General features: G+C 66.1%; 103 protein-coding genes and 1 tRNA gene (1 of these 104 only partly in view). 55 read left to right on the top strand and 49 right to left on the bottom strand.

Annotated elements, in window-relative coordinates; translation table 11 throughout:
* The 8 genes from ASG72_RS18760 to ASG72_RS18725 all read right to left on the bottom strand — a co-directional run.
* Window positions 1–7, bottom strand: the 5' portion of a protein-coding gene (locus ASG72_RS18760) for a sigma-70 family RNA polymerase sigma factor (RefSeq protein WP_056715869.1). It extends 554 nt beyond the left edge of the window; 7 of the gene's 561 nt are visible here — the first part of the coding sequence; the start codon lies at window positions 5–7; its stop codon lies beyond the left edge, outside the window.
* 146 nt (window positions 8–153) lie between these two features.
* Entirely contained in the window at window positions 154–1,482 is a 1,329-nt protein-coding gene (locus tag ASG72_RS18755; RefSeq protein ID WP_056715866.1) for a TRAP transporter large permease subunit, read from the bottom strand.
* A complete protein-coding gene (locus ASG72_RS18750; protein ID WP_056715863.1) occupies window positions 1,482–2,075 on the bottom strand; it encodes a TRAP transporter small permease subunit in 594 nt (197 codons plus the stop codon). Before ASG72_RS18750 ends, ASG72_RS18755 begins: the two co-directional genes overlap by 1 nt.
* Before the next feature lie 137 nt (window positions 2,076–2,212).
* Window positions 2,213–3,328, bottom strand: a complete 1,116-nt coding sequence (locus ASG72_RS18745) for a TRAP transporter substrate-binding protein (protein WP_056715862.1) — start codon at window positions 3,326–3,328, stop codon at window positions 2,213–2,215.
* Window positions 3,329–3,790: 462 nt separating this feature from the next.
* Window positions 3,791–4,120, bottom strand: coding sequence for a hypothetical protein (locus ASG72_RS18740; RefSeq protein ID WP_056715858.1), 330 nt, complete (start codon window positions 4,118–4,120; stop codon window positions 3,791–3,793).
* 217 nt (window positions 4,121–4,337) lie between these two features.
* On the bottom strand, window positions 4,338–4,718 hold the full coding sequence (locus ASG72_RS18735; protein ID WP_056715855.1) for a DUF6481 family protein: 381 nt from the start codon (window positions 4,716–4,718) through the stop codon (window positions 4,338–4,340).
* Between the two features lie 85 nt (window positions 4,719–4,803).
* Window positions 4,804–5,067, bottom strand: a complete 264-nt coding sequence (rpsU, locus tag ASG72_RS18730; RefSeq protein WP_056715851.1) for a 30S ribosomal protein S21 — start codon at window positions 5,065–5,067, stop codon at window positions 4,804–4,806.
* Between the two features lie 154 nt (window positions 5,068–5,221).
* Window positions 5,222–5,431, bottom strand: a complete 210-nt coding sequence (locus ASG72_RS18725; RefSeq protein WP_056715847.1) for a cold-shock protein — start codon at window positions 5,429–5,431, stop codon at window positions 5,222–5,224.
* A gap of 290 nt (window positions 5,432–5,721) precedes the next feature.
* On the opposite strand from ASG72_RS18725, the gene proB reads away from it, so the two are divergent.
* The 9 genes from proB to ASG72_RS18680 all read left to right on the top strand — a co-directional run bounded on the left by proB (window position 5,722) and on the right by ASG72_RS18680 (window position 14,408).
* A complete protein-coding gene (gene proB, locus ASG72_RS18720; protein WP_056715843.1) occupies window positions 5,722–6,846 on the top strand; it encodes a glutamate 5-kinase in 1,125 nt (374 codons plus the stop codon).
* A gap of 103 nt (window positions 6,847–6,949) precedes the next feature.
* On the top strand, window positions 6,950–8,191 hold the full coding sequence (locus ASG72_RS18715) for a glutamate-5-semialdehyde dehydrogenase (protein WP_082540524.1): 1,242 nt from the start codon (window positions 6,950–6,952) through the stop codon (window positions 8,189–8,191).
* Between the two features lie 11 nt (window positions 8,192–8,202).
* Entirely contained in the window at window positions 8,203–8,799 is a 597-nt protein-coding gene (locus ASG72_RS18710; RefSeq protein WP_056716546.1) for a nicotinate-nucleotide adenylyltransferase, read from the top strand.
* 163 nt (window positions 8,800–8,962) lie between these two features.
* Window positions 8,963–9,280, top strand: coding sequence for a ribosome silencing factor (gene rsfS / locus ASG72_RS18705; RefSeq protein ID WP_280137763.1), 318 nt, complete (start codon window positions 8,963–8,965; stop codon window positions 9,278–9,280).
* Window positions 9,281–9,352: 72 nt separating this feature from the next.
* Complete coding sequence (rlmH, locus tag ASG72_RS18700) at window positions 9,353–9,832, top strand: 23S rRNA (pseudouridine(1915)-N(3))-methyltransferase RlmH (RefSeq protein WP_056715837.1); 480 nt, start codon at window positions 9,353–9,355, stop codon at window positions 9,830–9,832.
* A 14-nt stretch (window positions 9,833–9,846) separates the two neighbouring features.
* Window positions 9,847–11,232, top strand: a complete 1,386-nt coding sequence (locus tag ASG72_RS18695; protein WP_244488878.1) for a peptidoglycan DD-metalloendopeptidase family protein — start codon at window positions 9,847–9,849, stop codon at window positions 11,230–11,232.
* Window positions 11,232–12,560, top strand: coding sequence for a S41 family peptidase (locus ASG72_RS18690; RefSeq protein WP_056715833.1), 1,329 nt, complete (start codon window positions 11,232–11,234; stop codon window positions 12,558–12,560). The genes ASG72_RS18695 and ASG72_RS18690 overlap by 1 nt, the downstream gene beginning before the upstream one ends.
* Window positions 12,561–12,777: 217 nt before the next feature.
* The gene (locus ASG72_RS18685) at window positions 12,778–13,902 is read left to right on the top strand and encodes a divergent polysaccharide deacetylase family protein (RefSeq protein ID WP_244488877.1); all 1,125 of its coding nucleotides are present in this window, start codon (window positions 12,778–12,780) and stop codon (window positions 13,900–13,902) included.
* On the top strand, window positions 13,899–14,408 hold the full coding sequence (locus tag ASG72_RS18680) for an RNA pyrophosphohydrolase (protein ID WP_056715828.1): 510 nt from the start codon (window positions 13,899–13,901) through the stop codon (window positions 14,406–14,408). Before ASG72_RS18685 ends, ASG72_RS18680 begins: the two co-directional genes overlap by 4 nt.
* A gap of 21 nt (window positions 14,409–14,429) precedes the next feature.
* Here ASG72_RS18680 and ASG72_RS18675 read toward each other — a convergent pair whose 3' ends face one another.
* A complete protein-coding gene (locus ASG72_RS18675) occupies window positions 14,430–15,206 on the bottom strand; it encodes an SDR family oxidoreductase (protein ID WP_056715826.1) in 777 nt (258 codons plus the stop codon).
* Window positions 15,207–16,013 (bottom strand): GntR family transcriptional regulator, encoded by an 807-nt coding sequence (locus tag ASG72_RS18670; RefSeq protein WP_056715823.1) that lies wholly within the window; start codon window positions 16,011–16,013, stop codon window positions 15,207–15,209.
* 122 nt (window positions 16,014–16,135) lie between these two features.
* On the opposite strand from ASG72_RS18670, the gene ASG72_RS18665 reads away from it, so the two are divergent.
* The 6 genes from ASG72_RS18665 (at window position 16,136) to ASG72_RS18640 (ending at window position 23,193) form a co-directional block, all read left to right on the top strand.
* Complete coding sequence (locus ASG72_RS18665) at window positions 16,136–17,398, top strand: ABC transporter substrate-binding protein (RefSeq protein WP_056715820.1); 1,263 nt, start codon at window positions 16,136–16,138, stop codon at window positions 17,396–17,398.
* 124 nt (window positions 17,399–17,522) lie between these two features.
* Window positions 17,523–18,398, top strand: coding sequence for a branched-chain amino acid ABC transporter permease (locus ASG72_RS18660; protein WP_056715817.1), 876 nt, complete (start codon window positions 17,523–17,525; stop codon window positions 18,396–18,398).
* Between the two features lie 7 nt (window positions 18,399–18,405).
* Window positions 18,406–20,931 (top strand): branched-chain amino acid ABC transporter ATP-binding protein/permease, encoded by a 2,526-nt coding sequence (locus tag ASG72_RS18655; protein WP_056715816.1) that lies wholly within the window; start codon window positions 18,406–18,408, stop codon window positions 20,929–20,931.
* Window positions 20,932–21,070: 139 nt separating this feature from the next.
* Entirely contained in the window at window positions 21,071–22,009 is a 939-nt protein-coding gene (locus ASG72_RS18650; protein ID WP_056715811.1) for a 3-hydroxyacyl-CoA dehydrogenase, read from the top strand.
* A 39-nt stretch (window positions 22,010–22,048) separates the two neighbouring features.
* Window positions 22,049–22,981, top strand: a complete 933-nt coding sequence (locus tag ASG72_RS18645; protein WP_056715808.1) for a 3-keto-5-aminohexanoate cleavage protein — start codon at window positions 22,049–22,051, stop codon at window positions 22,979–22,981.
* A gap of 135 nt (window positions 22,982–23,116) precedes the next feature.
* Window positions 23,117–23,193 (top strand) — tRNA-Arg (locus ASG72_RS18640).
* 894 nt (window positions 23,194–24,087) lie between these two features.
* On the opposite strand, the gene ASG72_RS18630 is transcribed toward ASG72_RS18640, so the two are convergent.
* Genes ASG72_RS18630 through ASG72_RS21430 form a run of 3 tightly spaced genes read right to left on the bottom strand, consistent with a single transcriptional unit; the run spans window position 24,088 to window position 25,580 of the window.
* Window positions 24,088–24,387, bottom strand: a complete 300-nt coding sequence (locus ASG72_RS18630) for a hypothetical protein (protein ID WP_056715804.1) — start codon at window positions 24,385–24,387, stop codon at window positions 24,088–24,090.
* Entirely contained in the window at window positions 24,387–25,448 is a 1,062-nt protein-coding gene (locus ASG72_RS18625; protein WP_056715801.1) for a DUF5131 family protein, read from the bottom strand. The genes ASG72_RS18630 and ASG72_RS18625 overlap by 1 nt, the downstream gene beginning before the upstream one ends.
* Window positions 25,449–25,451: 3 nt before the next feature.
* On the bottom strand, window positions 25,452–25,580 hold the full coding sequence (locus tag ASG72_RS21430; protein WP_280137762.1) for a hypothetical protein: 129 nt from the start codon (window positions 25,578–25,580) through the stop codon (window positions 25,452–25,454).
* A gap of 173 nt (window positions 25,581–25,753) precedes the next feature.
* Here ASG72_RS21430 and ASG72_RS18620 point away from each other — a divergent pair, with 173 nt between their 5' ends.
* Window positions 25,754–26,164 (top strand): helix-turn-helix transcriptional regulator, encoded by a 411-nt coding sequence (locus ASG72_RS18620; protein WP_348271608.1) that lies wholly within the window; start codon window positions 25,754–25,756, stop codon window positions 26,162–26,164.
* A gap of 205 nt (window positions 26,165–26,369) precedes the next feature.
* The gene (locus ASG72_RS18615) at window positions 26,370–29,603 is read left to right on the top strand and encodes a type ISP restriction/modification enzyme (protein WP_056715794.1); all 3,234 of its coding nucleotides are present in this window, start codon (window positions 26,370–26,372) and stop codon (window positions 29,601–29,603) included.
* 247 nt (window positions 29,604–29,850) lie between these two features.
* Here ASG72_RS18615 and ASG72_RS18610 read toward each other — a convergent pair whose 3' ends face one another.
* Window positions 29,851–30,066, bottom strand: a complete 216-nt coding sequence (locus tag ASG72_RS18610) for a PhoH family protein (protein WP_056715789.1) — start codon at window positions 30,064–30,066, stop codon at window positions 29,851–29,853.
* 159 nt (window positions 30,067–30,225) lie between these two features.
* Between ASG72_RS18610 and ASG72_RS20910 the strand changes: the two genes are divergently transcribed.
* The 4 genes from ASG72_RS20910 (at window position 30,226) to ASG72_RS20455 (ending at window position 33,845) form a co-directional block, all read left to right on the top strand.
* The gene (locus ASG72_RS20910) at window positions 30,226–31,440 is read left to right on the top strand and encodes a hypothetical protein (RefSeq protein WP_156396058.1); all 1,215 of its coding nucleotides are present in this window, start codon (window positions 30,226–30,228) and stop codon (window positions 31,438–31,440) included.
* Complete coding sequence (locus ASG72_RS18595; protein WP_056715782.1) at window positions 31,440–31,679, top strand: hypothetical protein; 240 nt, start codon at window positions 31,440–31,442, stop codon at window positions 31,677–31,679. The genes ASG72_RS20910 and ASG72_RS18595 overlap by 1 nt, the downstream gene beginning before the upstream one ends.
* On the top strand, window positions 31,679–32,155 hold the full coding sequence (locus ASG72_RS18590; RefSeq protein WP_156396057.1) for a hypothetical protein: 477 nt from the start codon (window positions 31,679–31,681) through the stop codon (window positions 32,153–32,155). Before ASG72_RS18595 ends, ASG72_RS18590 begins: the two co-directional genes overlap by 1 nt.
* 88 nt (window positions 32,156–32,243) lie before the next feature.
* A complete protein-coding gene (locus tag ASG72_RS20455) occupies window positions 32,244–33,845 on the top strand; it encodes a DNA methyltransferase (RefSeq protein ID WP_156396056.1) in 1,602 nt (533 codons plus the stop codon).
* A gap of 293 nt (window positions 33,846–34,138) precedes the next feature.
* On the opposite strand, the gene ASG72_RS18580 is transcribed toward ASG72_RS20455, so the two are convergent.
* Window positions 34,139–34,594 (bottom strand): hypothetical protein, encoded by a 456-nt coding sequence (locus ASG72_RS18580; protein WP_156396055.1) that lies wholly within the window; start codon window positions 34,592–34,594, stop codon window positions 34,139–34,141.
* 125 nt (window positions 34,595–34,719) lie between these two features.
* Here ASG72_RS18580 and ASG72_RS18575 point away from each other — a divergent pair, with 125 nt between their 5' ends.
* Together ASG72_RS18575 and ASG72_RS20905 are read left to right on the top strand one after the other, a co-directional pair.
* Window positions 34,720–35,256 carry a hypothetical protein gene (locus ASG72_RS18575; RefSeq protein ID WP_156396054.1) on the top strand — a complete coding sequence of 179 codons (537 nt, stop codon included), beginning with the start codon at window positions 34,720–34,722 and terminating at the stop codon, window positions 35,254–35,256.
* A 108-nt stretch (window positions 35,257–35,364) separates the two neighbouring features.
* Complete coding sequence (locus tag ASG72_RS20905) at window positions 35,365–35,877, top strand: hypothetical protein (protein ID WP_156396053.1); 513 nt, start codon at window positions 35,365–35,367, stop codon at window positions 35,875–35,877.
* A gap of 689 nt (window positions 35,878–36,566) precedes the next feature.
* Here the strand turns inward: ASG72_RS20905 and ASG72_RS18565 are convergent.
* On the bottom strand, window positions 36,567–37,058 hold the full coding sequence (locus tag ASG72_RS18565; protein ID WP_056715765.1) for a hypothetical protein: 492 nt from the start codon (window positions 37,056–37,058) through the stop codon (window positions 36,567–36,569).
* A 174-nt stretch (window positions 37,059–37,232) separates the two neighbouring features.
* Window positions 37,233–37,658 carry a DUF1236 domain-containing protein gene (locus ASG72_RS18560; RefSeq protein WP_056715762.1) on the bottom strand — a complete coding sequence of 142 codons (426 nt, stop codon included), beginning with the start codon at window positions 37,656–37,658 and terminating at the stop codon, window positions 37,233–37,235.
* Between the two features lie 243 nt (window positions 37,659–37,901).
* On the opposite strand from ASG72_RS18560, the gene ASG72_RS18555 reads away from it, so the two are divergent.
* Window positions 37,902–38,234 carry a hypothetical protein gene (locus ASG72_RS18555; protein ID WP_056715758.1) on the top strand — a complete coding sequence of 111 codons (333 nt, stop codon included), beginning with the start codon at window positions 37,902–37,904 and terminating at the stop codon, window positions 38,232–38,234.
* A gap of 119 nt (window positions 38,235–38,353) precedes the next feature.
* The gene (locus ASG72_RS18550; protein WP_082540477.1) at window positions 38,354–40,591 is read left to right on the top strand and encodes an MHYT domain-containing protein; all 2,238 of its coding nucleotides are present in this window, start codon (window positions 38,354–38,356) and stop codon (window positions 40,589–40,591) included.
* Between the two features lies 1 nt (window position 40,592).
* Here the strand turns inward: ASG72_RS18550 and ASG72_RS18545 are convergent, their stop codons facing one another.
* Entirely contained in the window at window positions 40,593–40,979 is a 387-nt protein-coding gene (locus ASG72_RS18545; RefSeq protein ID WP_056715752.1) for a response regulator, read from the bottom strand.
* 241 nt (window positions 40,980–41,220) lie between these two features.
* Between ASG72_RS18545 and ASG72_RS18540 the strand changes: the two genes are divergently transcribed.
* The 4 genes from ASG72_RS18540 (at window position 41,221) to ASG72_RS18525 (ending at window position 45,750) form a co-directional block, all read left to right on the top strand.
* Entirely contained in the window at window positions 41,221–43,455 is a 2,235-nt protein-coding gene (locus tag ASG72_RS18540) for an EAL domain-containing protein (RefSeq protein WP_056715749.1), read from the top strand.
* Window positions 43,455–43,955, top strand: coding sequence for a hypothetical protein (locus ASG72_RS18535; RefSeq protein WP_156396051.1), 501 nt, complete (start codon window positions 43,455–43,457; stop codon window positions 43,953–43,955). Before ASG72_RS18540 ends, ASG72_RS18535 begins: the two co-directional genes overlap by 1 nt.
* 548 nt (window positions 43,956–44,503) lie before the next feature.
* A complete protein-coding gene (locus ASG72_RS18530) occupies window positions 44,504–45,172 on the top strand; it encodes a haloacid dehalogenase type II (protein ID WP_056715742.1) in 669 nt (222 codons plus the stop codon).
* Between the two features lie 26 nt (window positions 45,173–45,198).
* Window positions 45,199–45,750 carry a peroxiredoxin-like family protein gene (locus ASG72_RS18525; protein WP_056715739.1) on the top strand — a complete coding sequence of 184 codons (552 nt, stop codon included), beginning with the start codon at window positions 45,199–45,201 and terminating at the stop codon, window positions 45,748–45,750.
* 46 nt (window positions 45,751–45,796) lie between these two features.
* Here ASG72_RS18525 and ASG72_RS18520 read toward each other — a convergent pair whose 3' ends face one another.
* On the bottom strand, window positions 45,797–46,573 hold the full coding sequence (locus ASG72_RS18520) for a sulfite exporter TauE/SafE family protein (protein WP_056715735.1): 777 nt from the start codon (window positions 46,571–46,573) through the stop codon (window positions 45,797–45,799).
* A 218-nt stretch (window positions 46,574–46,791) separates the two neighbouring features.
* On the opposite strand from ASG72_RS18520, the gene ASG72_RS21350 reads away from it, so the two are divergent.
* Window positions 46,792–47,013 (top strand): GDCCVxC domain-containing (seleno)protein, encoded by a 222-nt coding sequence (locus ASG72_RS21350; RefSeq protein WP_082540475.1) that lies wholly within the window; start codon window positions 46,792–46,794, stop codon window positions 47,011–47,013.
* A gap of 150 nt (window positions 47,014–47,163) precedes the next feature.
* On the opposite strand, the gene ASG72_RS18515 is transcribed toward ASG72_RS21350, so the two are convergent.
* The 6 genes from ASG72_RS18515 to ASG72_RS18490 all read right to left on the bottom strand — a co-directional run bounded on the left by ASG72_RS18515 (window position 47,164) and on the right by ASG72_RS18490 (window position 54,096).
* Entirely contained in the window at window positions 47,164–47,736 is a 573-nt protein-coding gene (locus ASG72_RS18515) for a recombinase family protein (protein ID WP_200939977.1), read from the bottom strand.
* Window positions 47,737–48,268: 532 nt separating this feature from the next.
* Window positions 48,269–48,541 (bottom strand): DUF4242 domain-containing protein, encoded by a 273-nt coding sequence (locus ASG72_RS18510; RefSeq protein WP_056716538.1) that lies wholly within the window; start codon window positions 48,539–48,541, stop codon window positions 48,269–48,271.
* 71 nt (window positions 48,542–48,612) lie between these two features.
* Window positions 48,613–49,431, bottom strand: a complete 819-nt coding sequence (locus tag ASG72_RS18505; protein WP_056715731.1) for a class I SAM-dependent methyltransferase — start codon at window positions 49,429–49,431, stop codon at window positions 48,613–48,615.
* Window positions 49,432–50,757: 1,326 nt separating this feature from the next.
* On the bottom strand, window positions 50,758–51,153 hold the full coding sequence (locus ASG72_RS18500; RefSeq protein WP_056715727.1) for a hypothetical protein: 396 nt from the start codon (window positions 51,151–51,153) through the stop codon (window positions 50,758–50,760).
* 577 nt (window positions 51,154–51,730) lie between these two features.
* Window positions 51,731–53,005, bottom strand: a complete 1,275-nt coding sequence (locus ASG72_RS18495; protein ID WP_056715723.1) for a site-specific integrase — start codon at window positions 53,003–53,005, stop codon at window positions 51,731–51,733.
* A gap of 266 nt (window positions 53,006–53,271) precedes the next feature.
* On the bottom strand, window positions 53,272–54,096 hold the full coding sequence (locus ASG72_RS18490; protein ID WP_056715720.1) for a DUF1206 domain-containing protein: 825 nt from the start codon (window positions 54,094–54,096) through the stop codon (window positions 53,272–53,274).
* Between the two features lie 262 nt (window positions 54,097–54,358).
* Here ASG72_RS18490 and ASG72_RS18485 point away from each other — a divergent pair, with 262 nt between their 5' ends.
* Entirely contained in the window at window positions 54,359–54,790 is a 432-nt protein-coding gene (locus ASG72_RS18485; RefSeq protein WP_056715717.1) for a hypothetical protein, read from the top strand.
* Window positions 54,791–54,868: 78 nt separating this feature from the next.
* Here ASG72_RS18485 and ASG72_RS18480 read toward each other — a convergent pair whose 3' ends face one another.
* The 4 genes from ASG72_RS18480 to ASG72_RS18465 form a co-directional block, all read right to left on the bottom strand.
* Window positions 54,869–55,807 carry a DUF2950 domain-containing protein gene (locus ASG72_RS18480; protein ID WP_056715714.1) on the bottom strand — a complete coding sequence of 313 codons (939 nt, stop codon included), beginning with the start codon at window positions 55,805–55,807 and terminating at the stop codon, window positions 54,869–54,871.
* 16 nt (window positions 55,808–55,823) lie between these two features.
* Entirely contained in the window at window positions 55,824–57,509 is a 1,686-nt protein-coding gene (locus ASG72_RS18475) for a DUF3300 domain-containing protein (protein ID WP_056715712.1), read from the bottom strand.
* 73 nt (window positions 57,510–57,582) lie between these two features.
* On the bottom strand, window positions 57,583–58,167 hold the full coding sequence (locus tag ASG72_RS18470; RefSeq protein WP_082540523.1) for an OmpA family protein: 585 nt from the start codon (window positions 58,165–58,167) through the stop codon (window positions 57,583–57,585).
* A 16-nt stretch (window positions 58,168–58,183) separates the two neighbouring features.
* On the bottom strand, window positions 58,184–58,609 hold the full coding sequence (locus ASG72_RS18465) for a cysteine rich repeat-containing protein (RefSeq protein WP_244488876.1): 426 nt from the start codon (window positions 58,607–58,609) through the stop codon (window positions 58,184–58,186).
* A 306-nt stretch (window positions 58,610–58,915) separates the two neighbouring features.
* On the opposite strand from ASG72_RS18465, the gene ASG72_RS18460 reads away from it, so the two are divergent.
* Window positions 58,916–59,383 carry an aromatic acid exporter family protein gene (locus ASG72_RS18460; RefSeq protein ID WP_162246267.1) on the top strand — a complete coding sequence of 156 codons (468 nt, stop codon included), beginning with the start codon at window positions 58,916–58,918 and terminating at the stop codon, window positions 59,381–59,383.
* Window positions 59,384–59,405: 22 nt separating this feature from the next.
* Here the strand turns inward: ASG72_RS18460 and cax are convergent, their stop codons facing one another.
* Complete coding sequence (gene cax, locus ASG72_RS18455; RefSeq protein WP_056715701.1) at window positions 59,406–60,497, bottom strand: calcium/proton exchanger; 1,092 nt, start codon at window positions 60,495–60,497, stop codon at window positions 59,406–59,408.
* A 105-nt stretch (window positions 60,498–60,602) separates the two neighbouring features.
* Entirely contained in the window at window positions 60,603–60,980 is a 378-nt protein-coding gene (locus ASG72_RS18450) for a potassium channel family protein (protein WP_056715697.1), read from the bottom strand.
* Between the two features lie 471 nt (window positions 60,981–61,451).
* On the opposite strand from ASG72_RS18450, the gene ASG72_RS18445 reads away from it, so the two are divergent.
* The 4 genes from ASG72_RS18445 (at window position 61,452) to ASG72_RS18430 (ending at window position 68,799) form a co-directional block, all read left to right on the top strand.
* The gene (locus tag ASG72_RS18445) at window positions 61,452–64,157 is read left to right on the top strand and encodes a decarboxylase (protein WP_056716532.1); all 2,706 of its coding nucleotides are present in this window, start codon (window positions 61,452–61,454) and stop codon (window positions 64,155–64,157) included.
* 22 nt (window positions 64,158–64,179) lie between these two features.
* On the top strand, window positions 64,180–65,880 hold the full coding sequence (locus tag ASG72_RS18440) for a transporter (protein WP_056716529.1): 1,701 nt from the start codon (window positions 64,180–64,182) through the stop codon (window positions 65,878–65,880).
* An 80-nt stretch (window positions 65,881–65,960) separates the two neighbouring features.
* Window positions 65,961–67,652 (top strand): aspartate-alanine antiporter, encoded by a 1,692-nt coding sequence (gene aspT, locus ASG72_RS18435; RefSeq protein WP_056715694.1) that lies wholly within the window; start codon window positions 65,961–65,963, stop codon window positions 67,650–67,652.
* Between the two features lie 73 nt (window positions 67,653–67,725).
* Window positions 67,726–68,799, top strand: a complete 1,074-nt coding sequence (locus ASG72_RS18430; RefSeq protein WP_056715692.1) for an AI-2E family transporter — start codon at window positions 67,726–67,728, stop codon at window positions 68,797–68,799.
* 101 nt (window positions 68,800–68,900) lie between these two features.
* Here ASG72_RS18430 and ASG72_RS18425 read toward each other — a convergent pair whose 3' ends face one another.
* Together ASG72_RS18425 and ASG72_RS18420 are read right to left on the bottom strand one after the other, a co-directional pair.
* Complete coding sequence (locus tag ASG72_RS18425; protein WP_056715687.1) at window positions 68,901–70,220, bottom strand: porin; 1,320 nt, start codon at window positions 70,218–70,220, stop codon at window positions 68,901–68,903.
* Window positions 70,221–70,845: 625 nt separating this feature from the next.
* The gene (locus tag ASG72_RS18420; RefSeq protein WP_056715684.1) at window positions 70,846–71,424 is read right to left on the bottom strand and encodes a hypothetical protein; all 579 of its coding nucleotides are present in this window, start codon (window positions 71,422–71,424) and stop codon (window positions 70,846–70,848) included.
* A gap of 608 nt (window positions 71,425–72,032) precedes the next feature.
* Here ASG72_RS18420 and ASG72_RS18410 point away from each other — a divergent pair.
* The 3 genes from ASG72_RS18410 to ASG72_RS18400 all read left to right on the top strand — a co-directional run bounded on the left by ASG72_RS18410 (window position 72,033) and on the right by ASG72_RS18400 (window position 75,042).
* Window positions 72,033–73,262, top strand: coding sequence for an AraC family transcriptional regulator (locus tag ASG72_RS18410; protein ID WP_162246266.1), 1,230 nt, complete (start codon window positions 72,033–72,035; stop codon window positions 73,260–73,262).
* Between the two features lie 134 nt (window positions 73,263–73,396).
* A complete protein-coding gene (locus ASG72_RS18405; RefSeq protein WP_056715675.1) occupies window positions 73,397–73,807 on the top strand; it encodes a hypothetical protein in 411 nt (136 codons plus the stop codon).
* A 2-nt stretch (window positions 73,808–73,809) separates the two neighbouring features.
* Complete coding sequence (locus ASG72_RS18400; RefSeq protein WP_056715672.1) at window positions 73,810–75,042, top strand: HlyD family secretion protein; 1,233 nt, start codon at window positions 73,810–73,812, stop codon at window positions 75,040–75,042.
* 198 nt (window positions 75,043–75,240) lie between these two features.
* Here ASG72_RS18400 and ASG72_RS18395 read toward each other — a convergent pair whose 3' ends face one another.
* The 7 genes from ASG72_RS18395 to ASG72_RS18365 form a co-directional block, all read right to left on the bottom strand.
* Window positions 75,241–75,636, bottom strand: coding sequence for a hypothetical protein (locus tag ASG72_RS18395; RefSeq protein WP_156396050.1), 396 nt, complete (start codon window positions 75,634–75,636; stop codon window positions 75,241–75,243).
* A 10-nt stretch (window positions 75,637–75,646) separates the two neighbouring features.
* Entirely contained in the window at window positions 75,647–77,839 is a 2,193-nt protein-coding gene (locus ASG72_RS18390; protein WP_162246265.1) for a TonB-dependent receptor, read from the bottom strand.
* A 20-nt stretch (window positions 77,840–77,859) separates the two neighbouring features.
* On the bottom strand, window positions 77,860–79,095 hold the full coding sequence (locus tag ASG72_RS18385) for an MFS transporter (RefSeq protein ID WP_056715662.1): 1,236 nt from the start codon (window positions 79,093–79,095) through the stop codon (window positions 77,860–77,862).
* Window positions 79,095–80,825, bottom strand: a complete 1,731-nt coding sequence (locus ASG72_RS18380; RefSeq protein ID WP_056715658.1) for an ABC transporter ATP-binding protein/permease — start codon at window positions 80,823–80,825, stop codon at window positions 79,095–79,097. Before ASG72_RS18380 ends, ASG72_RS18385 begins: the two co-directional genes overlap by 1 nt.
* Window positions 80,822–82,678: an ABC transporter ATP-binding protein gene (locus tag ASG72_RS18375; protein WP_056715655.1), complete on the bottom strand. Its 1,857-nt coding sequence runs from the start codon at window positions 82,676–82,678 to the stop codon at window positions 80,822–80,824. Before ASG72_RS18375 ends, ASG72_RS18380 begins: the two co-directional genes overlap by 4 nt.
* A 119-nt stretch (window positions 82,679–82,797) precedes the next feature.
* Complete coding sequence (locus ASG72_RS18370) at window positions 82,798–83,802, bottom strand: helix-turn-helix domain-containing protein (RefSeq protein WP_056715653.1); 1,005 nt, start codon at window positions 83,800–83,802, stop codon at window positions 82,798–82,800.
* 125 nt (window positions 83,803–83,927) lie between these two features.
* The gene (locus ASG72_RS18365; protein ID WP_056715651.1) at window positions 83,928–85,064 is read right to left on the bottom strand and encodes a glycosyltransferase family 4 protein; all 1,137 of its coding nucleotides are present in this window, start codon (window positions 85,062–85,064) and stop codon (window positions 83,928–83,930) included.
* Window positions 85,065–85,225: 161 nt separating this feature from the next.
* Between ASG72_RS18365 and ASG72_RS18360 the strand changes: the two genes are divergently transcribed.
* Both ASG72_RS18360 and ASG72_RS18355 read left to right on the top strand, forming a co-directional pair.
* The gene (locus ASG72_RS18360) at window positions 85,226–86,383 is read left to right on the top strand and encodes a DUF1972 domain-containing protein (protein ID WP_056716526.1); all 1,158 of its coding nucleotides are present in this window, start codon (window positions 85,226–85,228) and stop codon (window positions 86,381–86,383) included.
* A complete protein-coding gene (locus ASG72_RS18355; protein WP_056715647.1) occupies window positions 86,380–87,630 on the top strand; it encodes a cellulase family glycosylhydrolase in 1,251 nt (416 codons plus the stop codon). Before ASG72_RS18360 ends, ASG72_RS18355 begins: the two co-directional genes overlap by 4 nt.
* Here ASG72_RS18355 and ASG72_RS18350 read toward each other — a convergent pair.
* The gene (locus ASG72_RS18350) at window positions 87,596–88,909 is read right to left on the bottom strand and encodes a VpsF family polysaccharide biosynthesis protein (RefSeq protein ID WP_056715644.1); all 1,314 of its coding nucleotides are present in this window, start codon (window positions 88,907–88,909) and stop codon (window positions 87,596–87,598) included. The genes ASG72_RS18355 and ASG72_RS18350 overlap by 35 nt on opposite strands.
* A 1-nt stretch (window position 88,910) precedes the next feature.
* Window positions 88,911–91,163: an exopolysaccharide transport family protein gene (locus ASG72_RS18345; protein ID WP_082540471.1), complete on the bottom strand. Its 2,253-nt coding sequence runs from the start codon at window positions 91,161–91,163 to the stop codon at window positions 88,911–88,913.
* Window positions 91,164–91,429: 266 nt separating this feature from the next.
* Between ASG72_RS18345 and ASG72_RS18340 the strand changes: the two genes are divergently transcribed.
* Window positions 91,430–92,929 carry a formyl transferase gene (locus ASG72_RS18340; protein ID WP_244488875.1) on the top strand — a complete coding sequence of 500 codons (1,500 nt, stop codon included), beginning with the start codon at window positions 91,430–91,432 and terminating at the stop codon, window positions 92,927–92,929.
* 18 nt (window positions 92,930–92,947) lie between these two features.
* Here the strand turns inward: ASG72_RS18340 and ASG72_RS18335 are convergent, their stop codons facing one another.
* A complete protein-coding gene (locus tag ASG72_RS18335) occupies window positions 92,948–93,184 on the bottom strand; it encodes a phosphopantetheine-binding protein (RefSeq protein ID WP_244488874.1) in 237 nt (78 codons plus the stop codon).
* 321 nt (window positions 93,185–93,505) lie between these two features.
* Here ASG72_RS18335 and ASG72_RS18330 point away from each other — a divergent pair, with 321 nt between their 5' ends.
* The 6 genes from ASG72_RS18330 to ASG72_RS18305 are packed head-to-tail and all read left to right on the top strand — an operon-like array spanning window position 93,506 to window position 99,016.
* Window positions 93,506–94,699, top strand: a complete 1,194-nt coding sequence (locus ASG72_RS18330) for an acyl-CoA dehydrogenase family protein (protein ID WP_244488885.1) — start codon at window positions 93,506–93,508, stop codon at window positions 94,697–94,699.
* A gap of 25 nt (window positions 94,700–94,724) precedes the next feature.
* Window positions 94,725–95,657, top strand: a complete 933-nt coding sequence (locus ASG72_RS18325; protein WP_056715635.1) for an amino acid--[acyl-carrier-protein] ligase — start codon at window positions 94,725–94,727, stop codon at window positions 95,655–95,657.
* Between the two features lie 27 nt (window positions 95,658–95,684).
* Entirely contained in the window at window positions 95,685–96,659 is a 975-nt protein-coding gene (locus tag ASG72_RS18320; RefSeq protein ID WP_056715632.1) for an alpha/beta hydrolase, read from the top strand.
* Window positions 96,656–96,913, top strand: a complete 258-nt coding sequence (locus ASG72_RS18315) for a hypothetical protein (RefSeq protein WP_056715628.1) — start codon at window positions 96,656–96,658, stop codon at window positions 96,911–96,913. Before ASG72_RS18320 ends, ASG72_RS18315 begins: the two co-directional genes overlap by 4 nt.
* Before the next feature lie 4 nt (window positions 96,914–96,917).
* On the top strand, window positions 96,918–98,288 hold the full coding sequence (locus ASG72_RS18310) for a fatty acid--CoA ligase family protein (RefSeq protein WP_056715624.1): 1,371 nt from the start codon (window positions 96,918–96,920) through the stop codon (window positions 98,286–98,288).
* On the top strand, window positions 98,285–99,016 hold the full coding sequence (locus tag ASG72_RS18305; protein WP_056715622.1) for an SDR family NAD(P)-dependent oxidoreductase: 732 nt from the start codon (window positions 98,285–98,287) through the stop codon (window positions 99,014–99,016). Before ASG72_RS18310 ends, ASG72_RS18305 begins: the two co-directional genes overlap by 4 nt.
* A 34-nt stretch (window positions 99,017–99,050) precedes the next feature.
* On the opposite strand, the gene ASG72_RS18300 is transcribed toward ASG72_RS18305, so the two are convergent.
* Window positions 99,051–100,355 carry a hypothetical protein gene (locus ASG72_RS18300; RefSeq protein ID WP_244488873.1) on the bottom strand — a complete coding sequence of 435 codons (1,305 nt, stop codon included), beginning with the start codon at window positions 100,353–100,355 and terminating at the stop codon, window positions 99,051–99,053.
* Window positions 100,356–100,588: 233 nt separating this feature from the next.
* On the opposite strand from ASG72_RS18300, the gene ASG72_RS18295 reads away from it, so the two are divergent.
* Both ASG72_RS18295 and ASG72_RS18290 read left to right on the top strand, forming a co-directional pair.
* The gene (locus ASG72_RS18295; protein ID WP_056715619.1) at window positions 100,589–101,470 is read left to right on the top strand and encodes a hypothetical protein; all 882 of its coding nucleotides are present in this window, start codon (window positions 100,589–100,591) and stop codon (window positions 101,468–101,470) included.
* A 112-nt stretch (window positions 101,471–101,582) separates the two neighbouring features.
* Window positions 101,583–103,280: a thiamine pyrophosphate-binding protein gene (locus ASG72_RS18290; RefSeq protein WP_056715617.1), complete on the top strand. Its 1,698-nt coding sequence runs from the start codon at window positions 101,583–101,585 to the stop codon at window positions 103,278–103,280.
* A 23-nt stretch (window positions 103,281–103,303) separates the two neighbouring features.
* On the opposite strand, the gene ASG72_RS18285 is transcribed toward ASG72_RS18290, so the two are convergent.
* Window positions 103,304–103,735, bottom strand: coding sequence for a cupin domain-containing protein (locus tag ASG72_RS18285; RefSeq protein WP_082540470.1), 432 nt, complete (start codon window positions 103,733–103,735; stop codon window positions 103,304–103,306).
* Window positions 103,736–104,157: 422 nt separating this feature from the next.
* Here ASG72_RS18285 and ASG72_RS18280 point away from each other — a divergent pair, with 422 nt between their 5' ends.
* The 3 genes from ASG72_RS18280 to ASG72_RS18270 are packed head-to-tail and all read left to right on the top strand — an operon-like array spanning window position 104,158 to window position 108,254.
* The gene (locus ASG72_RS18280) at window positions 104,158–105,450 is read left to right on the top strand and encodes an aminotransferase class I/II-fold pyridoxal phosphate-dependent enzyme (RefSeq protein WP_056715612.1); all 1,293 of its coding nucleotides are present in this window, start codon (window positions 104,158–104,160) and stop codon (window positions 105,448–105,450) included.
* 9 nt (window positions 105,451–105,459) lie between these two features.
* Window positions 105,460–106,464: a homoserine O-succinyltransferase gene (locus ASG72_RS18275; RefSeq protein ID WP_082540469.1), complete on the top strand. Its 1,005-nt coding sequence runs from the start codon at window positions 105,460–105,462 to the stop codon at window positions 106,462–106,464.
* Window positions 106,461–108,254 (top strand): long-chain-acyl-CoA synthetase, encoded by a 1,794-nt coding sequence (locus tag ASG72_RS18270; protein WP_056715609.1) that lies wholly within the window; start codon window positions 106,461–106,463, stop codon window positions 108,252–108,254. The genes ASG72_RS18275 and ASG72_RS18270 overlap by 4 nt, the downstream gene beginning before the upstream one ends.
* A 7-nt stretch (window positions 108,255–108,261) precedes the next feature.
* Here the strand turns inward: ASG72_RS18270 and ASG72_RS18265 are convergent, their stop codons facing one another.
* On the bottom strand, window positions 108,262–108,576 hold the full coding sequence (locus tag ASG72_RS18265) for a hypothetical protein (protein WP_156396049.1): 315 nt from the start codon (window positions 108,574–108,576) through the stop codon (window positions 108,262–108,264).
* A gap of 89 nt (window positions 108,577–108,665) precedes the next feature.
* On the opposite strand from ASG72_RS18265, the gene ASG72_RS18260 reads away from it, so the two are divergent.
* On the top strand, window positions 108,666–109,829 hold the full coding sequence (locus tag ASG72_RS18260) for a beta-glucosidase (RefSeq protein ID WP_244488872.1): 1,164 nt from the start codon (window positions 108,666–108,668) through the stop codon (window positions 109,827–109,829).
* A 17-nt stretch (window positions 109,830–109,846) separates the two neighbouring features.
* On the opposite strand, the gene glf is transcribed toward ASG72_RS18260, so the two are convergent.
* Genes glf through ASG72_RS18245 form a run of 3 tightly spaced genes read right to left on the bottom strand, consistent with a single transcriptional unit; the run spans window position 109,847 to window position 112,532 of the window.
* Window positions 109,847–111,088, bottom strand: a complete 1,242-nt coding sequence (glf, locus tag ASG72_RS18255) for a UDP-galactopyranose mutase (RefSeq protein WP_082540522.1) — start codon at window positions 111,086–111,088, stop codon at window positions 109,847–109,849.
* Window positions 111,081–112,241: a glycosyltransferase gene (locus ASG72_RS18250; RefSeq protein ID WP_056715603.1), complete on the bottom strand. Its 1,161-nt coding sequence runs from the start codon at window positions 112,239–112,241 to the stop codon at window positions 111,081–111,083. The genes glf and ASG72_RS18250 overlap by 8 nt, the downstream gene beginning before the upstream one ends.
* Window positions 112,242–112,295: 54 nt before the next feature.
* Window positions 112,296–112,532, bottom strand: coding sequence for a DUF378 domain-containing protein (locus ASG72_RS18245; RefSeq protein WP_056716512.1), 237 nt, complete (start codon window positions 112,530–112,532; stop codon window positions 112,296–112,298).
* A 247-nt stretch (window positions 112,533–112,779) separates the two neighbouring features.
* Here ASG72_RS18245 and ASG72_RS18240 point away from each other — a divergent pair.
* Window positions 112,780–114,099: DNA translocase FtsK (locus tag ASG72_RS18240; RefSeq protein WP_280137761.1), on the top strand; the 1,320-nt coding region annotated here is incomplete at its 3' end.

Here is a 114,099-nt window from a genome sequence, read left to right as displayed (position 1 = left end):
TATGCACCGCCTTCGAGGCCCCGCATTCCGGCTCGCTGCCATTGGTCGCAGCGAGAGCGGCAAAGGTTCAATCGAAGGCGAGACTAAAGCGGATAATTCCGTTTGTCATAGACGGACGGGTATTTTGCAGAGGATCCGGCCGGGAAACGCGCCCTAGCCGTACAGATATTTCGGCAGCCAGAGCGCGATGCCCGGAAACACATAGACCATCACCAGCGCGACGAAGACCAGCATCAGGAACGGGGTCACGCCGGCGAAGATCTCGTTGATGGTGATGTGCGGCGGTGCAATCCCCTTGAGATAGAACGGCGCCATCGCGACCGGCGGCGAGAGGAAGGAGGTCTGGATGTTCAGCGCGACGAGGATGCCGAAGAACAGCGGATCGATCTTGAAGAATTCGAGCAGCGGCAGGAAAATCGGCACGAAAATCACGATGATCTCCGTCCATTCCAGCGGCCAGCCCAGGATGAAGATGATCACCTGAGCGACGATCAGGAACATGGTCGGCGAGAGATCCATCGCCGTGACGAGGTTCTTGATCGGCTCATGCCCGCCGAGGATGGCGAAGATCGAGGAGAAGATGAAGGAGCCGACGAAGAGCCAGCAGACCATCGCCGAGGTCCGGGCGGTCAGCACCACGGATTCCCGCACCTTCTCGAAATTCAGGGAGCGGTAGGCGGCCGCCAGCAGCAGGCTGCCGAGCGCGCCGATCGCGGCCGCTTCGGTCGGCGTCGCCAGGCCGAAGAAGATCGCGCCCAGCACCGACATGATCAGCAGCGTCAGCGGGAAGAAGCTCGTCGCCAAGGCCCAGAGCACGGTCGACCAGGGAACGTCGGTCTCCTCCTTCGGCAGCTTCGGCGCCAGGCTGGGGTTCAGCCAGCAGCGCACCAGCACGTAGATCATGTAGAGCCCGGCCAGCAGCAGCCCCGGAAACAGCGCGCCTGCATAAAGCTTCGGCACCGAGACGCCCGCCGTCGCGCCGTAGAGGATCAGCATCACGCTGGGCGGGATCAGGATGCCGAGGCAGCCGCCGGCGCAGACGACGCCGGCCGAGAGCTTGACGTCGTAGCCCGCGCGCAGCATCGCCGGGAAGGCGAGCAGCCCCATCAGCGTCACCACGGCGCCGACGATGCCGGTGGCGGTGGCGAAGATCGCACAGGTCGCGAGCGTCGCGATGGCGAGCGAGCCGGGGACATTGCCGAGCGCGAGCTGGATCGATTTGAACAGCTTGTCGAGGATGTTCGCCCGCTCGATGATGTAGCCCATGAAGATGAACAGCGGGATCGAGACCAGCACGTCGTTGGCCATCACCGAATAGGTGCGCTGCACGACGAGGTTGAACACCGTGTCGCCCATCGCCCAGTAGCCGAAGCCGACACCCAGTGCCATCAGCGTGAAGGCGATCGGGAAGCCCAGCATGATGAAGACGATGAACAGGACGAGCATCAGCACGCCGAGTTCGGGATTGCCCATGCCAAACATCAGACGGCTTTCCCTGCCTGCGGTGCGGCCTCGGCGAGGGCCGCGTTTTCCAGAATGAGCTTCTCGGTCTCTTCGACGTCGTGCAGCCGCGCTGGCCACTCGCCGGTGCGCAGGCAGATCACGCACCGCGCCACCTCCGCCAGGCCCTGGACGGTCATCAGCACGCCCGCGACCGGGATCAGCGATTTGAAATGGTAGAGCGGCGGGCCATTGGGTGAATTCGACGAATGCTCGCCGATCATCCAGGAGAACGCCGCGAATTTATAGCCGGCCCAGGCGAGCGCGATGATGCCGGGAAAGAAGAACAGCAGATACAGCGTCAGATCGATCCTGGCCTGAGTCCGCGGGCTCCATTGCCGATAGAGGAAATCGCCGCGCACATGCGCGTTGCGGGCCAGCGCATAGGGGCCGGCCAGCATGAACAGGGTGCCGTACAGGATGTAGCTGACGTCGAAGGCCCATTCGGTCGGTGCGCGCAGCGCATAGCGTGCGAACACCTCATAGCTGATCGCGAAGGTCAGGATCAGGATGCTCCAGCCGGCGAGCTTGCCGATGGCGGTGTTGAACTTGTCGATCGCCAGGATGAGCTTCATGAACGGGTCCGGTTGGACGGGGAGGAACGGGCGCTGCTGCTGCCACCGGGCCGCTTTCCGCGCCGAAGGCCACGCGCGAGCGGCGCGCAGGCGCCCGGCCGCGGAGACGGCCGGGCACTATCGGAGGGAGCTGCGCGTCAGGCCTTGAAGAAATGCGTGTAGGCGAGCTCGCGCGAAGGCGTGTTGATCCGCTCGAAGCCGACCGAGCGCTTCACCCAGGCCTTCTGCGACTCCACCACCTTCTTGAAGAACGCATTCTCGGCCGACAGCTTCTCGAGCACCTTGTCCCAGGCGGCGAGCTGCGACTTCAGGATCGCTTCCGGCGTCTGCACGACGTTGACGCCCTTGCCGCGCAGCATCTCGAGATCCTTGGAATAGCGGTCGAGCGCCTTCCACAACATGTCGGACGAGGCCGATTCCGCCGCATATTTCACGATCGCCTTCAGCTCAGGCGACAGCGCGTCGAACTTCGTCTTGTTGAAGATGATCTCGAAGCTCTCCGCCGCCTGGTGATAGCTCTGCAGCATGAACACCTTGGCGACGTCCTGGAAGCCGAGCAGCGAATCCGAGGAGGGGTTGTTGAACTCCGCCCCGTCGATGACGCCGCGCTCCAGCGCCGGCACGATTTCGCCGCCGGCCAGGATCGTCACGGCGGCGCCCATCTCGCGCATCAGATCGGCGGCGAGGCCGACGGTGCGGTATTTCAGCCCCTTGAAATCATCGGCCGTCTTCAGCTCCTTCTTGAACCAGCCGAGCGGCTGGCAGGGCATCGGGCCGGTGAGGAAGCCGACGAGGTTCAGCTTGAGCTGCTGCTGCACCAGCTCGTTGTAGAGATCGTAGCCGCCGCCGTAATTCATCCAGGCGAGGAAGCTGTGGGCGTCCCAGCCCAGCGAAGGCGGCGTGCCGAACAGCGAGAAGGCCTTGTTCTTTCCGTACCAATAGGCGCAGACGCCATGGCCGGCGTCGAGAATGCCGGCGGCCACCGCATCCTGCATCTGGAAGGCCGGAACCACCGCGCCGGCGGCGAGCACGTCCATCTTCAGGCGCCCGCCCGACATCTCGTTGACGCGCTTGGCGAAATCGCCCGCGAATTCGTGGAAGATGTCCTTGGTCGGCCAGGTCGACTGGTATTTCCAGGTGACGGTCTGCGCGCGGCTGACCTGCGGCATGGCGATGGCGCCGGCGCCGGCGAGGCCGGCGACCTTCAGGAAATTGCGGCGGCTGGAACGAGGCTTTGCGGGTTCGGTCGTCATGATCGTTCTCCCTCTGGCTTCGCCTTCTTGATCGAGGCGAGCTTGCTTGCGGCTAAATCCGAAGCCGAAGCCTATAGATTTAGCGGGAGCGCCGATCTGGCAAGAGATTTGTGAGAGAAGCCGAGTGGAACGGCCGCGACGTCCGGCGCCGGCACCCGGCTATAGCGGCCTCGACGTCGTAAAACACGGCGCCACAAGTCGAGCCGCACCGCAGCGCAGCATAAATCGCGGAATTACTGAGGAGGGCATCTAAAACGTTCTAGATGCGCATTTTCCTGCCAGAATAGACATTCGCTGCGCAATAGCGCCCGCCGGGCGCGGCGGAACGCCGCAGCTTTTTGCACGATGCGAGGGGCGCGTATCCAGAGCCGACCGCAGCGGGGAACTCGGCCACGGCAGGAAGGCAGTCTTTCCGAAATGGAAATAATCGGGCGCCGGTTCGAGCCGCCGTGCCGGGGCGGCTCAGCCGGTCTTGAGCGCCGTCTTGCGCGGCTTGGCCGCCTTGTCGCTGGCGGCCTTGGTCTTCGCCGCCTTGGCATCGGCCTTGGCCTGGGCCTGGTCGGCCTTCACCTGCGCCTGTTCGGCCGCGACGATGGCGGCCGTCTCGGCATCCGCCTGCTCCTTGGCGAGGCGCAGGGCGCGCAGCCGCGCCGTCTTCTGCAGCACGGCGTCACGCGCCTGCTGCTCGGCCTCCATCGCGCGCGAAGCCTCCTGCTTGCGCGCATCGGCCTTGTCGAATGCGATCTGCGCGCGACGCTTGATCTCATCGGCGGAAAGTCCTCGGGTGGCCATGACGGGCGCTCCCAGCTGGGTTCGGGGAAAGGCGTGTCCTGCCGGCAGCGCGCCGGGCCTTAGCCCGCACCGCCGGTTCCGTCCACTGCCGAGCCTCCTGCCGCCGATCCGCGAGCGAGAACCCCGTCAGCCGGCGCGCGATCGGCTGAAAAGCCTGAAGCGCCGCGCCGCGTCGTCGTCTCATGCCCACCGCGGCCAAGCCGCGGCGGCACCGGCCCTAGCGCCGTCCGCCCTTGCCGGCGGCGCGCATCTGCGCGTATTGCACCGCCTCGAGCAGAACCTTGCGCGGGCGCTCGGCATCGCGCTTCGCCTGCTCGGCCTTGCGGGCCGCCTCGCGCTGGATCTCGGCCTGGCGCTCTTCCTCTTCGAGGCGCGCCCGCTCGATCGCGGCGAGACGCTCGGCCTCGGCGCGGGCGGCGGCCTTTTCGGCTTCGCGGGCGGCACGGGCTTGAGCGATGGCCTCACGCTCCGCGCGGCGCTGCTGCATGATCGGATCATCCGGCCCAGGCCGTGCCTTGAAGCGCTCGAGCAGCGCCTTCTTGGCGTTCTGGGAATTGGACTGACGATCAGTGAAGCTGCGGTCGTTCGGGTTCTTCAAGGTGAGCCTTCTTTGGGTTGACGCGGGTCATTCCGAGGCCCGCGAGGCGGGCAATAATCCAGATGCCCGCAAAAGGGTAGTGAAATCAGCGCGCGGGAGCTGCGCTTCCAGCGCGGACCGGCCGCGGCTTGACCTTCGGCGCGGCGATCAGACCCTCGCGCTGCATCTGCTTGCGGGCGACCTTGCGGGCCCGGCGGATGGCGTCGGCCTTCTCGCGGACGCGCTTCTCGGACGGCTTCTCATAGGCCGAACGGCGCTTCATCTCGCGAAACACGCCCTCGCGCTGCATCTTCTTCTTGAGGACCCGAAGGGCCTGATCGACATTGTTGTCGCGGACGAGAACCTGCATCGCTGTCTCCTGACGTCTCGAAAGTGGAAAAGGGCCGGGATGTGATCCCCGACCCTTCGTCACGCCTCGTCGCGGTGAAGAGCAGAACGGATCGGGCGCCAGTACATCCGTGGTCGCCGTCTCGATTCAATGCCCGCGCGACGGGGCGAATGGCTCACTCGGCGCGAAGCTGGTCGGCCGACATCTTGCCCGAGCGCTTGTCCTGGACGAGCTCGAAGGAGATCTTCTGGCCCTCCCGGAGGTCGCGCATGCCGGCCCGCTCGACGGCGCTGATATGGACGAACACGTCCTGACCGCCATCATCCGGCTGGATGAAACCAAAACCCTTGGTCGAATTGAACCACTTGACTGTACCGACGCTCATAACGAATCCTTTCGCTGCGTTTTAGGAAGGCGCGTGACGAAACCCACGCGCCGGCGTTTCGATTTTTTGAGCAGGAAGGTCGTCAGCAGGCGCATCTTCATGCGCGGGGCCAAGTCGTTCGGCCTAAATATCGACCCACCCCATATGGGCGATCGAAGCCTCCCTGTCAATGCGAACCCGGCGAAAAGCGCCAGGCGCAGTGCCGGCAGGCGGCTCCGGCGCTTTACAATGCCCGCGATTTCGCCAACAGGCAGAGGCTCCGTGCCGTTTCGTCCGCTCCGGTTCCCGTCGTGAAAACCCCTTCGCTCAGCCAGTTCCGCCGCATCGTCGTCAAGGTCGGCTCCAGCCTGCTGGTCGATCGCGAGCGCAGCCGCCTGCGCCATGCCTGGCTGGCGGCGCTGGCCGAGGATCTCGCCGATCTCCACCAGCGCGGCGCCGATGTGCTCGTGGTCTCGTCCGGCGCGATCGCGCTGGGGCGGACCGTGCTCGGGCTGCCCTCCGGCTCGCTGCGGCTGGAGGAGAGCCAGGCCGCCGCCGCCGTCGGGCAGATCGCGCTGGCACGGACCTGGGCGGAGGCGCTCGGCCATCACGGTCTCACCGCCGGGCAGATCCTCCTGACCCTCGCCGATACCGAGGAGCGCCGGCGCTATCTCAATGCGCGGGCGACGCTGGGACGGCTGCTCGACCTGCGCGCCGTGCCGGTGATCAACGAGAACGACACCGTCGCGACGACCGAGATCCGCTATGGCGACAATGACCGCCTCGCCGCGCGCGTCGCCACCATGGCGGGCGCCGATCTCCTGGTGCTGTTCTCCGATATCGACGGGCTCTACACCGCCCCTCCCGCCAGCGACCCCGCGGCCCGCCACATCCCGCTGGTCGAGCGCATCACCCCCGAGATCGACGCCATGGCCGGCGGCGCGGCCTCGGAACTGTCCCGCGGCGGCATGCGCACCAAGATCGAGGCGGGCAAGATCGCGGCGGCGGGCGGCACGCATATGCTGATCGCCGATGGCCGCGGCAAGAATCCGCTCGCCGCGGTCGCAGGCGGGGCGCGCTGCACCTGGTTCCTGAGCGGTTCGACCCCCGCCACCGCGCGCAAGACCTGGATCGCCGGCTCGCTGGAACCGCGCGGCGCGCTCTATCTCGACGCCGGCGCGGTGCGCGCGCTGCGCGGCGGCGCCAGCCTGCTGCCCGTCGGCGTGAGCCGTATCGAGGGCGAGTTCTCGCGCGGCGACGCCGTGCTGATCCGCGACGGCGCGGGCGCCGTGCTGGGGCGCGGGCTGGTCTCCTACGACGCGCATGAAGCCGCGCTGGTGCTGGGCCGGGCCTCGCGGGACATCGAGGCCATACTGGGCTATCCCGGGCGCGCCGAGATGATCCACCGGGACGACATGGCGCTCGGTGTCGGTTAAGGTCGCGGCGAAACTGGGGTTGGACAGGCCACTGATCATGACGAGCGAGAGCGCCCTGCGCGTGGTCTCCACCGGCGACGACGAACGCGATCTGCAGGCCGCGATGGCGGCGATCGGGCTCAGCGCCCGCGCGGCCTCGCGACAGGTCGCGCTCGCCCCGGCGGCGCAGCGCGACGCCGCGCTGCACGCCATGGCGGCCGCGATCGGCCGGCATGCGGCGGCGATCCTCGACGCCAATGCCCGCGACCTGGCGGATGCGAAGGCGGCGGGACAGGCCCCGGCCTTCATCGACCGGCTGTCGCTCGACGAGGCCCGCCTCGCCGATGTCGCGGCCGCCGTGGCGAGCGTCGCCGCCCTGCCCGATCCCGTCGGCCGCGTCCTGGCGCAATGGACCCGGCCCAACGGCCTGCGTTTCGAGCGTGTGGCGACGCCGCTCGGCGTCATCGCCGTGATCTTCGAGAGCCGGCCCAACGTCACCGCCGATGCCGGGGCGCTCTGCCTGAAGAGCGGAAACGCCGCGATCCTGCGGGCCGGGTCGGATAGTTTCCGCACCTCGCTCGCCATCACTGACGCGCTGCGCGAAGGCCTGAGCGAAGCCGGCCTGCCGCCGGACGCCGTCCAGCTGGTGCCGACGCGCGACCGTGCCGCGGTCGGCGCCCTGCTCGCCGGGCTCGACGGCGCGATCGACGTGGTGGTGCCGCGCGGCGGCCGCAGCCTCGTCGCGCGCGTCCAGGCCGAAGCCCGCGTGCCGGTCTTCGCCCATCTCGACGGCAACTGCCATGTCTATGTCCATGCGGCCGCGGATCTGGCCATGGCGCGCGAGATCGTGCTCAACGCCAAGCTGCGCCGCACCGGCGTCTGCGGCGCGGCCGAAACCCTGCTGGTCGACCGGGCCTGCGCCGACACCCATCTGCATCCGCTGGTCGCCGATCTCCTGGCCGGGGGCTGCGCGGTGCGCGGCGATGCGCGGACGCAGGCCGTCGATCCGCGCGTCACGCCCGCCGGCGAAGCGGATTGGGCGACCGAATATCTCGACCGGATCATAGCGGTGAAACTCGTCGCCGGTCCGGAGGAGGCGATGGAGCATATCGCCCGTTTCGGCTCGCACCATACCGATGCGATCGTCACCGAGGACGCGGCGGTGGCCGCGCGCTTCCTGGCGGAGGTCGATTCCGCCATCGTGCTGCACAATGCCTCGACCCAATTCGCCGATGGCGGGGAATTCGGCTTCGGCGCCGAGATCGGGATCGCCACGGGGCGCATGCATGCGCGCGGCCCGGTCGGCGTCGAACAGCTCTGCTCGTTCAAATACCGTGTCCATGGCAATGGTCAGATCCGGCCGTGAGCATCGAGCACATGCGGCTACCGCCCCATGCGCCGGGCTTGCGCATCGGGTTGTTCGGCGGGACCTTCAACCCGGCCCATGACGGGCATCGCATGGCGAGCCTGACGGCGCTGCGCCGCCTGCAGCTCGACCGAGTCTGGTGGCTCGTCACCCCGGGCAATCCGCTCAAGGACAATGCCCGCCTGCCGCCGATCGAGTCGCGGATCGCCTTCAGCCGCCAGGTGGCGGATCATGCGCGCATCCACGTCACCGGCATCGAGGCGAAGCTGCGCACGCGCTACACCGCCGACACGCTGCGCGCCCTGCAGCTGCGCTGCCCCGGCGTGCAATTCGTCTGGCTGATGGGCTCGGACAATCTCCAGAATTTCCATCGCTGGAACGAGTGGCGCGCCATCGCCCGGATGATGCCGATCGCCGTGATCGACCGCCCGGGCTCGACGCATCACGCCGTCGCCTCGCCCGCCGCGAACTGGCTCTCGCGCTACCGCATGTCGGAGAGCCAGGGCGCCGCGCTGCCCGGTGCGAAACCGCCGGCCTGGATCTTCCTGCATGGCCGCCGCTCGGATCTCTCGTCGACGATGTTGCGGGAACTGGCCGAAAAAGATTGAAATTTGGGCGGGTCGAGCGTATTTTCAGATCGTCGCGCAGTGAGCGCGTCGTGATCGAGAGGATACGGAACTGAACCGTCAAACCCTTGGCGAAGCCGAGCCCAAGCCGCTTCCCCAGGCCGCTGTATCGGACAACCCCTCCGCTGACAGCGTCGCCCTCGCATTGCATGTCCTCGAAGAAATGAAGGCCGAGGACATCACCGTCATCGACCTGGTCGGCAAGACCTCCCTGGCCGACGCCATGATCATCGCGACCGGCCGCGTCAACCGGCACGTCGCCTCCATCGCCGACAGCCTGGTCGAGGCGCTGAAGGGCTCCGGCCTGCCGGCTCCGAAGGTCGAAGGCATGCCCGCCTGCGACTGGGTCCTGATCGATACCGGCGACATCATCATCCATGTCTTCCGGCCCGAAGTCCGGGACTTCTATAATCTCGAGAAGATGTGGGGCGCAGACCGTCCCAATGAGCGGCTCGTCGGCTGACGCGCCGCTGCCGGGCGGCTGTCGCCCGGCCCCCGCCGTGTTCGACGGCGTTCGCTGACCCCGCGGCTCGACATGCGCCTTGCCCTCATCGCCATCGGCCGGCTCAAGGACGGGCCGGAGCGCGAGCTGTGCGAGCGCTATCGCGAGCGCGGGCTGGCGCTCGGGCGCGGTCTCGGCCTGACCGGCCCCGATATCGTCGAGATCGCCGAGAGCCGAGGTCGTCGCGCCGAGGAGCGCAAGCGCGAGGAGGCGGCTTCCATCCTGGCCAAGGCGCAACCCGGCCTGTTGATCGCGCTGGACGAGCGCGGCGGCGCTCTGACGAGCGAAGCCTTCGCCGCGCGCCTCGCCACGGCGCGCGACGCCGGCACGCAGGCCGCGACCTTCGTCATCGGCGGGGCGGACGGGCTCGACGAGGCGCTGCGCAGGCAGGCCCAGCTGACGCTCGCCTTCGGCGCCCTGACCCTGCCTCATCAGATCGTGCGGGTCCTGGCGCTCGAACAGCTCTACCGGGCGATGACGATCATGGCCGGTCACCCCTATCATCGGGCATGAGCTCCGATCGGATTTTGATTCGCGGATCGTTCCGCGCCGCCGGCCCGGATGGGCGCGGCCGCCGGGCGAGCGGCCGGGCGCTTCTGGCGGCGCTGATCCTCGCGACCGCCCTGCCCGGCGCCGCACAGGCGCAGACCGGCACGCCGGATCCCGACCAGCTCACCCGCGAAGCGCAGATCAAGCAGGACGAGAAGCGGGCCCGCGAGCGCGAGCTGAAGGCGATCGAGGAGCGTCTCTCCGGCAGCGCCGGCCTGCGTGCCAGGCTCGAAGCCGAGATCTCCGCGATCCGCGCCGACCGCGCCGGTCTCAACAAGGCCCTGCTCGACACCACCCAGCGCACCCAGGCCTCGGAGCGCAAGGTGGCCGCGCTGGAGCAGCGCCTGACCCTGCTGCAATCCAGCGAATCCGCCATTCGCCGCTCGCTGGAGGGGCGTCGCGGCCTGATCGGCGAGGTTCTGGCCGCGCTGCAGCGCATCGGGCGGCGCCCGCCCCCGGCCGTGCTGGTCAGCCCCGAGGATATTCTGGAAGCCGTGCGCGCCTCGATGCTGCTCGGCGCGGTGGTTCCGGATCTCCGCCAGGAGATCCAGGTGCTGGGCACCGATCTGGCCGAGCTGGTGCGGCTGCGGGAGGGGATCGCCGCCGAGCGCCGGTCGATCACCGGCGAGCTCGAAGCCCTGGCCGGCGAGCGCCAGCGGCTGGCCGCATTGGTCGAGGCGCGGCGCGAGCGCGAGGCCAGCGCCACCCGCGATGCCGAGGCCCAGCGCGCCGCGGCCGGCGAGCTGGCCGACCAGGCCCGCAGCCTGCGCGACTTCGTCGAGCAGATGGAGAAGGAGATCTCCACCGCCACGCGCGCCGCCGAATCGGCGAGGCAGGCGCTCGAGGCGGAAACCAGGGAGCAACGGCAGCGCATGGCGGCCCTCGCTTTCAAGGATCCCGCCAGGCTCGCGCCGAAAATCGCCTTCGCCGAGACGCGCGGCCTGCTGCCGCTGCCGGTCGCGGGTTCACAATTGCGTGGCTTCGGCGAAAGCGACGGCGCCGGCGGCACGACGCGCGGGATTTCGATCGCGACGCGGGCGAACGCCCTAGTTTCGACGCCTTCGGACGCTTGGGTGGTTTATGCGGGACCGTTCCGCTCCTTCGGGCAGCTCTTGATCCTGAATGCCGGCGGGGGATACTATATCCTACTGGCCGGCATGCAGCGCATCGATGTGGCGCTGAACCAGTTCGTCCTCGCCGGAGAGCCGGTTGCGACGATGGGTGAAACGTCGGAAGCTGCGGCGACGATCGTGGGTTCGGGGAGCGGGGAACCGGTCCTCTATATCGAGTTCAGGAAAGACGGTGTCTCGGTCGATCCGACGCCGTGGTGGACGAAAACGCTTAGCGAAAAGGCTCGCGGATGATGCGCAAGGTTTCCCTCGTTTTTGCCGGCGCGATCATGGGCGCAGGTTTGACCGGCGCGGTCACGCAGACCGGGCTTTTCTCCTCCACCCACGCCATCGCGGCGTCGGCCGAGGTCTATCGCAGCCTGAACCTGTTCGGGGACATCTTCGAGAAGATCCGCACCGATTATGTCGAGAAGCCGGATGAACAGAAGCTGATCGAGGCCGCGATCAACGGCATGGTCTCGTCGCTGGACCCGCATTCCGCCTATCTCGATTCCAAGAGCTTCCGCGACATGGATACCGACATGCGCGGCCAGTTCGGCGGGCTCGGCATCGAGGTGACGATGGAGGAAGGCGTCCTCAAGGTCGCCAAGCCGATCCGCGACACGCCCGCCTCCAAGGCCGGCATCCTGACCAACGACATCATCCGCCAGATCGACGACACCGAGGTCAAGGGCCTGAGCCTTACCCAGGCGGTCGAGAAGATGCGCGGCATCATCAACACCCAGGTCAAGCTGAAGATCGAACGGCCGGGCAAGCCCGAGCCGCTGGAGTTCACCCTCACCCGCTCGACCATCGTCGTGCCGGCGGTGGAGGAGCGCGTCGAGGCCGATGTCGGCTATATCCGCATCGGCACCTTCAGCGAGCAGACCTATGAGGGGCTGCGCAAGGCGATCGACAAGGTCAATACCGAGGTCGGCGCCGACAAGATCAAGGGCTATGTCATCGACCTCCGCAACAATCGCGGCGGCCGTCTCGACCAATCCGTCCTGGTCTCCGACGCCTTCCTGGAGCGCGGCAAGATCGTCTCGACCCGCGGCCGCAACGCCGAGGAGACGCAGGTCTTCAACGCGAAGGCGGGCGATCTCGCCAAGGGCAAGCCGGTCGTGGTGCTGATCAACGGCTCCTCGGCCTCCGCCGCGGAGATCGTCGCCGGCGCGCTGCAGGATCATAAGCGCGCCACCGTGATGGGCACCCGCTCCTTCGGCAAGGGTTCGGTGCAGACCGTGATCCCGCTCGGCGGCAATGGCGGCCTGCGGCTGACCACCGCGCGCTACTACACCCCGTCCGGCACCTCGATCCAGGCCAAGGGCATCACCCCCGATGTCGAGGTGCTGCAGGAGATCCCCCCGGAGCTCAAGGACAAGCTCTCCGAGAACAAGGGCGAGGCGGCGCTGAAGGGCCATCTCAAGGCCGGCGACGGCAAGGACGAGCAGTCCGGCTCCGCCTCCTATGTGCCGAACGATCCGGCCAAGGACACGCAGCTGACCGCGGCCCTCAACCTGCTGCGGGGCGCCAAGAAGGACGCCGCCGCTCCGGCGACCGAGGCGCCCAAGCCGAACTGAGCGAGGCCGGCGCGATGGCGATCCTGCCCGCGCCGGACCGCGCGGGCACTCGACGCCGCCCCCGCGACACGACAAGACTAGCCGGGCGGGCCGTTGATTCGGGCCCGCCTCAAACAGTTCAGGACGGCTGACCTTGGCCGGAACGCCGCTTACCGATCTCAATCGGCCGCTGGGCCAGCACCGCGCAGCGGCGAAGGGCGGACAGCGCTGGGCTCGCTTGCTGGCGCTCGGCGCCTGTGCCTGCGTCGGTCTGACGCTGGCTCTGCTGCTGCTCTACGTCGCGATCAAGCGCGATCCCGATGGCGGCGAGCCGGTCGCCACCGCGATGATCGAGAAGCGCGCCGCACCGCAGCCGGCTGGCGGCGCTGCCCCGGCCGCGCCCGCCGAACCGCGCAGCCAATCCACCGCCAGGCAGCTCGAAAGCGAATCCGGCGTCGTCGTGGTGCGTCAGGGTGCGGAGGCGCCGGGCGCCATCGTCATCACCGTGCCCGACAGCGACGCCCCGGCCAAGCTCGCGCCCGCGCCCGACAGCCGCCTGGTCGAGCGCACGCGCTTCGGCACCCTGCCGCGCATCGGCCCGGGCGGGGAGACTCCGGCCCAGATCTATGCGCGACCGCTCGGCCCGCCGCCCGCCAACAAGCCTGCGGGGCGCATCGCCCTGCTGGTCGGCGGTCTCGGCATCAGCCAGTCCAGCACCAGCGACGCGATCGCCCGGCTGCCGGGACCGGTCTCCTTCGCCTTCGCGCCCTATGGCAGCGAGCTCGAGCGCACCGTCCAGCGCGCCCGCGGCGACGGCCACGAGGTCTTCCTGCAGGTGCCGATGGAGCCGTTCGACTATCCCGACAATGATCCGGGTCCGCATACGCTGCTGGCCGGGCCGAAAGCCTCGGAGAATGCCGAGAAGCTCAGCTGGGTGCTGGGCCGCTTCACCGGCTATGTCGGCATCGTCAATTTCCTGGGCGGCCGGCTGACGGCGGATGAAGCGGCGCTGACCCCGCTGCTGCGCGAGATCGCCGGCCGGGGCCTGATGGTGATCGATGACGGCTCCTCCGCCCGCAGCCTGCTGGCCGCCTCGGCCGCCCGCGCGCAGATCCCCGGCCTCAAGGTCGATCGCGTCATCGACAGCGTGCCCCGCGCCGACGCCATCGACAAGGAGCTGGAGCGGCTCGAGGCGCTGGCCCGCGAGCGCGGCATCGTCCTCGCGGCCGCCAGCGCCCTGCCGGTCTCGATCGACCGCATCACGCGCTGGAGCGCCGGGCTGGAAGCCAAGGGCATCGTGCTCGTGCCGGTGAGCGCCGCCCGCGGCTTCCGCAACCCATCGAGCACCGGATCCCTACGATGACGCCCCAGCCGCCCCAAGGCTACCGCCCCTGCGTCGGGCTGGCCTTGTTCAACCCCCGGGGACTGGTGTTCGTCGGGCGCCGCGCCAACAAGAAGCTGCGCGAACACGTCGCCGAGAATTACGAATGGCAGATGCCCCAGGGCGGCATCGACAAGGGCGAGACGCCGCTGCAGGCCGCGCGCCGCGAATTGCAGGAGGAGACCAACGTCACCAGCGCCAGCCTGCTCGCGGAATCGCCGGGCTGGCTGACCTATGACCTGCCGCTCGATATCGGCCGCGAGGCCTGGCGCGGCCGCTGGCGCGGCCAGGCGCAGAAATGGTTCGCCTTCCGCCTGGACGGGCCGGAGACCGAGATCGACGTCGCCAACCCCGCCGGCGGCCACAAGGCCGAGTTCGACGCCTGGCGCTGGGCGCGGCTCGGGGAGACGCCGGAGCTGATCATCCCGTTCAAGCGCCCGGTCTACGAGCAGGTGGTGACGCTCTTCGCCCCCTTCGCCGCCGACTAGGCCGCGCAGCCGGGCGCCGGATCAGCTCAGCATCCGCGTATCGCCGCAGACCGAGATCTCCTGGCCGGAGATGGTCTTGCCGAAGGGCGAGGCCAGGAAGACGATCTGCCTGGCGATGTCGGAGGGGTCGACGAAGCGCTTGATCGAGACGCCCGCGAACAGCCGCTCCGCCATCTCATCATGCGAGATGTTCAGGCTGCGCGCCTTGTTGGCGATGACGCTCTGGATGCGCGGCCCCTCGACCAGCCCCGGGCAGATCGCGTTCGCCCGGATGCCGAATTCGCCGAGCTCCGCCGACAGCGCCTTGGTGAAGCCGATCACCCCCCATTTCGCCGCCGCATAGGGCGAACGCAGCGGGAAACCGTGCTTTCCCGCCTGGCTCGACAGGTTGACGATGCTGGCATTGCCGGATTGCTTCAGGTGCTGCACCGCCAGCCTGGTGCAATTGTACTGGCCGGTCAGGTCGATCGCGAGGCAGGAATCCCAATCGGCCGGATCGATCTCGTCGACGCGGCCGGTCGGGCCGGCGATGCCGGCATTGTTGACGAGGCAGTCGAGCCCGCCCAGCGCCGCCAGCGCCTCCTCGAACAGCCGCGCCACCGCGGCCCGGTCGGAGACGTCGCAGACCGATTGCGTGATGCCCGGGTCGCTCTCGGCCATGGCGCGAAGCGCGTCGCGGTCGACGTCGCAGATATGGACCCGGGCGCCTTCCGCCGCGAAGGCCCGCGCCGTCGCGCGCCCGATGCCGTTGGCTCCGGCCGTGACCAGCACGCGCAGCCCGTCGATTTGCAGGTCCATTCAACGCTCTCCCATTGTCTCGATGCCGATGTGCGGCGGCCGCCGCGCCTCGTCCGTGGAACGACCGGGCTCGCTCTCCGGCCCCAGCCGGCCGATCGCCGCGATATGGGCGGCGGCCTCGGCGATATCCCTCTGCAGCGCGTCCCGCGCCTGCACCGGATCGCGGCGGCGCAGCGCGTCGAGCAGCGCCGCATGCGCCTGCATGGCGCTGCCGCCCTTGAGCCGGCGCGGCTCGTCGCGCATGTCGAGGTTGAGGATCGGCCCGGCCTTGAGCCAGAGCCGCTCGATCATCTCGACGAGGGTCGGCATCGCGGCCGCCTCGTACAGCGCGAAATGCAGGTCGCGATTGGCGGCGACGGCCCCCGCCGCATCGGGCGGCTCGGCGCTGGCGAGGTCCCGGAAGCGCGCCTCGCAGGCCGCGATCGCCGCGATCTGCTCCTGCGTGGCGTTGCGCGCCGCCTCCTCGGCGGCGAAACCCTCCACCACCAGCCGCAGCCGCGTCAGCTCCCGGAACTGCGCCTGGGTCAGCACCGGCACGCGCACCGCCCGCCCTGGCAGCACCTCGAGCGCGCTGTCGGCGGCGAGCCGGCTGACCGCCTCGCGCACCGGCATGATCGACACGCCGAGCGCCTCGGCCACCCGCCGCAGCGAGAGTTTCTCGCCCGGCGCCAGGCGCCCCGCCACCAGCAGCGCCCGCAATTCGGCCGTCACCCTGTCGCCCAGCGTCTCGCGCGGCAGCAGGCCGACAGCGGCGATGGCGGAGGGGCGCGGCGGCTCCGGGGCGAGGGGCTGGACAGGGGCAATCATGTCTGCCAACCTAACTGTGATCACAGATCACGACAAGCGGCGCCCATCGGCCGCGACAGCGCGACACGACGATCCCTTGCCGATGCGGAACACCGCACGGCCCGTTCTGGGAGGAACGATCCATGACCGACACCGACACGCTCTTCCGCCCATCCCGCCGCCAGACCCTGCTGGGGCTGGGTGCGGGCGCCGCGACCGGCCTCATCGCCAGCCCGGCCGTCATCCTGGCGCAGACGCCAGACGCCATCCGCTTCGGCCATCTCACCCCGCGCACCGGTTTCCTCGGCCCGCTCGGCGAATATGGCGTGATGGCCGTCGATCTCGCGGTCGAGGAGATCAATGCCGCCGGCGGCGTCAATGGCCGCAAGCTGGAGGCGCTGAAGGAGGATTCGGTCAATCCGCAGACCGCCTCCACCAAGGCCGAGCGCATGATCGAGCGCGACAAGGTCACCTGCATCCTGGGCGAGATCTCGTCGGCCTCCTGCCTGACGATCGCGCAGGTCGCGGCCCGCAACAAGACGCTCTTCGTCAATACAGGCGGCAATTCCGACGCGCTGCGCGGCGAGAATTGCAACCGCTACATGTTCCATGTCGAGCATCAGAACTCGATGTATGTGAAGAGCTGTGGCCGCTCGCTGATGGCCCAGGGGCTGGTCAAGGGCAAGAAATGGTTCTCGCTGACGGCGGACTACGCCTTCGGCCATGATCTGCTCAAGGTCGCCAAGCGCTTCATGGAGGCCAATGGCGGCCAGTTCGCCGCCGACAAGCTGGTCCCGACCGACGCAACCGACTTCTCGGCCCTGCTGCTGGAGATCCGCGCCGCCAAGCCCGACCTCGTCATCTCCAACCTGGCCGGCAATCAGATCACCAATTTCCTCAAGCAATATGCCGAGTTCGGCCTGACCTTCCCGGTCGCCGGCTTCGGCTTCGACACGGCGCTGGCCTGGGCGGCGGGCAAGGATAATTTCGGCGGCGTCTGGCCCTGCGTCTGGCACCACCTGATCGACACCCCCGGCACCAAGGCCTTCGTCGCCGCCTTCACCAAGAAATACGGCAAGCCGCCGGAGAACCAGGCCTGGGGCGACTACATGGCCGTGAAGATCATGGCCCAGTCGATGAACGAGCTGAAGAGCACCGAGACCGCCAAGATCCTCGAGCATTGGGAAAAGGGCGCGAAATTCGACGTGATGAAGACGCGGCCTGGCTATTTCCGCGCCTCCGACCACCAGCTGATCAGCGAGATGTACACGATCACCGCGCTGCCGGCGGCACAGGTCAAGAACCAGTGGGATCTCTTCACCTCCTCGCCGCCGGTGCCCGGCCCCAGCGAGGATATGGAGGTCATCGCCACCAGCGGGGACGAGGCCGTCTGCAAGATGGTGTGAGCCGCCCGCCAGGGCCAAATCGCGGCGGCACCCGTCCCTCATGCTCCGGCCCGGCCGCGACTGAGGGACGGGTCCGGCCCGCCCGCCGGAGCGACGCAACCCGGCTGCGAACAAGGACTGCCTCTTGCTCACCCTCTTCATCCAGCAGGTGCTGAACGGACTGCTCGACGGGGTCTATTACCTCCTGATCGCGCTGGGACTGTCGCTGATCTTCTCGCTGGGCGGCATCGTCAACCTCGCCCATGGCGCCTTCTATGCCATCGGCGCCTATCTCACCATCGTGCTCGCGCCGCATCTCGGCTTCGGCGGCGCGCTGGTCGCCTCGCCCGTGCTGGTGGCGCTGATCGGCATCGTGGTGGAGCGAAGCCTGTTCCAGCGCTTCTACCGCTCCGATCCGATCCTCTCGCTGCTTCTGACCTTCGGCCTCGCCATGGTGGCGGAGCAATCGCTGCGCATGATCTTCGGCGCTCCGCCCCTCTCCTATTCCATCCCGCCGGCGCTGCGCGGCCAGATCTTCATCGGCGACTTCATCTATTCCCGCTACCGGGCCATGCTGCTGCTGATCGCCGCCGGCTGCGTGCTGGGCCTGTGGTTCCTGCTGCAGCGCACCGCCTTCGGACGAGTCGTGCGCGCCGGCGTCCAGAACCCGGACATGGTCGGCGCGCTCGGCATCTCGCTGCAGCCCTACATGGTCACGGTGGCGGCGATCGGCATCGGGCTGGCCGGCCTCGCCGGCGTCCTGCTGGCGCCGATCTATTCGATCCATCCCGCCATGGGGCAGGAGATCATCACCCCGGCCTTCGTCGTCGTCGTCATCGGCGGCCTCGGCTCCTTCTGGGGCGTCGTCGTCGCGGCGCTGATGGTCGGCCTGGTCAAGGGCGTCACCATCGGCCTCGGCTACACCCAATGGTCGACCGCCGTGATCTATCTGATGATGCTGCTCGTCCTGCTGTTCAGGCCGCGCGGGCTGTTCGGCGAACGCATCCAGCGCTTCGAGTGAGGATGAGATGACCCCGCTCCAGCGCGATTACGCGCCGCTCCTCATCGCCGCCGCCGGCCTCGTCCTCCTGCCCAGCCTGATGCAGCTCATCGGGCTCGGCACCACCTCCGCGACCGAGATCGTCGTCTTCGCCATGGCCTGCCTGGCGCTGAACGTGCTGGTCGGCACCACCGGCCTCGTCTCCTTCGGCCATGGCGCCTGGTTCGGGCTCGCCGCCTATGCGGCCGGGCTGATGCAGCGGCACTGGTTTCCCGGGCAGTTCCTGCTGCCGATCCTGCTCGCCGTGCTGTTCGTCGCGCTGCTCGCGCTCAGCTTCGGCGCGCTGATCCTGCGCCGCAAGGGCGTGTATTTCTCGCTGCTGACCCTGGCGCTCGCCGCCATGACCTATTCCGTCGCCTTCCGCTGGACGACGGTGACCGGCGGCGAGGACGGGCTCGGCGGCATCACCCGCCCGCTGTTCCTGGGCATCGATTTCGAACAGGCCTCGCGCTTCTACATCCTCGTCGCCTGCATCGGCATGGCGGTCGTCTACGGGCTCTGGCGCTTCCACCGCTCGCCGATCGGCACGGTGCTGGTGGCGATCCGCGAGAACGAGCAGCGGGCGCGCTTCCTCGGCTATGCCACGGATCGCTACAAGCTCGTCGCCTTCACCATCTCCGCGGCGCTGACCGGCCTGGCCGGCACCCTGCTGCTGTTCAACAACCGCATGACCTCGGCGGAGCCGATCTCCGTCGCCTTCTCGGGCGAGCTGCTGGCGATGGTGGTGATCGGCGGCATGCGCTCCTTCCTCGGGCCGGCCCTCGGCGCGCTGTTCTTCGTGATCTTCCGCGACTATCTCTCCAGCCTGACGCCGAACTGGCTGTTCTGGTTCGGCCTGCTCTTCGTCGCCTTCATCGTCTTCTCGCCGACCGGGCTGGTCGGCGTCGGCGAGCGTTTGCTGCGGCCCTTCCGCAAGCACCCTGCCGGGGACGCCGCGATGGCCGGCCGGCAGGCCGGCGCGGTGACCCTGCCGGAGTTCATGAAGCCGGCCGACAGCATCGAGGGCCCGATCCTGCAGGCCAGAGGCCTCGCCAAGCAGTTCGGCGGCATCAAGGCGGTCGAAGGCGTCGACATCGCCATGCGCGACAGGAGCCTGCATGCGCTGATCGGCCCCAACGGCGCCGGCAAGACCACGGCCTTCAATCTGATTTCCGGCCTGTTCCCGCCCGACCGGGGCACGGTCCATCTCCGGGACCGCCAGATCGGCGGCCTGGCGCCGGAGGCGATCGCCCAGGCGGGCATCGGCCGCGCCTTCCAGATCACCAACCTCTTCCCCACCCTCTCCGTCGCCGAGAATGTCCGGCTCGCCGTCCAGGCCCGCGCGTCCGAGCGCTTCGCGCCCTGGCGCAGCGCCGCCTCGCTCGAGACGGTCAACCGGCAGACGCAGTCGGTCATCGAGACGATGGGCCTGCGCGGCATCGAGACGGCGGAGGCGGGCTCGCTCAGCTATGGCGGGCAGCGCCTGCTCGACATGTCGCTCGCTCTGGCGACCAGCCCGCGCGTGCTGCTGCTGGACGAGCCGCTGGCCGGGCTCGCCGCCGCCGAGCGCGAGCGCGTCGGCAATCTGATCAAGTCGATCTCCGCCGACCTGCCCGTCCTCCTCGTCGAGCATGACATCGACCGCGTCTTCCAGATCGCGGACCATGTCACCGTGATGAACGAGGGCAGCGTCCTGGTCGATGGCACGGTCGAGGATGCCCGCTCCAGCCGGCGCGTGCAGGAGGTCTATATCGGCTCCGGCGCCCATGCCCTGGCCGAGAAGCCGCGCCCCACGGCGGCGCGCGACAGCGTGCTGCTCGGCCTCTCCGGCGTCGACACCTTCTATGGCAAGAGCCACATCCTGCGCGGCGTCGGCTTCGACCTGCACGACAACGAGATCCTCGCCCTGCTCGGGCGCAACGGCGCCGGCAAATCGACCCTGCTCAAGACGATCACCGGCATCGCCCCGCCCGCGGCCGGCAGCATCACCTTGGCCGGCGAGGAGATTGCCCGCAGGCCACCCGCTTTCATCGCCCGCGCCGGCATCGCCTATGTCCCGCAGGGGCGCGGCCTGTTCGCCGGCATGAGCGTCAAGGACAATATGGAGCTCGGCCGCCTGAAGCGGATGACCGGCAATGGCGTGAGCTGGGACGAGGAGAAGATCTTCAGCTTCTTCCCGCGGATCAAGCAGCGCTGGCGCTCCCCGGCCGATTACCTCTCCGGCGGCGAGCAGCAGATGGTCGCCGTCGCCCGCGCCCTGTCCGGCGATACGCGCGTCCTGCTGCTGGACGAGCCTTTCGAAGGGCTGGCCCCGGCCGTCGTCGAGGAGCTGTTCGAGGCCTTCGACCGGCTGCGCCAGGAGATCGCGATCATCATCGTCGATCATCATCTCGATCTGGCGCTGGCCTTGTCCGACCGGACCGTGGTGCTGGAGCGCGGCGAAGTCGTCCATACCGGGCCCTCGCGCGCGCTGAGCGAGGATCTGGCGCTGCGGCGGCAGGTGCTGTGGCTGTGACGGGACCGGCCGTGACGGGACCGTCCCTCTCTCCTCCCTGGCGCAGCCGGGCGAGAAGATGGGCAGCCGCACCCTGCCGTGCCAGGCTGCGCGGCTACCTCCGCTTTGCCGATCGACGACCGACCGAGGACCCTACCGCATGACCACCATCGCCATCGTCGGCGCCGGCCTGATCGGCCGCGCCTGGGCCACGATCTTCGCCAGCCATGGCTGTGAGGTCGCGCTATACGACGTCGCGGAGGGCGCGGCGCAGGCGGCGCATGCGCATATCGGCACGAACCTCGCCGAGCTCGCCGGCCACGGGCTGGTGCGGGATCCGGCCGGCGCCCATGCCCGGATCCGCGTCGCGGCGAGCCTGGAGGATGCGCTGGCCGGCGCCGATCTCGTGCAGGAGAACGGGCCGGAAACCGTCGAGGCCAAGCAGGCGCTCTTTGCCGCGATGGACGCGTTGTGCCCGCCGGAGACTATCCTCGCCTCCTCCACCTCCTTCATCATGGCCTCGGTCTTCAGCGAGCCGCTCGAGGGCCGCGCCCGCTGCCTCGTCGCCCACCCCGTCAACCCGCCGCATCTCGTGCCGATCGTCGAACTCGCTCCCGCGCCCTGGACCGATCCGGAGGTGGTGGCACGGGCCCGGGCGATCTATGAGCAGGCGGGGCAGGTGCCGATCGTGCTGCGCAAGGAAAAGCCCGGCTTCGTGCTCAACCGGCTGCAGGCGGTGCTGCTGGCCGAGGCCTTCCGTCTGGTCGGCGAAGGCGTCGCCAGCGCCGAGGATGTCGACAAGACGATCCGGGACGGGCTCGGCCTGCGCTGGTCCTTCATGGGGCCGTTCGAGACGATCGAGCTCAACGCCCCCGGCGGCATCCCCGATTACTGCCGGCGCTATGGCGCCTCGCTCACCCGGATGGTCGCCGACAGCCAGAGCGGCGACCCCTTCGGCGAGGCGACCGTCGCGACGGTGATGAGCGAATGGCCGGGTACGCAATCGGTCGAGCGGGTGAAGCGGCTCAGCGACTGGCGCGACGGCCGCCTGGCGGCGCTGCAGGCCCATAAGCGCGGGGCCGCGCGCAAGCCGGACTAGGCTGGCAGGGGCCGATTTTCAGGAACGGAAGGAATTCGCATGGCGAAGAACCGCAAAGTCATCATCACCTGCGCGGTGACGGGCGCAATCCACACCCCCTCGATGTCGCCACATCTGCCGGTGACGGCGGACGAGATCATCGATGCCGCCGTCGGCGCCGCCGAGGCCGGCGCGGCGCTGGTCCATGTCCATGCCCGCGATCCCGTCACCGGCCGGCCCGACCAGTCGCCGGAGGCCTTCGAGCCCTTCCTGAAGGTGATCAAGCAGCGCAGCGACTGCGTCATCAACATCACCACCGGCGGCGCCCCCACGATGGGCGTCGAGGAGCGGCTGCAGCCCTGCGCCCATTTCAAGCCGGAGGTTGCCTCCCTAAACATGGGCTCGATGAATTTCGGCCTCTACCCCATGCTCTCCCGCTTCAAGGAGTTCCGGCATGATTGGGAGCGGCCCTATCTCGAAGGCTCGAAGGACCGCATCTTCAAGAACACCTTCCAGGACATCGAGAACATCCTCACCACCTGCGCCGAGAACAACACGCGCTTCGAGATCGAATGCTACGATATCGGCCATCTCTACACCCTGGCGCATTTCGTCGATCGCGGGCTGGTGAAGCCGCCCTTCTTCGTGCAGTCGGTCTTCGGCATCCTCGGCGGCATCGGCCCGCATCCCGAGGATGTGATCCATATGAAGCGCACGGCCGACCGGCTCTTCGGCGACCAGTATCAATGGTCGGTGCTGGGCGCCGGCCGCCACCAATTGCCGATCGCGGCGATGGCCGTGTCGATGGGCGGCAATCTGCGCGTCGGCCTCGAGGATTCGCTCTGGCTCGGCCCGGGCCAGTTGGCGAGGTCCAATGCCGATCAGGTCCGCGCCGCGCGCCAGATCATCGAGGGGCTGGGGCTGGAGGTCGCGACCCCCGCGGATGCGCGGGCGGCGCTGCAGCTGAAGGGCGCCGACAAGGTGAATTTCTGAGGCGCGCGAGGCGGCCCGCGACGGCTTGCGCGCGAAAGCTTGCGAGCCGGCATCATTTCAGGGTTGCCAAGCCGCGCCAGAGCGGCTATCTCCGCGCCATCGCTTCGGCACGCCCTGCGCTGCCTGCCGCGATACGCGCCCGTAGCTCAGCTGGATAGAGCATCAGACTACGAATCTGAGGGTCAGAGGTTCGAATCCTTTCGGGCGCGCCATCACTGATTTCATTGGGGTAATTCCCTGGAGTTTAGTCGCTTAGCGACACCCTTTAGACACTACTCTCCAGACGCTCGTCCACCTGCCGCAGAATCACGGACCCGTGTGAGAGCGCTGTCCGTCAGACCGGGTTCGGATTCTCTCCTCTGCGATAGCCGCCTCAAATACCCGCCTGACCAGCTTTATTTTGACGGTGCAGAGCAGATTCGCGCCACGGTCGCGGATGAAATTGCTGCTGTCGATTTTGGTCTTGGTTCTGTCTAGCCCATGGCATAGAGGGCGACGCGCTTTATGCCCCGACCGTCTCACGGATCGTCTCCCAATCAATCAAAGACAGATGGTTTCAGCTACGGTCTTCGGCGCGGTCGGTGAGCGTCGTCAGGCCCATGTTTGCAAGGGGTTGCGACGACGGTCAGCGAACAGGTGGAGACGGGGTTTTTAGAGCAGGAGGCAGCGAGCGTCGGAATGGGCGGGGGAAGGCTCAAGTGGCTACGGTTAGGTCGCCCCTACCTCGGCGAAAAATGGTTGGCTGCCGTGCAGGTAATTCGCCGCTCGTCGTTCGAAGCACGATCACGCGTAAAAGAGCTTAAATTCGAACGCGAGCCCCTCCTCAGCAAAAGCATAGCAATGCTCAGCATAGCGACCATGCCATTCGAACCACCGCATGGCGACGGCTCCGTGATGAGGTTTGAGGCCGCTGATTCCGATGTCATGCAGTCCGCCACGATGTCGGAACCATAAGGCAACTTCAGCATATCTGGCTGGATGGGAATCCCAATTTATCGGTCTGACTCGCACAAAGGTGCGATAACCTGCCGCTATGCAGGCACGTTGTTGAGCCAAAACTGCTCGCGACTGTGATAGGGCCGGTGGAGTGCCTTGGCTCATGACACTCAATTGCCGAACGCCTTGACGGCTCTCGGTACTTGAGATGGGCCGGAAAAGTCTCTCGGGAAGTGCTTCTCCGCTAGGATTTGGAGCGCGCGCGCGCGGATTTCCACGTCATGGGTAGTCACCCTTTCGCCCTCGATAATCTCATCGCTCTCGGGCTCGCCGATGGCCGCCCCCAGTTCGATCATCAGCGTGGTCAAGGCACGCCCCTCTACGAACTCGCTTTCGATGTCTTCGGCACCTGGAACCTCGATGACGAGTTGCTCACAATCTTCGAGGCGGATCAGAAACACGCTGCTCATCACGCAAACCTCATCTTGAAGAAGAACGCCTCGTTGGGCTCCAGGAAAGCCATGCCCTTCCGCGCGTTGCCCAGCCGGTTCTTGACGCCGTTATCGGCCATCCACGCAGAAATCTCCCGGCCGTCATAGGACTTGTTCGATGTCCCGTGGCCAAGCCAGTTCGGGGTCACCAGCCGCAGCTTGACGCCACCTTCGGCGCTCTCGCTCCAAGCTACCGCATAGAGGTCGTCAGCGGATTTCTCGGCGCTCTCGGGCCACTGGTGGTAGACCTTGCCGCCCAACCCCTCGCCGTGCTTGGCGCGCCCACGACGGACACCGTTTTCGGCGAAGACGCCCCACTGCTTGAAGAAGAATTTGACCTTGGCGCGGGCGCAAAGATCGCGCAGGGCTAGGACATGGGCCGGGTCCATCGGGCGAACTTGGGCTTTTATGCTGTTTGGGGCATTCTTCGGCGCTGTCTCACCACCGGTTATGACCCAATCAATGCCGGTGAGGTCCAACTTGCTGGCGACATCCGCCGTCAGCGGCTCCGCTGAGATGAAGCGCCGAGCAGCGGGGATGAACCGAAGATGGTCCACGCGTTTAATGACCTCATCATTGGCATCTTCGACGGTGCACCCCATCCAGATGTTTGCCCCCCAATCCAGCTTGTCGGCCAGCTTCAAGGCGTTCTCCGGCCGCTTGGTCAGAACCAGGAACGTGTGCTGCGGGCACCGGGCAAATTGAGCGAAAATCTCCTGGAGCCATTCCAGCTTCACCTTGGGGTGGAAGAAATCCGACATGCTGTTCACGAAGAACCGCTTCGGAGCCTGCCCAGGCGAGAGCCGTTGCAGGACGGCCGGGTCATAGTTGACCCGCGAGGTCCAGTTCGGACGCCCGTCCTTGTCCTTGCGCGAGACGCCCTCGTAGTTGGCTCGGGGTTTGGCGTTCCCATCCTTCGTCAGGACGTGCTCGATGTTGAAGGCCACGTCCGCCGCATAGCAAAGGTCGCACGCCCGGCTCACCTTCGAGCACCCGACGATCGGGTTGATGGTCTTATCGGCCCATTCGATCTTCGTCATCGCTCAGGCTCCCTCGCGCAGCCAACGGGCGACAACCTTGCCCATGATCTCCCGCTTACGGGCCTCCGAGCGCTCCGCGATCTCTTGCAGCATTTGCTGAAGCCGCTCTTCCTTCTTTGCCTGCTCACTCATCACCGAACCCCACTGACCGCATCTCGCCACCGACCCCTGTCGGCTTCAGCTCAACCCTGGCCAGAACATTGTGGCAAATTGCCGGTTTGTCAACTATTCTATCCGACATAATGTCGGCTATGCGCGGCGTGATGCGCTTGACGGCCCGACAATATGACGGATAGAAGAGCGTCATGAACGGTGCAGAATTGAAGACGTGGCGGGAAAGCCGGGGCATGACCCAGGCCGAACTCGGCAAAATTCTCGGGATGCACGGCGACTCGATCGCGCGGCACGAACGGTCCGAGGGAGCAATCCCGAAGCCGATCGAGATCGCCTGCGCGGCGATCAGCCTCGGCGTAAAGAGCTACGCGGGGCGGGAGATCGTCCTGAACCAGTTCAAGCTGGAGCGCTTCGAAACGAAGTCGAAGGTCCAGATGGAGCAACTCGTCTCACCGAGGTGGGGCCGCTCCAAAGCCGCCGAGCGCGATGACATCCGCGCCTGGCTGCTCGATCGCGAAGGCATCGAGATCGACAAGGATGGCGTGTTCCACGTCCTCAGTGATGGCGGCCTGGACATGGAAATCAAGTTTCAGTGGTTCTAACCGGAGGCGTTGAGACATCGATCTGTTCGAGCGCGTTATCGAAGACGATTCGAACGAGGGACCTGAGCGCTTCGACCTCAACGCGTTGAAGCTCGTGCCGATCAGGTCACCGTCGGCCCAAAACAGTTTCATTCCCGAGGCAGGGTAACCTTAACAAACCGTCAATGATACTCGCGTACCCCTCTCCCGAGCGGGGAGCGCGTGCATGGACATCCACATTCAGGCTTATCTGAGCGAAATACGTTCGCTGCACGCCAGTGGCCAGACCACTGAGCACAGCTTCCGTCCGGCTCTGGTCAAGCTGTTCAGGGCGGTCGATCCCGCACTCGTGGTGATCAACGAGCCGAAGCACATGACCGATGTGGGAGCTCCTGATTTTGTCTTTAATCGGAACGAGATCGCGATCGGTTGGTGCGAGGCGAAGGACATCGGCAAGGACATCCGCAAATTCTCGTCCACCGATTACAGCAAATCTCAAAAGGAGCGTTACAAGAAGGGCCTTCCCAACCTGATCTACACGAACGGGCTGGACTTCGAGTTCATCCGCGACGGGGTCACGACCGACTTCGTCAGCATCGCAGAGCTTGCCCCGAAGCTGCCCGCCTACGCCAAGAGCTTTGAGACGCTCTGGAACCGTCTCCGCGACTTTGCGACGACGACGCCGCTGTCAATCACCTCGTCGAAACGGTTGGCCGAGCTGATGGCTGGTAAAGCTGCCATCGTCAAAGACATCATGTTTCGTGCGTTGACGGCCGACCTCGAAGCCGAAACCAAAGGGGCGACGCCAAGCGATCTGGTTGGTCAGCTTAAGGCTTTCAAGACAGACCTCATTCACGACATCACCGTTGCCGACTTCGCCGACATCTATGCGGAAACGATCGCGTACGGTCTCTTCGCAGCGCGCCTTCACGACGACACCCCGAACTCGTTCACCCGTTCCGAAGCGCTGGAGCTTCTCCCGAAATCCAACCCGTTTCTGCGGGAGCTTTTTATCTACATCGCCGGGCCGACGCTAGATCAACGTCTGCGCCGCGTGATCGACGAGCTATGCAACCTATTCGCCGCAACCAACATGACAAAGGTGCTGAAGGGCTTCGGAAAGGTATCGGCCCGGCAGGACCCCTTCCTGCATTTCTATGAAGTCTTCCTGGCCGAGTACAACCCGGCGAAACGGAAGGCGCGCGGCGTCTGGTACACACCTGAGCCGGTGGTCAATTTCATCGTCCGGGCCGTGGACGAGGTTCTGAGAACTGAGTTTGGCCTGGACGATGGTCTCGCGGATACGAGCCGGATCACAATCGATTGGGACACTGGCCAGCACGGTCGGAAAGGGAAGGCGCATACGATTAAGAAACAGGTTCACCGGGTCCAGATTCTTGATCCGGCCACCGGAACCGGGACGTTCTTGGCCGAGGTGGTCAAGCAGGTGGCCGAGCGAGTTCAGGGCATCGCGCCGGGACAGTGGTCGAAGTATGTCGAGCAGGACCTGATCCCGCGCATCCATGGCTTCGAGCTCCTGATGGCAAGCTATGCGATGTGCCATATGAAGTTGGACATGATCCTCACCGGCCTGGGCTACCAGCCCTCGGCGAAGCCGCCGCGTCTGGGTGTCTATCTGACGAACTCGCTTGAAGAAGGTGAGCGTGTTGATCAAACTCTGTTCGGCCTCTCGCGCGCGATTGCTGAGGAGGCGAAAGCCGCCAGCGACATCAAACGCCAGACGCCGATAATGGTGATCATCGGTAATCCGCCCTACAGCGGGATCAGCCACAACAACGGTGAGTGGATTCTCGATAAAATCGAGGATTACAAGTACGTCAACGGGGTTCATTTCGGCGAGCGGAAGCACTGGCTTCAAGACGATTACGTTAAGTTCATTCGCCTCTCCGAGCACATGATCAACCAGAATGGCGAAGGCGTCCTCGGCTTCATCACCAACCACGGCTATCTTGAAAATCCCACGTTCCGTGGCATGCGCGCCCACTTGATGCGGACCTTCGACCGCATCCACGTCCTGGACCTCCACGGGAACTCCAACAAGAAGGAGGTCAGCCCCGACGGGAGCGCCGACGAGAACGTGTTCGACATCATGCAAGGCGTGGCGATCATCATCGCGGTCAAGCGCAAGCAAATCGGCAAGGCCGCGAAGGCCCCAGCGGAGGTGTTCCATGGAGATTTGTGGGGCTCTCGCGCAGCGAAGAATGATACGTTATGGGCCAGCAGTTTCGCCGAGCTGTCCGCCGACCTGCTTGCCCCAGCGGCTCCGCAATTTCCTTTCGCACCTCGCAGCCAAGCCAGCGACCACGGTGACTACGACAAGGGCTTCTCGATCGACGAGCTCATGCCCGAGAATGTTGCCGGGATTGTTTCGGCGCGCGATCATCTCGTGATCGCCCTCAACGAGGCTGAACTGATCAATCGGATCAATGTATTCACCGACACCGAACTGACGGACAGTGAGGTAAGAAACCGCTTCTTTGGAGGCAAGAAGGCCGGAAAGTATGCTCCCGGCGACTCGCGTGGTTGGAAGCTTCCGGCCGCGCGCAAGGCGCTCCAGACGAGCGACTGGATCAACGACATCAAGCCGATTCTCTATAGACCGTTCGACACCCGCTCGATTTTGTCGCGGCCCGATATGGTCGATTGGGGCCGGTTCGACTTCATGGAGGACTTCAGGGCGTGGCCCAATCTTGGCATTGCCTATACCCGAACGATTGAAGGCGGGCGCGAATTCGCGGACTTCTTGGTCCACGACCTGCCCATCACCCACCATTCACTGAGCATCAAGGAGGTGAATTACACTGCACCCCTTTATCTGCATCCTCGCAAAGGAAAACTGGCCACCGAAGTGCATCTCAATTTCGAGCCGAAGCTGTACGCTAAACTCCGTAAGCTGGCCGGTTTGAGCGCACCATTTGTCCAGCCAAATCCCAAAGAGGATTTCCGTCGAGCGACGGGGGACGACCGACGCGACGAGGTCAAGGTCTTCGACTACGTCTACGGTGCGATGTACTCGCCCTCATATCGGGAAGCGAACTCCAAATCGCTTAAACTAGGCTTCCCCCGCGTACCATTGCCGACCTCCCTTAAGCATTTTGCCACGGTTAGTGCTGCTGGTGAGAAGCTGCGAAGGCTACACCTGATGGAAGATGCTGCTATCGGCAAAGCTTCCTACCCGTTCGAGGGCTGCGGAAACAGCGTCGTCGTAAAGCCCCGTTACGAACCGAAGCGAGTTTGGATCAACGACACGCAGTATTTTTCGAACGTGCCGGGAGCGGCTTGGAACCTCTACGTGGGCGGGTATCAGCCTGCACAGAAGTGGTTGAAAGATCGTCGAAGTAGTGAGCTGACCTGGGACGATATCCGCCACTATCAGAAAATCATCAAGGTCCTGGAAGAGACGCATCGGATCATGCACGAGATCGACACGCCGGAATAAACGAGAAAGCCGTCCACTGGCGACGTGGCGGTTTCCCAGGCGTGATCTTGACCATCACGTCACCCCGACAGGACAGCCCTTCGTAGCATTCCTGGGCGCGCGAGGTCTCAGTCTGAGGTACCATCCTCAGCATTGTTTGGGATGAGCGGCATCAGGTTTGTGCGCCTCAGCAGAAGCCATAACGCGTCGTCCAAACTGGGTTTGGATTTCTCGACCACGACTATGGCCGATATCTGCGGCTCCTCGCTCAACGCTCTTCGCTCTCGATCGCGACTACCCACTGCTTGCGTATGCCCGAGCGGACGAGTTCGTCTCGGCCAAATTCGACGAGGATCGCAGGCAGGATGTCGCTTTTCGCCACGTGGATTATCTTCTGGAGGCCGGGCGTCTCGCGGTGATCGACGCGCGTGCAATCGCTTTCCTGGATCAGTTTGGCATCTTCACTGACGCGGGTCAGACGCACCTCATCGTCACCGTCCGCATGGCCATGGCGGTGAGGGCTGGCAGAAAGCGACGGTGGACGAAACTGCGGGGACGGCTGGGATCAGATTAACGGCCGGGTGAGGATGCTGGGGCGGGTTGCAAAAAATGATCGACAAAATCGAGAACTGCCTGATCATGCTTGTTCATCGAAACAAGCGTGGAGCAATCATTGGGACTGATCGAGCGTCAAACGCGCCTGCCACGAGAATTTCGCGGCTACGCGCTAAACGTCGCGGCTCGCCTGGAAGCGTCTTTACCCCACTTCCTGTTGCATTTATATTATACGAATAGCCTCAGACGCCAAAATTTTTTTGCTTTTTCTACCGAAATAGACCTCGATCACCCGGAGGATTTTCTTCGCCGCATTGAGATGCAGGCTCCCGATGTTCTCGCCGATGTCGGTCACCTCGATCCCCTAGCGCAGGTCGCCCGCGCTCTGGTCCTGCTGAAGCCGAAGCGCGTTCTCGAAGTTCTGTTCGGCGAATGCCCCGATGGGCTGCTCGGGGTGTTCAGCAGGTTCGGAAGCCAGCCGGTCTACGGCCCTGAAACCTACCGGCTGGCGTTCGAACTGTTCTCCGATCCGCGCCACAGGCATCGCGCCAAAGTTCTCGGGCAGCTTCCCGGTCAAATTCGTCCTGAGCACGTCACCGTCGCTGCCAGCCTCGACGAACGGCTGTTGCACCGCAGCGTTCTGGAGCGCTGTCATCCGAGAGAAGTTGCCGCGTTGAACCGCTTCGTTGAGATGATCGTGGACCTGTGCGGCGCGACGCCCGAACTCATCCGGGAAAGCCTCGACCAACTTCCGGTCGGCTCAACAGGGTGCCGGATGACCGAATGGGCTGAGGGCTGGCTTGCGCGTCAGGTTCGGCTCCCTTTCGAGCCGCCGATCCCGAAAACTGATCCCGACTTGAAGTTGCGGCTGGGTGCCGATTTGATCTCCCTGGGCCGCCGCTTTCGTAATTGCGCCTCGCAGCGCCAGTCGTTTTCATTCGTCGGGGAGTGCTTGATCTACGAGGTCACGATCCCTGGCGAACCGGCAGTGGTCGAACTCCTGCGCCTCAGCAGCGGCACCGAGGTGCGATGGGTATGCGAGGACCTGCTGACCGTTCGAAACCGGCGCGTGAAGCCCGAAACCGCCGCTGCCGTCAAAGCGAAGCTCGACCAGCACGGCGTCTTGTATCAGTCGCTGACCCGGCCTCCTGACGACGAGCAGGCTCTGCATAGGCTCCTCGATCATCACGTTCGCCCAGCATGGGATGAACGGGCTATTGCGGAAAGAGAAGCGGGCGGAGCGATCCTCGATCAGATGCTCGACGAACTCGAAGAAGAGGTCCACGGCAGGGAGGCGGCTTGATGGACGCCGTCCTCGTTCATATCAAGCATGCACCGGCCCGTGAGACCGTTCTTGACGCCAACGGCAAGATCATCGGCGTGATCGAACGCCAGCGACACGCGCGCAGGCTTGTCGCGCGCAACGCTCAAGGGGCAGTGGTCGGCATCTACGACGAACGCTCCCGACTGACGAGAGATGCGCGAGGCCAGATCGTCGGCACCACCAATCTTCTTGCGGCTCTGCTTTGGCGGGGACGCTGATGCAGGTCCTTCTCGTTCTTTTCGTACTAGGTTGGATCGCGTCTCTCCCAGCGGTCTTCTGGTGGGTTGTGCTCGGCGTAGTCCTCCTCGCGCTGGGGTTCGGCGGATACCTTCTGCTTGACCTGAACGACCGAGCTAACTTCCCTTGGCTGGACCGCATCACAGTGGATCGCAGTTATCTCACGGCACTGGAAGCTGCCTGTAACAAGGCCAAGGCCGAGGCGCGGCTTCTGCGAACGGAGATCGAGCAGGTTCGCTCTGTTCCCCCCGTTGCCCAGCCCGATGCGACCGAGGCGCTATACCGACGAGTTGGGCTGTCCCCCGGCGCACCGCCATGGCTGGTAGACGCAGCACGTCGCGCATACCGACAAAAGCTCCACCCAGACTGCCACCCGGCGCATCGGAAGATGGAGGCACAAGCAAGGTTCGTGCAGGCCGAGCGTATATTCGACGAGATCGCGGCTCTTCGGGCGTAGCAGGCTCAGGGCGGCGCGTTAGCCGAACGGATACGATTCCTGGGCCAAAAGGTGAGCATTCGTTTCCGTCTGCGCACTGATTTGGCCCATGGATTGTGACACTCTCGAAGCCGCCGCAGCCCGCCTCGGCGAAGAACTCGTCAAGGCCCGGCGTTCGCGAAAACTCTCGCAACGGTCGCTTGCTGCCAAGGTCGGCCTGTCCCGGATGACGGTTGCCAATCTAGAGGCAGCGCGGGGAACGGTAGCGGCTCTTGTGATGGTGCTGAACGCTTTGGCGCACCGGTTCACCGAGCAGCCTGCTGATCTCGAACTCGGGCCTTGGCTCGCTCATACGCGAAAGCGCCTCGGACGGTCACAGGAACGTCTCTCGATTCAAGCAGGCGTTTCAAGGCCAGCCATCATTCGGATCGAGCGTGGCGAGGGCACCATCGCAACGTTGAGCGCGGCCATGGTTGTGCTCAACTTGTCTCCGTCACTCATCGATGTCGGAGTCGAAGCGGCACCAGCGCCCCTATCGACGCCGACCGCCCGGCTGCTTCATGGCGACTGCCGCGATCTGATGCGAGGCTTTGCCGAAGAGGGCGTATTTTTCGACTCGATCGTGACCGATCCCCCTTATCATCTCGGCTCGATCTCTCGCCGGTTCGGTCGGAAAGGAGCGGCTCCGCTGACCGGCGGTGAGCCTGGATCAAACAATCCTTACCGCAAAATCGCCAACGGCTTCATGGAGCAGGAGTGGGACGGGGGCGACATCGCATTTGATGTGCAAACGTGGCGAGCGGCCTTCAATGTCCTGAAGCCCGGCGGTCATCTTGTTGCCTTCGGGGGGACGAGGACCTTCCATCGTCTCGCGGTTGCTGTGGAGGATGCAGGCTTTGAAATCCGCGACACAATCATGTGGATTTACAGTTCGGGATTTCCAAAATCACTGAACTTAAGAGGGGAGCACGCCGGTCGAGGGACGGCGCTTAAACCGGCGTTCGAACCGATCATCATCGCGCGCAGGCCGATCGCGGAAACAAGCGTGGCGTCCAACGTCGTGCGGTTCGGTACCGGCGCGATGAACATCGATGCTTGTCGCGTTCCTACGAGCGAGCGGATCGAGCAAGGTCGGGTGGGCAGGAAACTCGGGACCTCCGTCGCGCTAACTGGCCGTGGCCTGCCTCCAACCGGCCTCGTCGATGTAGCGCGAAAAGATCGACCAACATCCCGGCCGGGCAGCAAAGGCTTTGCGAGCTTCACTGAAGCCAATGTGGCGGCCGGAATTCGACCAGCGACGAGCTTGAAGCAATACGTCGAAGCGCCGAGGGCAGAGAATGGCCGATGGCCCGCCAACGTGATTCATGACGGTATTGATGAGACCTGGGGCCGGTACTTCTACGTGGCTAAGGCGTCAAAGGCCGACCGAGGTCCGAGAAACAAACATCCATGCGTCGAGCCGTCTGAACTAATGAAATATTTGACCCGCCTTGTGACACCGCCGGGCGGCATCATTTTTGATCCCTTCGCCGGGTCGGGATCGACAGCCGTCGCCGCCCTCCAAGAAGGCTTCAGCTTCGTCGGCTCCGAGATGATGGCCGAGTATGTCGAGATCGCCCGCCGCCGAATCGCGAAGGTGATGCCGACGACCGGCTCGCCGCTCAACGATCTTGCGGCGGAGGAGACACCCGCGTTCCGAACCGCATCTTGAAGTGGAAAGCGTCATCGGCATCTGCAAAGAAATACACTCGCCCAGCGCCATCCGGCAGAGTGTCGAAGGCAAATGATGCCGAGCGATGTTGCTCGATCCAGTGCCGCCGTTCGTCAAGCTCGGCGCGGAAGCGATCGTCGCCGAGAGCGTGGCACATGAGGCCGTGCTGCCTCACGACGTGGGGGTGGCTGGCGAGCCGTTCGGCGCGGACGCGTTCCGCAATGCCGCTCGCTTCGATGCGTCTCATCTCGTATTTATAGAAGTGGCGCGCCTGGGCGCGCCACTGAGACTGGTCAGATGGCCAGCCGAACCGCGAAGGCGTCGGTGTCTGATTTAACGTAGATGTACTGGTGGGTCCTGTGGCGACCTGAAGGTTTGAAGACCACCTGCTCACCCTCCTTCATACCCAGGTGGGCGATCATGCGGCGAGCATCATTTACATCGCCCTGCACGCGAAATTGATGCCAGCGCTCAATCTGAGTGATGACGATCGCCTCTCCCAGGATGGGGAAGTCGGGATGCTTGATCAGGTCAGCCGCGATTTGATTGAACGGCGTCCTCCGGGCGGACCAAACCCAATAGTAAAGATTGGCGCTCGCGCCGTTCCATTTCACCGAAACAGGCGGGTGCGAGCTAGTAAAATCTGATTGATGAAAAGCTTCTTCATTCATGATACCATTGGCATTGATGCGGGTGCCGAGAAAAATCTTTGCTTTGGTCGGAATGCGACCGGTCTTGATAGTTGCCATTTGGAAATATCCATTGGTGTTGCAATGAACATTGAATACCGGATGGCTTGCTCAAGAGTCGAAATTAACATCATAGCCTAAAGGCATGATGGGGCGATCGCGGCGGACCGATCCATAAATAGCCTATGACCCGTATGTGCCACTCGTCTTCGCGATGCGCCTCGATCCTCTGCGAGGCGTGCTGCTGGCGATATTCACTCAGGATTGCCCGCCGCATCCAGGCGCACGATCCGCGCCAACTTCACTCATTGCAGATCACTGCACCGCTCGCTGACCCCTCCCAATTCGGGCAACTGCGGAAGAGCATTCACAACGCCTTCTGCTACCGCCGACGACAATGCCGATGGTGGTCCAGAGTCGGCATCTGGGGCTGGTGGAACGGCATCGGTCTGCGCGGCCTCGTCGAACTTGGCTCTATTACCGCGACCGAGTTTGTCTCCGCGCTGCAACGACAGGGAGCCTTTCGCCTTCTGCCCATTGCCACCGAGACAGTCCGAGCCGAGGTGTACGCGGCGGCTATGTCGGTTCCGGCCAGCATTAGGGCGGACGGGACGGGGCGATATCAGCCGTTCAAGATCGCGATCGAACCCGTGATCGTCACGACGCGCTCGCTGCCCATCCCCGACAGCATCGGGATGATGCCGATGCTACTGCCGGACTGAGATTCTCGGACGCCCCCCTTGGTCGCCATCCCAAACATTAACTTTGTTAGTTGGAGCGAACTTTGCCCCTTCACCGCCGTTGCGTGAGTAAGCGAGGAGGCGGTAGCTATGAAACGACTGTTGCTAGTGGGGGCGGTGGTTGGCTTTTCTATTTCCAGCCCAACAGGAACTTCAGCGCGTAATCTGTTCGAGGATTTCGCCGCGACATTCTTCGGTGCCCCCTCTCGGCCCACTGCGTACTACTACGTGCCAGAGCGCGAGTACGCGCCGCTTCATATGACAGTTCGGAAGAGGCAGCCTCGGAAACCGAAGCCGGTCTCTCTTCCAGAAGTTTCTACCAAGCCGTCGCCGCCCCTCGTGAAACTCGATCCGGCAACCGATGCAAACTGGTATCTCAGAGACCCCACGCTGCGGCGGGGTGATATCGTGGTCACCACGAAAGGCGTGCTGGTCTACAATGGCCGCCGAAGTGACGAACTCCGTCGTTCTGACTTCGCCTCACTAGGCAAGTCGGGTGGGAAGGCGTGGCAGAAAGAACTGCTGGCGGGCGCAGCAGCCGGGCGCACCTATTTTTCTGATGAGACTGCTCCGCCCACTAATCTTCAGGCTACCGCGCAATAATTGCTAAAACAGTTGGTTTCCAACAGCTTTGGCTCTGTATCGCGCGCGCAGATGAACGCCAAACAGGCCCGATGCTTTCGCTAACAGGGGCTAGTTGCCTTACCGCTGCCATACTGCGCGCTATTGAAGTCGCAGCCGGAGCCGGGGTTGTTATGACCTTGGGTGGTGCCGAGACATCGCTTGGGAGAGCAGGACCGGTTCCGGCAACGCCCCAACATCGCGTAGCCTAAACTCAGGCGGTAAGGCGGCTCATCCTGACCTGCGATCAGCGACACAAAGACCGTGGTCTAGGTACACTTCCTACAACCACGTCAACCAACTTGACTATCAGCGGCACGCTTGCCGTTGATCGGTGACGAACCGGTCGGCAGCAAGCCAAGCGATTTCTGAATCGTCCTGACGCCTGTCCCGGCATAGCTCGTCGATGATGAGAGCCAGTCTCTGAGCTTCGATCTCTCGATGCCTATGGTCTACGCAGCCAGCCGCAGTGATAATCGCCCAGGCCGCGTCGAAGTAGGGGTCTGACGATGACGAGAGGCCGCTCGCAAGCTTGACCATTCGCTCACCTCTCGCGTTGCGCGAACAAGTTCCAACCGGGACCATGTCGCTGAAATGGAAACCGGCGGTAAACGCATGGTCGGTTTCGCGCATCTCCTTATTGGCGGTGCAGACGCGCAAGCAGAGCAACTTCACCAGTAGCGATAATGACCAAAATGTCGGGCTCTTCGACCGTAAGCGCGAGCGTGCGGAGGCGGACCGCCGTAATATCGACCGTCCCTGTAGCCCCCGTTCCAGTGTCGCGAGTGCTTCCAGCCCCTGTGACCTTTGAACTTATGGCCGCCCTTCTTAACCTGCTCGATATGGTCGGGAAACTCGATGGCAATGACGCTCGCGACGGGCGCGGCATTGGCAACCGGAATGGACGCCAGAGCGAGCCCGCACAAGGCCGCTGCGAGGATGAGTTGTTTTCGCATAGTTTGACCTCGGAGCGTGGCCTTAAAACAATGGCTGTTCGCCTCAATCACACACGCGGGTGCGGCGCTCGACCATCTCGCCATATCGATTGACACGACGCCTGATGACAATCCGGCAGTCGTCATCATCATCGTCGCGAACTGCCGGACCGCGAAAATTCCGCCGATCCCAATCGCCTCGATGATCCCGGTAACGCGGTCCATCATAGCCGGGGCGATCGATCCCGAATTCCAATTGGACCTGGGCGTTTGCAGGAGCGGCGATGGCTCCCAAGGCGATCCCTGCTGCAATCAGGCTTGCTCGTATCATGACGCTACCTCCGTGCTTGCGATCCGCGAAATTGAAGAGCCCACCCCGCGAGGGGTGGGCTCAGTAGAAAATCACTCGATGATCTGGACGATCTTACGGGTCTTCGGCTCGACCAGGACGGTCTTGTTGTTCACGACCGTATAGCGGTACTCGGTCTTGCCATACTTAGCCGGAACCTCGCGGTACGTGATGGTGTCCGGCAGCGTCGCGCCAACCACGACCTGCTCCTTGTAAGTGACGGAGGGCACCTTCTGCTCTGTCACATAGGTGCGGAAGGCAGGACGCTGATCGGCCGCGATGCCGCCCACGATCGCACCCGCCGCCGCGCCACCAACAGCACCGACAGCCGCACCAGCAGGACCGCCGACGATTGCGCCGCCGACTGCGCCAGTCGCTGCTCCGCTGGCCGCGCCACCGGCAGCGCCGGAACTGGACTGAGCGAAGGCAGCCGCCGGAGCGATCGCGAGAGCAGTGATAAGAACGAGGTTCCTGATCATGGCTATTCCCTTTCGAGGACTTCTGTTGTGACCCCTGCCGCGCCTCATAAACGACGGCCAGAGACCTCGGTTCCATGAATAACCGTTCATGCTGAGGGGGTTAGCGGGGTTGTGGAACGAGGAGGTGATTGTACCAACGGTTTGCAGGCCGTCCGAAAAACACCAGTTCCATTCGGAACAAACCGCGCGCGACCGCGTCGAGCGTGAGGCCACCCTGTACTCGGCAGTTGAAGGACGGCTGTCATGATGAAGGCATATTTCACGGCGCTCCTCGCACCGAGTGCGGTCGTGCTTTCCAGCTACGGCTGTGCGCTTGCCAACAGCAGCACTTACATCTGCAAGTTTGAAACTGGCGTCGTGGTGATCGACCCTGTGGGACCAGACGGGGCGATCACCGTCGAGGTCGCCGGTCAACGTCGCCCGTACGCTTTGGATGACGAGAAGCTGGTTCCTCACGAGGCCGGACTGCCTACGCTGCTGTTTCAACCAGGGCTCAAGCGCTGGAAGAGGTTGAACGAAAACGGCGAAACCATCGAGATCACGATCTGCAAGTCGATCGCAGCGACCACTCACTGACGAACTGCCGTGCCCATCGTGAGGGCAAGCATCAATTGCGACCATCAGTCGGCTGATGTAGGCCAAAGCCCCATATTCTTACGCGCCCATAGGTAGTGAATGCCGTGTCGATTGCAGGAATGCACGATCCCTCGCTCGTCGCGCTTTCGATTCTGGTCGCGATGCTGTCTGCCTTTGCCGCGCTTGATCTGGCGGGACGTATCCGCGCCACCTCCGGCTTAGCCTCGTACGCTTGGCTAGGCACTGCCGCCCTGGCTCTGGGGGGCGGCATCTGGGCGATGCACTTCATCGCGATGCTGGCTTTCAGCGTGCCCGGAATGGCGGTGGAGTATGACTTACTGTTGACCGTATTCTCGTTCGTTCTGCCAATCCTGGTGACGGGGCTCGGTTTTTTCATTGTTCAACGACCGGGGAGTACCCCAGCCGCGCTGATCGCAAGCGGCCTTATCATGGGGCTCGGGATCGCTGCCATGCACTATACCGGGATGGCGGCGATGGAGATGGACGCATCCATCGCCTATGATCACTGGTGGGCTGCGCTATCGGTTTTGATTGCGATTGGGGCGGCCACTGTAGCTCTCTGGCTTGCGCTCAAAAACACCGGCATAGGCCAGAAGATCGTAGCCGCTATCGTAATGGGCATTGCTATCGCGGGCATGCACTACACAGCGATGGTCGCTGCATCCTTCACGGGCGGTCACGCTACCCAGGACAGCTACGACCATGCGACTATCGGGCATACCAGCCTAGCTGTCGCAATTGCAGCGGCCACCTTCCTGATCCTGGTGCTGGCTATGATCGCCGCCATGTTCGACCGCCGCTTCGCGGTGCTCGCCGAGAAGGAAGCAGAAGCGCTTCGAAGCAGCGAGGAGCGCTTCCGCAGCCTGTATCGGAGAACGCCGCTGCCTCTGCATGCCCTGGACCATGAGGGGCGAATTGAGCAGGTGAGCGACGCCTGGGCGGAACTGCTCGGTTACCATCGCGAGGCCGTTATCGGGCGTCCGCTTTCTGACTTTATGACGGAGGATTCGGCGCTGAGACGCGTCGAGGCGGAGTGGCCCAGGCTGATTGCCCACGGTGAGCTACAAGGCTCCGAACATCGCTTGGTCTCCTCCACCGGCAGCGTGCTGGATGTTCTGCTGTCTGAGCGCGTCGAACAATACGAAAGAGGCGAGTTCGCGCGCGTACTTGGTGGCTTGGTGGATATCACCGCTCGAAGACAGGCAGAAGACGCTCTCCGGCAGGCGCAAAAAATTGAAGCGGTTGGCCAATTGACGGGAGGGGTGGCACACGACTTCAACAACCTTCTCGCTGTGATCAGTGGCAACCTCGACCTGTTGCGAAAACACATGCCGAGCGACCCCAAGCTGACCCGACTTGTCGAAAATGCTCGTCAGGGCGCACAACGCGGGGCGGCGCTTACTCAGCGCATGCTCTCGTTCGCACGCAGGCAAGACCTCAAACCTGAGCCTGTGGACGTACCCGCGCTTGTTCGGGGCATGGAGGACCTTCTCCAGCGCTCCCTGGGGCCTCAGATGCAGATCGAGACGCGCTTTCCGCTGGGACCCGCTCGCGCGCAGGTCGATGCCAACCAGCTTGAACTGGCCCTGCTGAATCTTGTGGTCAACGCGCGAGACGCGATGCCGGAAGGCGGCACCATTTCAATCGCTCTCAAAGTTGGAACAGGCTGGGAACACGGGCCTGAGAAGTATGATTTGAGTCAATTCGTCTGCCTATCTGTGACCGATACGGGCGAAGGCATGGACGAGCCGACATTGGCGCGCGTTCGGGAGCCGTTCTTTACCACCAAGGGTGTTGGCAAGGGGACAGGGCTAGGTCTTTCCATGGTCCACGGCTTCGCTGAGCAGTCAGGCGGCAAACTGGTGCTGATTAGCGCAAAGGGCCAGGGCACCACTGCCGAAATCTGGCTCCCAGCCGCAAAGGCCGCACCTGCTCCGATGATAGTTGAGCAAGAGGCAGACAATCTAACGAGCAACAGCCAATCGCTACGTCTGCTGGTCGTCGATGACGACGCGCTGGTGCGTTTGAACACCGTGATGATGTTGGAGGATGCCGGTCATTCGATCGTTGAGGCTGCGTCCGGCCCAGAGGCTCTGACTCTACTCGCCGAGAACCGGTTTGATCTTCTTATCACGGATCAGGCCATGCCAAAGATGACGGGCGTGCAACTGGCTGAGATTGTCCAGGAAAAATATCCCCAAATGCCCATTCTCGTAGCTACCGGGTACGCGGAACTTCCGCCGAACGTGAACCTGCCGAGATTGAGCAAACCGTTTGATCAGCACACTTTGGCACGAGCGATCGATGCGTGTCTGAAGTTCGATCTCCCCGGCTAGGTCAGGACAAAAGTTGATCGGGCTGATTGAGGAGCATGGAGATCGCGGTAATGATCTGCGAGAAAGCGAAAGGCTTTGCAATCATTACGCTGTTCGGCACGCCTTGTGACGACCAGTCGCCTGTGCTGTCACCGCTGATGTAAACTACAGGCATTGTGGGCACCGATGCTCGGATGTATCTTGCCACTTCCCAGCCGTTTGAGCCCTGGCCGAGCCTGATATCGGTGATCACGGCGCTGAAGTCCGCAGGCCGCTCATCGAAAATTCGCATCGCATCCGCGCCATTGGCTGCATCTACAACGTCAAAACCGGCTTCAACCAGCGAGCTTTCGATATCCATCCTAATCAGAAGCTCATCTTCAACGAGCAGAACCGACACTGTTGTCACCCGACCTCCGTTCCGCTCGCAATAAGCGCGCAAATGATCGTCCTACCCCAATTGTTCCGCATGGGACCATTCATGACAAGTACACGCGGTTCAGGCGGCGGTCCAATGCTGGAGGATCAAGATCGTGTCAGCGTCGCCGATACGGCTCCCGCTGCTCATCGTCTTAACTCGCTTTCAACGTGGATGGATCAGTCTGGACCTGCCAACAACCGGACAGGCAGAAACAGTCATGGATTGCTGCGTGAGCGAGAATTCGCGCCGCGCTTGGAGCCAGCAGGAGCGGCTTGCTGCGCTCCGAGACTACGCGATCTTGGATACAGAGCCAGAGGTCGCCTTTAATGACATTGCCCGGATCGCCGCAGAAATCTGCAACGCTCCGATGGCAATGGTGAGCTTCGTTGAGGACACGCGGCAATGGTTCAAATCCGAGATCGGGTTGGGCATCTGCGAAACGCCAATAGATGCGTCCATTTGTGCCCACGCCATCAAGCAGGACGATCTCTTTATCGTTCCTGACACCACCAAGGACCCTCGCTTCGCCGAAAACTCGCTTGTGACCGGCAACGCCCGCGTGCGCTTCTACGCAGGCGCGGTCCTGAAAAACAGCAATGGGCTTCCGCTGGGGACTGTCTGCGTTCTGGGAAACGAGCCGAGGCCAGATGGGCTCACAAACGTGCAGGCTGATATCCTTCGTGCCTTAGCTCGGTCAGTTATGCGGGAACTGGAACTTCGCGTCGCCAACCGAGCGTTGAGAGACAGCGATGAGCGCCTTCGACTGGCCCTCCAAGCAGGCAGAATGTTCGCTTGGGAACGAAACTTAAGCGACGACTTTGTGACCCGGTCCGGTAGCGCACTCGATTTGATTGGCCTTGGCTCCGGCCCCGCGTCGGAGTTTGACGATCGGGTCCACCGCGACGACAAGTGGCGCGCTCCGATGTGGGGCTCAGACGACCAGCAAGAAGAAATCCGCTACGTCCGACCTGATGGGAAAATCGTTTGGCTCTCGGCGAGGTCAATCGCAGTTTCGGAAGAAGGCAAACCCAGGCGCTTGATCGGGGTAACTTTCGATATCACCGATCGAAAAAGGGCTGAGCAAGAACTTTGGTGGATGGCCAATCATGACGCATTAACGGGCCTTGTAAATCGTGTGCTCTTTCAGCAGCGTCTTGCGGAAGCGATAGAGAGTGCGGGGGCAAGTGGCGCGAGTGTCAGCCTGCTGCTGCTCGATCTCGACGATTTCAAATCGGTCAACGACACATTAGGCCATGACGCAGGCGATGCGTTGCTTGTCGAAGCTGCAAAGCGACTGTCAGCGAAGGCGCGTGACATCGATACGGTTGCTCGCTTGGGAGGCGATGAGTTCGCTGTCATTCTCCTCGATACGGATTTGGATGAGGCATCTCGGTTCGCCCAGGAATTGGCCGAGGCAATGTCGCATGTCATCCATTACGCCGGTCGCGCGATCTCGACCAAAGCCAGCATGGGTATAGCGGCGTTCCCTGCTCACCACGGCTCTCCGATTGAGTTGATGAAGGATGCTGATATCGCGCTCTATCGGGCAAAGGCTGAGCGACGAGGGCGCGCTGTTGTTTACACTGAAGCGGCCCGCGAACGCATCGAACAGCGCGTGCGGGTGCTGGCAGAGGTCCGGGACGGATTAGGCGCTGACCAGTTTCGTCCTTTTTATCAACCGCAGGTTTCGCTCAGAACTGGCGAGATCGTCGGTTTGGAGGCGTTAGCTCGGTGGCAACATCCCAGCCGTGGCATCTTGGCACCGGGCTCTTTCGGACCTGCTTTCAGTGATCCAGAAACCACCGTGGCGATGGGCGCGCGCATGATCCGACATGTGCTGGGCGACGTGCGCGGTTGGCTTGATCAGGGAATTGACTGCGGACGGGTGGCGGTGAACTTCTCGTCCACCGAGTTTGGTGACCCTCACCTCGCTGAGCATATACTCGCCTTGTTGGCCGAATTTAGCGTCCCGACGTACAAATTTGAAGTCGAGGTTACCGAAAGCGTCTTCTTGGAGCGTAGCACCGAGACTGCCTTAGACATCCTCAGGCAGTTCGCTAGAGCGGGTGTGACTGTCGCTCTTGACGATTTTGGCACGGGCTTCGCCTCACTGACACATCTGAAACGATTCCCCGTCCACCACGTCAAGATCGATCAAAGCTTCATTCGCGATCTTGAAACAGACCGCGAAGACGCTGCGATCGTGTCGGCCGTTATCAGTCTGGGCCAGAGCATGGGGATGGAAGTGACGGCAGAGGGCGTGGAGACCGCTGGTCAGGCGGCTAGGCTGAAGGCCATGGGATGTGATCAGGCCCAAGGCTATTTTTATGCCAAACCCATGATCGCTACCAGAGTGCCCTGGCTGATATCGAATTGGTCCCAGCCGATCACCGCGTCAATCAATGGACCCAACCGGATCGAAAACAACACTGAATGCGACCAGCAAATCAGAGTTTCTAGTTGATGAATCAAGAAAAACGTAAATATCTCCGACAAACCCTGCGGCTTAACGGCAGGATGTTGATGCCTGATAATTCGGAGATTACCTGTGAGACCCTCGATGTAACACCAGATGGGTTCTCGACAACCTCTCCCATCCTGCCATATCGGGGGCAGCGGATCGTGGCGTATATCGACAGGCTTGGCCGGATCGAGGGGACGGTGGTTCGCGTAAACCGGGACACAGAGTCTTTCGCCATGATCCTGGCGATGACGGTGCGCAAGAAGAAACAGATCGCAGCCGTAGTAGCACAGATCACCCAGAGCGAGTTGGCTCAGCGGTGGGATATTGTCTCACCTCCACTTGAGTCCGGCTCCAAATTACGTCCCCTGCTGGACCGTAAGCTGCTTGAGGAAAGTCTAGGGCTCGCAGAGGAGCCAGCAAAAAATATCCCACACGACCAACGCCGCGAGGTCCCGCAATCGAATTCGGACCCATTGCGGCAATATCTCGATTTTGATTAGCCCCGCCCCGGCCCATACAGTTCGCTCTCAGCCTATGAGATCAGAAGCCGAGCGATAGTTCGAGCGGTCGAACTGGCGATGACAGAGCCCCTCGAAAGCGGCTCTGCTCGTCTTGTTCTTGAGCGTCAGGGGCAGCAGACGCCAGCAAGAGCCGGGGCAGCAAGCATCATCATCGTGGTCAGCGTCAGTGCAATGAGTTTCATGTCGGTCTCCAGTTGGTTGGCACGGAAATCTACACCGCGCGCTTGCAATCTTCCACAAGGCTATCTTTCACAATGATGGCACATCACGTCCGCCGGTGCACGGTGACGCTCTGCTGACCCGCCGGTTTCACAGAATGTTGATGGATCAGGCGCAGGAAACGCTGGCCTTCGAGTGCCTCTGGCCCTCTCTCTGAGCCTGCTTTCCAGAACCACACTAACGACTCGCATTCGAATGAACCGGGTAAGAACTTGTCGCCGCGCCAACCACTGCGATGGCACCGGCTAACGTCGCTGTTTTGCAAGTGACGGTGATCAAGGCCGGAACGATGGCGTTGAGTTGGGTCGTTGAGACCAAAAGTCGTAGCCTTCGACATCATTGAGACAGTGTTCTCGCTGGAAAGTATGCGGCCTCGACTGGAGGGCCTTGGGCTACCGGCAAGTGCGATGGAAATCTGGTTTGCGTCAGGGCTTCGCGATGCGTTTGCGATCGCTCTGACAGACCGGTTTTCCCCATTCCCGATTATCTTGAAGGGCGCGCTGCTCACCCTTCTGCACGCTCACCGACTACCCTTAGACGAGCAGCGCGCATCGAGCGTGCTGGAGGGTATGAAGAGTCTTGACCCTCACCCCGATGCGCACGCCTCGTTCAAGGCGCTTTCGGACGGGGGTTTCAGGCTCGGCGCCGTCAGCAACGGCGCGCGAACTTCCACTGAGACCCTCCTGAAGCGCGCTAAGTTGGACGGTTTTATAGAGCAGGTGATTTCGGTTGAGGATGTGAGCCTATCGAAGCCGCGACCGGAGGTGTACCGGCACGTCGCCCACTGCGTAGGGGTTGATCTTTCCGAGGTAGCCCTTACTGCCACCCACGCCTGGGACACGCACGGTGCTAAGGCAGCCGGGCTGATGACGGCTTTCGTTGCCCGAGGTCAGCCTTATCCCGACGTGATGCTCACGCCTGACATTCAAGGCCAGGAGTTGACCGACGTAGCCAACGCACTGCTCGGCTTGCCCTGATCGAACGCTTCATACTGGAGACGCACATGACCGACCTCACCCCCTTGTTTCCGCGCCAGCCTGTTCCGCCTCTCGTGGTTCCTCTCGCGGGTGGAGGGTCCTTCGACCTCGCGGCGGAGAGCCCGGAGCAGTTCACGCTGGTCGTGTTCTACCGGGGCCTCCACTGCCCCCTGTGCAAGGCTCAGCTTCGAGACCTTGAGGCGAAGCTACCAGAGTTCGAAAGGCGAGGCGTTGGCGTCGTGGCGGTATCGACTGATGTCCAGGAGCGCGCGGAGCAAACCAAGTCCGACTGGACCCTGCAAAATCTACGGATCGGTTTCGGGTTGGGGCTTCTTCAGGCGCGAGCCTGGGGCCTCTACGTCTCCTCCTCCAATGGCAAGACCTCGGCTGGCCTGGAAGAGCCCCCTCGTTTCGCCGAACCCGCTCTCTACCTTGTCCGCCCGGACGTCACCCTTTACTTCTGCTCCGTGCAGACGATGCCATTTGCGCGGCCTCAGTTTTCTGACGTTCTAAGCGCAATCGACTTCGTGGTCGCCAGCGGCTATCCGGCGCGCGGCGAGGTAATGGCGGCGGTCTAACAATCACATTGTAGGTTTTTACGCTACCGACAGAGCCCGGACACCTTCAGGACTGCACAAAATACAGCGTACTTAGCGCCGCGCCTACACTGATAACCGACCAGCGTATGACGCTGGTCGGAACCCGTCGAGCTACCACTACCCCTAAAATCCCACCCAGGATGCTCGACGCTGTGACAACCAACGCCTCGGGCCAATGCACAAGTCCAGAGAACAAAAAAAGAATTACCGCAAACCCCTGCATGAACACAGAAAGGATGTTCTTGGCCGAATTGGCGTCATGGAAACGGTCGCCGAATATTAGCGACAGTGATGCGAGCATCATTATCCCCATTCCAGCGCCGAAATATCCGCCATAGATGGCCACTAAACCTTGTAAGACGATTCCACCGAGAGAGAATGGTGTTGCGGAACTATCGAAATCCCCGTTTTTTGACGTCAGGTAGCTTACAAGCGGCAAGATTTTAGGTGAAATCGCGAACAAGGCCGTAGCAAAGAGCAAGAGCCAAGGTACCAGTCCGCGAAACGTCGTGTTGTCCGTGTTCAGGAGCAGCCATCCACCCGCCAATCCTCCGGCGGCGGAAATCAAGCAGAGCGGAACCAGCGTACGCCCCAAGGCCAAAATCTCGCGTCGATAGGCGATGGTCGAGGCGATAGAGCCCGGCATCACCGCCACGGCGCTGGTGGCGTTCGCGGCGACTGGTGGGATGCCTACGGCCATCAACGCTGCAAATGTAAAGAACGTACCGCCACCCGCGATGGCGTTAACTCCCCCAGCGATTAGCCCCGCACCGGCTAACAGAAGACCGTCGAAAATCTGCAAAACAGATACCCCTCACCGGCCCAACGGCGCGTTCTTGTACTGATATTTCAACCAGTTCGCCCGTATGGTTGGGCGCTGTTGATCATCCGGCGGTGAGTTAGAGAACCCCCATTAGCGATCTAGCAACCAGCTTCTAGCGTATGAGCCCGCTTGCTGTTCAAAGCTTCGTAGCTTCTGATTGTGCTTCGAGCATCAGATGTGGAGGAGAATGAGAGATTATGCAGTTTCAATCCACGCTGACCTGCCCGCAGTGCGGCAAACAGTCCGTCGAGACCATGCCGACTGACGCCTGCCAGTTCTTCTACGAGTGCAGCGGCTGCGGGACCGTCTTGCGCCCCAAGCCAGGAGATTGCTGCGTGTTCTGTTCCTACGGTGACGCCCCCTGTCCTCCGATCCAGGAAGCCCGTCAGACCGGTAAGACTTCGCCCTGCTGCGGTTGAAGGCAAAAATGGCAGTGTGTCGGCTGCATGGCACGCTCACGCTCCATCTCTCTCACAATCGGTCGTTTCCGAGAGAGCCTCGGCCTGATCGAGATCGTCTGGGATTTCCGTGCGGACGGTGTCGCAGAACTCGCGGTCAGAACTCTTCCGTCACGCTGCGGAGTTCAGGCATCGATAGACGCTGGCCCGGCTGATCCCGACCTGTCTGACGATGTCGGCGACCTTCGCCCCCTCGGCGTGGAGAGCCCTGACTGTTTCCGCCTGTCTGCGGGCGGTCGGTGCTCGGCCCCGGTATCTGCCCGCAGCCTTCGCCTTCGCAATTCCTTCGAGTTGCCGCTCCAACATCACGGCACGCTCCCAGGCTGCCGTCCCGGCCAGGATGGTCATGATCAGCTTCGATGTTGCGTTGGACGTGTCGAACGCGCCTCCACCCCCGAAGCTCAGGATGCGGAGGGCGACACCCTTTCTCTCTAACCTCTCGATGATTTGGAGCAGATCAGCGACGCCGCGAGAGAGCCGGTCGGGACGGGTGACGACCAGCGTGTCGCCCGAGCGAGAGAAGTCGATAGCGGCTTCCAACTGCTCCCGCCGCGCTACCGACGAGACCTGTTCGGAGAACATCTTCTCGACGCCAGCCGCCTTCAGGTCCCGTTCCTGCGCCTCAAGCCCAGCCTGTTGGTCAGAACTACTTGTCCTCGAATATCCAATCAGTATTCCTGCCATTCTGCTCTCCGTCTCACATGATCCTAAGACCCGAGCCTCTCACGCATTCTCAAACTCGCAACCGATTTGTATGAGACAGTTCTGGAACATCTGTGCGACGGCTCAGAAGACCCTGCTCGTGTGAGACGGCCTCGGTCGGCTTCGTGCGAAACGAAAGCGCCCGTGTCACTGCCAGATTTGTGATCCCTCATGCGGTGGATTAGCTACCCGGTGCCGGGTAGCTTTGGTTTCACAACTTGGAGAATGCAATGAAGCTTGTCGCTCTCACTCTCACCACGCTGATGATCCTGGCGGCCCCGGCTCTCGCAACAGTCTCCTGCTGCCCCTGACGCATCGAGACTAATAATGGCAAAGCCGCCTTCGGGCGGCTTTGTCGTTTAGGGTTACAGCTACTATGCTTGCACCGGGCGCAACGTTCGGCCTGCGTCACATCGAAGAGTTCATGCCGGTTCAACGAACAGCAACCACAACAAGAGCGTGTGGTTGCCGACCAGACTGACGCCTGCAAAGCCAGACTGATGTGAGGAGACGGCTACTCTGCTGTCGTAGGATCGATCGTGGCCCGGACCTGCGCGATGCTATTCGCGGGAAATCCCGCCGTGACAGCGTGCTTGCGGATCAGTTCCTCGCTCGGGGCGCGGTAAACGCAGTAAATCTTGTCGTCCGTGACATAGCTGTGGACCCACTGAATCTCAGGTCCTAGCTCTCGCAGAACGTTGCAGGACCCTTGAGAAGCACCTTTAAGCTCCTCCGGTCCGAGCTTGCCTGCTCCCGGCATTTCTCTCTCGATTACGAACTGCGGCATGATCATCCTCCCCAGGTTGGATCGAGAGCTTGCTCCTCCCAAAGCAGGCTGTCCACAACCTGCTGGGCGACCTAAGTAGTAAAGCGAGAGCCGCTCGCCTTCACCGCCCACGCTCTCGACATAAGCCGGATCGAGCCATCTTCCTGTCGAGGCAATGTCTCGTCGAGCTTCTGTCGCAGTCGTTCCCGGTGGTCTGGGTCAAGGCTCATGCAATAGCCGGGTGCGGGGCCTGCTCCGAGCGTGAACGGATGCCAGTAGTCGTCAAAGTCCTGGAACACCGTTGGCGCTTCGATGGCGGTTTGGTCGAGGACCTCAAGGCCCCCTTCCCTGGCCAGCGCCGCGAGCCCATCGGGGGTGCAGAATGGGAAGCGCTTGCCTTCCATCAGGTCCGAAGCCTTCGGGTCGAGTTCTATCGCTGCGCTCCAAAAGGCCCGCATGAACTCGATGCCGCCGCCGGGATAGTCCCAGACATAAAACCCGATCAAAGCACCAGGACGGCTGACGCGCCGCATCTCGCCCAGAGCCTGGACGCGGTCCGGCACAAAGTTGAGCACCAGCCCCGAAGCTATCACGTCGAAGCTTCTGTCCGCTGCCGGAATGGCCTGAGCATCGCCGAGCCGGAACTTCACGCGACCATCCGTGACCGCTGCCCCTGCTGTCTGGAGAAAGCCCTCTGACGGATCGATGGAGACCACGCTTCGCGGCGAACATCGAGCGACAATGGCAGCAGATAGCGCGCCGGTCCCGCAGCCTACATCGAGCCAGTCCGCACCGGCAGGGGCATCGATCCAGTCGAGGAACAGCGGTGCGATCTGTCGGCTCCAGCGGCCCATATAACGGTTGTAGCTGTCTCCGGCGCTCCAGGCGTCGTGGCGTGCATTCTCGGTCATAGCCGCTGCCCTCCGGCTGAGAGATTACACATTGTCCGGGCTGGATGTAATGAGTGGCCAGGATGAGAGCTTCACAAGCGCAACGGCTCCACTGATCCGTACCGCAAAACGCCTGCGTGCAGCGCCTGAAGCCCGCGATGGCCACCGTGCTGGACGGACGGGGAAACTGGCCGCGTGAGCTTCGCGCGCACAGAAGTCAGTAAAAAAAGACCCCTTTCGGCTCACCCGCCGCATGGTCGCTCCTTGTTTCCTATTGGAGCCGCGAACGCCTCCGGCAGGACGGGCCTCTCTTAGACGAGGTGAGAAAGACTGAATTCTCAATGCCGCCACGCGCGATTCGAGGCCCGACGCGCGTACTGCCCGCTTTCGTCGCTGGCTCAACGAGCGCGCCGATCATTCGCCGCGTTAAGAACTAGCGCCTTCGCCGTTGCGCAACGTGCCATTTGGGCTTGCCGATCTCCACCACCGGTTTGCGAATTCAAGCCATAATGTTTGAGAGCAATTGAGGTGCAAACTCACTGCGTTCGTTCACACCGCACTTGATGTTCTTCTTCACTCACTTCGCTCGCTTGAAGAACATCTTCGTGCAGAACTCGAAAGGAAGTAGTGAGGAATCTTTCGGGACCAGCGGCTTTGCCGCCCGCACGGGCTCACATAGATCGAGACATACTTCTATTCCCCCGCTCCCTTCCCGGTCTGAAAACACATCGGAGTTCAGACACTATTGAGAAGAGAGCGGGGGAGAGAGTTGTTGGTCTCACATGAGTGTCAACACTGAACCCGCAACCTACATCGTCCCAGATGATCATGGTGCTGCCTGCATCCCATGATTTTGCTGCGCTTCTCCGGTGCAAGCACCCAGCAGGTCACCGTGCGGTGGCCTCCGTCCAGACGCCGGTTCAAGTTGACGCATGGAAGAGTGACGGTTGTGAATTTTGACACAGAGCCGTCGTGAAGGAGTGACTATCTGTAGATGACCGCAGTCACCTACTAACCGAGCGCCCCTTCAGGTCTCGGTGGCGCATCCTACGCCTTGCCCTAGTCAACGGTAGAACTCCGCTTTTCGCAGCCTGGGCCGGGTCAGCCCTTCAGAACGACTTACGTCGCTGCCCTGGATGTCTATGTCTTGATCTTCTAATAATATTTATACACAACCCTGCTGTCGATATTATTTCAGCGTAAGGCTCAGTTTGGCCTTCGTGCGCCTGCCTTCAGTCCTGGTGTCCTTCGAGATGCGCTGCGTCATTGGACGCTGCATCGGCGTTTGCTTGGTCATGGACCCCCCGTTTCATGGTGCCGGGAAGTCAAAATTGAAATCTGCCTGCGTCAGGCGGTCGCACGCCGCTCCGTCCTCCTGATCGCGTTCATCTGACGCCAGACCGAATTGTCGAGCGTTTGGGTAGTGGGTCCGAAAACGTCGTCCATGACCGTACTGAGCGACCGCTTCCCCCGCGATTGCTTGGCGATCTCGATCCGCAACCACTCGGAGAAGCGCCCATCCCAATTCCGGTGGGTGCGCCTCCAGGTGATCGCCCAATCGAGCATCCGACGAGCCTGCTCTTCGACGAACGACGACGCGAAGATGGAAATGCTCATTGGCAGCGTGTTGTGTGCGTCAGGGTCGAATTGGAACTCCTTTCGGATTTCAGGATCGAGGAGACGGTCGCAGGCCATCTCGACCTGATGGATGTGATCCTGGGTCGGCGACCACTCGTCAGGCAACCTTGAGCCTTCCGCCGCCTCAGCCGTCGCAGAAGCCGACGAAGGAGGCTTCGCATGGATAGGGTTTGTTTTTTTCTTAGGGGGTGCAGGGGGACCTTCTTTTTTGTCAGGGGAAGGGTCACGGGCGTCACTGTGACCGGCCTCCGAAACAGCGGTACGGCGGGGCCTGCGAGCCGCCTGCTGCGTCGCTGGCGTTCCCGGTCCTTGGCCCGCTGGTTCTCGATACGGGCCTTAATTGCCGCCTGGAGGGCGTCCAGGATGGCGTCGCTGGGCAGGCCCTTGGCGCAGCGCTTCGATGGTCTCGACGGTGAGGTTCATCCCGATCTCCGGCAAAGCTTCGCCACCCCGCAAAGTGCAGGTTGACATCAGCGCAAATTGTGATTGGATCGGGCTGTCAGACCACGAGCAATCCAACCAACAACCCCTCGGCTTCGCGGGCGGGGGGGGTTGTCGTTTTAGGGTGACCGGAAATATTGATTAGTCAAGATGCTTGTTTCTGACACTGTTGACACTCTTGATACGGTTGGCACGGTTGTCGTGGTGTTTCGTTCAACGAATTTGGCTGAACGAAATCTTGTCAGTATCCGATCAAATCAATCCAAGGTTTGAGGACGGTCATCGGCGGCCCTTTTCCGTATCCATCGGCAGCCGTGATCTCCTCATGCCCGCAAATCCATTCCTGAATGTCCTCGGGACATTCCTCGGCCCTGAGCCGATCCTTGGCGCGGTGACGAAGTGAGTGGTTCACCAGCTTCTTGTCTTTGAGGCCGAGCGCGCGGAACGCCTTGAGCAGGTCCTTGCCCATGGTCCTGCTGGACTTCGTGAACAGGGGTCCGTCGATCTTCTCGGGATAGCGCTCCAGAAAGTCTTGCGGGAGCGGTATCCACCGATCGCTGCTTTCGGTTTTCGTGCCGACCCTGACCTTCCTGATGCCGCGTTCAAGGTGCTCCCGCTGGATGTCCCAAGGCTCGGAAAGGCGCATTCCCGTCGTCGCGAGCAGCGTCCACAGCTTGGCCACTTCAGGATCAAAGTGGTGCAAATTGGCGCGCACCAGAGACATCTGCTCTTCCGAGAAGGGATCGCGCACGAGAGCGTCTTCCTTCGGATCAAGCGCGACGCGCGCGAAAGGGTTGTGCTTCAGTTTCCCGTTTAAGACGGCGATGCCGCACATCGACTTCATGTGGCTCAGGTGCTTGTTGATCGTCGCGTTCTTCACCCCCTGCCCTTGCAGCGCCGCCACGAGCTTCATCGCGTCGGGACGGTAGGCGTCTTGGAAGAACATGTTGTCATTGACGGTCTTGAAGAGCGCGAACGCCTTAATGGCTTCGTTGAAGATGTATTTTTCAGGCTTCCGCTCCTTGACCCAATCGTCGAAGATCACCTGATCAGGATCGATCTTCTTCGCAGGCTTGGGCGCGGCGGCGACGAAGTGCGCCATGTCGGGGGACCCGATGCCGGGAAGCGGGGGACCTGCATCGGCGTCCGGCTCGTAGCTAGAAACCAGACTAACCCCGTTGCGGACTTCGCGCATCGAGCCGTCCAGGTCCTTGATCCACGCAATGTGCTCGTCAGCCATGACAGTGCGTCCATCGGGGAGCACGGTGCGGCCGATCGGGTAAAGGAACCCGGAGTTGACAAGGGTCGCTTTCCGCTTGCGGCGCTGCTCGGCGGCAAGAAGGCGGCGACGATGCTCGACCACGTAGGGGATCGCCAGCATCTGCGCTTCGGCCTTGTTGCGCGTCCGCAGGCTGATCTCCCGCTTCCGTCCATACTGCTCGATCAGCCAGTCGTCCGTGTATTGAAGTTTGACGGTCCAGATGCCGTTCCTCTGGTAGATGAGATCACGCTGCATGTCGGTAGACGCCCTTTTCAGTCAGAGCACCTTAGACACATGGCTAGACAGAGTCTATAAACCCGCATATGTCAGCATTTCGACGCCCTGAAGCTCATTCTGAAGGATTCAAATTCCCCTCCTTTCGGGCGCGCCATTTTCCCCTTCGGGGCGACAGCTTTTTTTCGAAGATCGGCGTCGAACTGCCTCTCGGCGGTTGCAGCATCCGCGTGCAGCCTCGCGATCATCTGCGCCCTCCCCGCCCGCGACAGGCTGCTTCCCAGAGCTCAGATCGCGGCCGCGACCTGCGGCGGGTCGATCCGGCGGTAGCGCGCGAGGGCGATCTGGAAGGTTCCGAAGGCGAACAGCCCGAGCGCCGTCACCAGCAGCAGCGCCCAGCCATAGGGCTGCTCCTGTAGGGTCCGGAGCGCGCCCGAAAGCCCCTGGACCTCGCTGGCGCTGGCCTGATAGGCGGCGCTGACGAAGAAGCCGCCGATGATCATGAAGACCAGCCCGCGGGCGAGGTAGCCGGCCCGCCCGAGAGTGACCAGCCAGGGTTCGGCCCGGCCCTCGGCCGTGACATGCCGGGTGACGCGACCCTTATAGCCCTTCCATGCATTCGCGATCCCGGCGCCGATCACCGCGAGGCCGACGATGCCGACCAGGATCTGGCCGAAGGGGAAGGAGAGGATATAGGCCGTCCAGTCGCGGGCCGTGCTGTCTCCACCCCCGGCGGACGAGGTCCGCATGACCATCTGCACGGCCGAGGAGGCGAGGCCGGCGTTGATCACCGCGCCGACCCCGAAGCCGAAACGCCGTGCCAGTCCCTTGACGTCCGTGCCGAGATGATCGGCGTCGAAGACGGATTGGGCGACGCGCCAGATCGCGAAGAAGACGAGCCCCGCCGCCACGACGCCGAGCAGCACCGCGCCGAATGGCTTGGTCAATATCGTCGAGAGCGCCGTCTCGCTATCGGGCGCGCGGGCGGCGCGTCCCAGCGCCGCGAGACCGGCGAACCATCCGACGAGAATATAGACCAGCCCCCGCGCCGCGTAACCGAGGCGGGCGAGAAACGCGATGAGCTGTCCGTTGCGGGGGTGCGATAGGGCCATGGCGCAGCAACGTCCCTGCACGCGTCTCGTTCCGGCGCCGTCGCCAGGCCTTCAGGTGCGCGGATCAGCTTCCGGCTCGGCTGGATCGCCGCCGGATGGTCGGCGGCCGCCTCATCCCGAAGAACCGGTTGTAAACGCGCAGGACGAAGCTAACCTGTCTCGGCCTGACGTAAGGCGCTTCAGTCTGCGGCGTCGCTTTCGTGACGTCAGATGGCGTGACGTTGGTTCGTGAAGACTATCGCGATCAAATGGGGGATCGGGGATGACTGCGCTGAAGTATCGGACCTGTCTGCTCAGCCTGCTCCTGATCGCCGCGCCTGTGCAGGCGGCATTGGGGCAGGCCAAGGAGTTCGAGGGCGCCTGGCTGGAAGACGGATCGAGCTGCGCGGATGTCTTCGTCGCCACGCGGGGGGTCCTGGCCTTCAAGCGGCCGGCCAATGCGTTCACATCGGCCTTCATCATCAGGGGCAAGCGGATCACCACGCCAATGGCGAGCTGCGAGCTGATCCGGGTCGAGCGCCGCGGCGATCGGCAGGCCCTGCAGATGAGCTGTGCCACGTCGATCGCGGTCGATCGGGCCCATGCCTTCGTGGCGATGCGCGGCCCCGACAGGCTGGCGCGTTTCTCGGCGGGCGAAGGCGGTCTGGCCACGGAATATCAGCGCTGCACCGCCGAGACGCTGAAGGCGCCGTAATCCGGCCCGGTCACCGGCTACACCCGGCTCGCGCGCGCCGGCCTGGCGGCTCGGCCATGCCGAACCCGCCGGCAGACCCTAGCCGGGGTTCGGGTTCTCCACCTTCTCCCAGCCCTTCTCCGGGTTGAACTGGCGCATCCGGGCTGCGGCGCGGGCCGTCTCGGCGCCGAGATCCTTCTGGTAGACCGTGCCGAGATGGTTGACGATGAAGCTCATGATGCCCGAGCGGCCATATTCCGCGGGGTAGGCCAGGAGCGCGAAGCCGCCGATCATCTGTCCGCCTGCGACATAATCCAGGGAGCCGCCCGGCGCCGCCTGCCCCTGCCGGCTCAGGATCTTGTAGAGATAGCCATGGAAGGGCTGGCCGGTGCCGCCCGCTTGGTAGCCCTCGGCGGCGGCCTGTGCCGCGAGCGCGCCGAGCGGGCTCGGCTCCTCGCCGCTCACTGCCGGCCAGTAAAGGCCGTCCTTGCTGCCGGCGCGGCTGACGATCCTTTGCGCATAGACGCCGCGACCCTGCCCGGTGCGGTCCTTGGCGGCATAATCCTGCTGGGCGTCCACGATGGCGAGGCTGGCCTGGATCGCCGCGAGCTCGTTGCGGCCGATCCGCCGCGCCAGCACCTCCTCGCGGCCGGCGGCCGCATCGAAGCGCCAGCCCCCGCCGGTGCGGGCGAGCGGGATCGGGAAAGGATACTCCGCCTCCCCCACCAGCAGCGTCGCCTTGTCGCCCTTCTGGCTGAGCGCGTGCCGGCTGTCATAGGCCGCGACGAAGCGGAGGCGATCGGCCCTGTCGGCGACGGGATCGCCCGAGGACAGGATCTGGCGGCCCGCCACGCCCATGATCCGCCGCAGCCGCGTCATATCGTCCCGGCGCGCGGCTTCAACCAGAGCGGCGCTGGCCTCGGATGGCGAGGTGAACAGCGTCTGCGCATGGCTCGGCGCCGCCATGGCGATCAGGGCGGCCATGCTGCCGCAGATCAGGGTCGAAAAGCCCCGCAGGCTCCGCCAGGCTGGCATCATCGCCGCTCCTCCCCCGTCAGTGCCATTGGCGCGCGGGCACCTGCGCGCCGCGCGCCTGCCATGCCGCGAAACTCTGGAATTCGAGGCCAATCCGGCGGTAATCGACCCGGAGATAGCCGTCCGCGCCGCGGCTGACCGCGGACGGCGCGACCTGCCTTACCTCCTGGGCCATCACGCCGACATAGGAGCCGGGCGAACCGGCATAGGAGAAGCGATAGAAGCCGAGCCCGTCCTCGAGATGGCCGAGCAGGAGGATGTCGTGCTTCAGGCGGATATCGGAGCGGCGCCCGCCGCCACCGCCGCCGCGCCCGCCGCCACCTCCGGCCCCGACCCGGCCGCCCCCGCCGCCGCGAGGTGCCGCGCCGCCCTGCGGCCTCGAGCGACCGCCGCCGCCGATGCCGCCGCCCATGCTGGCATGGCCGCGCTGCGACTGCAGACTGGCGGCACGCCCGGATTGCACATTGCCGAAGGCGCTGTCGCGGTTCGGGGCGGGACGACCACCGCCGGCGCTCGCCGTTCGCGCGCCGGAGCCGCGGCCTGCATCCGCGCCCGGCCTCGCCCGGTCGCCACCGGGACGATCCGGCCTGTCGGCCGCGCCGGGACGGTTCGCGGGTCGCTGCTCGGGCCGGCCGGCCGCGCCGGCCCGCTCGCCAGGCGCACGGTCGGGCCGGTCGGCCCGGTCCGGCCGGTCGGCCCGGTCCGGGCGCTCGGCCGGCCGCTGCTCCGCACGGGCTCCGGCAGCGGCCCCGCTGCCGATCTCGCCGCGCGGCTGCAGCACCTGCTCGCCGCTGCGCCCGCGGAAATCCATCCTGCCGTCGCGGCCCGCGCGCAGATTGGCGTCGCCATAGGTCTGCCGCACGGCATTGTTGCGATATTGGACGCCGTGGCGATGCTGAGGGTTGTGCTGCCATTGCGTCGCGCGGTCGCGGTCGATGTTTATGGTCCTGTTGTTCCAGCTGACGTTCCCGCCCCAATAGGAGCTGTTGTTCCAGCGCCCGAGCGCGTAGCCCGCGCTGAAGACGAGCCCGGTGGCGAGGGCGCCGGCTGCGACATAGCCTGCCGTCGGGAAGCTGTAGGGCGGGTAATCGGGGCTGGGCCAGGAGCCGTAGACGACCGCCGGATCGTAATAGGGCACATGGATCGTCTCCGGCTGGGCCGGCTCGATCACGATCGCCTGCTTGCCACTCTCTTCCCGCAGCGAAACCGTCTGCTGCGGGCCCGATGACAGGGTTTTCGCCGAATAGGCCCGGGTCCTCATCCTCTGGACGCTGTCCATCAGATCCGGCTGCTGCGCGAGGACCGCGTCGCCGAGCAGGCGCATCCAGTCGAGGTTCTTGCTCATCATCTCGAGCACCGCGGGCGTGGCCACGAGCGCCTTGACGCTGGCGTCCCAGGGCTGCGCCTCGGCCGCCGCCTGCAGGGCGTCACCCTTGAGCGAACCATTGGCGGCGAGCCAGCGATCGGCCTGGATGACCTCGAGCGGATAGGTCGACGCCATCAGCACCTGCGCCAGCAGCGTGTCGGGATAGAGTGCGATCGGCGCGGTCAGCGCGTCGAGTTGCGCGGCCGGCAGGAGCTGCTCGTCCTCCGCGATCTGCGCGACCGCCGGCGGCTGCGGGCGTGGCGGTGGTGCGGTTTGCGCCCGCAGCGGAGAACTCAGCCCACCCGAAACGACACAGGCCAGCGCGAAGCGAAGATACATGGGGCCTCTCCACCGGTGGCGGGAGATGGGGCGGGCCGCGCCGTCAGCCAGGCACGGCCCGGCTTTCAGGCGGTCATCGGAAGCGGCCGATATTGACGATCTGAACGCGGCGATTGACGGCGGCATCCGGATGCTTGCGATCCTGCAGCTGCTCCTCGCCCAGCCCGACCGAGACGATCCGGGAGGGGGCGATGCCGAAGGTGGAGACGAGGGCCGCCCGCACGGCGTCGGCCCGCTTCTGGCTCAGGGTGAGGTTGGATTTCCGGTCCCCGACCGCGTCGGTATGGCCGACGATCAGGAATTTATACTCGCGCAAGGTCGGGTGAAGCAGGGAATCGGCGATCACGCCGACCGTGCGGAAGGAGGCGGGGCGGATCACCGCCGATCCCGTCCGGAACAGGATCTCGACCGTGAACTGCGTCAGATTGTCGAGCTCCTGCGAGAGCGGCTCGCGCAGCGAGGCGTCGGGGCCGCGATTGGCCGCGACGCTGTCGACCGCCTGGCGGCGCAGCGCCGCCACGTCGATCGATTTCGACTGGTCGAGGACGTTCAGCGTCTCGATCAGCTGCGCGTCGTTCAGCCTCGCCTGGGCGTGGACGGTGGCGGATGCGGCGGTCAAAGCGAGCGCCGCGGAGAAGACGAGGGCAACCGGTTTCATGATGGGCATTGTCCTGTCAGTTCCAGCCGGCATCGACGATGACCTGCTTGCAGGGGTTGCTGACGACCTTCGAGGAGGTGAGCAGGCATTGCAGGATGTGGCCGTCATGGCGCTGCACGCCGCTGCAGAACCGGCCGATGTCGCGTTCGCAGATCTTGACGGCGGCGGCCTGTGCATCGGCCCGTTTGCGAAGCGACTGGAAGGTCTCGGCGGCGGCCGATTTGCATCCCGCCGACAGCTTGGCGGCGTTGCGGTCGAGGCAGGCCTTGACGGCACCGCCGCCGAGCGCGGCATTGGCGCAATAGCGCTCGATGTCGGAACCGCAGGATTTGGCGATGCGGTCATAGGCCTCGGCGAAACTGAGCGTCTGGGCGGATGCTGCCGACGGCAGCGAAGCCGCCGCCAGCAGGCTCAAGGCGGCCAGGGCTGAACGGATGGTCACGGGTCGCCTCTCCTCTGCTCACGGCCGGTTTCACCTCGGCCTGCACGTCCGGATCCGCCGAGCGGGATTGGAACGGGGACGAAAGGCTAGCACCGGCTCTCGGCCACCGGCTTGACAGAATGCGACTCCCGGATCGGCGGCCACGCCGCCACCCCGCAGGCTCCGCGGCGGCAACCGCATAGCCGGCTTGACACCCCTCCGCACCGTCCGGGACAGTGAGCCCCGTGCCGGGGACGGACGCCCCTCGCATCCTGCCGATCCGACCCCAGCGTTCAGCCGCGAGGCACCGTGCAGGATCGAGCGACATTGGCGGGGCTACAGCTCGGTATACGCGTGGCGGTATCGGCGGTGCTGGCCTATGCGCTGGCGGATCTGCTGCGCCTCACCCATCCGCTCTACGCCTTCATCGCGGCCGTCATCGTCACGGACATGTCGCCGCTCCTGTCGCGGCGGCTGGGGCTGACCCGCCTCGGCGCCACCTTCGCCGGCGCGTTCACCGGGGCGGCGCTGAGCCAGACGCTCGGCCCGGGCCTGGCCTCGCTCGGCATCGGCGTGCTGGCCGCGATGCTCGCCTGCCAGCTGCTGCGGCTGAGCGAGGGCGCGAAGGTCGCAGGCTATATCTGCGGCCTGATCCTGATCGATCATCGCGGCGAGCCCTGGGCCTATGCCTTCGACCGGCTTCTCGAGACGGCGCTGGGCGTCACCGTGGCCTGGTGCATCAGCGCAATCCCCCATCTGATTTCCCTGGAGCGCCGCGCCCCGGGCGATCCCTGAGAGGCGATCCCGTGCGCCGGGCTCACGGCTTCGGCGGCAGCATGAACAGGGTCATCGCGAAGATGGCATAGACCATCAGGATCATCACCCCGACGAACCAGGCCGAGCGGCCGCCGCTGGTCAGCATGGTGGCCGCCAGCGTCGCCAGCAGCATCATCGCGATCGCGCCGGGCCAGAACTCCAGGCTCATCGGCGCGGGGCCGATGACATAGCTGAGCAGCACCAAAAGCGGCGCGACGAACAGGGCGATCTGGGCGGCGCTGCCGAGCGCGATGCCGACGCTGAGATCGAGCCGGTCCTTGGCGGCCGCCGAAAACGCGGTCGCGACCTCGGCGGCGGAGCCGACCAGCGCCACCAGGACGAAGCCGACGAAGGCCGGAGACAGGCCGAGCACGTCCGAGGCCTGCTGCACCGAGGCGACGAAGACCTCGCTGACCAGCGCCACCAGGACCGTCACCACCGCGAGCACGATCAGCGCGGGCCTGAGCGGCCAATGCTCCCCCGGTGCATGCGCCTCCTCAGGCCCGGCGGCGGCGAAGACCGCCTTATGCGTCTTCAGCGAGAACAGCATCGACAGCCCGTAGGCGGAGATCAGCAGCAGGGCCAGGCCGAGGCTGAGCGGCTGCAGCATCGCGCTGCGCCCTTCGGCTCCGGCGACCAGCGCCGGCATCAGCAGCGCGACCGTGGCGAGGAAGAGCAGGCTGGCCTGCATCCGCGCCGAGGCCTGGTTGAAGCGCTGTTCGTGATGCCGCAGCCCGCCGATCAGGAAGGAACCGCCGAGCATGAACAGCGTGTTGGTGACGATCGCACCGGCGATCGAGGCCTTGACCAGGAGATATTGCCCGGCCTGCAGCGCGGTGAGCGCGATCACCAGCTCCGTCAGATTGCCGAGCGTCGCGTTCAGCAGCCCGCCGATAGCATCGCCCGTCCGCGCGGCCACCGATTCCGTCGCATGGCTGAGGAGAGCGGCCAGCGGGACCACCGCCAGGACCGAGAACAGGAAGAGAAGCGTATGTTTCTCCGGCCAGATCCTCTCACCCAGGATGGTGAGCGGAACGAAGATCAGCAGCCCCAAAATCGGGGACCGTCGCAAGCCCTGCCCGATGGCGCCCATTCCAGCCCCCTGCCTCGCCGCACATGTCGCGCGGCCTGAACTGCTGCATGCCGGAGGATCGCGTCACAATGCGATGGATCAAGCCGAGCTCTTCGTCACGGAGACCTATGGCGGCGGCGGCTCTTGCGCCCGCAGGACCGCCTGCGCCACCGCCGAGACGGCCGCGACGAAGATGCCGATCCCCGAAAAGATGAAGCCCATCGTGAAGATCTTGCCCAGAGCCGTCACCGGCGCGAAATCGCCGTAGCCGACGGTAGCGATCGTCACCACGGAGAAATAGGCGGCATCGAGCAGCGACCAGCCCTCGACCAGCCAGTAGAACACCGTCGCGACGGCGATCAGCGCGAGGGCGAGCGAGGCCGCGCCCTGGACCTCGGGCTGCCGGCCGGCATGGCGCAGGCCGGCGAACAGGCGGTGGATATTCGACAATAGCCGCATGGCGCTCTCTCTGGCGAAGGGGCCGAAGCCGGCAGCATGCGTCATCGACGCGAGCCGACGCAACGGAGCCTCTCCGGTGGCGATGTCGCCGGCGCGGCCGGACCAGCTTTGCGACGGCTCAGCACCCAAAGCCAGCGATGTCCGGCGGGCCTCGATCGGCGAATTGCGTGCGATGCGGGGAGTCGCATTCGGTCAAGTCAGAACTCGTTAGCCGGTGATAGCGTCCGCCCAAGCCCGCATCTCGTGCTGCGGGCGAGACAGGCAGAACTGACCTTCACGGAGGCAGGAGAACCCGCGGCTGACTCTGCGCCAGGAGCACGCTGGATGCGCCTCTCCCGGACACATGGGGAGACGAGGCCGGTCGACGGCTCGCGACGGACATAAACTACAATAACCGATCAGCATATTTCTAAAATAAAGACATAGACCATAGTATTACCGAATGATTGACTCACATCAAGGATGTGATTTTCGCTTCTGTGAAGTTGTAACGACAACACGTTGAGGGTGAAATTCATGATCAATGCAGCCGGAACCCGTATCGACGCCTTTTTCCTGATGCATTCCGCGCGCGCCGATAGCTGGCGCCTCGTGCATGCCGCAGCGCAAGGATGGCACGCCGGCAACGCCAGTCGCGCCGACGTCAAGGCCGCCTTGGCCGATGTCGCCCTGATCGAGGAGTTTCATGCTTTCCCCGGCTCGCGGGTGATGCGGATGCTCGACCAGCGTCTCGACGCCGACGATGCGGCGGGCACGGCGGCGATGGTCCGGCAGATCTCGGATGCGATCCTCGCCAACCGCGACAATGCCGACACGCTGGCGCAGGGCATGGCCGGGGCGGGCGACGAGTTGCCGGACATCCTGCCGAGCGGGATGGGGCAAGGCGACCATCGCCGCCCCTCCTTCGAGACCCTGTTCGTGACGCTCCAGCCACCCTCGCGCTGGCCGGCGATGAGCGAGGAGATCCGGCGGCTGCGCCGTGGCGAGGACCAGTTCATCTACGACACGGTGTTCGTCGCTTCGCTCGAGGACGCGGTCTGCGCCGCCCTCGTCAATCCGCGCATCGCGGCGGTGGTGACGGCCGACGACATGCCCTACCGCTCGCGCCATGATGCGCCGGTTCTGCGCTCGGTGCTGGACCCGATCCTGAACTATACCGGCTCGGAAGCCTCGGGCGTCGATCTCGCGCGCATTCTCAAGAGCGTGCGCCCCGAGCTCGACGTCTACATCCTGTCCGACCGTGCGGTCGAGAAGCTCGCCGGCGACCCCAAGGCGGATTGCGTCCGCCGCATCTTCTACGCGATCGAGGAGCCGCTCGAACTGCACCTCTCGATCCTGGAAGGCATCGCCGCCCGGTTCGAGACGCCGTTCTTCGACAATCTCAAGCGCTATGCGCAACGCCCGATCGGCACCTTCCATGCGCTGCCGATCGCCCGCGGCAAATCCGTGTTCAGATCCGAATGGATCAGGGACATGGGCGAATTCTACGGGATCAACCTGTTTCTCGCCGAGAGCAGCGCGACCACGGGGGGGCTCGACAGCCTGCTGGAGCCGACCGGCAACATCAAGAAGGCCCAGGAATATGCAGCGCGCGCCTTCGGCGCCGACAAGGTGTTCTTCGTCACCAACGGCACCTCGACCAGCAACAAGATGGTGGTGCAGGCCCTGATGAAGCCGGGCGACGTCGCGATCATCGACCGCAACTGTCACAAATCCCATCATTACGGGATGGTGCTGAGCGGTGGTCAGCCGATCTATGTCGAGGCCTTCCCGCTGACGCGCTATTCGATGTACGGCGCCGTGCCGCTCAGCGCGATCAAGAAGGTGATGCTGGAGCTGCGGGCCGAGGGCCGGCTCGACCGGCTGCGCCTGCTGGACCTCACCAACTGCACCTTCGACGGGCACATGTACAACACCCGCCGGGTGATGGAGGAGTGCCTGGCGCTCAAGCCCGACCTGATCTTCCTCTGGGACGAGGCCTGGTCCGGCTTCGCGCATTGGTCGCCATTCCTGCGGCCGCGCACCGCCATGGGCGCCGCCGCCGCGATCAAGGACTGGATGCGCCAGCCGGAATCGCTGGAAGCCTATGAGAAGCAGCAGGCCGAGCTCGGCAAGAAGCCGTCCGATGCCACGCTGCTGCAGACCCGGCTGATCCCCGATCCGCGCAAGATCCGCCTGCGCGTCTACCAGACCAACTCGACCCATAAATCCATGTCGGCGATCCGGCAGGGCTCGATGGTACTGGTCAACGACGTCGACTTCGCCCATGTCGAGAGCCAGTTCCACGAGGCGGTCTTCACCCATGCCTCGACCAGCCCCAACCAGCAGCTGATCGCCAGCCTCGACGTCGCGCGCCGCCAGATGGAGCTCGAGGGCTACGGGCTGGTGATGAACGCGATCTCGATCGCGCTGAAGATCCGCATCGCCATCAACCAGCATCCGCTGATCTCGAAATATTTCAGGGTGCTCGGTGCCGACGATCTGATCCCGGCCGAATACCGCAAATCCGGCTTCGTCGATTTCCTCCAGCCCGGCGTGAGCTGGGGCGACATCGTCAAGGCGATGCGCGAGGACGAGTTCTATCTCGATCCGACCCGCATGACCCTGGTCTGCGGCACCGCCGGCTTCGACGGGACCCAGTTCAAGGGGCTGCTGGCGAACAAGTACCAGATCCAGCTCAACAAGACATCGCGCAACTCGGTGCTGCTGCAGTCGAACATCAACAATACGCGCAGCGACATCGCGCATCTCATCCGGGTGCTGGTCGAGATCTCGCGCGGGATCGAGGACGAGCTCGCCGGCGGCGGAGAGGCCGTGCAGCAGGCCTTCAAGGCGCGCGTCAAATCGCTGATGGACGATGTTCCGGACCTGCCGAACTTCAGCCATTTCCACCGCGCCTTCCGCAAGGATGCCGGCAAGAAGACGCCCGAAGGCGACATGCGCAGCGCCTTCTACGGCGCCTATGTCGAGGACGAATGCGAATATGTGCCGCTCGCCGGCGCGGCGATCGACAAGCGCCTGGAACAGGGGCCGGATCTGGTCTCGGCCAATTTCGTGATCCCCTACCCGCCGGGCTTCCCGATCATGGTGCCGGGCCAGGTGCTCACCCGCGAGACCATCGACTTCATGCGCAAGCTCGATGTGAAGGAGATCCACGGCTACGAGGCCGCCAAGGGGCTCAAGCTCCTGCGCCCCGAAGTCCTCGATCGCAAGACGAACTGAGCGTGGCAGGGGAACGATGATGATGGCCGGCTTTTTCAACTATCTGGGTGCGAACCCCTTCATCCTGCTGTTCCTGACCGTCGGACTGGCGATCTGGATCGGGCGCCAGAGCATCGCCGGCTACGGCCTGGGCATGGTCGCGGCGGCGATCATCGTGGGCTGCGGCCTGTCGGTCTGGGCCTCGGTCTACGGGGTCAAGCTCGAGCTGAACAACTTCACCAAATCGATGTTCTACTACCTCTTCATGTATGGCGTCGGCCTGCGCGTCGGCCCCTCCTTCGTCAACAGCCTCGGCGGCGACGGTTTGCGCTTCACCGGGCTGGCGGTGGTCAGCTGCGTCATCGGTCTCGCTCTGGTGGTGGTGGGCGCGCAATTGCTCGATCTGCCGCCCGGCGCGGCAGGCGGCATCCTCGCCGGCTCGCAGACCATGTCGGCGGCGATCGGCTCGGCCGAAGAAGCCGTGAATGCCGGGGTGGTCGCGCTGCCTCCGGGGACGACGCCGGAGCAGGTCTCCTCGATGATCGCCCTCTCCTACGGCATCACCTATATCTGGGGCACCGTCGGCATCATCCTGATCACCAAATATCTGCCGACCTGGTGGGGCGTCGACGCCCGGGCCGCCGCGCGCGACTATGAGGTCAAGCACGGCGTCGCCAGCGGCGATGCGCCCGCGCTCTCGGCCTGGTCTCCGGGTGGCGTCCGGGCCTATCGGCTCGAGAACAGCGAATGGGACGGCAAGCCGATCGGCGCCCTGCTGCGCGCCAACCCGGAATACCGGGTGGTCAACGTGGTGCGTAAGGGCGACAAGCTCGGCGTCTCGGATGATCTCGTTCTGCAGCTCGGCGATGTCGTCGCACTGGGCGGCCGCCGCGAGACCATGACGGAGAAGATGGGCCTGATCGGGCCTGAAGTCTCCGACCGGCAGGCGCTCGACATCCCGCTCGACCAGGCCGAGATCCTGGTCACCAACCGCGACATGCTCAAGCTGACCCATCGCGAGCTGCGCGCTTTGCCGGACGTCAACCAGATCCAGCTGGTGAAGCTGGAACGCGGTGGCGTCACCTTGCCGATCGGCACCGACACAGTCCTGCAGCGCATGGACGTGCTGACGCTGGTCGGGCTCAAGGACGCCGTCAGCCGCGTCGGCGCGCTGTTCGGCCGGGTGGTGCGGCCGAGCACGGCGACCGATCTGCTGACGCTGTCGATCGGCATGGTGCTGGGCTTCCTGATCGGCGCCATCCAGTTCCCGGCCTTCGGCGCCTCGATCGGCCTCGGCAATGCCGGCGGCCTCCTGGTCTCGGGCGTGATCATCTCCTCGCTGTCGTCGCGGCTGCGCTTCTTCGGCAATACGCCGAATGCCGCGCGCAACGTGCTGGAGGATCTCGGGCTCGTCGTCTTCGTCGCGATCGTCGGCATCAACGCCGGCAATTCGCTGCTGACGCAGCTGACCGGCCTGCTGGCGGTGAAGATCTTCCTGGTCGGCTTCATCGCCTGCTCGGTGCCGCCCGTCATCGTCTGGGCGATCGGCTACCATGTCTTCAAGATGAACCCGGCCGTGCTGATGGGCGGCGTCGCCGGCGCCCGCAGCCATTCCGGACCCTGCCGGGAGGCCGCCGTCGAGATCCAGAGCAACGTCCCCTGGATCGGCTTCCCCGTCGCCTATGCGGTGTCGGGCGTGCTGCTGACGGTGTTCGGCTATTTCGCGATGATCCTGGGCAGCTGAGCTCCTCCAACGACGATCAGGGCGGCGCAGCGGCAATCGCTTCGCCGCCCCCTTTTTCTTCAAGGCCGGGGGAGCTGCACATGGACTACTTCGTTTCTGCGCTGCGGCAGAATCCGGAGCTGGCGATCTTCCTGACGATCGCGGTCGGCTTCCTGATCGGACGCGTGAAATTCGGCAGCTTCAGCCTGGGCATCGTCGTCGGCTCGCTGCTCGCGGGCGTGCTGATCGGGCAGCTCGACATCAAGGTCCCGGCTCTGGTCAAGACGATCTTCTTCGACCTCTTCCTGTTCACGACCGGCTACAAGGTCGGACCCCAATTCTTCCGCGGCCTCAAGAAGGACGCCCTGCCGCAGCTCGCGCTGACGGTGCTGATCTGCACATCCTGCCTGCTCACCGCCTTCGCCATGTCGAAGCTGCTGGGATACGACATCGGCACGGCCGCGGGGCTGCTCGCCGGCGCCTTCTCGGAATCGACCGTGATCGGCACCGCCGCCGATGCGATCAACCGGCTCGAGCTTCCGGCCGCGGACAAGACGGCGCTGATCAACAACATCCCGGTTGCCTATGCGGTGACCTATCTCGTCGGTACGGCCGTGCTGGTCTGGTACATCCCGACCATCGGCCCGAAGCTGATGCGCACCAATCTTCGCGACGAGGCCGCCAAGATCCGCTCCCGCTTCGCGGAAGGCGAGGGTCTCGGGCAGGGTCAGCTTTCGGCGGCGCGCCCCTTCGATGTCCGCGCCTATCGCGTCACCAACCCCGCCTTCTTCAACCGCAGCATCGGCGAGTTGGAAGCCTTGCCGCGCGAGACGAGGGCCTTCGTGGTGCGCGTCCGCCAGAACGACGCGCTGCTCGAGCCCAGGCCCGATCTGGTGATCCGGGAGGGGGACATCGTCGCCGTCATCGCCCGCCACCAGGCCCATGCGCTGCGCGGCGACGTGATCGGCCCCGAGGTCAGCGACATCGCGCTGCTCGACATGCCGGTGGAGGCGCTCGACGTGATCGTCACCAACCGCTCGATCGCGGGCAAGCGGATGGAGGAGCTCAGCGGCAGCAGTATCGCGCGCGGGGTCTTTCTCGCCAAGCTGCTCCGCTCGGGGCTGGAGGTGCCGGTCGCACCCGACACGGTCATCGATCGCGGCGACGTCATGCGGCTGATCGGAACGGTCGCCGATGTCGAGCGCGCCGCGCAGGAGATCGGCTATCCCGACCGTCCGACGGCCGCCACCGACATGATCTTCGTCGGCACCGGCATCGTTCTCGGCGGGCTCGTCGGGCTGCTCTCGGTGGTCGTCTGGGGCGTACCGCTGACCCTCACGGCGAGCGGCGGCGCGCTGATCATGGGGCTGGTCTTCGGCTGGCTGCGCAGCATCTACCCGTTCTTCGGCCGGATCCCGGAACCGGCGATCTGGATCTTCGACACGCTGGGCCTCAGCATGTTCATCGGCATCGTCGGGCTCAGCGCCGGCCCGAGTTTCGTCAGCGGGCTGCAGAGCAGCGGCGTCAGCCTCGTCGCGGTCGGCCTGATCTCGGCCGTGCTGCCGCATACGCTGGGCATCCTCTTCGGGCGCTACGTGCTGAAGATGAACCCGCTGATCGTGCTGGGCGCCTGCGCCGGCGCGGGCACGATCACCGCGGCCCTGCGCGCCGTGCAGGACGAGGCGCAGAGCAGCTATCCCGCGCTCGGCTACACCGTGCCCTACGCGCTGGGAAACATCCTGCTCACCGCCTGGGGCCCGGTGCTCGTCGCGATGATGTCCTTCTCGACCTAGGCCGACGCGCGACATCCGCCGCGCAGCCTCGGCCGGAGGTGCCTGGAACCCGCATCGCCATCGGAGCTCGCCCATGCCGGCATCCACCAGCCCGGGACCGCCCTCGACCCAGAAAATCGTCGATATCGCGCTGCGCCTCGCGCTGATCGCGATCCTGGCCTATGCCTGCTACCGGATCGCGAGGCCCTTCCTCGGGCTTGTGCTCTGGACCACGCTGCTCGCCGTGATGCTGAGCCCGATGCATCTCTGGCTGAAAAGGCGGGCGAGGCTCGGCAATGCCGTATCCGCCGTGGTCATCGGGCTCGTCGGCGTCCTGCTGGTGCTGGTGCCGATCCTCTTCGTCACCGACTCGCTGCTGCGAACCGCCCTGCGGGTCGTCGCCTATGTCAACGAGCACGGGCTCGTCATGCCGGCCCGGCCGCTCTGGCTCGAGCGGATCCCGCTGGTCGGACACACGCTGCGGGTCCGCTGGGATGCCGCGGCGGCCGATCTGCCCGCCATGCTGCAGCAATACCGCCCGCAGATCCGGCAGGGGGCGGATTGGCTCGGCGGCTTCGCCGGCGGCCTGGCGGGCGGGCTCGCCACCACGCTGATCTCGCTGGCTTTCGCCTCGGTGCTGCTCGCCTATGGCGAACAGACCTATCGTTTCGCTGGCGCCCTCGCCGCCCGGATCACCGGCGACAGGCCGCGGGCGCGCAGCCTCATCCAGCTGACGGCCTCGACCATCCGCGCCGTCGTCCAGGGCATTGTCGGCGTCGCCTTCATCCAGACGGTGCTGCTCGGGATCGGCTTCTTCATGGTCGGGATTTCCTTTGCCGGCGTCCTGTCCCTTCTGGCCTTCGTCTTCGGGATCCTGCAGCTGCCGGTGGTGCTGCTGGCGCTGCCGGCCGTGGTCTATGTCGCCTTCAACGAGCCGACCGGCATCGCCGTGGCCTTCGGTCTCTGGACCGTGCTGGCCGCGGCGAGCGACAATCTGCTCAAGCCCTTCATGCTGGCCAGGGGGCTCGACGTGCCGATGCCGCTGATCCTGGTGGGGGTCATCGGCGGGCTGGTGGTCGACGGGATGATCGGGCTGTTCACCGGCCCGGTCACGCTCGCGGTCGGCTATGTCCTCTTCGACGAATGGCTGCGGGAGGAAGCGGCCTGACGGCGCGGGACGACGCAGCGCGCCGGCGCCATCGACACCGTCGCGAAACAGGAAAAGCCCGGGTTTCCCCGGGGCTTTCCGACGTGATCGGCTGTGGCCGATCAGAAGTCGCGCTGGATCCGCAGGCGGGCCGACAGAGCGTCGTCCGACTTGATCAGGACGCCGGCCGGACGGCCGGCAGCCTGGATGCGGGTCTTGACCTCGGCCCAGGCGTAGAGAACCTCGACGCCGATATCGAGCCCGGAGACCGGCGACCAGACGAGGTTCGACCCGATGCGGAACTCCTTCGGGTCCTGATTGGCGACGCCGCCGATGAAGACGCCGCGGCTATAATCGAGCTCCGAATACGAGCCATACACGGCCTGGCGGATCGTGGGGGTCCAGTAGTGCAGCAGGGCGGCGGTCAACGAATAGGCCTTGGTCAGCGACGTGCGGCCGTTGACGTCGACATTGGCGTCCGAATTGGCGAAGGCCAGACGGCCGACATTGGAGTTCGGCCCCCAGCTCGAGCCGCTGCCGCCGCCATAGCCGAGATAGGAGATGCCACCCTCGGTATAGGCGGCCTGCAGCCAGAGCTCGTCGCCGGCGGCGAGCATGGGCAGGTTGATCTTGACGCCGCCCTGGATGGCGAAACCGGTCTTGTCCGAGGCGCCGCCAGGAAAACCTTGGCCCGTTTGGCCATTACGCTCGAACACGGCACCCGACAGCTGAGCCGAGCCCCAGCCCTGCGTCAGGTTCAACGAACCGACGATGTCGGGATAGGTCTGGCCGCCCGAGACGAAGTTGCCGACGACCTGGCGCTCCGAACGGTCTTCCAGCGAGATCGTCGCCGAGAAGCCGGAGCCGAAGGTGGCGGTATAGGCCAGGAGATTGACCGCCGTGTCCGACGAGCGGATCGGGCCGTAATTATGGACCGTCGCGTAGAAGTCGAAGAAGGACTGGGCGCGACCGGCGGTGATGGGACCGAACTGGATGAAGCCCTTGTCGAGATTCGACGCGGTGCCGCCGGCGCCACCGCGAACGGCGACGAATTGCGGCCCCGTCGAATTGGTGCCCTGGCCATAGGAGCCGTTCGAGACGGTCATCTCGAAGCGGATGAAGGTGCGCAGCGTGCCGTAGGCGGTGGCGGTGCGGGCGTCGATGTTCAGACGGCCACGAGCGCGGAAACCATAGCCGTCGGCGGTGTCGAGGCCGACGCCGTCGAACGTCTCCTGGACCAGATATTCGGCGCGGATACGGCCGCCTATGCGCAGGCAGGTCTCGGTGCCCGGAATGTAGAAGAAGCCCGCGCCATAGGTCGAGCAGACCCGGACATATTCGACGGGAGCGGCCTTCCGCGAGGGAAGATCGGCGGCCTGTGCCCCGGCGACCGCGGCGAAGCCGGCGGCGGAACCGAGGAGGAGGCATTTTGCGAGCTTCATTGGTAACCCCCACACTGAGTTTCGAGACCCTCGGGCCTTGGCTCGGCCTCTCGGCGGCGATCCCGGCAGACCGTCGCCGCGCAGATGTCGGCCCCTGGCTGTCCGATGCGGCGCTGGCCGGATTCGCAGGCGAACGCCAAATCAGCGACCAAACGTAAAGTGATCATACGCCAGATGCGCGATCGATCAATCCGAATGCGAGATAGCTAGACAATTTGCGCGATTTAAGAATTCGCTGTTGCCACCGAGCAACATAATGTTTGAGCCGACTAGTTAAATCCTATGGGACGACTGACTCAGAGGAAATCGCTCTCCCCGATCGGCGACAGACGGGACCGGATAGGCTGCAGCGGAAGCGGCTGAAGACTTCGGCGGAGCGGGACGAGAGATGAAGTCTGCCGGGAGGCATCACCCGACCCGACCCGATCCGTTCGCCTGGCCGGAACACCATGGCGCGAACCGGTGCCTGGTGGTGCCGAGCGAAACCATCGCACGGAAGCCTTTGCTCCGGTTCGCAGACGATGGGCGCTATGGCCGGATGGGGCGCTCGGCCGTCAGCCCAGTCGAACAGGCCTCCGATCCATGCCGCGCGCCATCGCGAACGGCATGGACGCAGAAGGCCCCGTCAGTATTTCTCGAAATGGAAGGCTTCCGCCAGGGTCAGCCGGATCATGTCACCGCGGCGCAGCCGCCTGAGATCCTGCTTGATGACGGGGTCGACGACGGCGAGCGAACGGGGACCCAGCGGACCTTCATAAGCGACGACGCTGGATGCCGGATCGAAAGCCTGGAATTGCGCCGTCACCTCCAGCGTCCGCACCACGAATTTATCCGGCAGATTCTGGAACGGCCCGCTCACGGCCTCCGTATAGACGATACCGGGCCTCGCGCCTTTTCGTGCCCGCTTCACTTCGAGGAGAGCCCCCTCGACCCTGCGAATGGAGACGCGGTCGCCAGGGCTGATGTTCTGGAGCGTGCCGAATACCTCCGGGACCGCGACATCCCACATGCGTCGACCCTGGCGGACGACGACAAGACGCTCAGCCGGTTTCACATCGACGATCTCGACATCGAGTCGCTCGATTTCGACCGGCCCCACCCCGGCGACGACGACGGTTTGCGTCGTGACCGTAGGCGCGGAGGCACAACCCGCGACGGCAAGCGACAAGGACAAAGCCAGGATCCAGCCCATTTTCTTCGACATCTCGATCCTCCAGAAATATTGTTGTCAGAGACCGGTCGGAAGTATTCTGATCTTTTGAATTTCACGGAATTCAGTATTCGGGCCATAGGCTTAGCCGATGGCTGAGCGGTAACGACGGAGTCGATCGACAGTCCCGCCTATCGCTTTCGCTCCGCCCGTATTCATTCGGCACGGAACTATCTAAAAAGATCATCGAACCCGTGACGCTATCGTAGCGAGCAATCGGCCACAAACATTGACGCAGGTCAAGATTGAATGTGGTAGGCCAATTCCTTCGTCGAAGACCATATGAATGGTCTGACTGCCTTTCAAATTGGGCGGCCGCGAATTCTGAATTCTAGGTGATTTTTTGATCCTCCGCCGCAATGACTCCCCTCACCGGTCGAGGCACGTAACCGGAATGAATCGACGCAGCATGCTTATCATCGAAGACTCAACATCTCGGCATATGATGCTGATTTAGCGCCTGAATTCGGCCCACCTCAGGAAGCCTATACGATCGATTTAAGTGACGATTTCATTGCCGTTTAAGCGAGTTATCGACTTGTGCTAGATCAATGTTTGCCTTCCGTTTTAAATTAATAAATTCAATCTGGAGGGGATTTCCAATGAAAATTAGTTTAAATCTTTATAACCGTCTCGCGCCTCTCGATAAGCACTGTATCAAAGAGATACTCGCGAATGAATTCGCTGAAAGGGGTCTCGACATTGCTTCGTCGCTGCAGAGCGGAGGCAGTGTTGACCGGACATATACGGAATCCCCCGCCCGGCATTTGACGCTCCACCCTTCCGCCCTCCTGCAGGCGGCCGCCGATGTCGCCGAATGCCCTCATCTCGGCCTGAAGCTGGGACAGAGGATGGCGCAAACCTCGCTGCATGATCCCGGCCAAGCCTGGTGGCGCACTCCCACGCTGGGGGACGCCCTCGGCAATCTCCATGGCTGCGTCTGGATGGATGGCTGCGGCGGAACGCTCGACATCCAGCCCGGCGATCCCACGACCCTCCGCTTCATCGTGCTGGATCCCGATCTCGAAAGCGCAGCCGCGATCTCCGATATGGTGGTTGCGTATCTCATCGGCGTGCTTCGCGCGCTGTGCGGCCTGCGCTGGTCTCCCGAGATGGTCGAGCTGCCCCGGCGACCGCCGCGCGATCAGCAGCCTTATCGCCAGCTCTTCCAGTGCAGGGTGGGGTTCAACGCCGTCGTCGCGACGATCCATGTCAGGGCCGATGATCTGCGGCGGGAGCTCGTCCCGCCCGGGATGCTGGCGAGCATGGCCGAGGTCCCCGCCGCTCGAGAGCTTCCCGATCCGGTCACGCGGATCCGCAGCTATCTCGGAAGCGGGCTGAGCACCGGGACCCTGCGCTCGGCCCGCCAGATCGCGCGCCATTTCGGCGTGGGTGGCCGCAGCCTGCAGCGCGATCTGGCGAAGGCCAGGACGAGCTGCCGGGAACTGGCCAATGAGCTGCGCATCGGCATGTGCAAGCGGCTGCTCTCCGACACCGAGCTGCCGATCACCGAGATCGCCTTCGCGCTGGGCTATGCCGATATTTCCGTGCTGACCCGTGCCTTCACCCGGTCCGTCGGCATTTGCCCTTCGACCTGGCGCAGCCGCCCGGCGCGTGCCGGATCGGCCATCCCCCTGCACAACGCCGTGCAAGTCGCCGGCAGGCCTGCTCGTGCAGGCAGCGCACCTGGCCGAAGCTTGCGCGAGGCGGCGCGCTCCGCTCCCCGAGGGGAGGCCAGGACGTCGAAGCCGTCGCAACCGCCGCCGTCCGCGACGGAGACTCAGATCGTTCCATCCAGAACTTTAAGCTTCGCAGAGGAAACAGGATTTTGATAATTGACCTGCGTCAATTTAATCCTGACAACACTGACTACGGAATTCGCCAGCAGGAACGTCATCAGTAGGCAGCTCGTCTCCTCGATCTGGCATCTGCATCGTTGAAGGCATTTTCCGACGGAGTGATTGCGATGTCGCCACCCTTCCATCCTGCCGCTACGACGCATATGCCGTTCTTCATCACGGCTCCTGGCCAGACCGATGTCCTGACGGTGGGGGTGGCGCTCTTCCTGATCGGCGCCGTGCTCGGCACCGGCATCCTGTTCCTGCGCATCCATACGCTCCCGGAGCGGATCGCCCATAAGCGCAAGAAGATCCAGTTCGACATCGTCGCCGTCCTCGGCCTGCTCGCCCTGTTCACCCATATCCATCTGTTCTGGGTGGCGGGGCTGCTGCTCGCGCTGATCGAATTTCCGAGCTTCTCCAACCCGCTCGGCCGCATGGCCGGGGCGCTGGAGAGCATGGCGGGGATCAAGCCGCCCCCAGCCGAACCCGCCGCGGCCGATCCGCATGCCGCCCATGCCGAAGAGGGGAAGGCCTGACCATGCTCGAGCTCCTGCTCTGCTCGCTGTTCACCCTGGTCCCCGACTATCTCTACCGCCGATACGGTCAGGGAAAACGCTTCGGCAAGGAGATCACGCTCTATTCCGTCTGGTTCGAGCTGCGCTGGGGCATCACGGCCTGCCTGATGCTGACGGTCGGGCTGATCACGGTGGTGTTCTACAACCACCCGACCAGCGTCGCCGTGACCTCCTTCTTCCGCACGGTGCCGATCCTGCCGGAGGCGACCGGGCGCGTGGCGGAGGTCCATGTCGGCTTCAGCGGCGAGGTCAAGCGCGGCGCGCCGATCTTCCGGCTCGACAACAGCAAGGAATTGGCAGCGGTCGCGACCGCCCGGCAGCGCATCGCCGAGACGGAGGCCGCCATGCTGGTGGCGAGCTCCGACATCGCCGCCGCCGAAGGCCAGGCCGAGCAGGCGCGCGCCGCGCTGCAGCAGGCCGAGGACGAGCTCGCCACCAAGGAGGAGCTGAACCGCCGCAATGCGAGCATCGTCTCGCGGCGCGAGATCGAGCAGCTCACCGTCGCGGTCGCCGGCCGCAAGGGCAGCCTCGCCGCCGCCGAGGCGGCGCGGCAGGGCGCCCAGACCCGGCTCTCGACCTTGCTCCCGGCCCAGAAGGCCAGCGCCGAGGCCTCCCTCGCCCAGGCCCAGGTCGATCTCGACAAAATGACCGTCTATGCCGGCTTCGACGGCCGGGTCGAGCAGTTCACCTTGCGGGTCGGGGAGATCGTCAACCCGATCATGCGCCCGGCCGGTCTGCTCATCCCCAGCGAGGCGGGGCGCGGCAGGCTGCAGGCGGGTTTCAACCAGATCGAGGCCCAGATCATCAAGGTCGGCATGGCCGCGGAGGTCGCCTGCCTGGCCAAACCCTTCACGATCGTGCCGATGGTGGTGACCGGGGTCCAGGACTTCATCGCGGCCGGTCAGATCAGGGCGGCCGACCAGCTGCTCGACCCGCAGTCGGTGACGCGGCCGGGCACCCTGCTCGTCATGATGGAGCCGCTCTTCGCCGGCGGGCTCGACGATCTGCCGCCGGGCAGCAGCTGCGTGGCGAATGCCTACAGCAATAATCACGAGCAGCTGCAGTCGAAGGATATCAGCACGGGCCGCTGGCTCTATCTGCACATGGTCGACGCCGTGGCGCTGGTTCATGCGATGCTGCTGCGGATCCAGATGCTGTTGATGCCGATCAAGGCCCTGGTCTTCTCCGGGCATTGAGCGGGAGTTCACGAGCCGGCTAACGGCCTTGGACCCGACACCAGCCTGGGCGATCTACAAATCGCCCGGGCTGTCACCGGGGCAGCCATCCGGCTCGCGCCGGCCACGCGCGGGATCGGCGTGACACGCCGTCCCTGCGGCCGGGGCGCGGCGACCAATCCGCGGCCGCTCAGCCCGGCGCCGAGCCCAATACCCGGCTCACGGGCCGGCCTCGAGCCAGGCCTCCGCCATCTGCTGCGCCTCCGCCTCCGAGCCGACCACCTTGAACGGATAGGGCATGATTGCCGCCAGCGCCGCGTCGAGCATGGTGCCGAGCATCGCCCGGCGCCGGGTCTCATCGCGCTCGATCCTCACCGCCCCCAGCACGAGGCGGCCGAGATCGCCGCGGCGGCGCCGGGACCACTCCCTGTAGAGCCGGTCGAAGCGCGGCGACGCCTCCGGTCGCTCAGGGCCGTCGAAGATCAGGGCGAAGCGGCTTCCGCGGGCGATCACCGCCTCCAGCGCGGCGATCACAGCATCCGCCTCATCGTCGGCGATAACCTTCGGCACGGTGAGCCGGACCAGCGGCCAGGCGCGATCATCGACCACTTGCATCGCCGGGGCCTCAGAATTTCAGCGAGGCGCCGGCACCGACGGTGGCGCCGCGGGAATAGACGACGCCCGAGATCGGCGCGCCCGTGATCGCGCTGTTGCCATAGGGTTGCGAGACGTTGAGATTGCGCTTGTCGAGCAGGTTCTCGCCGAAGAGATAGGCCTCGCCCTTCTCCCATTCGACGCCGAGCCGCGCCGACACCAGATGCACGGCCTTCAGCTTGCCGACATTGCCGGCGTCGGAGAAGCGTGGGCCGAGATAATTATAGCCCAGCCGCGCCAGCAGATTCGCCGAGCCCAGCGCCGGCAGTCCGAGCTGCGCCACGGGCGCGCGATAGGTGACCGAGGCCTTGCCCGCCCATTCCGGGATCTGCGGCAGCTTGTTGCCTTTCTTCATTCCGGCCTGCGCCCGGGCGACATCGGCCGGCACGTCTCCGAGTTCCGTCGAGGTGTAGGTGACGCCGCCCGCGAGCTCCCAATGATCGCCGAGCTTCCAGGTCGCATCGAGCTCGGCACCATGGCTTTCCGTGTCGATATTGATCGATTGGGTGGAGAAGCTCTTGATGTCATAGGCCATCACCTGCTCCTTGCTGACATCATTGTAGAACAAGGCGGCGGACAGCTTCAGCCGATCATCGAGCAGCGAGCTGCGGCTGCCGATTTCATAGGAGATCGTGGTGGACGAGCCATAGGGCTTGCGGGGAACACCGGCCCAATCCAGGGAATTGAAGGTCCCGAAGCCGCCGCTCTTATAGCCACGCGACACGCTGCCATAGCTCATCAGCTTGTCGCTCCAATCATAGGAGAGCGAGGCGCGTCCGCTCCAGAAATTATAATCCTTGCTGCCTCTCTCGAGGAAGAACGGGACCCCGCCGGGCGTGCCGTCGCTGTAATATTCCGCGTGGAATGTCTTGTCCTCGCGGGTGTAGCGCCCGCCCAGCGACAATTTGAGCTTCTCCACCAAGGGATAGGTGACCTCGCCGAAGACGGCCCGGCCATCGGTGGTCTGATGCAGATTGTCGTAGCCCGCCATGGCCGGCCCGTAGAAGAAGACGTTGCGCATCGAGAAGAGCTTGGCCCGGTCGCGGTAATAGGAGATCCCCGCCACCCATTGCAGCGCATCGCCCGGATTGGCGCTCAGCCGCAGCTCCTGCGTGAAGCGGCTCTGATCGACGTTGCGATTGAGATAATTGCCCGCGATCGGACTGAAGGCGCTGAACGGCAGGCCGGTCAGCCGGCTACCCAGCAAGAAATCGGCGCCATTATACGCCAGATCGCCGCGGATCGTGTTGTAGGAGGTCTGCGAGGTGAAGGTGAAGTGATCGAAGCTGTGCTCGAATTTCGAGTTGGCGGTGTAGTTCTTGTCCACCTCGTTGGCCAGGCTCTGCGCCGCCACGGGCCGGAAGAACCCGTCTCCCTTCAGCGCGTAATAGACGGGCACACCATCGGACGCATCGAGACTGCCGCCGATGGTCCAGGTGGTGCGGTCGGTCGGCGTGAAGCGCAGCGTCAGGCGCCCGGTTCCGGAGAGCTCACGCCCGAGACGGGGGCCGGCGAGATTGGGGATGAAACCGTCGATACCGCGCAGGCGGAAGGCGAGCCGGGCGCCCAGCTTGTCCTTGATCAGCGGGCCGCCGACCGCGCCCTCCAGCATGCGCAGGTTCTGCGAGCCGTATTCGCTGCGCAGATAGCCCTTCCAGCTCTCATCCGGCAGCACCGGGATCAGGTTGATGGCGCCGCCGGTGGTGTTGCGGCCGAACAGCGTGCTCTGCGGGCCCTTCAGCACCTCGACCCGCTCGAGATCGAGATAATTGCCGTTGGACGAGCCGATCGGCAGCGGCGTGCCGTCGACGAAGGTCAGTACCGAGGAATCATCCGGGCTGAGCGGGTACAGCACCGGCCCGACGCCGCGCATCACCAGGAAGGAGGTCGAGCGGTCGCCGAAGGTCGGCATATAGACGCCGGCCGTGTCCTTCAGCGCCGATGGCGCGTCATAGGACCGGCTTTCCTGCAGCTGCTGGCGACTCTGGGCATCGACCGTGAAGGGCACGTCCCACAGCCGCTCATTGCGCTTGCGCGCCGTCACCGTGATCTCGTCCAGTTCGATCGCGCTTTGCGCCCAGGCGGATCCGGCCGCCGGTATCGTGCCGGCTGAGGCCAGCGCCGTTGTCGCGAGGAGGCGCAAGGCCCTGAGGGGACGGCTCATCACTGTCTTGCTCCGAATGATCATGCTGTGGGGTCGGTTTCGCGCGGGCTGCGCCAGGCCAGTGCGGCACCCGCGGCGCAGAGCAGCGCGGAGAGGACGAGCAGCACCGGCAGGCCGTAACGGCCGATCACCAGCCCGGACAGGATGGCGAAGACGGTCGCGACCAGCGCGTCGAGACTGGCCAGGCTCGCCGCCTGGGTCGCGCCGAGCGGACCGCCGCACCGTCTCAGGACGAGCGCCCGGAAGGTGACGAAGAAGCCGTAGCCGAGCGCCATGACGCAGAGCGACATCGTGATCGCGGTGACGGGACCGACATGGCCCACGCCCAGCGCGGTCGCCAGAAAGCCGAGCGTCGCGGTGAGGCCGAGCAGCACCGCCACCGGCCAGCCGCCGAGGCGCCGCATGGCGAGGCCGGTGATCCAGGCGGCGAGAAGACCGACACCATTCGCGCCGGTGGCAGAGACCAGCGCGATCTGGCCGAGGCTGAGGCCGGCATCGACCTGCAGGACCGGCAGCGCGCCGCCCGCAAGCGCCAGGCCGGCATGCAGCGTGGCCGAGAGGCCGATCAGCCTCCAGGAGGCCGCGCTGACCAGGAAATGCGCGACCTCGGCGGGTGCCCGCTCCGCCCGCTCCGCGGCCGGGCGATCGGGAGCCGTGGCGGGCAGCGCCAGCGCCGGAATCGCGAAACCGGCCATGATCGCCATCAGCAGCCAGACCACCACGGTCCAGGCGGCGTCGTCGCAGGCGAGGATGCCGATCCCCATGGCGAGCCCGCCGAGCGCGAAAGCGCCGCCCTGCAGCGCTGCGCTGCGCGAGCGCTCGGCCGCCGGCAGCATCGCCATGAGATAGCCGTCGAGGCCGATGGTCGCGGTGGCGATCAGCCCGATCAGCCCGGTCGCGGCGAGGGTGATCCAGAGCGGGCCGGTCGCCGGCGAAAATGCGAGCAGCGCGGCGATCCCCGGCACGGAGAGGCCGAGGCAGATGAGGACGATGCGGCGATAGACGGGCGCCCGCTGCCGGCCCAGCCGGTCGACCAGCGGCGCCCAGAGCGCCCGCAGCGCGAAGGGCAGATAGGCCAGGAAGACCAGATTGGCGATTTCGGGCGGCTGCCCCGCCTGCCGCAGGCTCGCCGGCAGAATATTATAGATGAAGAACAGCGGCACCGCCGCGGCGGCATAGACGGCGCCGATCCCGAGCCGCATCATCGCCGCGGAGCCGGCATCGGTCCTGGTCGGGAGGTTCGTCGCGGCGACCATCAGCGCAGCCTCCAGCCGGCCGCCCGGTCCTGCACGGTCCAGAGCCGCGCATAGAGCCCGCCCAGCGCCAGCAGCGCCTCGTGCCGGCCGCGCTCGACGATGCGGCCGGCCTCCATCACCAGGATCTCGTCCGCCGCGGCGATGCTGCGCAGCCGATGCGCCACGACCACGACGGTGCGGCCATCCTCCAGCGCCGCGATCGCCTGCTGGATCGCGCGCTCGTTCAGCGGATCCATCGCCGAGGAAGCCTCGTCGAGCAGCAGGATCGGGGCATCCTTGAGCAGGGCCCGCGCGACCGCGACGCGCTGGCGCTCGCCGCCGGACAGGGTGCGCCCGCCCTCCCCGATCCGCGTATCGAGCCCGTCGGGCAGGGCGGCGACCAGCTCCTCCAGCCGGGCGGCGCGGATCGCGGCGGCGAGCTTCTCGGGGCCGGCCTTGGGATCGCCGAGCAGGAGATTGGCGCGCAACGTGTCGCGGAAGAGATGGACGTCCTGGTTGACGAAGCCGATCAGCGCCTGGACCCTGGCCGGGTCGAGCGTCGTCAGATCGGCGCCGCCGAGACTGATGCGACCCGAGGTCGGATCGACGAAACGCAGCATCAGCGCGAGCAGGCTCGATTTCCCGGCGCCGCTCGGCCCGACCAGGGCGACGGTCGCGCCCGGCCTCACGGTGAAGCTCGCGTCGCAGACCGCCTCCGGCTTGCCGACCTCATAGCGCAGATGCACCCGGTCGAGCTCCAGCGTCAGCGGCCTGTCGCCTTCGCAGCCCGTGCCTTCCAGCACCGGCTCGGCCAGGAAGCGCCTTATATTCGCCTCGGCCTGCAGAGCCAGCCGGATCAGCAGCGCTTGCGGCAGCACGGCCGCGGCGAGCGCATGGCTCGCCGCGAGGGCGAGGAAGAAGGCCGGCACCAGCGACAGCGACAGGCCGGCCTCGCCGCGCAGGCCGAAGGCGAGCAGCGCCAGGGGCAGCGCCAGCGCCATCGCGACGATGGCGAGGGCTTCCAGCGCGACGACCTGCGCCACCGAGCCCTGCATCAGGCTGAGCATCCGGCGGGCCGCCGCCGCCAGCCGGGCAAAGGCCTCGTCGCCGGCGCAGAAGGACCGGAACACGGCGATGCCCTCGCCATATTCGCCGATCGCCTGGTTCAGGCGCGCCACCTCGGCATTGCGCGTCGAGAGCAGCCGCTTCAGCAGGCGCCCGGACAGCGGCATGGCGATCAGCCCGAGCCCGAAGGCGAGCAGCACGGCAGCGGCCGTGACCGCGTCGAGCACGACGATGCAAAACAGCAGCGTCAGCCCGGCGGCGAGCCCGCCGAGAAGCCGGTTCAGATTGAAGGTCGAGATCTCGTTGATCCAGCGTCCGTCTTCGGTGAACAGCGTGGCGAGTTTCGCGGCGCTCCAGCGCTGCAGCACGCTGATCGGCACGGCCCGCATCTGGTCGAGCAGGCGATTGCGGATCGATTCGGTCACCGCATTGCCGGCGCGGAACCCGTCGCGCCAGGCGCCGCGGATCGCCAGGATGCGCAGCGCCACCGCCGCCGGCACCGCCAGCGCATAGGGCAGCAGCGCCATGACGTCGGCACCGTCCTGCCGCAGGCGCAACAGCCCGAAGGCGACGATCAGCGCCGGCAGCGCCGCGGCGAGCCCCTCGACGGCGGTCAGGATCATGGCGCGGAAGAAGGCCGGGCGCGCCGAGCCGAGATGAGCGAGGAGCAGGGACAGGAGCGTCATGCCCGGTGATCCTCCTGCAGCGCCGCGAGCGGGCCGGGCCCGCCGGCATGGCGGTGGCGGCGCACCTCCTCCTGGGCCCGCCAAATCGCGGCGTAGAGCCCGTCCTGGGCCAGAAGCGCCTCATGCGGGCCGAGCTCGGCGAGCTGCCCCTCGTTCAGCACGGCGATCATGTCGGCCCGCGCGATGGTGTGCAGGCGGTGTGCGATGACGATCAGCGTGCGCCGCTCGGCCAAAGCCGCGATCGCGTCCTGGATCAGCGTCTCGTTTTCCGGATCGGCGAAGGCCGTGGCCTCGTCCAGAACCAGGATCGGCGCATCCTTCAGGATGGCGCGGGCGATGGAGAGGCGCTGGCGCTCGCCGGTCGACAATCCGAGCCCGCGCTCGCCGAGCGGGGTGTCGTAGCCCTTCGGCAGCGCCATGATGAAATCATGGGCCTGGGCGGCACGTGCGGCGGCGACCACTTCCGCATCCGAGGCCTGCGGCCTGGCCAGGCGGAGATTGTCCGCCACCGTGCCGGCGAACAGGAAGACCTCCTGGAAGACGAAGCCGATCTGCGCGTTCAGCACGTCCGGCGCGATCTGGCGGACATCGACGCCGCCGATCTCGACCGCCCCGGCCTCGACATCGTGAAACCGGGCGATCAGCCGGGCCAGGGTCGATTTGCCCGAGCCGCTCGGCCCGACCAGGGCCAGGCATTGCCCCGGCGCCACGGCGAGCTCGATCCCGTCCAGCACGCGCCGGCTGCCATAGCTGAAGCTCGCCGCCGCGAATCGGACCGAGGCATCGGTCGGCACGGCCGGCCGCGCCGCGATCGGCATCTCCGGCGCGCAGAGAATGCTGTCGATCCGGTTCAGGATTTCCACCTGCTTCATCAGCCTGTGGCTGAGGCCTTGCAGCGAGGAGAAGACGTCGCCGAGCCCATAGGTCACGGCCAGGAAGGCGGCGAGCCGCTCCGTCTCGATCAGCCCCGCCGCCGCCATCAGCAGGCCAGCGGGTGCGGCGAACAGGAGATGGCTGCTGAGCAGCACCTGCGCGACCGCGCCCGGCACCACCGCGCGGCGGGCCCAGGCATCGGAAAATGCCGTCATCTGGGCGAAGACCACCCTTGCCCGCGCCGCCGCCTGCCCGTCCTGGTTGAAAGCCCGCACCGTCGGCAGCCCATCGGCCGTCTCCGCGACGGTCGCGGCCATGGCCGCCTGGATCGCGAAATAATCATGCGTCGCCTCCTCGCCCCGGCGCATGACGCGGCCGATCAGCACGAGGCCGAGACCGAGCGGAAGCAGGGCCAGAAGCGTCAGGCGCCAATCGATCAGCGCGAGCACCAGCACGGCGAGACAGGGCGCGACGATCGCGGCGCTGAGTTCCGGCGCGAGATGGGCCATGCCGTCCTCGACCGCTTCGACATCGTCGAGCAGCACGGTCCGCAGCTCGCCCTTGCTGACGCCGTCGAAGAAGCCGAGCGGCAGCCGCGCCAGCCGGCCGGCGAGCTGCAACCGCAACTCCTCCTGCGTGGCGAAGGCGATCTGGTGCGACAGCAGCGTCGCCACGCCGAACAGGAGCTGGCGGCCGAGGACGCCGGCCAGCGCCAGCAGGCCCAGCCGCACCAGATCCTCGGGGCTCGCCGTGCCGCCGAGCAGCGCGGCCAGCGCCAGCGCCACCGCGGCATAGGGCAGCAGCGACGCGATCGCCGCCCCGGTGCTGCAGAGCACGGAGAGCAGGAGCAGCCCGCGCCGCCGGCGCATCATCCCGATCAGCCTGCCCGCGATCGCGATGAGGGAAACCGGCGCCGCGGCCGCCTTGCCGGCGGCCTCGCGAGAGCCGGCGCCGCTGATCTCGGACTGTGCTGCCGTCACCGGAGAACCCTGAGCCGCTGAACCTGCGGCGGTTCTAGGATGCGTGCGGGACCGGCTCTACGCGCCCGGCTTTTGCGCCGCGGGCTTTTTCCTTTGCGGCTGCGAACGCCCTGGAAGCGTTAAAAATCCTGGGACGGCGGACAGCCGAAGCGGCGCCGATAGGCGGTCGCGAAATTCGCCGGGCTGCTGAAGCCGACCCGATAGGCGATGCTCGCCACCGAGAGGCTGCGCTGGCGGACCAGCATCCGCGCGATTTCGAGCCGGCGGTCGCGGAGATAATCGATGATCGTGGTGCCGAAGGCGCGCTTGAAGCTGCGGCGCAGGGCGGTCTCGTTGAGGCCGACCGTCCGGGCGAGATCGGGAATGCTCGGCGGGTCGGCGAGCTGCGCGTCGAGCAGCAGCCGGGCCTGTTCGGCATGGTCGCGATGGCTGCGCGACAGATCGGGAATGCTGCCGCCCTGCGCGTCGCACAGAACCTGCTCGAGCTCGACCAGGGCCGACAGGATGCGGCTCTCCGCATAGAGCCGCCCGAGCGCCCCGTGATAGGGATTGTCGGCGAGCTGGCACAGCAGGATGCGCAGCGCGGCGCTGTGCTCGATCTCGCGGAAGGAGAGGCCGTCCGCGAGCAGATGCGCGAGGCCGCGACCATGACAGCCGCTCTCCTCCGCCAGCCCGTGCAGGAACGCGGCGCCGACGTGAAAACCCGTCATCCGGCAGATCTGGCCGCGTCTCTGTCCCGATGTGATCTCGACCTCGTCGCCGACTCCGAACAGCGTCGGGATCCCGATGCGCTGGCCGGCCACGGAGCGGCCGCCGATGAAACCGCTATGCTCGCCGCCGGTCAGCACCCCGACGAACAGGCTCGGCCGCCAGCGCCCGACGATCCGTTCCTCGCCGAGATATTCGAAATCGCAGCCGGTGAGATGAATGTCCGGTCGCACCGGCTCCAGCCAGTAGCGTCCTCGCGCGAAAGGCAGGGTCGACCAGCGCTGCCGGGGAAAACCGCTGAAGTCGAAATAATGCCCGCGTCCGAGACGGGCGGCGATCTCGTCATAGCTGATCGATCCGGCGATCTGGAAGGCTCCGGCACCGACCGTCGAAGACTCATGGCCGCTCTCGCACATTTCGCATCCCCGACATTCCGCTGGGGAAGCCTAGGAAGCTTCGGCCGCAGGCGCAATGCTCGGGGTCCCGATCGGATTGCAAAGGGTCAGCGAGCAGCTCTGGCCACCTCCTGCTAGGCCGGCTCTCAGCGTGGCGGACGCGCCAGCAGGCTCGCGGCGGCTGCGGCGATCGCCTCGGCGGCGACCTCGGCGCTGAACACCGTCTCGAAGCGCGACCGGCCGGCCGCGGCCATCGGCGCCAGCAGCGACGGCGTCGTGATCAGCTCCGCCAGCCGCGCCGTCAGCGGCTCCGGCTCGCCCGGCGGGACGAGCCAGCCGGCGCGCCCGCCATCGACGACCTCGACCAGCCCGCCGATGGCGGAGACGATCGGCGGACGTCCCCAGGCCATCGCCTCGATCGCGACGCGGCCGAGCGATTCCGGCTTGCGGGACGGCACGCAGACGATGTCGGCCCAGCGATAGAGCGGGCTCGGATCGTCGCTGAACGGCTCGATCGTAACCGTCTGCGCCAGGCCGAGATCCCGTACCAGCGCATGCAGCGCCCGCTCGCGCTCGTCGCTCTCGAAGGCGCTCCCGACGAGCCGCGCCTCGATCCGCGGACGCAGCCCGGCGGGAAGCCCCGCGATCGCGGCGAGCAGCACCTCCTGCCCCTTGATCGGCCCGATCCGCCCCAGCATCAGCACGCGCAGCGGGCGCTCGCCATCATAGCCGACCGGCTCCGGCGCCGCTGGCCCGGCGATGCCGTTATAGATCACCTGCGCCTTGCGCGTGGGCGCCAGCGCATAGGCGGCGCGCGTCGCCTGCGAGTTGAAGATCACGGCGCTGCCGCTCCACGCCACCAGCCCCTGCAGGATGCGCGCGGCGCCGCCTTCCGCGATCTCGTGGATATGCAGCAGCGTCTTATCCGGGAAGAACCGGGCGGCGAGCGCGTAATCGGCGATGACGGCGGTGTTGATGTAGACGAGGTCGCTGCGCCGCATCCGGCGCCCGGCGCGCCACAACGCCGCCGGCAGCGCGGCCAGCCCGAGCGTCAGCAGCCGCCACATCGTCTTGCGGCGCAGCACCCAGAGCGGCTCGTAGAGGATCCGGTCGGCCAGCGGCGTGAGCAGGGCGAGGATCGGCCCGGGGCGCGGCAGCACCACCTCGATCTCGGCGCCCGGATAGGCCTGCCGCAGCGCGGCGACGCTTTCGACGAAGCAGCGATCGGAGCCGTAGAGCTCATAGCCCTGGTGCACGCAGGCGATCCGCAAAGGCAGGCTCATCCTCATCGTCCCGACGCAGCCATCGCGGCCGTCCTGGCACAGCCTCGTCGCGCTGACGATCCGTTGACCTCGCCGCACTCTAGGCGCCTGGCTTTTTATGACTTCTTAATCGCTGAAAGCTCTCTATCGCCGTCTGAAGACCGATGCGCACGGAAGCGGCCATGACAGCTGACAGACCCTCGCTGCTGATCCTCGGCACGCGCGGCATCCCGGCCTCCCATGGCGGGTTCGAGACCTTCGCCGAGCATCTGGCGCTGTATCTCGCCGAGCGCGGCTGGAATGTCGGCGTCTATTGCCAGGAGGACGTCGCGCAGGTCGATCGGCGCATCCGCAGCGAACACTGGCGCGGGATCGAGCTGATCAAGATCCAGGTCTCGTCGAAAGGGCCGCGGGCGACGCTCGAATTCGATGCGATCAGCGTTCACCACGCCGCGTCGCGCCAGGCGGTGAGCCTGGTGCTGGGCTATAATAGCGGGCTCTATCTGCCCTATCTGCGCCTGCGCGGCCGCAAGATCGTCACCAATATGGACGGTATCGAATGGCGCCGCCCGAAATGGTCGAAGCCGATCAGGGCCTGGTTCTGGGTCAATGAATGGATCGCGGCCTGGTCCTCGCATCTGCTGATCGCCGACCACCCGGCCATCGCCGACCACCTCGCCACCCGTCGCTCGCGCCGGGCGATCGCGATGATCCCCTATGGCGGCGTGCCGGTCGCGGCCGCCCCGGAGGCCCCCGTCCGAGCTCTCGGGCTGGAGCCCGGCGGCTATCTCGTCTCCATCGCCCGGATCGAACCGGACAATTCCATCCTGCCACTGGTCCAGGCCTTTTCGCAGCGCCCGCGCGGCGCGAAACTCGTGGTGCTCGGCAATTTCGATCCCGACAACGCCTATCACAACGCGGTTCGCGCCGCGGCGAGCGCGGAGGTGGTGTTCCCCGGCGCGATCTATGACGGGGCGACGGTGCAGGCGCTGCGCTACCACGCCCGCGCCTATGTCCATGGCCATACCGTCGGCGGCACCAACCCCTCGCTGGTCGAGGCGCTCTGGGCCGGCAATGCGGTGATCGCCCATGACAATGTCTACAACCGCTGGACGGCCGGGGCGGCCGGGCTGTTCTTCAAGGATGCCGCGAGCTGCGCCGATCTGATGCAGCAGCTCCTGCAGGATGACGCGCTCGTAGCGCGCCTCTCCGAAGCGGCCCGGCTGCGCGCGGTGGAGGAGTTCAGCTGGGGACCGATCCTGGCGCAGTATGAGAGCGCGGCGCGCCGCTTCCTGGCCGGCGGCAGCCAGGCCGCGATCGCCGCGGAGCAGCGCGTGTGAGCCTCTCGCGCCGCGCCTTGCTGGCCTCGGCCGCCACGGCGCTCGCACAGGGCGCCGGCGCGCAGAGCAGGCCCGGCGCGCCGGTCTTCTCCCTGAGGCGCGGGGTCAATCTCTGGCCCTGGTTCTCGCTGACGCGCGAATTTCCCGCGCCGCGCACCGATTACGCCTGGCCGCCCTACCAGCTCCAGCGCCCGGTCCCGACGCCGCACGACCTCGACCGGTTGCGCGCCAGCGGCCTCGATTTCGCCAGGCTGCCGGTCGATCCCGGACCCTTCCTGGCCGGCGCGCCGAAAGAGCGGGCGGAGCTGATGGCGCAATTGCGCGCTGCCGTCGCGGCGACGCTCGCAGCCGGTCTGTCGCTGGTCTTGAACATCCAGGCCAATGGGGCGACCCATCACTGGAACCCGACGCGGCTCTACGCCACGCCGGAAGTGCCGGGCCTGCCCGCCTACCGGGCCTTCGTCGCCGATTGCGCCGGGATGCTCTCCGGCTTCGATGCCTCGAGGGTCGCGCTGGAACCGGTCAACGAGCCGCCGCAGGGTTGCAGCGAGGCCGGCTGGCCCATGATCCAGCATGGCCTGCTCGCGGCCGCGCGAAGTCGAGCGCCGAATCTCACCCTGGTGGCGACGGGCGGCTGCGGCAGCATGGTGGCGGGGCTCCTGGCCCTGGATCCGCAGCCCCTGCAGGGTTTCGCGCCGCTGCTGTTCACCTTCCATTTCTACGAGCCCTATCTGTTCAGCCATCAGGGCGCGCCCTGGATGCAGGAGCCGGTCTATCGTGCCCTCAACTCCGTGCCCTGGCCGGCCTCGGAAGGTTCGCTCGCGACCACACTGGCGGCGGTGCGGCGGCGGATGGACCAGGATGCCGAGAGATCCGCAGTGCAGAAGCGCAGCGCCTATGAAGAGACCGAGCGCGTGCTGAAGGTCTATTTCGACGCCGACCCCGCCCGCCCCTTCATCGACCGCTACCTCGCCTCGGTGAAGGCCTGGGGCGATCGCCACGGCATCGCGCCGGCCCGCATCCTGATGGGCGAGTTCGGCGCGCTGCGCAGCGATGCCCGCTATGTCGCGGCCGCGGCGGCGGACAGGGCGCGCTATATCCGTGACGTGCGCAGCAGCGCCGAAGCCTTCGGCTTCCCCTGGGCGTTCTGGAACGCTTTCGACGGCATGGGCATGATCGAGGATACGAGCCGGGCCTTCGATCCCGCGATCGTCAGCGCGCTGGGCCTCGCCATGCCTCGGGGCTGACCGGCCGTGGCGGCAGGCGGTGCAGGCACAGGACGATCAGCGCGAATTTCGCCGGCATCGTCGTCTTCGACGCGACGGTCTCGGCCGCGTTCAGCAGGATCAGCCAGACCACCATCGGCAGCCAGACGCCCCTCGCGCATTGCTTCGCGAATTCGCGGATGAAGAGGGAGAAGGTCACGGCCAGGAGCAGCGTCACCAGCACGCCCTGATACAGCATCATCTTGATGAAGGGGTTCTCGATCCCCCATTCCAGCCCGTGGATGCGGCGCAGCGATTCCACCCACTCGACATCGGGACCGACGATCAGGTCGCGCAGCGGGATGATCCTGACCAGCTCGAACATCTCCATGCGGGCATTGGCGCTGCCGCCATCCGAGATGAACCGCGACAGCAGCGCGTCGAAGAAGCCGCTGGACCAGAGCACCCCGAGCGAGATCGGCATCAGCGCCAGCATCACCGCCCCGGCCGCGGCCGCGAGCAGCGGCAGCCGGCCGGAGGCGAGCTGCCGCATCAGCGCGAAGAGCCCGTAGCCGCCGCCGAACAGCAGCGAGGCGAGCAGGGCCGCGCGTCCGCCGAACACGACGAGCGCCGCCGATTGCAGGCCGATGAGCACGTAGCGCAGCCGGTCCGGCAAGGTCCGGGCGCCGCTCAGCAGCGCCATCAGATAGCAGGCGGTCATCATCGCATTGACCAGCGGGTGCCCCTGCAGCGCCGCCGAGCGCAGATCGGTCTCGAACACCGCGCCGTCGAAGCGATAGGGGAAGATCAGATTGCCGGTGACGAACTCATAGAGGCCGAGCAGCGCATTGGCGGTCATCACGACATGCAGCGCGCCCTCCATCCGCCTCATCACCCGATCATCGGCATCCGCCATCAGCATCACCAGCAGGGCCGGCGCGAAGAAGGTGTCGAGCAGCCCGGCCATTCCCGGCGTCTGGCGCAGCACGAACACCGCCAGCACCAGCACGGCAGTGACTGCCATCACCAGGCTGGCCGGCCGCAGCGCCGCGAGATGAACGAAGCGGCGCACCGGATCGCCGCTGGCGAGCAAGCTCCAGCCGAACAGCGCGACGAGCAGATAGGTCGAGGGATGGATCTTGGTCGCGGCCCCGCCGGTCAGCCCGTCGTAATTATAGCCGAAGGTCCAGAGCATCCCGCCCGAGACGCCGTAGAGCAGCAGCACGGTGAGGACGAGCCCGCTGCCGGTGAGCGGGCCGAGCTGCGCGAAGCGCGGGCTGGGGCGGAACCTCGCCGCGGCCGGCCAGGCGGCGTCGGCCATCTCAGGCGCGGCCCATGGCGTCGATCAGCATCGCCGCGCTTATATGGCGCCCCATCACCATCGTCGCCTCGGCGATCTCGGCGACGTCCCGCTGCTCCGCGCCGTTGAGCCGCGAGACCAGCAGGATCTGCTCGACGACGGCGACCAGCGGCGCCATCTTGATGTTGCGGCTGAGCACGCCGCCATCGATGATCACGAGATCGAAATCCTTGCCGGCCTCGACCAGCGTCCTGATCGCGAAGGCGCGGCTGGAAACCTTCGGCCCGTTCGAGCGCTGCCTTCCCTTGGCCATCAGCGCGACGTCGCGCCGGCTGCCGTAATGGATCGTCCCGGCGAGCGGGCTCTCGCCGCGCAGCACGTCGAGAATCCCGGGCAGGCTGCTCTGCTGGTTCTGCTCGACATCGCCGTCGATCAGCAGCACCCGGTCGCCGCGCATCGCGGCGACATGGGCGAGCAGGAAGGCGGTGCGGGACCGCTCGCCCGAATCCTCATGCGTCGAGGTCAGCAGCACGCTGCGCACCGGCGCCTGGGCCAGCCTCGACTCGTTCACGTCGAACAGCCGCAGCAGGGCCAGGCCGGCGATGGCTTCCGCCCGCGTCTCGGCGCTGCCCGACGCCTCCGCCGGCCGCGAGCCGGCCGCGCCGGGGATCGCGGCCCGCGCGGTGGCCGCCAGCTTGCGCCGCCAGAAGCTCGTCGCCTCGACCGGGACCGCGTCTTCCGGCGCGTTGCGCGCTCGCTCATCGGCACCCTCGGGCGGCAGGATGCCGATCACCGGCGCCCCGAGCAGCGACTGCACCTGGCCGGTCGAGAGCAGCTTCGGCGAGGCGAATTCCCGCACCAGCGCCGCCCCGGCACCGAGGCCGAGCCCCGCCCCCAGCGCTCCGACCAGTAGCACGCCCATAGGCGGCCAGCTCTTCTGCTGCGGCGGCTGGGCCCGGGTGATGATGCGGGCATTGGTGGTGTCGAGCCCGGCCTGCTCCCGCGTCTCCTGCGCCCGCAGCAGATAATTCGCATAGACCGCGCGCACCGCCTCGAGATCGCGCTGCAGCTCGCGCAGCCGCACCGAGGCCTGGTCGGAGGATTGCGTCTGGCGGGTCAGCGTCTCCAGCCGGGCGGCGAGCTGCCGCTCATTGGCCAAAGCGCGCTCGTAATCGGTCCGCACCGAGCGCGAGAGCCGTTCCAGCTCCGCGGTGATCAGCTGGCGGATATTGCCGAGCTGGCTGCGCACGGCCGCGATCGCCGGGTGGCGCGGGCCGAGTTGCGTCTGGAGATCGGCTTCGCGCTGGACCAGCGTCGCCTCCTGCTCCCGCAGCTTCTGGACCACGGCCGATTGCATCGCCTCCGAGGTTCCGCCCGCCAGCCCGCCGCCGCCGCGCTGCCGCGCGATCTGGTCGACCTGGGCCTTCAGCACGGAGGTGCGGTTCTGCGCCTGCGACAGCTGGTTGCCGATCTCGGTCAGCTGCTGGTCCGAGATCAGCCGTCCCGAGGCGACCGTGAGATTATTCTCCGCCCGGTAGCGCTCCACCGCGTTTTCGGCGGCCTCGACGCGGCGGCGCTGCTCGGCCAGCCGCGCGGTCAGGGCGTCGGAGGCCTCCCGCGCCGCCTGGCTGCGCGCCTCCGCCTGGTCGATCAGATAGGCATCGGCGATGGCGTTTGCGATGCGCGCGGCCTTGTCGGGATCCTGGGCGGTGACCGCGACGTCGACGACCAGCACCTTGTCAGCGCGTTTCACGCCGAGCCGGCGGCGCAACGCGTTCAGGGTCCTCGCCTCGGCGGGGGTCAGGCTGCGCTTGGGCCCGCTGACCGGCGCCGTCCGCCCCAGCAGATCGCCCAGCCGGGTCATCAGCCCGGAGCCGTTGAATTCCGGATCCTTGCTGAGGTCGATGGCGGTGATGGCGCGCAGCAGCACGCCGGCCGACTGGATCACGCTGACCTGGCTCTCGACCTGGGTGACGCCGCCATCGGGCGCCACGGCGCTGGGATTGACGTCGTTGGTCAGGACCTGCCGGTCGCGGGGGTCGATCAGGATCTGGGCGCTGGCCGAATAGAGCGCTGGCGTCAACAGCCCGTAGAGCAGGGCAAGGCCGGTGAAGGCGGCGGCCGTCGCCAGGATGAAGAGCCGCCGGTGCCAGAGGATGCGCCAGACATCCGTCGCCGCGACCGTGCCGTCATTGTGCCAGCGCCGGGCCGGTGCAGCCGGCTCGGATCCGGCCGGCGCCGGAAGCGGACGCGCTGACGTGGCTAGGCTGGTCATTCCGTTTCCTGCGAACAGGCACCATCGCACCTCCGATGCGGGACTGGCGCCCGTATCGTCGGCTGTCTTGATCGCACGTAATTCTTAACAAGCCATTCACCATCAGCTCTCGCCGGAGCCGCATCGCCGCCGCCTCCGGCCCTCTCCCGCCTGCCCCGGCGGCCCATAAGGATATCGAAACGTTGACGCCTTAGAAGCCGATGAAACCCGGAATCCGGCCCTGAAACCTGCGGCCGATGCGGCCCGCACCAGCATTTCGATCGGCCATGACCATGCGCCTGACGCTGCTTCTCGATCCCCTCCAGCTGCGGCGCTGGCACCTCGATCTCGCCGCTGCGCTGAGCGCCCTGCCCGGCACCGTCGTCGCGATCGAGACACGCGCCGGAGCGCAGCCTCCACCCGCCGGCATCGAGGCGCTGTTCCAGCTCGAGGCCGCCTTGCACGGGCTGTCGCGGCAGGGGCCGGCGGCGCCGGTCCAGCCCGCTGATCTCGCGGGTTACGCGGCGCGGGACGGCGCGCTGCCCGAGCTGGTGATCGATCTCTGCGGCGCGGCCCCGCCCGATGCGGCCGGGATTTGGCAGCTGAGCTTCGACGGCGTGGCTGGCGAGGCGGCGCTGCTCGCTTTGCTGCTCGCCGGTGCGACCCCGCTCGTCGCGCTGCGCGCGGCGGACGGCATCGTCGCCGCCGGCCGGCCGGGCACCGAATATGGTGGGGTCCTGCTCGCCGCCTATGAGGACGTCACGGCCCGCATCGTCACGCTGATCGTGGCGGCGGTCGCCGGACGAGGCCGGCCGCGCCTCCCCGCCTTGCCAAGCGAGCCTGTCTCGCAGCCCGTGCCGGCGCTGCCGCAGGCGGCGGCCATGGCGAAGATCGCGGCGAAGAAACTCGCCGGCACCCTCGCCCGGCGGATCTATCACCTCTGCTGCCATGCCCCGCATTGGCGCACCGGCTGGCGCAGGCTCGACGGTCCGGACCTCTACGATCTGCGCCGCCACCCCGAGGGCGGCTGGCGCGACCTCGCCGATGACGGCACGCGCTTCTTCGCCGATCCCTTCCCGATCCTGCATGAGGGCCGGCTCACCCTGTTCCTCGAGGATTACGAGCACCGGCTCGGCAAGGGCATCATCTCCGCCGTCGCCTTCGGCGATGACGGGCCGATCGGCGCTCCCGTCCCCGTGCTCGAACGGCCGGGCCACCTCTCCTACCCCTTCGTCTTCGCGCGGGACGGCGCGGTCTGGATGATCCCGGAGAGCGGCAGCGCCGGCACGATCGACCTGTTCCGCGCCACCGCCTTCCCGGGCGGCTGGGTGCATGAGGCGACGCTGGTCGAAGGCGTCGTCGCCAGCGACGCGACGCTGGTCGAACATGGCGGGCTCTGGTGGATCTTCGCCACGGTCCGCGACGGCGGCGGCGCCTTTTCCGACGCGCTGCATCTCTGGTCGGCGCCGGATTTCCGCGGCCCCTTCGCTCCACATCCGGGCAATCCGGTGCTGATCGACATCGCCTCGGCCCGTCCGGCCGGCCGGATGGTGACCCGCGGCGGGGCGCTGCTGCGGCCCGTCCAGGATTGCCGCAGGGGCTATGGCGCCGCGCTCGCCATCGCAAGGGTGACGCGGCTCGACGCATCCGGCTTCGAGCAGGAGGTCGAGACCCTGCTCGGACCGGGACCGCTATGGCCGGGACGGCGCCTGCATACGCTCAACAGCGCCGGCGGGTTCGAGTTCATCGACGGGTCCGGCTTCGCCCGGCGCCGGTTTTTCGGCTGAACGGCCGCGCCGCCGGGCTCAGTGGCCCGCACCGGCCCCGCGCAGCGCCTCGACCATCCGCGCGATCGAGCGGATCGAACGGAAGGTCTCCGGGGTCAGCTGCGCCGCCGGGATCATGATGTCGAATTCCGCCTCGATCGCCACCATCAGATTGACCAGATCCAGCGAGGACAGCCCGACATCGATCAGCGCGTCATCCGGGCTGAAATCCCGCCGATGCGCCTGGTCCGCCAGGATCGACCGGGCGAGCTTCATCGCCTGATCGGTCATTGATGTCGACGCTGCCTCAAAACCCATCTGCCGCATTCCACTGATGCCGATCTCGCTCTGCCGGCGCAGCCTAGCGCGGGACGACACGGTTTTGCAGATCGGATCCGCATGTTTTCCGCCTGATAGAGAGACTATCCGTCTTTACGGTGAATCTTAATCAACGTCATGGAATCTAAATTCCGTAACGTTCATTTAGGAAATTACGGCGTTATAAAGCGCTTCAGATCGCCGTGATCCCGTCACGGCACAGCGACACACCGGCCGCGATGCCGATGGTCGCGTCAGGAGGCGCGTGAGACCGTGACGATTCAGCTTCGCGATGGCGCATTCGCCGATCACTCCGACAGAGACCTTCGGTCACGTGCCGCCAAGGTCGCGAAGATCGCGGCCTCCGAGGCCGAGCTGGTGGATCAGGCGGCGCGCTTCCCGGCCGGGGCCGTGTCCGCCATGCGCTCGCAGCGGCTGCTCGGAGCCGCGATCCCCTGCGAGCTCGGTGGCGAAGCCGCGTCGATCCGGACGCTGGCCGAGATCTGCTACAGCCTCGGCAGGGCCTGCGCCTCAAGCGCGATGATCTTCGCCATGCACCACACCAAGCTGGCCTGCCTGATCCGCCATGGCCGCGGCGAAGCCTGCCTGGACGCGATCCTGCGGCGCATCGCGGACGAGCAATTGCTGCTCGCCTCCTCAACCACCGAAGGCAATACGGGCGGCAATGTCCGCGCCTCCGCCGCCGCGATCAGGCGGGACGGCGGCCGCGTCTCCCTCGACCGGGCCGCCACGGTGATCTCCTATGGCGCAGAGGCGGACGGCATCGTCACCATCGCGCGGCGGGCCGACGACGCCGCCGCGTCCGACCAGGTGCTCTGCCTGTTCCTCAAGGCGGACTATACGCTGGAGCGGCTGAATGGCTGGGAGACGCTGGGGATGCGCGGCACCTGCAGCGATGGCTACCGGCTGATCGCCGAAGCCGCCGCCGAGCAGGTGCTGAGCGCGCGCTACGGCGATATCCACGCCCAGACCATGACGCCGGTCTCGCATATCCTCTGGTCCAGCGCCTGGGCCGGGATCGCGGCCAGCGCGGTGGAAAAGGCGCAGGCCTTCACCCGCACGGCCATGCGCGGGGCCGGCGGCGTCGCCCCGCCGGGCGCCCTGCATTATGCCCGCGCCGTCTCCACGCTGAAGCAGGCCCGTGCGCTGATCGGCCAGGCGATCGGCCGTTTCGAGGCTGCGGCCGGCGATCCCGCGGCGCTCTCGGCGATGGATTTCCAGACCGCCATCACCATGCTCAAGGTCGAGGTGTCGGATCTGGCCGTGGCGACGGTGATGAGCGCGATGCGCGCCAATGGCCTCGCCGGCTACAGGCTCGACGGCGCCTTCGCTCTCGGGCGCGAGCTGCGCGACATCCTCTCCGCCCCGATCATGATCCACAACGACCGGATCGTCGCGAACCTCGCCACCGCCACGCTGATGACCCCGGTGGCCGCCTCGCTCGCCGACTGATCCGCCCGAATACGAGACCAGACCAATGAACATGATGACCAGGCCGCCGGACCAGGCCGAGCGCGAGGCGGATCCGCTCGACGCGCTGTTCGACACGATGTTCAGGCCGATGAATGCGCGCGGCGTCTATGCCCGCACCGGCGCCTATGAAGCCGTGGTCGAGGCTCTGGCGGCGCTGATCTCCGCGAAGCGCGAGGCGGATACCGAGATCTTCCGCTTTCCCCCGGTGATGAGCCGCGCCGATCTGGAGCGCCATGGCTATCTCGCCAGCTTTCCCAATCTCCTGGGCTGCGTCTCCTGCCTGGAGGGCACGGAGGCCGAGATCCTGGCGATGGCGAGCCGCCACGGCCGGGGCGAGGACTGGACCGAGGGGCTGCGGACCGCCGATCTCGTGCTGACGCCGGCCGCCTGCTACCCGGTCTACCCCATCGCCGCCGCGCGCGGCCGGGTGCCGGACAGGGGCTATCGCTTCGACGTCGCCTGCGACTGCTTCCGCCGCGAACCCTCGCGCTATCTCGACCGCCTGCAATCCTTCCGCATGCGCGAATACGTCACCATCGGCACGCCGGAGCAGGTCGCCGAATTCCGCGAGCGCTGGCTGAGCCGGGCGACGGCGCTCGCCGACGAACTCGGGCTGAGCTACCGCATAGAGCAGGCGAGCGACCCGTTCTTCGGCCGCATCGGCGTGGTGAAGGCGATCAGCCAGCGCGAACAGGCCCTGAAATTCGAGCTGCTCGTGCCCCTGCGCGGCGAGGACTCGGGCACCGCCTGCATGAGCTTCAACTATCACCGCGACCATTTCGGCACGGCCTGGAACATCGCGCTCGCCGATGATGCGCCGGCCCATACCGGCTGCGTCGCCTTCGGCATGGACCGGCTGGCCGTCGCGCTGTTCGCGACCCATGGCGGCGATCTCTCGCTATGGCCGCAGACGGTCAGAGCGGCGCTGTCGCTGTGACCGCGCGCCGCAGCTGACGGGACCCCCATGCCGCTCGATCCGCATGTCAGACGCCTGCTCGCCATGATGGCGCTGGGCGGCGCCGCGCCGCCGGGGCCGGAGCAGCGTCGGCAGGCGCAGCGCCTGCTCGCCAGGCTGGCCGGCACCGAAGCCCTGCCCGTCATCGCCCAGGCCGTCACCCTGCCGCTGCCCTCCGGCGCGCGCGAGGCGAGGCTGTTCACGCCTTTGGCCTGCCGGGCACCGGGGCCCGGCATCGTTTTCCTGCATGGCGGCGGGCTGGTGGCGGGCGATCTCGATACGCATGACGCGATCGGCTCGCGCCTCGCCGCCGCCAGCGCCTGCCGGGTTCTGGCCGTGAGCTACAGGCTCGCCCCCGAACATCCCTTCCCGGCCGCGATCGAGGATGCGGTCGCCGCCATGCACTGCGTGGCCGCGATGGCGCGCCGGCTGGGGATCGATCCGGAGCATCTGGCGGTCGCCGGGGAATCGGCCGGGGCCGGGCTGGCGGCGCGCCTCTGCCAGGAACTGCGCGGGACCGGCCCGGCGATCGCCGCCCAGCTGCTGCTCTGCCCTGTACTCGACCTGCGCTGCATCGCCGCCTCGCATCGGGAATTCGCCAGCGGCTACCTCCTGGATGCCGCCACCGTGCGGCACGATATCGAGGCCTGCGGCATCGCCGGGCTGGTCGACACGCCGCGCGTCTCGCCGCTGCTGGAGCCCGATCTCACGGGCCTGCCGCCCGCAAGGATCCATACCGCCGCATGCGACCCGTTCCGCGACGATGGCGCAGCCTATGCCGAGCGGTTGGCCCAGTCCGGGGTCCCCGTGGTGCAGAGCTGCCACCCCGGCATGATCCATTTCTTCTACGGGCTCGGCCGGCTCGTTCCGGCGGCGCGACCGCTCCTGAGCCAGATCGCCGCCGATTTCGGGGCGCTGCTGCGCGGTGACGCGGCGCTTCCGGCTCAATCGCCGATGCATGACGACCAGCGGAGAACATCATGAGCCTGCGCGCGACCTTGATCGACGAGATCGAGACGATCACCCGGGACCAGGGCAAGGCGATGCCGCCGCTGACGGACGAACTCGTCCTCATCGACACCGAATTCGACTCGCTGTGCTTCGCGCTGCTGGTCGCCCGCATGGAGGATCGGTTCGGCATCGACCCGTTCAGCACGCTGGAGATCGCGGATCTGCCGGTGACCCTGGGCGATCTGATCGCCCTCTATGACCGCTCGTCCCTGGCCGGGGCGGCCTGATCTCATGAACCTGCGCGCGCGCCTGCACCGGCATGGCGGCCTCGATGGAGTCAGGCTCGCCGACCGGACCGCGAGCCACGCGGTCGCGGAGCTGGTCAAAGCGCCGGCCGATCGGGAGATGGCGCAGCGCCTCGCCGGCCGCTCGATCCTGCTCGCGACCGAGGGGCAGATGGCGGCGGCCAAGGCGATGCTCGTACTGGACGGGTTGGCGCGCCGCATGCTGCTGCTCCCGCCCGGCATCGCGCCGGAGCAGCTGCCGGCGATCGTGCGGGACGCCGAGATCGACCTCCTCGTCACCGATCGCGACGGGCCGCTGCGCGAGACCCTGCCGGATCTACCCTGCATCACCGTACAGGCCGCTTCGGGGGCGGCGCCTGCCGCGGCCCCGCTCGCGACCGAATGGGTGCTCGCCACCTCCGGCACGAGCGGCGCGCCGAAGCTCGTCCTGCACACGCTGGAGGGGCTGGTCGGCGGCATCAACACCGCCGCGACGCCGGAACCCGGCACGGTCTGGTCGACCTTCTACGATATCCGCCGCTATGGCGGGCTGCAGGTCTTCCTGCGCGCGATGCTCGGCCCCGCCTCGCTGCTGCTGTCGGAGGCGGGGGAGCCCGTCAGCGACTATCTCCGCAGGGTCGCGGCCGCGCCGGTGACGCATCTCCTCGGCACCCCCTCGCATTGGCGGATGGCGCTGATGAGCAGCGCGATCGGCGCGCTTTCGCCGCGCTATGTCCGGCTCTCCGGGGAAATCGCCGACCAGGCGATCCTGGACGCGCTGCGCGCCGCATTCCCGCGGGCCCGGATCGCCCATGCCTATGCCTCGACCGAGGGCGGTGTCGGCTTCACCGTGGAAGATGGCCGCGAAGGTTTTCCCGCCGGGCTGATCGGCAGCCGCGCCGGCATCGAGATCGCGATCCGCGGCGGCACGCTCCATATCCGCTCGCAGCGCACGGCCAGGCGCTATCTCGGCAGCGAGGCCGGGCCGCTGATGGACCCAGACGGTTTCGTCGACAGCGGCGACCGCGTCGCGCTGCGCGGCGATCGCTGTCATTTCCTCGGCCGCAGCAGCGGCATGATCAATGTCGGCGGCGTCAAGGTGCAGCCGGAGGAGGTCGAGACCGTCATCAACCGCCACCCTTCCGTCTCGATGGCGCGGGTGAAGCCGCGCCCGAACCCGATCCTCGGCGCCGTGGTCGAGGCCGAGATCCTGCTGCATGACGGGCAAGAGGCCGTCGCCGATCCCGCCGCGCTGAAAGCCGCGATCATCGCCCATTGCCGGGCGCATCTCGACAGGCACAAGGTCCCGGTCAGCCTGAGCTTCGTCACCGATCTGCCGCTGACGCCCGGCGGCAAGCTGCTGCGGACCCCGTCATGAGCGGACGCGTCGTCCTCGTCACCGGCGGCACCCGCGGCATCGGTCTCGCCACCGCCGTAGCTCTCGCAGGCGACGGCTTCCATGTCGTCGCCGTCGCGCGCCGCCGCTCGGAGGCTTTCGCGGCCGCTTCCGCCGGCGTCAGCGGCGGCTCGCTGCATTTCATCCCCTGCGACCTCGGCGAGCTCGACCGGCTGCAGCAGCTGGTGCAGACCATCCGCCGCGAGCATGGCCCGCTCTACGGCCTCGTCGCCAACGCCGCCATCGGCACGCCGGGCCTGCTCGCGACGATGCCCGACGCCGAGATCGGCCGGCTCGTGCATCTCAACACGCTTTCCCCGATGCTGCTGACGAAATATGCGATGCGCGGGATGATGGCCGCCGGCGCCGGGCGCATCGTCACTATCGCCTCGATCATCGCCTTCACCGGCTACAACGCCCTCTCGGTCTATGCCGCGACCAAAGCCTCGATGATCGGCTTCACCCGCTCGCTCGCACGGGAGGCCGGGCGCCTCGGCGTCACCGTCAACGCCGTCGCGCCCGGTTTCGTCGAGACGGAGATGACGGAGAGCATGGACGAGGCGCAGCGCGAGCGCGTCGCGGCGCGCAGCGCCCTGCGCCGGCTGGTCGCGCCCGAAGACGTCGCCAGCGCCGTCGCCTATCTCGTCTCTGACAAGGCCCGCAACATCACCGGCACGGTGATGACGGTGGACGCCGGCAGCACCGCCTGACGGGTCGCCGCCGGCCGGCCGTCCCGGCTCCCGGTCAGGCGTGCCCGGCCATGCCCCGGCCCGTGGCGATCCGCCGGAAGGCCCGGCCCAGCCAGACCAGGATATAGGCTTCGGACGCGATCAGCCCCAGCAGCGCGAAGGCCGAAGGCATGGTCAAAAGCACCGGGATCATGATGCAGGCGCCGATGAGGAAGGCGCTGGCGCTGCCCCAGGCGATGGTCCGGAAGGCGCCGCAGGCTTCGAGATAGGCGCGCGGGATGGCATAGAGCAGCGAGACCAGCATCGCAGCGAAGACGCCGGCGGCGATCCAGTTCATCGGCTCATGGTCGAAGCGGCCCTTGAACAGATGCCGCTCGATCATCGGCAGCGCGAGCAGCATCGCCGCGCCATAGGCCAGGCAGCCGGCGGCGATGATCGCTGTGGAGCGCATGACGATCCGGCTGGCCTGCGCCGCCTGCCCCTTGGCCAGCAGCTCCGTCACCTCGGCCAGCACCATATTGGTCAGCGCGTTGGTCGGGATGCGCAGCGGCGCGAACAGCACCAGCGTGGCGGCGATGGGCGCGAAGCGCGCTGGCCCGACCAGCAGCGCGAAGGCCAGCGTCATGCCCTGCCCTTGCAGCGTGTTGGTGGTGACGCCGGTCAGCGACCAGGCGAGCTTTTGCCAGACCGCGCGGTAGCGACGCCACAGCGAGGCCCGGAGTGTGAGGCGCAAGGGGCGCCGCAGCGCCACATAGGAGATGGCGATGCCGCAGCCATGGCCGAGCGCCAGCGCCATGAAGGCCTGGGCGAGCGAGATGGAGGGCGCTGCGAAGACGCTGGCGGAGAGGAAGAGGAGGCCGATCGCGGCATAGACCTGGTCGCTCAGCCCGGCGATCCGCGGGGCCTTGCAGGCCAGCAGCACGATGCGGAGATAGCTGCGGAACATGTAGAGCCCGATGAAGGCGCCGGCCGCGAGACCGGCCGCGCCCAGCGCCGGGACCAGGCAGGCGGCGGCGAGACCGCCGGACGCGAGCGACAGCGCGACCGCCCCGGTGCCGAACAGGCTGTCATAGGCCCGCGCTGCCGGCCGCCCGTGACAGGGCGCGATGAACATCGTCGCGGGCACCGCCACCACGGCCCGGATATAGGTGATGCCCACCGCGCCGCAGACGAAGACCATCGCGAACAGCCCGTAATCCGCCTGGCTCAGCACCCGCACCAGCACGATGTTGAGCACGAAATGAAACAGCGCCTGGACCAGCTCGCCCGACAGAATGAGGGCGAAGCGGCTGCCGAAGCCACCGCCCGGGATCTTGCGGGGGAGCAGGGCGCGGAGCCGGGCTCGGGTTGTGGCGATCATCGCGTCCTCTTCCGGCTCAGGCCGGCCTCGCATCCAATGCCTCAACGGCGCTTCTGGTAAGACCGTAACGTCATTCTAGTGGCCGCCCGCATTACGGAAGTCTCAACGCTCGCGCTCCACAATGAATTCGGCGCCACGCATGGTGTCGCCATGGCAGGATGCGCATCTGATCATGGCGGGGACAATGTCCAGTCACAGGCGGCACGAGGCTGGGGATCGATCGGGGATGGGTGATGACCGCTAGGGTTCGGGACCAGGACGGCGCGCAGGCGGCTGGCGCCGCCATACGCTGCCGGCGGATCGAAACCGCCGATATCCCCGCGCTCGCCCTGCTTTTGAGCCAGGGCTTCCCCGCCCGTGACGCGGCCGGCTGGCAGGGCTCGCTGCAGCGCCTGGCCGACTGGACGGAAGGGCAGGGCCTGCCCGGCATGGGCTATGTCCTGGTCGATGGCGACAGGCTGGTCGGCTGCCTGCTGACGCTCTATGCGGCCGATGGCAGGCGCTGCAATCTGTCGAGCTGGCATGTCGCGGCGGGATATCGCAGCTTCGGCACCATCCTGGTCAGCGCCGCGATGCGCGACCGCACGCTGACCTATCTCAACATTTCCTCCGAGCGCGCCACGCGGCCGATCATCGAGGCCCAGGGCTTCCGCCGCTATACCGGGGGAATCGTGCTAGCCTGGCCGCTGCTGGCCCTGTCGCGCCTTTGCCGCGGCGAGATCCTTAGTGAGGAGGCGGCGGAGCAGGCGGGGGCCGAGCCGCATGAGCTGGCTCTGATGCGCCACCATCGCGGCTTCGGCTGCATCGTGTTCTGGTGCCGCGCCGCCGGTCGCGCCTATCCTTTCGTCGCGGTCAGGAAGCGGATCAAGGGCGCGCTCCCCGTGGCGCAGATCATCTATTGCGCCGCCGATACGCCCTGGCCGCAGCTCGCCGGCGCGATCGGCCGGGCGCTAGCGCGCCATGGGCTGTTCCTGCTGCTGATCGACGCCTCGGGCGCCCTGCCGGGGCTGCCGGGCCGCTTCCTGCCCGGGCGGATGCCGAAATATGCCCGTGGCCCAGCGACGCCACGTCCCGGCGATCTCACCTATACCGAAGCGGCGATGATCGGCACCTAAACCACCTTAAACCGATATTTACCTTGCGTCATTTATATCATGTCACGCTAGGCGAATGCCGGCGTGTCACGGGGCCACGCTCCCCGTGAGCGCCCAATACGGTGATGACCCCATGCCCGACCGCATCGATCCGCCGCCCGCGGCAGCCCCGCGTAGCGCAGCCCGCGCCCTGGTCCAGCAGCTCGTCGCCAATGGCGTCGACCATGTCTTCACCGTCCCCGGCGAGAGCTTCCTGCCGGTTCTCGACGCGCTTTCGGAATCCGGCATCACCGTCACCGTCTGCCGCCAGGAGGGTGGCGTCGCGATGATGGCCGACGCCTATGGCAAGGCGACCGGCCGGCCGGGAATCTGCATCGTCACCCGCGGCCCCGGAGCCGCCAATGCCGCGGCGGGTCTCCACATCGCCCAGCAGGATTCCACCCCGATGATCCTGTTCGTCGGGCAGGTCGAGCGCGGCCAGCGCGATCGCGACGCCTTTCAGGAGATGGATTACCGCGCCGCCTTCGGCTCCATCGCGAAATGGGCGACCGAGATCGATGTCGCCGCGCGGCTGCCGGAATATGTCTCGCGCGCCTTTCACACCGCCACCAGCGGGCGCCCGGGCCCGGTCGTCGTCGCCCTGCCCAAGGACATGCTGAAGGAGACGATCACCAGCCCGCTGGCGAGGCCCTGCCAGCCGGTCGAAGCCGCGCCCGGCCAGGGCGAGCTGGACAGGCTCGCCGCGCTGCTGGGCGAGGCGCGCCGTCCCCTGCTGCTGCTCGGCGGCAGCCGCTGGAGCGAGCAGGCCTATCGCGACGTCCGGCACTTCGTCGAGAGCTTCGATCTCCCGGTCGCGACCAGCTATCGCCGCCTGCCGCTGTTCGATCCGCTGCATCCGGCCTATGCTGGCGATCTCGGCCTCGCCGCCAATCCGAAGCTGGTGGCGCGCACAAAAGCCGCCGATCTGCTGATCCTGCTCGGCGGCAGGCTCGGCGAGATCGCGAGCCAGGGCTATGATCTGCTCGGCATCCCCAATCCGGCCACCCGCCTCGTCCATATCCATCCCGGCCCGGAGGAGATCGGTCGGGTCTATGTCCCGCATCTCGGCATCAACGCTGCGCCGACGCGCATGGCGAAAGCCTTGGCTGGCCTTCCGGCACCGGCCGAGCGGCCCTGGCGGGAGGAGACCCGGGCCGGCCATGCCGATTACCTCGCCTGGAGCGAGACCGAGACGCCGCAGCCAGGCGAACTCAATCTCGGCAGCGTCATGCTGCATCTGCGCCAGGAACTGCCGGAGGATGCGGTGATCTGCAACGGCGCCGGCAATTACGCCGCCTGGATCCACCGCTTCTACCGCTTCCGGCGGCTGGCGACGCATATCGCGCCGACCTCCGGCTCCATGGGCTATGGCGTGCCCGCCGCCGTCGCGATCAAGCGGCTCCATCCGCAGCGCGTGGTGGTCTCGGTGAATGGCGATGGCGATTTCCTGATGAACGGCCAGGAATTCGCGACCGCCGTGCAATATGACCTGCCGATCATCTGCATCGTCTGCGACAATGCCAGCTACGGCACCATCCGCATGCATCAGGAGCGCGAGTTTCCGGGTCGGGTCTCGGGGACTGATCTGCGCAACCCGGATTTCGCGCTCTATTCCCGCGCCTTCGGCGGTTTCGGCGCCACGGTCGAGCGCAGCGGCGACTTTCCGGCAGCCCTGCGGGCGGCGAGGGAATCCGGCCGGCCCGCGATCATCCATCTCAAGATCAGCACGGACGCGATCCTGCCCGGCACCAGCCTCAGCGCCATCCGCGAGAAGGCGCTGGCCTCCCGCTGAAACGGTCTCGCCGCGCCGCTGAATCAGGCCGCGCCGACGGTGAACCCGCCGCCGGCGCCGCTGATCATGCGCCTGATGCGGCCGTAGCCCCTGATCGCGACGCTCAGGAGGAAGGGCACGGTGCGTCGGCAGAACGCCACCTTCTTCACATAGCGCTCGACATGCCAGTGGCAGACCGCGCCGCGCGGCAGGAACAGGACGTCGCCCGGCCCGAAGCTCTTCGGCGGGCTCACCCCGTCGGAAATGGTCGCCGAACCTTCGAGGAAATAGATCGTCTCGTCGATCTCGTAGATCCAGCGGAAACTCCCGGCCGTGCAGTCCCAGACCAGCGTGCTCGCCAGCCCATCGGCGCTGCGCGACAGGGTTGCGTTGCGAGCGACCGGCTCGCCGGCGAGAATCCAGCTCGGCTCGATCGGCGCCGGCAGCAGATCGACCTCCGTCACCGACGCTATCATGGGGATCTTCGTCACGGCCTGCCTCTGCCTGTCTGAACGGTCCAAAAGGCGGGCCGAGCCGCCTTGCCGTCAATGATCATGGGTTGGAGCGCGAGGCAATAGATTGCTTGAAGAACGATTAACGCTCTGTCGGACAGCAGCCAACTGCATCGAATGTCCTAGGGGACGTTTCAGAATGAACCGCATGTCGTGACGGTGAGATGTCACGGAGACCAAGGCTGACGGACAGAGATACGTGAGCGATTCTGCGGCATGCCCGACTTCCATGCCTATCAAAGCCGGAAAGTGGCGCTTAACCACTTCCCATCGGCATAATCGATTCATCGTTCTTATTAAGCGCCTGTGTCGCTTTGATGCAGCACAACCCTGGTCCGGACCTTGCTCGAGGTTCGGAAGCTGGCTTTCAGCGAGGCACGGGGCATATGCGCAGCGAAACAATCGCCATCCACGCCGGGTTCGATCACGACCCCACCACCCATGCGGTCGCCGTCCCGATCTATCAGAGCGTGGCCTATAGTTTCGACAGCGCCGACCATGGCGCCGCGCTCTTCAATCTCGAGGAGGAGGGCTATCGCTACAGCCGCGTCGCCAACCCCACCGTCGCGGTGCTGGAGAAACGGGTCGCGGCTCTGGAGGGCGGGCGTTCCGCCCTGGCGGCCGCGACCGGCCAGGCGGCGCTGCATTACGCCATCGCCACGCTTGCCGATCATGGCGGAAACATCGTCACCGTGCCGCAGCTCTATGGGACGACGCATACGCTGCTCGCCCATGTCCTGCCGCGCCAGGGCATCCAGTGCCGGATCGCCGCCAGCGACAGCCCCGACGATCTCGCCCGGCTGATCGATGGCGACACCCGGGCGCTCTATTGCGAATCGATCGGCAATCCCGCCGGCAACATCGCCGATATCGAGGCGCTCGCTGCGCTGGCCCATGCGCATGGCCTGCCGCTGGTCGTCGACAATACGGTGGCGACACCGATCCTGCTCCGGCCGATCGCGTACGGCGCCGATATCGTCATCGCCTCGCTGACCAAATTCATGGGCGGCCACGGCACCACGCTCGGCGGCGTCATCGTCGATGCCGGGCGCTTCGACTGGGCGGCGCAGCGCAGCCGCTTCCCGGCCTTCTCGACCCCCGACGCCTCCTATCACGGCATGGTCTATACCGACCGCTATGGCGCCGACGCCTATCTCGCCCGCGCCCGCAGCGTCTATCAGCGCACGACCGGCGCGGTGCTCCCGGCCATGAGCGCCTTCCTGCTGCTGCAGGGCATCGAGACCGTTGCCCTGCGGGTCAAGCGCCATGTCGCCAATGCCCGGGAGGTGGCCGAGCATCTGCGCGACCATCCCGCTATCGCCTGGGTCAACTATGCCGGTTTCGCCGACAGCCCGCATCACGCCATGGCCCGCAAATATCTCCGCGGCCAGGGTTCCTCGCTCCTGACCTTCGGCGTGAAGGGCGGGTTTGAAGCCGGCAAAATTTTCTATGATTCGCTGCGGCTGGTGAAGCGGCTGGTGAATATCGGCGATGCCAAATCGCTCGCCTGCCACCCCGCCTCGACCACGCACCGGCAGATGACGGAGGATGAGCAGCGCCGCGCCGGCGTCTCGCCCGAAACCATCCGGATCAGCGTCGGCATCGAGCATATCGACGATATTCTGGCCGATCTCGACCAGGCGCTCGCCGCCGCCTGCAGCCGCGTCCGCTCCGCCTGAGGCCCTGCCGTGACAGCCGCGCTGCATGACCGGGGACTGGCCCGACAGAACCGAGGTGCCGCCCGCCGCTCCGCGGCGCCGCGCCGGCCGCAGCTGTCGCGCCCGCCGGGGACTCTCGCCATCGGCCTGCTCAACAACATGCCGGATGCGGCCTTCCTTCAGACCGAGCGGCAGTTCCGCCGGCTGCTCGGCCCCGATGTCGCGCTCCGGCTCTTCGCGCTGGACGGGCTAGGCCGCGGCGAGGCGGTGCGGGCGGAACTCGCGCGCTATCAGAGCCACCGCGCCTTGCCCGCCGCGGGGCTCGACGCGCTGGTGATCACCGGCAGCGAGCCGGTGGAATCGCGGCTGCAGGACGAGCCGTTCTTCGAACCGCTGAGCGAGATCGTCGCCTGGGCGGAGGCGCATCTGGTCTCCACCCTGTTCTCCTGCCTCGCCGCCCATGCCGCGGTTCTCGCCCGCGACGGTCTCGCGCGCCGGCGTCTCCCCCGGAAATGCTCGGGGGTCTTCCCCTGCCGCGGCACGGGCAGCGCCCATCCGCTCCTCGCCGGGATGCCACACACGGTTTCCGTCCCCCATTCCCGCTGGAACGACCTTACGGAGGCCGATCTCGTCGCCAGCGGCTATACGGTGCTGCGGCGCGCGCCGGTCGGGGTCGATCTCTTCATCCGCGAGGGCCGGAGCCTGCTGGTCTTCCTGCAGGGCCATCCGGAATATGACGCCGACAGCCTCGCCCGCGAATATCGCCGCGATGTCGGGCGCTATCTCGCCGGCACATCCGCCGATTACCCGGCCATGCCGGAGAACTGCTTCTCGAGCGAGGGTGTCGCCCGGCTCGAAGGTTTCGCGACGGCCGCTCTCGCGCGGCGCAGCCCGTCCCTGTCGGCGTCATTTCCGCCGCTCGCGCAGATCCTGCCGCCGGGGGCGGCCTGGCAGGCGGATGCCGCCCTGCTCTTCCGGAACTGGCTGCGTTATGTCGCGCTGAACCGGGCTTCCGCTTTGCGGAGCGCGCCATGAGCGCGATGAGCGACGGCGCGGCCCGCGCCGGCTCCGCAGCCTCCTCCACCGCGGGCTGGCTCGGCGCGCTCGCCCGCACGGCGGGTATCGACGCGCAGCCGGAGCGGATCTTTCCAAAGATCATCGATGAACTCGCCGAACGATACGGCGCCGCTCCGGCGCTGATCGGCGCCTGCGAGACGCTGAGCCATGCCGATCTCGCGGGACGCCAGAACCGCTATGCCCGCTGGGCGCTCAGCCGCGGCTTCGGCAAGGGCGACACGATCGCCCTGCTGATGCGCAACCGGCCGGATTTCCTGGCGATCTGGCTCGGCCTCACCCGGGCCGGCCTGCGCGTCGCGCTGCTCAACACGCATCTGCGCGCGCGCGGCCTCGCTCATTGCATCGCTCTCGCCGCGCCGCGCCTGCTCGTCGTCGACGCCGAGCTCGCGGAAACGCTGGACAGCGCATGGCCGCATCTCGCCGCTGCGCCGGCACTGCTCTGGCAGGGCCAGCGCGCGCGGGGCGAGACGCTGGCGCAGGCCGCGGCGGGGTTTTCGCCTGCTCCGCTGGCGGCGAACGAAGACCCGGCGCTGAGCGTCCGGGACGACGCCCTGCTGATCTACACCTCCGGCACCACCGGCCTGCCCAAGGCTGCGCGGGTCAGCCACCACCGCATCATGATGTGGACGCACTGGTTCGCCGGGCTGATCGAGCCCGGCCCGCAAGACAGGATGTATGATTGCCTGCCGCTCTACCACAGCGTCGGCGGCGTGGTGGCCCCGGGTAGCGTCCTGCTCGGCGGCGGCTCCGTCGTCATCCGCGAGAGCTTTTCGGCCAGCCGCTTCTGGCGGGACGTCACCGAGACCGGCTGCACGCTGTTCCAGTATATCGGCGAGCTCTGCCGCTATCTCGCCTCGGCCCCGCCCGATCCGTTCGAGCGCCGGCACGGGCTGCGCCTCTGCATGGGCAACGGCCTGCGCCCCGAGATCTGGGAGCGGTTTCGCACCCGCTTCGCCATCCCGCGCATTCTCGAATTCTACGCGGCGACGGAAGGCACCGTCTCGCTCTACAATGTCGAGGGCAAGCCCGGCGCCGTCGGCCGCGTTCCGCCCTTCATGGCGCGGCGCTCGACCGCGCTGATCGTGCGCCATGATGGCGAGACGGGCCTGCCCCTGCGCGACGCGGCCGGTCGCTGCATCCCGGCGGCGATCGGCGAGACCGGCGAATTGCTCGGCCGGCTGTCCGGCCGGGCCGAGCACAGCTTCGAGGGCTACACCAGCGAAGGCGAGACCGAGCGCAAGATCCTGCGCGACGTGCTCGCCGCCGGCGATGCCTGGATGCGCAGCGGCGACCTGATGCGCCGCGACGCGCAGGGCTTCCATTATTTCGTCGACCGGATCGGCGACACCTTCCGCTGGAAGGGGGAGAACGTCGCCACGACCGAAGTGGAGGCGGCGATCGGCGCCTGCCCGGGGGTGATCGAAGCCAATGTCTACGGCGTGGAGGTGCCGGGCGCCGAAGGCCGCGCCGGCATGGCCGCGATCACGGTCACACCGGACTTCGCCCTGGATACCCTGCATGCGACGCTGGCAGAGGCGCTGCCGGCCTATGCGCGGCCGCTCGTCCTGCGCATCGTCGCGCGTCTCGACCGCACGGCGACCTTCAAGCAGCGGAAGGCGGGGCTGGTGGCGGAGGGTTTCGACCCCGCTGCGATCCGCGACCCGCTCTATCTCGACCGGGACGACGCCTATCAGCCCCTCGACCAGGACCTCTATCGCGCCGTCGCCGCCGGCCGGCTGAAGCTGTAGCGGCCGGCTAGGTCCGCGCCGCCCGATCCGGGGAACAGCGGCTCGGTCCGGGCTGTTGATCTCCGGGGGGGCAGGAGACTGGACATGGCACAGGATCGGCCGCGCCCGCCTCGTCGATGAAGGTCACCGTCGCCAGATCGCCCATGGCGACCGCGGCCGCCAGCCCCTCGATCCGGATCCGCTGCCCGCCGACCTTGACTTGCGAGGCGTCCAGGGGCCAGAGCGCCATGTCATGCGCACCCGTGGCGATCATGCAGGCCGGCTGCAGCCGGGCCGGCATGTCCCAAAACTGTAATCGCGCATCGGTGGTGGCGCTGCCCATGAGGCTGGTCCTCCCGAGAAGCGAACGGCGCGGCTGCTGGCCTGTTCCTCCGACGATGCCCCTCGCGGGTGGTGGAGCCTCGACGAGCCGTGACTGACCACGAGACCCCGGCCGTGCAGCTGCGCAGCTATTTCATGGGCGGCTTCGAGTGCTCGACGCATCGTCGCCGCGACGGCTGCCGCCTGGACGTCATCGCCGCCACCCGCCATGACCGCATGGCGCGGCAGGATTACGCCCTGCTGCGCCAGCTCGGCATCGAGAGCATCCGCGACGGCCTGCGCTGGCATCTGATCGAGCGCCTGCCCTGGCATTACGACTGGTCGAGCCTGCAGCCGATGCTGGAAGCGGCGCGGGCGGCGCAGGTGCAGGTCGTCTGGGACCTGATGCATTATGGCTGGCCGGACGGGCTCGACATCTTCTCCGCCGCCTTCGTGGAGCGCTTCGCCGCCTATGCCCGCGCCGCCGCGCGGGTGATCGAGGAGGGGAGCGGCGAGCCGCCGATCCTCTCGGTGATCAACGAGATCTCCTTCATGGCCTGGGCCGGCGGCACGGTCGCGATCTTCGCGCCGTTCAGGCGGCGCCGGGGCGCGGAGCTCAAGCGCCAGCTGGTGCGCGCCAGCCTCGCCGCCATCGCCGCCATCCGCGAGGTGTCGCCGCGCGCCCGCTTCATCCAGATCGATCCGCTGATCCAGGTCTTTCCGCGGCCGGGCGACCCCGCCTCCCGCCGCAAGGCGCAGGCGCAGACGCTGGCGCAATTCGAGGCCTGGGACATGCTGGCGGGGCGTCTGACCCCTGAGCTCGGCGGCAGCGAGGCCTGCCTCGATGTGATCGGCGTGAATTTCTATTGTCACAACCAGTGGATCGTCGAAGGCGGTCCGCTGGACTGGCAGAGCGATCCCGATTGGCGGCCGCTGAGCGAGATGCTGCATGGGATCGGCACCCGCTACCGGCGCCCGCTGCTGATCGCGGAGACCGGGATCGAGGGCGCGCTGCGCCCCGCCTGGCTGCGCCATGTCTGCGACGAAGCCGAGCGTGCGGCGGCAGCGGGCACGGCTATCGAGGCGATCTGCCTCTATCCCGTGATGAACCACCCGGGCTGGGACGATGAGCGGCACTGTCAAAACGGGCTGATCGACTATGACCGGACGGATTTCTCCCGGCGGGTCGAGCCCGAACTGGCGAGAGAGCTCCTGCGGCAGCAGCAGAGGCGGGAGCGGCTCCTGGCCCCCGCCCGGCGCCGTCTGATGCGCTGAGTGCGACCGGGAGCGGCTCAGCCCTCGCCCCGGTCGGCGGTCTCGGTGCGGCCATTGCCGCGGGCGCCCGGCGCCAGCGCGATCGGCGCCAGATCGTCGAACAGGGCTTCGGCATAGCGGAAGGCGGAGCGGCGCTTAAGGTCGAGCTGCTTGCGCGCCGACATCGGCACCTCCTCGTTGATCCGCCGGAAGGTCGCGAGCGCCTGCCCCACCACCTGGTCCATATTGTAGTAGCGATAGGTCGCGAGCCGGCCCACGAACCAGACATTGGCGGTGGAGCGCGCCAATTCTTCATAGCGCTTGTAGAGCGCCTGGCTCTCGGCCGTCGGGACGGGGTAGTAGGGTTCGCCCGTGGCCTGGGGATATTCGTAGACCAGGCTGGTTTTCGGATGTTCCTGCCCGGTCAGATGCTTGAACTCGGTGATCCGCGTATAAGCCTCGCTCTGCGGGAAGTTGACGGTGCCGACCTCCTGGAACCAGTCCTGGTCGCGCGTGACATGTTCGAAGGACAGCGAGCGATAGGGCAGCTTGCCGAAGCGATGCCCGAAATACTCGTCGATCGGCCCGGTGAAGATCATCCGCCGGAACGGGATCACATCGGAGATCTCGCGCAGATCGGTCTTCAGCATCACCTTGATGTTCTGATGCGCCAGCATCCGCTCGAACAGGCGGGTATAGCCCTGGGCCGGCATGCATTGATGCGTGTCGGTGAAGTAGCGGTCGTCGTCATTGCTGCGGACGGGCACCCGCGCCGTCACCGATTTGTCGAGCTGCGCGGGGTCGAGCCCCCATTGCTTGCGGGTATAGCCGCGGAAGAACGCCTCATACAGTTCCCGCCCGACCTGGGACACGACCACGTCCTCGGAGGTGCGGATCGGATCGACCGGCTCGGCCTTCCCGGCCAGGAAGGCGGCGACGCCCGCCTCGTCGAGATCGAGCCCGTAGAGCGTATTGACCGTGGTGCGGTTGATCGGGATCGGCACGCGCTTGCCGTCGACCACCCCGCGCACGCGGTGCTCATAAGCGCGCCAGGCCGTGAACTGCGAGAGATAATCCAGGATCTGCTGCGAGTTGGTGTGGAAGATGTGCGGGCCGTAGCGGTGCACCAGCAGGCCGGCCGCGTCATATTCATCATAGGCGTTGCCGCCGATATGCGCGCGCCGGTCGATCAGCAGCACCTTCTCGTTGCGCTGGGTGGCCAGCCGCTCGGCCAGAACGCTGCCGGCGAAGCCCGCGCCGACGATCAGCCAGTCAAACATGGCGCAGCCCTCGCTCGGCACGGATGGAGGCCGGGGGCTGCGACAGCCGCGGCTCGATGAGACGGCGCATCCGCTCCCAGGTCTCGTCCCAGGAGGATTGCGCCAGCCTGGCGTCGACCGCCGAGCGCCAGGCGGCGTCGTGCTTGCGGAGGATGAGCCGCTCGATCGCCTCGGCCATGTCGATCGGACCCGCCGCGATCTCGACGAGATCGTCGACGCCATAGCTGCGCACCACGTCGCGCACCGGCGTCGAGACCACCGGCACGCCGGCGGCGAGGAATTCCGGCGTCTTGGTCGGGCTGATGAACCGCGTCGAATCGTTCATCGCGAAGGGCATGAAGCCCGCATCCCAATGGCGCAGATAATCCGGCAGCTCGTCATAGCTCTTGCGCCCGAGCCAATGGATGTTGTGCGCCTGCGGCAGCTCCGCCGGGTCGATCTTCACCACCGGTCCCAGCATCACGAAATGCCAGTCGGGACGATAGGCGGCGAGCGCCCGCAGCAGCGCGATGTCGAGCCGCTCGTCGATCACGCCGAAGAAGCCGATGCGGGGATGGGGGATGCCGCTCTGGTCCTCGGGATCGCGCCCCGCCTGCCGTGCCTTGCCGAAATGCCGGCTGTCGATGCTGCTGGGAAAGCAGTGGACATGCGGGTGCTGCCCGGCCTTCGCCTCGAACAGGCTCTCGCCGCCGGTGAAGACCAGGTCGCAGAGGCCGAGCAGATCCTGCTCGTTCTGGCGCAGCTGGGCCGGCGCGTTCTTGAACAGCGACAGCTCGTCCATGCAATCATAGACGATGCAGTCCGCCGGCACGTGCCGCGCCTGCGGCAAGGCCATCGGCGTGTAGTACCAGACCAGGAAGCGGCTGGGCTGGAACAGCGAGATCAGCCGGTCGATAGGCTCCTCGATCGCGTCGTCGCCCGCGCCAGGCGGGAGGATCGGCGTCGCCACCAGCACCTCCCCATGCCACTGGATGCGGAGATCGCTCTCGGCGCCCTCCTCGAACAGCGGCTCCTCCAGATAGACCACCTGGAAGTCGCGCGCCGCCCGCGTCAGCAGATGCAGCGGCCGCTGGAAGACGAAGTCCCAGCGCAGATGGGACAGGCACAGCAAGAGGTTGCGCGGCGCGAAGGCCGGTGGGGCGACGACGCTCATCGAAGGATCCTCGACGGTGTGGAAGGGCGATGCGCCGCGCGGGCGCGTCGCGGATCAGTAACGATGGACGGTATTGGCCTCGGCGCTGACCTCGCCGACGCTGAGCGCACGCGAAAACGGGATCAGCTGGTAGAGCGCCGACAGGCCGACCAGGATGTAGACCAGGCGGGTCAGGCCGGAGCCGCGGCCGAAGAGCGCCGCCACCAGATCGAACTCGAAAGCGCCGACCAGGCCCCAGTTGACGCCCCCGACGATGATCAGCAGCAGGGTCAAAATGTTGAGGGACTTCATGTTCGGCCTCCAAGGCGTGGCATGCGCCAGGACGGCGCTCATGCTGCAACGACACGGCAGCGGAGCTTCGGTTCCGCATTCCCGCCGCTGCCGCCGCGCCGGGGCCCGCGTCAACTCGTCCGGACATCAAAGCTGTAGGGCCGGAGTGCCTCCAGGCTCCCGCCGCAGCGCATCATTTATGAGGCCTTAACCAGCCCCCGATACGACAGCAGTTCTTCGTCTCCAGCCGTGACGCCTGCGGAATCCGATGCCGAGCTCCCCCATCTACGTCCGCACCAGAAGCCGCGATTCCAGCGCCGACACCGCCCGGACAGGCCTGGCGGCGGTGCCCGAAGCCGCGCAGCCCGCGCCGCCGCAGACAGTGGTCCGCTACACCCGCACGCCCGATCGCCTGCTCCAGCGGCAGGCGCCGCCGGCGGAGGCGACACCGGCCCAACCGGCCGATTCGGACCCGCGGCTGCGCCCGCAGGAGATCCTGGGGCGGGTGCGCTTCGGACGGACACCGGACCATATGCTGCAGCAGGTCTGGCTGCCGTCCCGGGCCGAAGCGCCGGTCATGGCCGAGGCTCCCCCGCAGGCGGTTGACGTTGAGGCAGAGGCGCCGCTGGTGATCGATCTCGATCCTGTGCCGGCTTCGGATCCGATTGACACGGCGCCGGCCGCCCTGCCCTTCGCGCATATCTCCGATTTCGCCTTCTGGGAGGGGTTGCCCGCCGCCCCGGCGCTGCCGGCCGATGCGCCGGAGCCGGACCGCGACGGGATCGCGCCTCCACCCGCCGACTCCGTTTCCGCCCGGCCGCTGCCGCAAGCCGCGCCGCTCGCCATGCCGAGCCCGGGCTGGAGCAGCCTCTCCTGGAGCGGCAGCTACAGCATCAGCCTCGCGCTCGGCGGCGCCGTCGGCACCCCCGCTGCTACAGCCGTTTCGCCCGCCCCCGCCGCACCCGCCATCGCCCCGGCGGCCGCGCCTGCCGTCCCCGCCGTGCCGACGGCCCGCAGCGGCCAGCGCAACAGCGTGCCCGTCTCGCGCCGGGAACGGGGCGAACCGGCGCCGACCCCGGCCGAGCCGGCACCGACCCGACGCCGCAGCCAGCCGCAGCAGGCTGCGCAGGCGGAGCCGGCGCCGGAGCCCGTTTCGCCGCCTGCGCCGGCGGTGTTCGAGCTGCCGCCGATCGACTTCCTCGCCGAGCCGCCCCAGGGGCAGGCGTCGCTGACGATCCCGACCGAGCTGCTGCAGCAGAATGCCGGCTTCCTCGAGGGGGTGCTGGAGGATTTCAACGTCCGCGGTGAAATCGTGCAGGCCTGCCCCGGCCCCGTCGTCACGCTCTACGAGCTCGAGCCCGCGCCGGGGACGAAGTCCTCGCGGGTGATTTCGCTGGCCGACGACATCGCCCGCTCGATGAGCGCGATCTCGGCGCGCGTGGCGGTGATCCCGGGCAAGAACGCCATCGGCGTCGAGCTGCCCAACGCCAAGCGCGAGACGGTGTATCTGCGCGAGCTGCTGGCGAGCCAGGATTTCGAGAGCACCAAGCACAGGCTCGCTCTGTGCCTGGGCAAGACCATCGGCGGC

It is taken from the genome of Allobosea sp. Leaf344, assembly GCF_001426225.1.
In the GTDB taxonomy this organism is placed as follows: domain Bacteria; phylum Pseudomonadota; class Alphaproteobacteria; order Rhizobiales; family Beijerinckiaceae; genus Allobosea.
Note: the sequence above shows the minus strand (reverse complement) of the source record. Positions and strands in the feature narration are given on the sequence as shown.

Coding starts and splice junctions, on each gene's coding strand:
- ASG72_RS18440 (WP_056716529.1), top strand. CDS start 64,180: ATGGCCGGCTTTTTCAACTATCTGGGTGCGAACCCCTTCATCCTGCTG.
- ASG72_RS18475 (WP_056715712.1), bottom strand. CDS start 57,509: ATGTATCTTCGCTTCGCGCTGGCCTGTGTCGTTTCGGGTGGGCTGAGT.
- ASG72_RS18710 (WP_056716546.1), top strand. CDS start 8,203: ATGCGGCTACCGCCCCATGCGCCGGGCTTGCGCATCGGGTTGTTCGGC.
- ASG72_RS18270 (WP_056715609.1), top strand. CDS start 106,461: ATGAGCGCGATGAGCGACGGCGCGGCCCGCGCCGGCTCCGCAGCCTCC.
- ASG72_RS18430 (WP_056715692.1), top strand. CDS start 67,726: ATGCCGGCATCCACCAGCCCGGGACCGCCCTCGACCCAGAAAATCGTC.
- ASG72_RS18385 (WP_056715662.1), bottom strand. CDS start 79,095: ATGGTCGCCGCGACGAACCTCCCGACCAGGACCGATGCCGGCTCCGCG.
- ASG72_RS18745 (WP_056715862.1), bottom strand. CDS start 3,328: ATGACGACCGAACCCGCAAAGCCTCGTTCCAGCCGCCGCAATTTCCTG.
- ASG72_RS18575 (WP_156396054.1), top strand. CDS start 34,720: ATGACCCGTATGTGCCACTCGTCTTCGCGATGCGCCTCGATCCTCTGC.
- ASG72_RS18290 (WP_056715617.1), top strand. CDS start 101,583: ATGCCCGACCGCATCGATCCGCCGCCCGCGGCAGCCCCGCGTAGCGCA.
- ASG72_RS18295 (WP_056715619.1), top strand. CDS start 100,589: ATGACCGCTAGGGTTCGGGACCAGGACGGCGCGCAGGCGGCTGGCGCC.
- ASG72_RS18740 (WP_056715858.1), bottom strand. CDS start 4,120: ATGGCCACCCGAGGACTTTCCGCCGATGAGATCAAGCGTCGCGCGCAG.
- ASG72_RS18480 (WP_056715714.1), bottom strand. CDS start 55,807: ATGATGCCAGCCTGGCGGAGCCTGCGGGGCTTTTCGACCCTGATCTGC.
- ASG72_RS18445 (WP_056716532.1), top strand. CDS start 61,452: ATGATCAATGCAGCCGGAACCCGTATCGACGCCTTTTTCCTGATGCAT.
- ASG72_RS20455 (WP_156396056.1), top strand. CDS start 32,244: ATGGATTGTGACACTCTCGAAGCCGCCGCAGCCCGCCTCGGCGAAGAA.
- ASG72_RS18655 (WP_056715816.1), top strand. CDS start 18,406: ATGACCCCGCTCCAGCGCGATTACGCGCCGCTCCTCATCGCCGCCGCC.
- ASG72_RS18665 (WP_056715820.1), top strand. CDS start 16,136: ATGACCGACACCGACACGCTCTTCCGCCCATCCCGCCGCCAGACCCTG.
- rpsU (WP_056715851.1), bottom strand. CDS start 5,067: ATGCAGGTTCTCGTCCGCGACAACAATGTCGATCAGGCCCTTCGGGTC.
- ASG72_RS18365 (WP_056715651.1), bottom strand. CDS start 85,064: ATGAGCCTGCCTTTGCGGATCGCCTGCGTGCACCAGGGCTATGAGCTC.
- ASG72_RS20905 (WP_156396053.1), top strand. CDS start 35,365: ATGAAACGACTGTTGCTAGTGGGGGCGGTGGTTGGCTTTTCTATTTCC.
- ASG72_RS18590 (WP_156396057.1), top strand. CDS start 31,679: ATGCAGGTCCTTCTCGTTCTTTTCGTACTAGGTTGGATCGCGTCTCTC.
- ASG72_RS18310 (WP_056715624.1), top strand. CDS start 96,918: ATGAACCTGCGCGCGCGCCTGCACCGGCATGGCGGCCTCGATGGAGTC.
- ASG72_RS18670 (WP_056715823.1), bottom strand. CDS start 16,013: ATGATTGCCCCTGTCCAGCCCCTCGCCCCGGAGCCGCCGCGCCCCTCC.
- ASG72_RS18300 (WP_244488873.1), bottom strand. CDS start 100,355: ATGATCGCCACAACCCGAGCCCGGCTCCGCGCCCTGCTCCCCCGCAAG.
- ASG72_RS18335 (WP_244488874.1), bottom strand. CDS start 93,184: ATGAAGCTCGCCCGGTCGATCCTGGCGGACCAGGCGCATCGGCGGGAT.
- ASG72_RS18265 (WP_156396049.1), bottom strand. CDS start 108,576: ATGGGCAGCGCCACCACCGATGCGCGATTACAGTTTTGGGACATGCCG.
- ASG72_RS18390 (WP_162246265.1), bottom strand. CDS start 77,839: ATGAGCCGTCCCCTCAGGGCCTTGCGCCTCCTCGCGACAACGGCGCTG.
- ASG72_RS18280 (WP_056715612.1), top strand. CDS start 104,158: ATGCGCAGCGAAACAATCGCCATCCACGCCGGGTTCGATCACGACCCC.
- ASG72_RS18450 (WP_056715697.1), bottom strand. CDS start 60,980: ATGACGCATGCTGCCGGCTTCGGCCCCTTCGCCAGAGAGAGCGCCATG.
- ASG72_RS18535 (WP_156396051.1), top strand. CDS start 43,455: ATGAATCAAGAAAAACGTAAATATCTCCGACAAACCCTGCGGCTTAAC.
- ASG72_RS18345 (WP_082540471.1), bottom strand. CDS start 91,163: ATGACCAGCCTAGCCACGTCAGCGCGTCCGCTTCCGGCGCCGGCCGGA.
- ASG72_RS18690 (WP_056715833.1), top strand. CDS start 11,232: ATGCGCAAGGTTTCCCTCGTTTTTGCCGGCGCGATCATGGGCGCAGGT.
- ASG72_RS18420 (WP_056715684.1), bottom strand. CDS start 71,424: ATGTCGAAGAAAATGGGCTGGATCCTGGCTTTGTCCTTGTCGCTTGCC.
- rlmH (WP_056715837.1), top strand. CDS start 9,353: ATGCGCCTTGCCCTCATCGCCATCGGCCGGCTCAAGGACGGGCCGGAG.
- ASG72_RS18620 (WP_348271608.1), top strand. CDS start 25,754: ATGAACGGTGCAGAATTGAAGACGTGGCGGGAAAGCCGGGGCATGACC.
- ASG72_RS18725 (WP_056715847.1), bottom strand. CDS start 5,431: ATGAGCGTCGGTACAGTCAAGTGGTTCAATTCGACCAAGGGTTTTGGT.
- ASG72_RS18560 (WP_056715762.1), bottom strand. CDS start 37,658: ATGATCAGGAACCTCGTTCTTATCACTGCTCTCGCGATCGCTCCGGCG.
- ASG72_RS18325 (WP_056715635.1), top strand. CDS start 94,725: ATGAACATGATGACCAGGCCGCCGGACCAGGCCGAGCGCGAGGCGGAT.
- ASG72_RS18555 (WP_056715758.1), top strand. CDS start 37,902: ATGATGAAGGCATATTTCACGGCGCTCCTCGCACCGAGTGCGGTCGTG.
- ASG72_RS18315 (WP_056715628.1), top strand. CDS start 96,656: ATGAGCCTGCGCGCGACCTTGATCGACGAGATCGAGACGATCACCCGG.
- ASG72_RS18425 (WP_056715687.1), bottom strand. CDS start 70,220: ATGAAGCTCGCAAAATGCCTCCTCCTCGGTTCCGCCGCCGGCTTCGCC.
- ASG72_RS18565 (WP_056715765.1), bottom strand. CDS start 37,058: ATGATGGACCGCGTTACCGGGATCATCGAGGCGATTGGGATCGGCGGA.
- glf (WP_082540522.1), bottom strand. CDS start 111,088: ATGTTTGACTGGCTGATCGTCGGCGCGGGCTTCGCCGGCAGCGTTCTG.
- ASG72_RS21430 (WP_280137762.1), bottom strand. CDS start 25,580: ATGAGTGAGCAGGCAAAGAAGGAAGAGCGGCTTCAGCAAATGCTGCAA.
- ASG72_RS18285 (WP_082540470.1), bottom strand. CDS start 103,735: ATGATAGCGTCGGTGACGGAGGTCGATCTGCTGCCGGCGCCGATCGAG.
- ASG72_RS18490 (WP_056715720.1), bottom strand. CDS start 54,096: ATGGCCCTATCGCACCCCCGCAACGGACAGCTCATCGCGTTTCTCGCC.
- ASG72_RS18410 (WP_162246266.1), top strand. CDS start 72,033: ATGAAAATTAGTTTAAATCTTTATAACCGTCTCGCGCCTCTCGATAAG.
- ASG72_RS18650 (WP_056715811.1), top strand. CDS start 21,071: ATGACCACCATCGCCATCGTCGGCGCCGGCCTGATCGGCCGCGCCTGG.
- ASG72_RS18755 (WP_056715866.1), bottom strand. CDS start 1,482: ATGTTTGGCATGGGCAATCCCGAACTCGGCGTGCTGATGCTCGTCCTG.
- ASG72_RS18595 (WP_056715782.1), top strand. CDS start 31,440: ATGGACGCCGTCCTCGTTCATATCAAGCATGCACCGGCCCGTGAGACC.
- ASG72_RS18525 (WP_056715739.1), top strand. CDS start 45,199: ATGACCGACCTCACCCCCTTGTTTCCGCGCCAGCCTGTTCCGCCTCTC.
- ASG72_RS18405 (WP_056715675.1), top strand. CDS start 73,397: ATGTCGCCACCCTTCCATCCTGCCGCTACGACGCATATGCCGTTCTTC.
- ASG72_RS18505 (WP_056715731.1), bottom strand. CDS start 49,431: ATGACCGAGAATGCACGCCACGACGCCTGGAGCGCCGGAGACAGCTAC.
- ASG72_RS18400 (WP_056715672.1), top strand. CDS start 73,810: ATGCTCGAGCTCCTGCTCTGCTCGCTGTTCACCCTGGTCCCCGACTAT.
- ASG72_RS21350 (WP_082540475.1), top strand. CDS start 46,792: ATGCAGTTTCAATCCACGCTGACCTGCCCGCAGTGCGGCAAACAGTCC.
- ASG72_RS18645 (WP_056715808.1), top strand. CDS start 22,049: ATGGCGAAGAACCGCAAAGTCATCATCACCTGCGCGGTGACGGGCGCA.
- ASG72_RS18750 (WP_056715863.1), bottom strand. CDS start 2,075: ATGAAGCTCATCCTGGCGATCGACAAGTTCAACACCGCCATCGGCAAG.
- ASG72_RS18615 (WP_056715794.1), top strand. CDS start 26,370: ATGGACATCCACATTCAGGCTTATCTGAGCGAAATACGTTCGCTGCAC.
- ASG72_RS18340 (WP_244488875.1), top strand. CDS start 91,430: ATGACCATGCGCCTGACGCTGCTTCTCGATCCCCTCCAGCTGCGGCGC.
- ASG72_RS18320 (WP_056715632.1), top strand. CDS start 95,685: ATGCCGCTCGATCCGCATGTCAGACGCCTGCTCGCCATGATGGCGCTG.
- ASG72_RS18550 (WP_082540477.1), top strand. CDS start 38,354: ATGCACGATCCCTCGCTCGTCGCGCTTTCGATTCTGGTCGCGATGCTG.
- ASG72_RS18675 (WP_056715826.1), bottom strand. CDS start 15,206: ATGGACCTGCAAATCGACGGGCTGCGCGTGCTGGTCACGGCCGGAGCC.
- ASG72_RS18510 (WP_056716538.1), bottom strand. CDS start 48,541: ATGCCGCAGTTCGTAATCGAGAGAGAAATGCCGGGAGCAGGCAAGCTC.
- ASG72_RS18380 (WP_056715658.1), bottom strand. CDS start 80,825: ATGACGCTCCTGTCCCTGCTCCTCGCTCATCTCGGCTCGGCGCGCCCG.
- ASG72_RS18515 (WP_200939977.1), bottom strand. CDS start 47,736: ATGGCAGGAATACTGATTGGATATTCGAGGACAAGTAGTTCTGACCAA.
- ASG72_RS18350 (WP_056715644.1), bottom strand. CDS start 88,909: ATGGCCGACGCCGCCTGGCCGGCCGCGGCGAGGTTCCGCCCCAGCCCG.
- ASG72_RS18625 (WP_056715801.1), bottom strand. CDS start 25,448: ATGACGAAGATCGAATGGGCCGATAAGACCATCAACCCGATCGTCGGG.
- cax (WP_056715701.1), bottom strand. CDS start 60,497: ATGGGCGCCATCGGGCAGGGCTTGCGACGGTCCCCGATTTTGGGGCTG.
- ASG72_RS18305 (WP_056715622.1), top strand. CDS start 98,285: ATGAGCGGACGCGTCGTCCTCGTCACCGGCGGCACCCGCGGCATCGGT.
- ASG72_RS18485 (WP_056715717.1), top strand. CDS start 54,359: ATGACTGCGCTGAAGTATCGGACCTGTCTGCTCAGCCTGCTCCTGATC.
- ASG72_RS18360 (WP_056716526.1), top strand. CDS start 85,226: ATGACAGCTGACAGACCCTCGCTGCTGATCCTCGGCACGCGCGGCATC.
- ASG72_RS18250 (WP_056715603.1), bottom strand. CDS start 112,241: ATGAGCGTCGTCGCCCCACCGGCCTTCGCGCCGCGCAACCTCTTGCTG.
- ASG72_RS18630 (WP_056715804.1), bottom strand. CDS start 24,387: ATGAGCAGCGTGTTTCTGATCCGCCTCGAAGATTGTGAGCAACTCGTC.
- ASG72_RS18680 (WP_056715828.1), top strand. CDS start 13,899: ATGACGCCCCAGCCGCCCCAAGGCTACCGCCCCTGCGTCGGGCTGGCC.
- ASG72_RS18495 (WP_056715723.1), bottom strand. CDS start 53,005: ATGCAGCGTGATCTCATCTACCAGAGGAACGGCATCTGGACCGTCAAA.
- ASG72_RS18715 (WP_082540524.1), top strand. CDS start 6,950: ATGGCGGCGATCGGGCTCAGCGCCCGCGCGGCCTCGCGACAGGTCGCG.
- ASG72_RS18580 (WP_156396055.1), bottom strand. CDS start 34,594: ATGGCAACTATCAAGACCGGTCGCATTCCGACCAAAGCAAAGATTTTT.
- ASG72_RS18245 (WP_056716512.1), bottom strand. CDS start 112,532: ATGAAGTCCCTCAACATTTTGACCCTGCTGCTGATCATCGTCGGGGGC.
- ASG72_RS18470 (WP_082540523.1), bottom strand. CDS start 58,167: ATGAAACCGGTTGCCCTCGTCTTCTCCGCGGCGCTCGCTTTGACCGCC.
- aspT (WP_056715694.1), top strand. CDS start 65,961: ATGGACTACTTCGTTTCTGCGCTGCGGCAGAATCCGGAGCTGGCGATC.
- ASG72_RS18370 (WP_056715653.1), bottom strand. CDS start 83,802: ATGTGCGAGAGCGGCCATGAGTCTTCGACGGTCGGTGCCGGAGCCTTC.
- ASG72_RS18395 (WP_156396050.1), bottom strand. CDS start 75,636: ATGCAAGTGGTCGATGATCGCGCCTGGCCGCTGGTCCGGCTCACCGTG.